This window comes from Nitrosomonas sp. PY1, from assembly GCF_022836435.1.
GTDB lineage: Bacteria > Pseudomonadota > Gammaproteobacteria > Burkholderiales > Nitrosomonadaceae > Nitrosomonas.
Window position 1 is genome coordinate 807400 of the sequence record NZ_BQXC01000001.1, and the last position, 115343, is coordinate 922742.

Genomic DNA, 115343 nt, shown 5'->3' on the forward strand with positions numbered 1-115343 from the left:
GAGATTGGGGCCTGTTAAAACTTGGCAGTTATGCTTTTCAAGATATGGCGTAACCAGTTCCGCGAGTTGTTGATTATCCGTTTTTTTGAGATATTGTTGATTGATCCAAAACAGTTTCTCGGGGTTGAATTTAGCCGGTGAGCGACTGATTGCTGATAAATCGAACCATTCCACCAGTTCTTCTTGACTGAATATTTCTTCGTCACCATGAGACCAGCCGAGTCTAGCCAAGTAGTTGAGCAATGCTTGCGGCAGATAGCCGTCGTCGCGATATTGCATGACGGATACGGCGCCATGCCGTTTGGATAATCGCTCTCCATTTGAACCTAAGATCATTGGTACGTGTGCATATTTGGGTAAAGTTGCGTCGAGTGCTTTAAGAATATTGATTTGCCGTGGCGTATTGTTGACGTGATCATCGCCGCGGATGACATGGGTAATATTCATGTCCAAGTCGTCCAGCACTACACTGAAGTTATAAGTAGGAATACCGTCACTTCTCATTAGTACCAAATCATCGAGTTCATGATTAGCCACGCTGATGTGGCCTTTGATTTCATCGTTGAATGTAACAAAACCACTGAGTGGGTTTTTTAAACGCAGTACCGGTTTTATGCCTGCAGGAGGGGTTTTATTGGAATCACGCCAGCGACCATCATATCGTGGTTTTAAACCAGCGGACAGTTGTTTTTCGCGCATTTCATCCAATTCCTCCTTGGAGGCATAACAGTAGTACGCTTGATTATCTTTGAGTAGTTGCTCAGCCACTTCTTGATAGCGTTGCAAGCGTTGCATCTGATAAAAAGGACCTTCGTCATAGTCAAGCCCAAGCCATGACATGCCATCGAGAATGGCTTGAGTAGATTCCTTCGTTGAGCGCTCCTGGTCTGTATCTTCAATACGCAGGATAAATTTGCCGCCATATTTGCGTGCATAGGCCCATGAAAAAAGTGCTGTACGAGCACCGCCAATGTGTAAATAGCCGGTGGGGCTGGGGGCAAAACGGGTGCGAACGGTCATGATTTTATGTGTGATTGATAATGATTGGTAACTGTGAAGTGGTTACGCAGTTTACGCGAATCTGCTAACTTCGTGTTTGCCTTAGCAAAGATTCCATTTATATATTTTACCGCAATGCCATGAATAATTTTTGTGCATAAAGCTGGATATAATATGTACCGTTTGTATGCATTTGTTTACTGATAAAGTGATTGATTATCGATGACTTACTTGTTTCACGATTTAATTCGTAATTCTGCTGTAGCTCGACCAGATGCTGATGCACTATTGTATCAACAGGAAACATTAACCTATGCGGGTTTGCTGCACCAAGTCGAACGGGTATCGCTTGGCTTCAAAGCATTGGATTTGCGTCGCGGTGATCGTGTCGCTATTTATCTTGAGAAGCGTTTCGAAACAGTAATTGCTATTTTTGCAACAACTTTAGCGGGTGGCGTATTCGTTCCCGTGAATCCGGCTTTAAAACCTGAGCAAGTCAGCCATATTTTGCAAGATTGTGGTGCCAAAATACTGATAACTTCAGCTAAACGCCTTGAGATGCTTCAAATTGTATTACCTATTCAACATGATTTGCGCGTAACCATTGTTGTAGATGCTGATAGCGAGAGTCAAATGAACTATGGCTCTCGGATCATGCCATGGCTTGAGATGCCTGTCGATGGTATTCGGAAAGCAACTAAGGTCATTGACAATGATATGGCTGCCATTATTTATACTTCGGGTAGCACTGGGAAGCCCAAAGGCGTTATCCTTTCCCATCGTAATCTGGTTGCCGGCGCAAAAAGTGTTTCGGCGTATCTACATAACCATTCGGGCGATCGAATTTTGGCGGTGCTGCCACTTAGCTTTGATTATGGTTTAAGCCAATTGACAACCGCTTTTTATGTCGGTGCAACCAATATCTTGATGAATTATTGGCTTCCGCGTGACATTCTGGAGAATGTGGCAATGCATCAGATTACCGGCCTCGCTGCAGTGCCATCATTGTGGATTCAGCTCGCGGCATTGGATTGGCATGAAATTAATTCATTACGTTATATGACCAGTTCCGGTGGGGCTATCCCATTTCCTGTCATTCAGCGATTTCGTAAGATGTTACCTGCGACACATATTTTCTCGATGTATGGTTTTACTGAGGCTTTTCGTTCCACATATTTGGCACCGGAAGAAATCGATTATCGACCGAAATCAATCGGTAAGGCGATACCTAATGCCGAAGTTTTTGTGTTGCGTCAAGATGGTACGCATTGCGCGCCCGGAGAACCGGGTGAGTTGGTACATCGAGGTGCAACCGTTGCATTGGGATACTGGGGTGATCGTGAAAAAACAGCGAGGGTTTTCAGGACTATTACGCCGAGTCAGGATGGTATGCCAATAAATGAGACCGTAGCTTGGTCAGGTGATACAGTAAAAATAGATGCAGATGGTTTTTTGTACTTTATCGAGCGTCGTGATTCGATGATCAAAAGTTCGGGTTACCGTATCAGTCCGACGGAAATTGAAGAAGTTTTGTACGGCATAGAGAATGTACGTGAAGCGACTGTGTTTGGTGTGCCCCATCCAATTCTAGGACAAGCAATAGTAGCGCTGATAACAGCGCAATCTGATACAACGCTCGATGTGGAAACCATAATGCTATTTTGTAAAAATAAGTTACCAAGTTATATGTGTCCTCATCATCTTGAAGTTTGTCAATTTGATTTGCCACGCAATCTAAACAATAAGATAGACCGTAATAGATTGGCCAAAGAAATGCAGCGACTATTTACTCAGAATGAATCATGAAAAAAACCCTTCCTGAGCATGCACCCATGGAGGGCTTTGCGGTTCAAGGCAATTGTTTGCAAGTCGGTGGTATGTCATTGATACGGTTGGCTGAGCGAGTTGGCTCCACGCCTTTTTATGCCTATGATCGACAAAGAATCACCGAACGAATTGCATTACTGCGCCGACATTTACCCGAAGGCATATTATTGCACTATGCAATGAAAGCGAACCCCATGCCGGCTGTCGTGCAGCATTTAGCCCGTATTGTAGATGGTATAGATATTGCGTCTGTAGGTGAAATGAAAGTTGCACTGGATACAATACTTGCACCTGACAAAATCAGCTTTGCGGGTCCTGGTAAGCGATCTTCTGAGCTTCGCTGCGCTATAGCTGCCGGTGTAACAATCAACGTTGAGTCTGAACAGGAACTGAGGATGATTGTTAAGCTTGGCGAACACTTAGGTATTACCCCTTCTGTGGCGATTCGCATAAATCCTGATTTCGAACTGAAATCCTCGGGTATGAAAATGGGAGGAGGAGCAAAGTCGTTTGGTATAGACGTAGAGCAAGCGCCTAAATTACTGAAGTTGTTGGCATCTCTTAAATTAAATTTTGTTGGCTTGCATATTTTTAGTGGTTCACAAAATCTCAATAGTGCGGCTATTCTCGAAGCGCAGCTTAAATCCCTGCAATTAGGAATACGCTTGGCGCAACATATGCCTATCCCGATGCGATTGCTTAATATTGGCGGTGGTTTTGGTGTGCCCTATTTTCCTGGTGAGGAGCGGCTAGATTTGGCTGTGATTGGTGAAAATATGCAGCCAATGATTCGGACTTTTAGAGAGCAATTACCTGAAACATTCGTGGCGATTGAATTGGGACGATATATGGTTGCCGAAGCTGGAATTTATGTGTGCCGAATTTTGGAACGCAAGGTATCGCGCGGAAAGATATTCCTAATAACGGATGGTGGCATGCACCATCATCTCGCCGCTTCAGGTAATTTAGGGCAAGTAATACGAAAGAATTTTCCGGTAATCATAGGTAATAGAATGCAAGATACCGATAAAGAAGTGGTATCGATAGTCGGTCCATTATGTACACCGCTTGATTTATTGGCTGAGGAAATGATGTTGTCAAAGGCGGTTGTTGGAGATTTTGTGGTGGTACTGCAATCTGGTGCCTATGGTTTAAGTGTTAGCCCTACGGCTTTTTTAAATCATCCGTTACCTGAGGAAATCCTAGTTTAATATTGAATCGCCATCCGTATTCAGGTTTTTTAACTCACTGGAATTTATTGGTTTATCTGTGAATTTGTTGCATCTTTTATACAAATTTAGCGTTCTGCTGTAATTCTTCAAAATAAACACTCGACATTGGTTGAATATTTACAATAAATGATCTTAAATAGTAAATAGCATAAGTAGTAAACATGATGACGAAATAGTCAATTTACACTTATACTAGATTTGTAACTGCATCGATTCGTGTATCTCAGTATATTAAATGCTTTGATAGAAGATTTTGAATAAAGTTCACCTACACTTACTGTTAATGCCTATGCCTGAATATTGAATTGATACGTGACTGGTCAGTTAAGAAAATTATTTCATAATTTCGAATTTACAAACATGTAATAAAACTTAGTTTGGCGATCTATGAATGATTCGTATAGTGGGTTTCGGAGTTTTTTTGAAATTGTAGTCGCTGATACACCCGAATTGCTTGAAGCTGTTTATAGAATACGCTATCAAGTTTTGTGTGTACAAAATAGTTTTCCGGATATGAATGCGAGTGATTATCCCGATCAGTTAGAAAAGGATGAATACGATGATCATTCCTGTCATGCTTTGTTGCGTTTTAAGTCGACAGGACAATATATTGGTGCGGTACGCCTCATATTGCCTGATCCAAACGATTCAGAAAAATTACTTCCGGTAGAAGTTAATACACATGTGGATTCAAAGCTTTGCGATCTCAAAAATATCCATCGTGCAGATATGGCGGAAATTTCTCGTGCTGTTATTTTGAGCCAATTTGATCGACGCAAAGGAGAACGGCGAAAATCCAGAGATGGTGAATCAAGAAGGAGTGATGATAGTAAATCCAATGGTAATGTCATTCGTTCCGATAAGGATCGGAGGGCTTCTGATCGACGATCTACACCACACTTAAGTTTGTTACTGATGGCTTGTGTGATGCGTTTGTCAGTAAAACATAACATTAAGTACTGGATTTCTGCAATGGAGCCTGCGCTCAATCGTTTACTCAGGTTTTATGGTTTAAATTTTCATTGCGCTGGGCCGACTGTTAATTATCATGGTATTCGGCGTCCTTACTGCATCAAAGTTGAAGAGGTATTAAGCAGAATGTATAAGGAAAATTATGAATCATGGGAAGTTCTAACCGAATGTGGCAAGTACAATCTGTCATTCTAGTTCCACAAAAAACGTTTTTTGGGGAATTTATTTCTTGAGTCTGCATTCATTTTCTTGTTTTGTACGGACTGCATTTATTCATTATTGTTTGTCGACATATAGATTTCTTGCCTGCAGAGTACTATTGACTTTTTTTTTATTTACAGTATCCCAGGCTTATGCTGTAAATCATTACCACGTCGTTATTAATAAAAGCGTTGGTGAAAGTAGTATATCAACCAATTCGCTCCGGTCTATTTTTAGCATGCATTTGAAAACATGGCCAGATGGGACAAAAATAAGGGTTTTTGTGTTAGCTGATGATGATCCATTGCATCAAATGTTTTCTAAAGAAAAACTGAATGTTTTTCCGTATCAACTGAGATCCACTTGGGACAGACTGGTATTTTCCGGAACAGGTCAAGCGCCCATTAAGGTTAATTCCATTGAAGAAATGCTGGAGAAAATAATCAGTACACCTGGTGCAATCGGTTATCTATGGAGAGCCAATATTAATGAAAATGTTAACGTGCTCACAATTAAATAACTTTTTGACGGGATTTTCCGGCAGAATTGTAAAGCAGTTTATGTTACTACTGCTGTTTGAGAGCGTATTTTTTTGCGCCTATGCTGAGAATCAAGTGGTACAAAAAACAATAACCAATTCACAAGAAACTTCACTCAAGTGGTTGCAGACTTCTGCGCTGCCTTCATTTATAACTGAAGTAAAAAGACCTGCATGGATCAATAATGCTGCGAATTGGTATCAAAAAAAATCACGTGAAGGCGATTTACAGATTCATGGTTTTATTGGCCAATCGTATATCGTAACGACGCATAATAATGTTTTTGGCAATAGTGATGGTGGGTTGGGAAGTTTTGGATTAACGGAGGCAGGTATTAATGCATCGTTTCGGCCTTTACCAAGATTATTGATTGCAGCACAAGGATTATCGCGTCGTGCAGGTGAAGGAAGTTCCGGTATGCCTCGACTTGATTTTGGATTCTTGGATTATCGATTATATTCGCATGAAGCCAATCAATTCGGTATCAGAGTCGGTCGATTAAAAAATCCATTTGGTTTCTATAACGATACGCGCGATGTACCGTTTACTCGACCGAGTATTCTACTGCCGCAATCAATTTATTTCGATCGCACACGAAATCTTGCGTTATCGGGTGATGGTGTGCATTTGTATGGAGATATTTCACATCCCCAATGGGGGACACTTTCAACACAATTTGGTTTCCTCTTTCCTATCGTTACTGATAAAGATACACGAGCATCTGTTTTGATAGGGGATCATATGAATGGTCACTTAACCCAAGAACCATCTATTATCGGACGAGGTATTTATGAAACCAATGACAGGCGAATAGTTCTAGCGGTCAGTGGGGTGTGGCTCAATACCGATTATGTTTCAAGAGCCGGAGATAAACTGGGTGGGCAAAGCATTTCGAACGGTTCATTGCAATTTTCTCCGGTTTATTTCTCGGCACAATACAATGCAGAGCGTTGGAGCTTGACGTCTGAATACGCTATTCGGCATTTTGCGTATACTAATTTTAATAATACAGTGCTCGATGGCATTAATTTCTATGGTGAGAGTTATTATGTACAGGGTGAATATCGCTTTACACCCAAATGGGAAGGGTTTGTGCGTTACGATGCTTTGTTTACCGATCGATCCGATAAGAGCGGGAAGCAGTGGGTCTCGGAAAATCCAGATAGTCGGCACGGGCTTGAGCATTCACGCTACGCCAAAGACATTACTGTTGGAATACGTTGGAATATTACACCCGAGTTTATGTTGCGTGCCGAGTATCATCATGTGAATGGAACGGGTTGGTTATCGCGGCTGGATAACATGTATCCGGAAAATACACATAAAGAATGGGATCTTTTTGCCATACAAGGTTCTTATCGTTTCTAATCGTACTACTGATGAATAACAGTTCGGAACATCCAATCGTCAAGTCACAGCTTACGGCAGTCAAGGAGCAGAAAAACTTTTATAGTTTGCGGTGGAAGCTTTTATTTGGTAGTAGCCTGATATTGCTAGCAATTGTTGTGGTGTTTTCTGCGATCAGTTATTGGGGGTTGATGCAAAGCTTTGATGATCAGAGGCAGATTGACCATAAGCGTTTCTCGAGAGAGATCGATAATTTGATTGATAATACTACACAAAACTTAGATCGACTTGCTGAGATAATTCCCTTTCTGAATGGTATGAGAGACGCATTATTAGTGAATGACAGCGAGCATATAAGTAAGGCTTTCGATCAGCACTGGTCATTGTTGCAGTTTCATAATGATGTCGAGTTTGTTTATTTTTTTAATGATAAAAATCAATTCGTTGCTGGTTGGGATAATGCCGAGTATGCTGATATCGAAACGGAAATGCTGCGGAATTGGGTTGTGCATGTTAACCAATTCGAGCAACCGATAAATCCGCTGTCTTGCCAAGAAAATTGCGTACAGTTCACTATAGCGCCTTTATTGGTTGATGGACGTAAAGTGGGTACTGTAGTACTCGGGATTTCGCTGGTTGATGTATTGGTATCTTTTAAACGTATTTTCGGCGCTGATATTGGTTTACTCATTAAACAGCAAAAAAACTTAAATTCCCAAGAAAATTTCCGAGTTATTAAAAATTGGGGTGTTTATATTTCTGTACTGACTAATCCGGAAGGAAATTATCAATTTAATTACCAAATTCTTCATAAAGCATCTGAAATATATCCACAGATTGGAGTTTTGGAAGAGAGCGTGCAAGTCAGCGGTCGTAATTTGCATCACCAATTGGAGCTATTTGCATTAAATGCTGTTGAGGCCGATAGCGCATCCTTGGTTGTTATTACCGATGTTACAGCGGCTGTTAGAAACATTCGTAATTCAATTTGGAATATTGGACTAACCGGATTGTTAGGGTTGATCATTTCTCAGCTTCTTTTGTTTTTAATATTGACTCGAATACTTTCACGCTTAAAGGATGTTGCAATTGCCTTGCCTTTACTTGCAAGCGGTCAGTTTGAGAGTTTCCGTCAGTCTCTGTCTGTTTTAATACGAACTTCTAGAGATGAAGTCGATACTTTGTCCGAGGCTGCAATTACTTTGTCGCATCAATTGGAAAAGCTTGAATTGAAAATATCGTCTCGTACAAAGATGTTGATTGAACAAAGAGATGAGCTTAGCCGAGAAAGAGATTTCGTGAAAAATCTGTTGAATACGGCACAGGCGATTGTTTTGACGCAAAATTCAGCAGGAAAAATCATTACTCTGAATGGTTATGGAGAAATGCTAACTCGCTACACAGAAGCAGAATTGTTAGGTAAATCATTTTTGGGTACATTGATTCCAGAGTACGACTCGGAAGATGCGATGAGTCGTTTTGCAGAGATTCATTCTGGACAAAAAATGCAATTACGCCATGAAGCAATAACTTATTGTAAAGATGGATCAAAGCGTCATGTGGCATGGCTTCATTCTCACCTTTCTTGGAATTCCGAAGAAGATCCCTCCATTTTGTCTGTTGGCTTGGATGTTACCGAATATAAGCGTGTAGAAGGGCATTTGGCATGGCTGGCAGATCATGATCCTTTGACCAATATGCTCAATCGACGCCGTTTCAGCGAAGAGTTGGAGCAAGTATTGCATCGTTCCGAGCGATATCTCCATCCTGGTGCATTGTTGTTTTTTGATTTGGATCGATTTAAATACATTAATGATGTCAGTGGTCATCAAGCAGGGGATAGTTTGTTGAAAATGGTAGCTACCATGTTGGCTAAGACAACACGAACTGGTGACATTACCGGTCGATTAGGAGGTGACGAGTTTGCCATTATCTTACCGGAAATTAATGCGGAAGGCGCGATTGAGGTCGCGAAGAAAGTTTTAACTCAGCTTAATCAGGCGCAACTTACCATTAATGGCCGTACCCATAAAATTTCGGCCAGCATTGGTATTGCATTATTTCCTCAGCATGGTGGAAATATTCAGGATCTGCTTGCGGCAGCTGATCTCGCAATGTATCAGGCAAAGTCTATCGGACGAAACGCATGGTATTTATTTTCGGATGATGATCGTATCCTTGATCGCATTCAATTACTGGTGGACTGGAAAGAGCGGATTGAGTATGCGCAAACTCATGATAACTTTATGTTGTATTTGCAGCCGATTATGCATATCAAAACCAAGCAAATTACACATTATGAGGTGTTAATTCGCATGCAAGATAGAGATGGCACGATACGGTCGCCGGGTGATTTTATCCCTGCCGCAGAAAATACTGGATTGATACATGCCATTGACCATATGGTATTGCGCAAAGCGATTGCTCAGGCAGCGATGATTTATGAAGCCGGAGTTTTTGCTAATTTTTCTATCAATTTATCTGCGCATGCTTTTAATGATCCTGAGTTGATGCCGATTCTGAAACAACAATTGTCTGAATATCATATAGATCCAGAAAATTTGATGTTTGAGATCACAGAAACTGCTGCGTTAGAAGATATTCCGGGTGCGCGTACTTTAATGAAGGAAATGAAAGAATTGGGATGCGGTTTTGTATTGGATGATTTTGGTGTGGGTTTTTCCTCTTTCTTTTATTTAAGAGAATTACCGGTCGATACTGTCAAGATTGACGGGTCGTTTATTAAAAATCTAGCAAGTAATAGCGATGATGTTATTTTAGTAAATGCCTTATGCAGCGTAGCTCGAGGATTTGGTAGGAAGGTGACTGCAGAATTTGTTGAAAGCGAAGAAATTTTGAAGATCATTGAGCAAATGGATATCGATTATGCACAGGGTTATTACATCGGTAGGCCGTCTCCCATTGAGCAATTTTTAACTGAAAGAATTGGATTTAATGATTTATCCTCTAAATAGGCTATTAACAAATCAATCATATTTCTTATTTCCTGAGGCGAACTGAACGTTACTCTGCTCTTAATGCATCGACAGGGTTTAATCTTGCTGCGTATATTGCGGGCGCAATACCAGCTACAAGACCGATAAGCGTCGATACACATAATGCTCCAAGTACGTAATCCCATGGAATATTAACGGGTAAACCGCTCACTAGCCATTTTAATAATCCAGCAATTGCAATGCCTGAGCTTAATCCGGCTAATCCTCCTATCGTCGCGAGTGTAATCGACTCTAATAAAAACAACATACGAATACGAGCGCGGGTTGCACCGAGTGCGGTTAATAAGCCAATTTCTGCAACACGTTCTGATACGGTAATGTACATCAAAGTAATCATTCCTACGGCGCCTACGAGTAATGAGATGCCGCCTAACGCTGCTATCGAAAATTTGAGTATATTCAGAATGGTTGTCAGGGTGCTGAGCATTTGTTTTTGTGGTGTAATGGTAAAGTCTTCTCGGCCATGACGCGCAACGAGGATATGACGAATATCATCGATGACTGCCTGCATTGGTGCATCGGGAAAATAAGAAAAATTGATTTCCATTACACCCTGCCGGTTAAATACCTCCAATGCCCGAGCGGTGGGGATAAACACCGTGTCATCCAAATCAAAACCTAATACATTGCCTTTCGATGCCATCACGCCAATAATGCGAAAACGTGCCCCACTAATCTGCAGCATTGCTCCAAGCGGACTAGTATTGCCAAACAATTCACGATGAACTTTGGCGCCGAGTACCGCATAAGGACGGGGATTACGTGGATCATCATTCGGCAGAAATTGCCCCATTGCAACGTGCATATTAAAGGCTTGCGCAAAATGTGGTCCTTGGCCGTAGGCTGTGACGCGTCTACTACGGCCTTGTGCTCGAATTTCTGCATTACCGACAACATTCGCATTGATATATTGCGCATAGCGGCTTTGCTTTAACGCAATACTGTCTTCGATCGTAAGTAATCGGGCACTTCCAATGGCGCCTAATGATCCACCATGAGTATTAATTTTTCCTGGACTGATGTTAATAATATTGGTACCAAACTGGGTAAATTCAGACAGAACAAAACGCTGCACACCATCGCCAATGGCTGTAAGTAAAATGATTGCGACGATGCCGACCGCAATGCTAGATACTGATAAAAGTGTGCGCAAACGATGCGCGGTCAACGCGCGGTAGGAAAATTGCAAAATATCGAGCCAGGTCATTTTCTACTCAATGCTGCTACCGCGTTTAACCGTGCAGCTTTGATCGCAGGCAGCGTGGTAGCAATGATTCCAGTGATTAATGCAATGCTAATAGCGGCTGCGGAGGCCCAAGTGGGTGCCCAGGCGGGAAATTGTGGATACAAAATGCGTATCAATAAACTACCCAATTGACCGAATAAAAATCCTAATAAAGCGCCAACTAATGATAACCAAGCAGCTTCAGTGAAGAATAATCGTCGAATATCGGTCGAAGTGGCACCAATGGCTTTTAATAAGCCAATTTCTGAAGTACGTTGATTGACGGCTACCAGCATCACATTCATGACCAAAATTCCAGCAACAATCAAGCTAATTGCAGCAATACCGGCCACCGCCAGCGTTAGCGCATGTAGGATACGATCAAATGTTGCCAGTACAGCGTCTTGTGTGATGACGGTGCTGTCATCTTCACCCTCGTGACTTTGCTTTAATGTGGCAAGTATTGCTTGCTTAGTAGCTGCTATTTCCCCGTGGTTATTAGCTTCTATCAGAATTCTAAAAAGCGATGTGGTATTAAATAGCGCTTGCGCATAATCGACAGGGATAATCACAATTTCATCTGTATTGAAACCCATTGATTCACCTTGTGATGCAAGTATGCCTGAAACCAAGAAACGGCTGTCACCCAAACGAACGCGTTGCCCTATTGCCGGATTGTGTGGGAAGAAATCTGCAGCAATTTTGGCACCCAATACAATTTGTGCGCTTCTTTCAGAGCCCTGCGTAATAAAGCTTCCTTGCGCCAGCTTCATATGACGAATGGGTATTAAATTTTCATTACTACCCAATACGGTTACTTCTCGTAGGCGGTTTGCCGTTGAAAGCTCAGCCGCACCAATGCTCAACGGTGCATAGCGTTTAACCAGTGGAAGCCTACCTAGTAATTGCGCATCGTGTAGCGTCAAATCCCGTGGAGTTTGACCAAGAATCGCTCCAGGAAAAGATCCTGCCGTTTCCGCGCGGCCTGGTAAAACCACTAGTAAGTTGGTGCCGATAGAAGAAAATTGATTAATAACAAAATTTCTAGCGCCATCTCCAAGAGCCGTTAGTATTATGACGGCAGCTACACCTAAAGACATGGCGAGTACGATTAAAACTGACCGGATACGGTAGCTGATGACCGCCTTAAGTGCAGTGCGTAACGTATCAAGGAGTGTCACGTGCTTGGTCCGTGAGTATTTTGCCGTCACGCATGGCAATTTGTCGATTTGCACGAGAGCCTAATTCGCGGTCGTGCGTTACTATAATCAATGTGGTTCCTTGATGCTGAAGGCTTTCCAACAGTAGCATGACTTCAGCACCAATCTGATGGTCCAAGTTTCCGGTTGGCTCATCGGCTAATATGATGCTTGGCTGCATGATAGTTGCCCGTGCGATTGCAACGCGCTGGCGCTGTCCACCAGAAAGTTCAGACGGTCGGTGATTGGCGCGCTGTTCCAGTTCAAAAGCCTGCAAAGCATCGTGTACGCGTATTTTTCTTTCATCGATTGATACTCCTTCCAGTGTTAGAGGTAACTCGATATTCTCCGCTGCGGTCAAGCGTGGTATCAAGTGAAACGATTGAAAAACAAAGCCAATTTTTCTTCGGCGAATTTGTGCCTGTTCGATTTCGGTTAGATCGGTTACGGCTTTGTTGTCTAGTTCGTATTGGCCTGCATCGGGTTGATCAAGTAATCCAATGATATTGAGTAAAGTGGATTTTCCGGAACCTGAAGGACCCATGATAGAAAGATATTCACCAGAAGTAATTTCCAAATTGATTTGATTCAGTGCCAGCACGGTTTGTTCACCCATTGTAAATGTACGAGTAATATTGATCAGACGAATCATGCTTAAGGAGCTTTTGGGGAGGTGGATACAAGTACGCCACTCTTAATACCATCTTGGTCAGACGATAACAGAATATGATCTCCTTCTTTTAAGCCGCTGGTAACTTCAGTAAAACTCCAATTACTTAAACCTTTTTCGATAGGTTGTTCAATGAGGCGATTATTGGCGTCAACTAGCCAGACTTTGTTATTTTGCCGGAGTGTTTGTGTCGGAATTCGTAACACGTTATTCTTCCTTGCGAGTATCACTTCTACATCGGCGCTGTAGCCCACTAAAAGTCCTTTTGTAGGAGAAGAATGAAAGTCAACCTCAATATCGACAGTACGCGCTTGTTTTTCTATTTCAGTGATAAAAGGTGCGATACGCCGAACTTTTCCAGGAAAAACTTTATCTTGCATGGCGTCCAGCGTAATACGAACTTCCTGGTCGACTTGAATTTTGGGAGCATCGACTTCATCCATGGGCGCTGAAACGTATAAACATTGATCATCGATAAGATCAATCGTTGGTGGAGTGGGAATCCCAGGAGGAGAAGGCGTAGTGAATTCTCCCAGTTCGCCGCTGATATGACCTATAACGCCAGAGAATGGTGCGGTAATGATGGTGCGGTCAATGGTTGCTTGACTCACGCGAATTTGCGCTTCCGCTCGCTTGATATCGGATATGGCTGCTTCGCAGCTTGCACGACGGGAGTTTGCGTTTGCACGAGTATCGTCCACTCGTTGGGGGCTAACAAAGTTTTTGCTGAGTAGCTGTTGCGTTCGAATATATTCGCGTTGTGCATTATCAGCTAAAATGCAAGCTTCTTGTCTGCGTTCTTGTGCTGTTGCAAGCTGTCGTTGTGCCAAATCCAGCTGCGCTCGCAAGTCATGATTCCATAATTCCAATAAAACTTGTCCTGCTTGCACACGGTCACCTTCTCTTATCCAAATCTTCGCGATCTGTCCACCTGAAGCCGGAGCAAGATTAGATCTTCGACAAGATTTGACTGTACCTGCGCGAGTATTCACAATAACTGCTTCTACGTCACCTGTAGAAACAGTTATCCATTCAACCAATATCGGTTTGGGGCGTATGTAATACCAACCAGCCAGTAATAAAATACTGATCACAACGATAATAGTTATCCATCGAAGTGAATTCTGAGTATGAGGTTTCATGTGATATGTCAATTGTTTCAGAAAGAATAACGCATCAGTTGTGTTTCAATTTAAAACTGCGTATTTTACATCTTTAAGCTGAAATCCCGACAAATAGCTGTGCAGGAAATTAATTTAACTCGTAGGGTAATAATCTAATTTTATGACTGATCTTTGGCGTAACAAATTCATTCAATCGGACGAAGACCAACCTACGGGTATGGAAGATATTCGTCCTGACGAAAGCGACTTCTCGGTACTTGATCCGAAGACATTTGGAGCGATCGAAGCCGAAAAGCTGTTTAACGTGATCGATAGAACACAAACTGAAATAGGGCAATTGGTACTATTTCGCTCGATTGCTCATCCGCCTGTTGATGCATTGGTGCTACAGCAAAAGCAAGCAGCATTAATGGAAATCGAATCTGATTCTCAATTGCGCGATGCTTTAATACGTTACGTGGCAGATTTGGCTAAATATGAGAAATCGTTGAAATATCTTTTGTATGGTAAGTTTTTTGGCGGTTTCGCTAGCGAAGAGCCAAGTTCGTCCGATAAGCTTGAGTTTGGCGGTTATGGTTATCATCAATATAGGAACGGTACTGAGTTCGTGATTGACCTGGTGGAAAAAATAACCCAAATCCCATCCCCCAAATCAACGTATTTAAATGCTTTATTGAATACAGTTCGTGAGTTTGGTAATTCAGATATTTATGCCCTAATTAAAGGTCCGGTGTTTTATTCCAATGGGAAATTTAAAACCAAAAAAGAGAAATCGACCTTTGATCTTTATACACGTTTTCACCCTACGTTGTTTAAAGTGATTCCCGCTTTGCTTTTTTTTGCTGCATCGTATGGTATTTTGCAGTTTATGGAAATACTGATGCCGTATTTGCGAGGGTCTTTTATCAGTTATGCAATTTTTGGGCTGACTATTCCGGTTTTCCCGATTATTTTGTTGGCTATGGGAGTATCAGACCGTGATTCGGTTATTTACCCATTACGTAGAAAATTTCGCGAAAGTGCCGAACTAGCAAGAGTGATTGAAGTATTGGGTATGTTGGATGAATTGCTGTCTTTTTATCGCTATGGCGAGACATTAACCGTCGATAAGACCTTGCCAGAAATTCTCGATGAGAAATCACACCAATTGATCGTTAGCTATGCAAAAAATCCATTATTGGTCAATGAGATAATAGAGTATGTGCCAAATGATATTCGCTTGGATGCCAAAAATCGAATCTTAATCATCACCGGTCCGAATAGTGGCGGTAAAACGGCTTATTGCAAAACGGTTATACAAATTCAATTATTGGGGCAAATAGGCTGTTATATACCGGCAAAACAAGGAAAATTAGTACCCACTGAACATATGTATTATCAAGTTCCCGATCCAGGACAATTAAGTGCAGGTATGGGGCGCTTTGCGCATGAATTGACGCGCACCCGAGAAATATTTTTTAATTCTACTCCGTTGAGTTTGGTGGTGCTGGATGAGCTATCAGAAGGAACTACATTTGAAGAAAAAATGACTATTTCTGAGTATATTTTAAAAGGATTTCACAAACTCGGTGCCAGTACTTTATTGGTGACGCACAATCACGAGTTATGCGAATTGCTGCGGAAAGATCAAATTGGAGACTACTTGCAAGTAGAGTTTGCGTTAAATGAGCCAACTCACCGTTTGATTCCGGGAGTATCCAAAGTCAGTCATGCAGATCGCGTGGCTAGTGCTATCGGTTTCAGTCAGAAGGATGTCGAAGAACACTTGGAGCGCCACAAAGATATGCGGTAGCGTTAATATGAAACGATGGGCGCTTGGAGTGATTTTTTTGGTCTAGGTTAATTGATTCAAATATTCACGCTCGTTTTAAATATTTTTCTGCTATGCTGAAACGGCGAAATAGGTTTTCGCACATTATTGAAATACAAATGGAGAAAATATGTTTAAAAAAATAATAAATGTTGCTTTACTTCTCGTCGCGTTTACTTTTATGACGAGCCAGGCCTTTGCAAAATGCAGTCCTGATACTGAAAAAGATGGCAAATCTGCCTGTGGCGCAAACCAAGTTTGCTATTTGGTAGAAGGCGCTTGTATTGATAAGAAAAGTCTTCCTGCTGGAAAGGCTTGTAAGAAATCAGGTGTTTGTCAAAATACTTGTGTGAATGAAAGCGGTGCAGAAACCAAAGACGATGGTTCTGAAACAGGAAAATGTAGCTAAACCACTTTGCTAATAATTTAATGCATATGTTCGCTACTACATAAATTTTAAACAAGTAGCGCAATAAGAATCACAAAGCATCAAGAGCGCCAATAACCAGCTAAATATATCGCGAAATACTTGCGAATCTCATTTAGCTGGTTTTCTAATCAGAAATAATGCTAATTCTCGGTCTTTTTATTTGACATCATTTTCTTGACGAGTGGTATGCCGAGCAATCCTACTAAAGCGCCTATCAAGATCATGAGATAGTTTTGTGTATCGGATTTAGTGAATGCGGTTGTTATCTGTCTAACCACCGCGCTTTGTTCTGCTTTGTCTGAAACCTTTGGCAAATTTTCTGCTTCATAGATATCATTTATATTATAAGGTGTTAAGCCTGGAATACTAGGGATGTTTTCTCCTCCTTTTCCAACCACTAATTGCGCTTTCATACCTTTTTCCATGTGATGAGAAATATCACAGTGTGCTAAAAAGGTATCATCCGAGCCAGGAACAATGATGGTGCCCGACACTGTTTTAGGTCCCGTTACTTCTAAATGAAACATGCCGTACTTATAGAGGTATTTGGGTAAACCGTGCACCATAAACTGATGGCGGATATGATCCTCGTTGATGAAATGAAATGTCACTTTTGAGCAAGGCTTGACTCGCCATTCTTGTTGATCAAATGCAAATATCGTACCGGGGAATTTTGCTGCATATTTTCTGCCGGCACGTACAGTAATTTCTTTTTCTTCCGAGATACTTTTGCAGCTGCTAGGCAATTTATCAATATTTTGTCCCATAATCATCGTACCCTCATGATCCATGATGTGATCATGATCCATATGATGATGATGATGCATATCGCCGTGCTCTGTTGATTTATCTGAGTGTTGGCTATGGTCAATCATATGATCGTGTGTTTTGTCTATAACGCTATGGTCTTGATCATGTTCATGCAAGTGATCGACTGCCGATCCGCTTTCTTGACTCATACTGTGACCGCTATGATCGTGGTGTTCATGATGACCTGCTTCATCCTTCGTTTGCATTTCATGATGCTTATGTTGATCGTGTTCATCAGGCTTCGATTGTTGTGCTGCCACGTCAACACAAAGCGCTAGCACCGTTAGTAAGCAAGCAATTTTTATGGTTTTGATCATGATTGTTTGTTCCCCTTATCACTTCTAATGCGTGAAATGGCAGTCATAACACATTGCTTGAAGTATTCGCGTTTCGCAAAGATGAAATAAATTAAAAGACCTGCAACTAAACCGTACAAAGCATTCAATAAATTGTTCTGTGTTGTGATGTCCATGCGAATCGCTTGTCCGCCTGGAGAACCTAAACTGGCTGCTTCGTCAAGATCTTGCCATATAGGTACTCTTCCTTGCCAAAATTCTTGCGTGAAATTGTAGCTGAGATCAACACCAAAATGACTGGTTTTAGGTAAACCATTTTCACCAAGATACGATGGATATACGATGGAACTCATACTACCCCCTTCAGCCATGCCATCAGTAGTTATGCCTTTTTCGCGGTGATCGTGAATCAACCAATCCCCTTCGCCGTAACTGTGTTTTCCGTCGTTGGTGGTGTTTAATGTTAAATCCAAGCGTTGTGCGGGTGCTATATCAAAAACATCGCGCATGATTTGTGCAACCGGGTTATGTTCCACGCCGTCATAGTGTGTGATCGTGGCGTGATGTCCATGCGTATGAATAGCGATTGTTTCTCCACCGCTATTGAGTAAACGCAGTTTGATTTTTTGATCAGGTTTGACGATGATTAAGGATTCTCTTAACGAATAGGGAAACGACAAGCCATTGATCGTATAATAATCCTCAGTCGAATCCGTGATGTCGTAACGTCGATTCATATCACGTGCTATCAAGCGAGGATCATTGTATTTCTTGATAATGTCGCCCAATTCTTTATCCATCGCATGGTAATGCAGATCATATTCTTGATCGAAATTTTCTCTGATTGCAACAGATGGGTAACGCACATGACCGCCACCGATATTGAGAGTTTGTAACAAGTTATTCGGTCTGTTTTCTTCCACGATGATCATTCCTGCTAGGCCCATCGATAAGTGCGTATGGGTTTGCACGTGGCAGTGATAAAACATGGTGCCGGTTTGGCGCGCTTGGAACTCATAAATGCGGCGCTCGCCAGGCATTAATTCAGTTTCACTGGTTTGTGGCACGCCATCATTGCCGCCGTGATCTTTATGAGCAAACGGGTGATCTACGCCATGCAAGTGGATGCTATGGGGAAAATAATGCGTGTTTTCTAAAATAATTTGTACGATATCTCCTTGTTCCACTCGTATAACTGGCGCGGGTAATCTCAGCAACGGATTGGCTCTAACACTTTCAAAATTTTCGGTAGACATGCCACTGGTTTTGGGTGCAAATACCCAAGCACCAGGCTGTACCCCGGGCGCAATATCGAAAGTAGGAAGAATACCTGGGAAATCGGGTGATTTGCCGTTTAGTTCCATTACTTCAAGCTTGATGATGATTCGATCGTGGTCACCGTCACCATCCAAATCATCCATTTTAATGATAGCATCCGGTGATAATCCGGTTTTCATTAAAGTATCCATGGAAATATTGTTGGTTCCTTTAACGGCTGCTGCAATCCAAGCTGGGTTATCAGGACTGCATCCAGGAGATGCTTCAATTTTTACACCATCAATAACTTGTGCTTCACGCCATGAAGGAGATATTTTAGGATCGCAAGGCGGTTCGGATGTTAGCGCCGCACGATCAACTTTGATTGTTTCAGGCAACAACAACGACGCTTGTGCGTCGATCGTAGTTAACGCCAAATAAAAAATCGGTATGATAATGAGGATAGGGTTAGGCATATCAACGTACCTTTGTTATTTATCAATGTAATATTAAAACAAGGCCAGATCGTATCATTTGATACGGTCTTGCTCAATTTAGATTATCAATGCAACGTTACTTTCTGGAATGGCAGGTCTGCTGAAACGATCCTTAATGTTATATTCACAGACAAGTAGAATTGTGAAGAATATCTTTAATTATCTATGCAATGCTTTTACATAATCTATCAGTTTATTTTCCTCTATATTATACAGAATCCTTATATGTTTTTGTGTCTTTTCCATTACTAGAAGGGTAGATTGCGTGACGTATATTAAATTGACCATTAAATCGGAAGTGGATTTTTCCGTGCGGTTGAATGCTTCTGTCGGGAGAAAAAAAATCATTTTTCTCAGATATTTAAGTACATTGTTTTGTTTGTTACTAATTTCGTGTGGAAAAGATACTAATCAACCTGTATCAACCGTTACGAACGCAGTACCCGTTAGTTTCATTGTTGCGCAACCAGTAGATTTGCCAGTTACACTTGAAACCATTGCTCAGACAGAAGGTGCTAAGGAGGTTGAAATTCGTCCTCAGGTAGGAGGGATTTTATTAAAGCGCTTATATGACGAAGGAATGCCGGTAAAAGCAGGTGAGCAGTTGTATTTGATTGACCCCGAGCCTTATAAAAACGCATTGGCTGAAGCTAATGCAGTAGTACAAGAACAGCAGGCTCGAATAACGCTTGCACGCGAAGATTTAAAACAGCAACATCAGTTATATGAAAAAGGATTTATTAGTCGTCGCGCCTATGATTTGGTTAAAACTGAATTGGCAGTGATAGAAACAGCACTGCAATCAGCTAGAGCGCGTGCGCGCCAAGCGCAATTGAATTATTCTTATACTTTGGTTAAAGCTCCCGTCAGCGGAGTAACTGGGCGTTCTCAGTTTTCCGAGGGAACTTTAGTGTCGGCCAATACTAGCGTTTTGACAACAATATCTCAGCTTAATCCCATTTGGGTTCGTTTTAGTTTCTCGGAAAACGAAATTATGCAATTTGGTGACTATCTCAATGATGAGAATGTTCACAATATTACCTTGGTTCTTCCAGATGGAGCAGAGTACCCGCTGCCCGGACGTATTAATTTCGCTGCGAGTCAAATTGATATGGCGCTGGCGACTCAGCAAATCCGAGCAACTTTTGAAAATCCTGAGCAGCGTGTGTTATCGGGGCAATTTGTTCGCGTTCGTGTTACTGCGGGGAAAGTGCATACGGTATATCGCATTCCTCAACTGGCCGTATTGACATCGGATTTGGGTAAGTATGTATACGTCATTAATGACGATCTCACGGTATCTTCGAGATCGGTAAAGGTAGGGCGCTGGGTCGGGGAAGACTGGCTTATTGAAGCTGGATTAAACTCTGGGGACCGTATTGCGGTCGATAATTTAATGCGGTTGGCGCCAGGTAGATTGGTTATACCTCGCTCATAGGCTCATTTCAATTTACGATTATTAGTGATAACAAACGCTATAGCCATTACAACATGACTCGCTTTTTTATTGAACGACCGATATTTGCATCGGTGCTATCAATCTTTATCGTTCTGGCTGGATTAGCTGCGGCGATGCAGTTACCGATTGAACAATACCCTAAAATTGTACCGCCAACAGTAGTTGTAACGGCGACTTATCCTGGTGCAAATGTTGAAACATTAATCAAGACTGTAGCCGCGCCCATTGAAGAAAAATTGCATACTTTAGAAGGCTTACAGTATTTCAGCTCTAGCGCGGATTCGAGCGGACGATTAACTATCACGGTTACCTTTGAAATCGATACTGACATAGATCGCGCCGTTTTTAGCGTCAGCAACGAAGTCAATACAGCAATGGCACGTTTGCCAGATGAAGTGCGACGTACAGGCATTACAATTCAAAAGCGTTCGAATGATTTGTTAATGGTTTTTGCATTCACATCACAAGATTCCGAACATACACCATTGTTTCTAAGTAACTTTATGACGACCAATATTCTGGATGAAATTAAGCGTGTTCCGGGTGTTGGTGAAGCACGGATTTTTGGTGCGCAGGATTATTCGATGCGCATATGGTTACAGCCTGACCGAATGGCGCAATTAGGCATTACTGCACGTGATATTGCCGATGCAATCAGAGCACAAAATACCCAGCAAGCCATTGGAAAAATCGGTCAAGAACCTGCTTTGGTTGATCAGCAACTGGTGTATACCGTAACTGCGCGGGGTCGATTGCTTGAACCTGAGCAATTCGAGCGAATTGTTTTACGTGCTAGCGGCCCTAGTGGCATGTTGTATTTGAAGGATGTCGCACGTATCGAACTGGGGGCGCAAGATTATGCAACGCGTACTTACATTAATGGTGAGTTAGGTCTCGGAATCGGTATTTTTTTACGTACCGGCGCGAATGCATTGGATACTGCAGTTGCTGCAAAAGCTAGAATGAATGACTTGCAATCATACCTTCCAGAAGGAATGCAGTATGTCGTTTCATACGATGCAAGTGTGTTTGTTAAAGCTTCTATATGGGAAGTAGTGAAGACTCTGGGGGAGGCGTTGCTACTGGTTGTTTTGGTGGTCTTTTTGTTTTTGCAAACTTGGCGTGCAACATTGATTCCGGTGATTGCCATACCTATTTCGCTGATTGGCAGCTTTGCAGGCTTGTGGCTATTAGGGTACTCCATTAATACCTTGACGTTGTTTGCCATGGTGCTATCGATCGGTATTGTGGTCGACGATGCGATTGTTGTGCTTGAAAATATCGAGCGCCTAATGTCCGAAGAGAAACTCTCACCTTTTCAAGCAGCGATCAAAGCCATGCAACAAATATCGAGCGCTGTGGTGGCAATGACTTTAGTCTTGGTTGCGGTATTTATTCCAGTGGCTTTTTTGGGTGGGGTTGCCGGTGAATTGTATCAACAGTTTGCTGTGACAATCGCGGTGGCCAGTGTGATTTCGGGTATTGTTGCATTGACATTAACACCGGTGTTGTGCGCGTTGTTACTTAAGCCAAATGAGCATTTGTCAAAGTATTTCGATGGCTTTAACCATCAATTTGAACGGATTCGTGGTTGGTATGTCCGGATGGTTGGTTTGAGTATTCGCTACACTGCGCGTAGTTTGATGCTTTTTTTATTAGTGATTTTGATTTTGGCTTACTTGGTGCGCAGTATTCCAAGCGGATTTATTCCATCTGAAGATCAAGGATACGTGATCGGTGTGGTGATACTGCCTGACAGCGCGACTTTGGCGCGAACGATTAAAGTCTCCGATAAGATTACAGAAGCTTTGGCGAAAGATTCAGCTATTGAGTATCAGTTTTCAGTAAACGGATTGGATTTTATTGGGGGTGGTGGCAATAAAACCAATGTTTCCACTGTGTTTGTGCGCATGAAAGATTGGTCAGAGCGAACAGTAAGCGCCAACGATGTGGTTGGCCAGCTATCAGCCATCGGCATGCAGCAGTCGGATGGTTTGGTCGTTGCTTTCAATCCTCCAGCGATTCGAGGATTAGGAAGTACCGGTGGCTTCGAGTTTTATGTGCAAAGCCGTGTTAATACGGATGTTGTACGAATGGCAGAGGTGGTCAATGAGTTGCTGGAGTCTTTAAAGCAAGAACCACGCTTGGCTTCAATGAATACGTTTCTACGCGTATCGGTGCCGCAGTACTACCTGGAAGTGGATGAAGCTAAAGCTGTCGCGCAAGGAATACCCATTGCTGATATTTATGCTGCTTTACAAAGCACCATGGGTACCCTGTATGTCAATGATTTTAATCGATCAGGAAGAACATACCGAGTGCAGTTGCAAGCAGAAGCTAAATATCGTATGAAGGCGGATGATCTCGGTAAGGTATACGTGCGCTCGGAGTCGGGAGCAATGGTTCCTTTATCCGCTTTGAGTAAGGTCAAACATATTGTAGGTCCAGAACAATTAGAGCGATACAATGGCTTGTTGTCGGCAAAAGTTATGGGCACAACAGCGAGTGGTACCAGTTCGGGAGATGCCATTGCCTTGGTGGAACAACTTGCTCAACAAACATTGCCTGAAGGTTATCAAATTGCTTGGACAGGAACCGCCTTTCAGGAAAAAAAGATAGGTTCGGTTGCGGTATTGGCGGTTAGCTTGGCAATCGTTATGGTTTTTCTCATTCTGGCCGCGCAATTTGAGACATGGACATTACCGCTAGCTGTTATTCTTGCGATGCCTTTTGCAATACTAGGGGCATTATTGGCAATTCTCATCTTGGGAATGAATAACGATATTTATTTTCAGATCGGTATGGTGACGCTCATCGCTTTGGCCGCAAAAAATGCCATCTTGCTAGTTGAGTTTGCGAATCAAAAAGTGCAGCAAGGTGTTGCCATGCATGAAGCGGCTATTCAGTCAGTGCGGTTACGTTTTAGACCGATTGTTATGACTTCCATGACATTTATGCTTGGTGTAGTGCCGCTTGTCATCGCAACTGGGGCCGGATCTGCAGCACGGCAATCCATGGGGACTGGTGTATTAGGTGGCATGATCATGGCAACCTGTGTGGCAACTATTTTTGTGCCATTATTTTTTCTGATCGTATCCAGGAATACTGTCATTGCTAAAGAAACTGGCATTCACCAAGAATAAAGCGGTGTGCTGGTTAAAACGGTTATGACAAAACATACTGAGTAAATAAGGAATTTGCCATAATTGCGCTACAATGACGCTTATGGATCTAAGTAAATCTAATAAAGCAGAAATTGCTCGAGCCGTACAAGAAAAGCTGCAAGATACCAATATTATATTGGTCGGAATGATGGGGGCAGGTAAAACCACCATCGGTAAGGCTTTATCTGTTTTGCTTAATAAAGATTTTGTTGATTCCGATCACGAAATTCAAAGCCGTACCGGGGTGAAAATTCCGGTCATATTTGAAATAGAAGGAGAAGTAGGTTTTCGGAAACGTGAATCTGAAGCGTTGGTTGATTTAGTAAAAAAGCGCAATATGGTTTTAGCGACCGGTGGAGGCGCAATACTGAGTCAAGAAAACCGGAAAGCCTTACGAAAAAATGGTGTGGTTATTTATTTACGCGCATCGGTTAATGATTTATACCGTCGCACCCGATATGATAAGAATCGACCGCTTTTACAAACTAAAAATCTTTTGGAACGCTTGAATGATTTGCATGCGCAACGTGATGTTTACTATCGGGAAACAGCGCATATCATTATAGATAGTGGTAAGCAAGGAGTGCGTTTTCTTATACAAAAACTTATCCATAAACTAATATCACTGGATTTTCAAGAAATCAACAGGAATCATTGCCAGAATAATATGCAGACCATTACAGTCGATTTTGCTACGGTATCGGAAAAGCGTAGTTATCCCATTTATATTGGATATGGAATTCTCGATCAGGTAGATTTATTGTTGTCGCATATTCCTCAAATGCGGGTGGCAATTATTTCCAATGAAACGGTAGCGCCTTTATATTTAGGTGCGTTAACAGCAGCACTGGCAAAAAAGAAAATCACTGTTGTTCCTATCATTTTGCCGGATGGCGAAGTACATAAAAACTGGCAAACTCTCAATGTAATTTTTGATGCGTTACTTAAAAATCATTGTGAGCGTAATACGACTGTGATAGCACTTGGCGGTGGTGTTATTGGCGATTTGGCCGGCTTTGCAGCATCAACCTATTTGCGCGGGGTACCTTTTATTCAAATACCCACTTCATTACTGGCACAAGTTGATTCGTCTGTGGGAGGGAAAACCGGGATTAATCATACGCTGGGTAAAAATATGATTGGTGCTTTTTATCAGCCGCGTATGGTGCTGACTGACAGTGCTACTTTGAATACCTTGCCGGATAGGGAGTTATATGCTGGACTTGCGGAAGTCATTAAATACGGTTTGATTCGCGATCCAGAGTTTTTTGATTGGCTAGAGCGTAATATGCGCCACTTAATCGCGCGAGATCCGGAAATTTTGAATCAAGCGATTCAACGTAGCTGTGAAAATAAAGCGGAGATTGTTGCAGCAGATGAAAAGGAAAAAGGTGTTCGTGCTCTGCTAAATTTAGGGCATACCTTTGGTCATGCGATCGAAAATGGTATGGGCTACGGTGTTTGGTTTCATGGTGAAGCAGTGGCCGCTGGTATTGTGATGGCTGCTGAATTGTCGTTGCGGATGAAGTTGATTAACGATGCAGATGTAGCGCGTATCCGGGAGATTTTTTTGCAGGCGAAATTGCCAGTTATTGCACCCAAAATGCCACCAGAAAAGTATTTGGAATTAATGGCGTTGGATAAAAAAGTGGAATCTGGGAAAACGCGTTTCATTTTATTGAATCGGATTGGCGAGGCGGTTATGCGTGCGGATATATCATCTACAGTTCTCAAAGAGATCATATTGACCTGTACGTCCCATGAGTAATCCTGAGTATGCGGTATCTGTGCATAACTCAAGAGGACGCATCATTACTGAATCTGTCCCGGAGGGACGTAGTGAGTTTCAGCGAGACCGTGATCGAATCATTCATTCTGCGGCATTCCGTCGGTTGGAATATAAGACACAAGTTTTTGTTAATCATGAAGGTGATTTATTTCGAACTCGTTTGACGCATAGCCTTGAAGTGGCGCAAATCGGGCGCTCTATTGCGAGAAATCTCGAATTGAATGAGGATTTGGTCGAGGCTATTACGCTTGCACATGATCTTGGTCATACGCCTTTCGGGCATGCAGGACAAGATGCATTAAACGACTGTATGCGCGCCTACGGTGGTTTTGAGCATAACTTACAATCGCTGCGTGTCGTCGATGTGCTCGAAGAGCGTTACGCTGCCTTTGATGGCTTAAATCTTTGCTATGAAACTCGGGAAGGTATCTTGAAACGTGCTTCCAAGAGTAATGCGCAGAAATTAGGCATGCTCGGCGAGCGTTTGTTAAAAGGCGAGCGACCATCTATGGAAGCGCAATTAGCTAATTTTTCAGATGAGATCGCCTATAATAATCATGATGTTGATGATGGATTGCGCTCTGGATTGATTACTTTGGAGCAACTGAAAGAAGTCGCGATTTTTTCTCGCCATCTCAATCAAGTCAAGGATCGTTATCCCAATCTGGCAGAACGTCGTATGATCTACGAAACCGTTCGCAGCATGGTTAACACTTTAGTCAATGATCTTATTCAGCAAAGTCGGTATAACATTCAATCTGCAGGAATCGCTACACTTGAGGATGTGCGCACCGCACCTCTTTTAATTGGTTTTAGCCCGACTGTGGATAAAGAACAAAAAGAATTAAAGAAATTTTTATTCAATCAACTATATCGACACTTTCTAGTCGTGCGTATGAATAAGCGCGCACAGCATACGATTGAACAGCTATTTACCGCGTTTAGTCATGAAATCAGAATGCTTCCTACTAAATATCAGAAAAAATTCGAGCGGGAAGGGCATCAGGCAATTGCCGATTATATTGCCGGAATGACTGACCGATACGCGATTAAGGAATATCAGCGATTGTTTAATATCGCTGAAACTTAACGGGAATCACTACATTAAAGCTTTAAAGATGGTTGAATAATCGTGAGGGCGATTTCGATCTGTAAATCCAATTATATTTATATAAGTATCTAAATGATAATATATTTATATTTTTGTTGTTTTGTGAAATCGGCTTTGAATATGCTTTTCTGCTTTCTGTAACAACAATGGTAAAACACGAAATCGGGGTTCGCTGGTAAAATACAAAATTTAACAGCGTGTTATCTTTTTAGATAGTGCACGCTTACAGATGATTTTTTATGGATTCTTAATGACAAATGCTGATGAATGACACATTTCTGCGCGCATTATTAAAAAAGCCGGTTGAATATACGCCTATCTGGATGATGCGGCAGGCTGGTCGATATTTGCCGGAATATAATGAAACGCGAGCACGTGCTGGTGATTTTCTTACTTTATGCAAAACTCCTGCATTTGCTACGGAAGTAACTTTGCAGCCATTAGAGCGATTTCCACTGGATGCTGCGATACTATTTTCGGATATCTTGACGATTCCCGATGCCATGGGGCTAGGATTATATTTTGCGCAAGGTGAAGGTCCGATGTTTGAGCGACCTTTACGTAGTGAGCAAGAAATTAGGGCATTAAGTCCTCCGGACATAAATAAGCAGTTGCGCTATGTCATGGATGCCGTATCGGAAATACGCCGAGCATTGAATAATAGAGTGCCTCTGATTGGTTTTTCTGGAAGCCCGTTTACATTGGCATGCTATATGGTGGAAGGGCGTGGTGGTACTGAATTCCGAGAGATAAAAACCATGTTATATGAGCGCCCGGAATTGCTGCATCATATCTTGGAAGTAAATGCTAAAACCGTAACAGCGTACCTTAATGCGCAAATTGATTCCGGTGCACAAGCTGTAATGATTTTTGATACTTGGGGGGGAGCACTCGCACATTCGGCCTACCAAGAGTTTTCATTACGCTATATGCAACACATCATTGCAGGACTGAAGCGTGAGAAGGATGGTGTGCGAATTCCTAGTATTGTGTTCACAAAAGGTGGTGGACTTTGGTTAGAAGCGATTGCTGCTATCGGGTGCGATGCGGTCGGTTTGGATTGGTCAATCGACATTGGCTCGGCGCGTAAGCGCGTGGGGAATAAAGTAGCGTTGCAGGGAAACCTGGATCCATCAGTGCTTTTCTCTTCACCAGAAGTTATCAAACGGGAAGTGGAGAAGATTCTCTCAAGCTATGGAAACGGAAGCGGCCATGTATTCAATTTGGGACACGGAATCTCTCAATTTACTCCACCGGAGCATGCTGCAGAACTGGTGAATGCAGTCCATTCGTTCAGTCGTAAATTTCATATGACAGAAGAATAGCGTGATAGACTTTTATTTATGCATATTTTGATTATCGAAGATGATTTAGCTATTGCAGCCAATTTGTATGATTTTCTTGAGTCGCGTGGCCATAGCGTTGATGCGGCTGTAAATGGGACGGCGGGGCTTCATCTGGCAGTAACGCAACGGTTTGATGCAATACTGCTGGATTTAGGATTGCCAGGAATGAACGGAATCACTTTATGCCGGAAGTTACGTCAAGAATCACAAATTGATACGCCAATTTTGATGTTAACAGCGCGCGATACCTTGGAAGATAAGCTTATTGGCTTCGAACAAGGAGCTGACGATTATATGATCAAACCATTTGCCTTGAAGGAAGTGGAAGCGCGATTATTGGCAATGCACAAGCGACATGCCGGTAAGGTGGCTAACCGGATTCTGGAAGTCGGAGAGTTGTTTTTTGACCCCAAAACTGTGTCTATTCGCTTTGAAAACAAAAACGTTAAACTTCCACCGAAATGTATTCGTTTACTGGCACTAATGATGAGTGAGCCGGGTAGAGTATTTAGCCGCGAAGAACTTGAACAAGAAGCGTGGGAAGAATCGCAAGAGACGAGCGATACTTTACGTAGTCACATGCATATTTTAAGGCGCGCCCTGACCAAAGCAGGCGGTTATGACCCGATTGAAACAGTGCATGGTTTGGGTTACTGCTTGACACTACGTGAACAACAGTTACGGGATTAAACAAAGCCTACGTTACCGCGTTGCGGTAGCGCTAGCTACATTTAGCATCTTTATTGTTGGGACGCTTTGTATCATTCTTTATTTTTTATCCGACAATATCGAAGAAGCACATATTGAGCAGGTGATTGCAATGGAAATGGATCATCTAATACGCAGTTATCAGAAACACTCCGATTTTAATTCGCAAGTAGGTTTGCATGTTAGAAGTTTTGTCATTAGCAACATGGATGACGAATTGCAGATCCCTGCTTATTTACGAGGTTTAAATCCCGGCTTTCATCGTATTCTTCATGGCACAAAAGATTTCCATGTTTCTGTGCGCATTATTGGTGAAACAAAATTTCTGGTGGCTTATCGCATTGAGCTACATACGCAACGTTTAAAAAAATTAAGATTATCGATTTTACTTTCTTGGTTTATCGTTATAGCTATCGCATTTATTGTTGGCTATCTGTTGGCTAAAGTATTGGTCCGGCAAGTTACTGATTTGGCGGAAAGAGTAAATTCGTTAGCACCAGGGGTTGTGGGAGCCGATTTATTGACACAACCAGACATGGATGAAGAAGTAGCGCAGCTAGCGCGTGCGTTGGACGATTATCAAGCACGCATTAAGCGCATGCTTCAACGTGAGCACGAATTTACTGCCAATATTAGCCATGAATTGAGAACACCTATTACTACTATTTTAACCAGCTGCGAATTATTGTTGGTTGATGATAGTTTATCGGAGCGATTGCACTACCGGATAAAAATGATTGAATCAGCGGCTACCCGAATGGGTGAACAGTTGCAAGCATTGCTATTTCTTGCACGTGAGCAATCGCTAGGAGAAGTCGAAACAGTTGCGCTTGCTGAATGCGTATACGATGCAGTTGATCCCATTTGTATGGAGATATCACGGAAAAATCTGGATTTTGAAGTCAATATTTCTCCTTCTATAACGATTACTGTAAATCGTCAAGCATTGTATACGGTATTAATGAATCTACTGCGTAATGCGGTTCAATATACAGATAAGGGTTTTATTCGAGTTGATTTCAATGATCAACGACTCTCTTTATCGGATTCTGGCATTGGTATTGACCCCGCCTATATGCCGATGTTGTATGAGCGGTTTTTTCGTGGCTCATCCGATGGGGAAGGATTGGGAATTGGGCTGGCAATCGTTAAGCGTATTTGCGATTACTATCACTGGCGCATTGAGATCGATAGCATGCCCGGAAAAGGTACAACATTTCATATTCATTTTACTTGATAGAGCCTCGCCAGTAGGTAATCTGCCTTCACGCTTTCTTCACATTTCTTGTGTTAACGTTTTTACCCTTAAGGTTCCAACCTTAAGTTTTCGCAATCAATAAGCAAGAGTAAGTTTGGAGTTTTTACTTTTAGTAACGGATACAAGCGTCTTATCTCTGTATTTGCGTTACTTTAAAGGATGTTTTGAGAATAGGGTGAAGTATCTTTACAAAGAATTGATTTAAATATAATCAAAATAAATAGGAGTTTTGCATGGCAACTTTGCAACCGGTTGTATTATTTTTTGTATTTGGGGTTCTGGCAGGTGTCATCAAGTCTGACCTTAAAATACCAGAGGCTTTGTATAAAAGCTTGAGTTTGTTTCTATTAATTGCCATTGGCTTCAAAGGGGGAGTGTCAATGGCGAAGTACGATATTATGGAAGTGCTGCCTATCGCCCTCTCTATGGTTGTTTTGGCAGCTTTGATTCCATTGACTGCCTATCCGATTCTGAGGTTTGTCGGTAAATTTACTCAAGCTGATGCGGGGGCGATTTCAGCGCACTATGGGTCGGTTAGTGCGGTAACTTTTGCTGTGGGGGTGGCATTTTTGCAAGCAAAAGGTGAGACATCAGAAGGCTACATGGTATTGATTATGGCATTAATGGAAATTCCTGCTTTGGTAACTGGTACGATTCTGGCACGTGCAGGTGCTGGAGGTGAAAAAACTCAATGGGGTAAATTGATGCACGAAATCCTAACAGGTACCAGTCTCTATCTGTTGATTGTCGGTGTAATCATTGGTTATTACGCAGGTATGGTTAATTTAGTATCGCCTCTTGACAAAATGTTTATGGATTTGTTTATGGGGGTGCTGGCGTTCTTCTTGTTAGAAATGGGGCTATTGGCAGCATCACGCTTGAAGGCAGTTATGGCGAAAGGAGTATTTATCATTGCATTCGGTATTTTGTTTCCAATAACAGCCGGAATGTTTGGTGCTTATTTAGGATGGATATTCGGATTGTCGCCTGGCGGTACTATGCTACTGGCTGTGTTGTATGCAAGCTGTTCTTACATTGCTGCTCCGGCTGCTATGCGGATTGCTGTACCAGATGCAGATCCGGCTGTTTCAATTGGCGCTTCATTGGGTGTGACTTTTCCATTTAATATTTTTATTGGTGTGCCTATTTATTGGCAAATGGCAGAATGGTTTCATAGTATTCAATACTAATAAATATAATGATATAAAGCTAAAAAAAATATCAAATTTGTTGGTTTTAGATAATAAAATTGACAATATAAGCACACGGTAATTTACAATGCGATATAGGATTTTGCTTTTGTTTCTATTGCCGTAGATCTTATAGGAGTTATGGGGCTTACCAAGGTAATAAAGTAGATCATCGGAGATGCTGATGAAGGTGATTGATCTTTTTTTAGAAGAAGATGCTTTATATCTTCCTTGGTTAGGAGCCAAATTCAGATGATTTTTTATGGACTTATATATTGTCAGTAAAAGATTGATTGCTAGATTTTTATTAAGAATTATCAACAAATTCAACAACGAACCATTTAAAATATAATTTGAAAGGAAAATATATGGATAAGACAATTGCCATGAAACGGCTCGAAATCGTGATCGGTATCGAACAATTAGAGGAATTGATGGAATTGCTGGGAAAAAGTGATGTGCGTGGATATACGGTAATTAAAAATGCAGGAGGCTATGGCTCTCGCGGTGCCCGTGATCCTAATGACGTTTTGATGGAGCAGGAAAACGTTGTTGTGGTACTTGCATGCAAGGAAGATCAGGCACAATCAGTAGTCGGAAATTTAAGGCCAGTTATGAAACGATTAGGGGGAATGTGTTTGGTCTCAGACTGCTTATGGGTTGAAGGACCGGCTGTTTCTTATTAAGCTATTAAGTAGTAAAAAGAACACTGTACTAGAATAAAACTATATACGCGCACCCAAGTACTATAAGGTATTATAAAAGCGCGTATATAGTTGACACAGATTAATGTTTGATGATCATCGGTTCTATAAGCGTTTCTTCAGTCGACGATAGTGCTGATTGTGTAATAGAAATCGTCGAAGCGGTTTCTGGCTTATGCTCCAAAGCAAGATCTAACACTTGATCTATCCATTTTACCGAATGAATATCCAATTGTTCTTTAATGTTTGCAGGGATTTCTACCAAATCTTTGATATTTTTCTCTGGAATAATTACTGTTTTGATCCCGCCTCGGTGTGCAGCAAGTAGCTTTTCTTTTAAGCCGCCAATGGGCAATACTTCTCCACGCAAAGTGATTTCACCTGTCATAGCAACGTCTGCTCTTACTGCAATATTTGTCAGAGTAGATACAATGGCAACACAAATACCGATTCCTGCGCTTGGGCCATCTTTAGGGGTCGCGCCTTCTGGAAGATGAATATGAATGTCATTTTTCTGATAGAAATCTTCTGCTATGCCTAACATGTGAGAGCGATTCCTAACTACTGAAAGAGCTGCTTGGATAGATTCTTGCATTACCTCACCCAACTTTCCGGTAGTGATTGTTTTTCCTTTGCCTGGCATTGCAACAGTTTCAATTGTTAGCAATTCTCCACCAACCTCGGTCCATGCTAACCCAGTTACTTGCCCTACGTGGTTTTTTTCTTCAGCGATGCCGTAGCTATAACGTCTAACACCTAAGAATTTATCAAGATTACGCGACGTAACCACGACTTTAATTCTGTTTTTCTTGGTTAATATAGTTTTTACAGCTTTACGGCAGATTTTTGAAATTTCTCGTTCCATTGAGCGAACGCCAGCTTCTCTTGTGTAATATCGAGCAATATCGCGTAGCGCATTATCTGAAACTGATAATTCAGTATCTTTCAGACCATGATTTTGCATTTGCTTAGTTAGCAAATATCGTTTCGAAATATTAAGTTTTTCTTCCTCAGTATATCCAGATAGCTGAATAACCTCCATGCGATCCAACAGTGCAGAGGGTATATTTAAAGAATTTGCTGTGGCGACGAACATGACGTCAGATAAATCATACTCCACTTCTATATAGTGATCGACAAAGGTGCTATTTTGCTCAGGATCAAGCACTTCTAACAAAGCAGAAGCAGGGTCGCCACGAAAGTCCATGCCCATTTTATCGACTTCATCCAATAGAAATAGTGGATTCTTTATTCCTACTTTACTCATGTTATGCAAAATCTTACCTGGCATAGAACCGATGTAAGTTTTGCGATGACCACGTATTTCAGCTTCATCACGTAAGCCGCCTAATGACATTCGTACAAATTTTCTGTTGGTGGCGCGAGCAATGGATTGACCGAGTGATGTTTTTCCGACACCTGGGGGACCTACTAAACATAGAATAGGAGCCTTAAGTTTATTAACGCGCTGTTGTACCGCTAGATATTCAACAATCCGCTCTTTAATTTTTTCTAATCCATAGTGATCTTTATCAAGCTCAGCCTCAGCTGTTTTTAAATTTGTATTGATTTTATTTTTCTTTTTCCAAGGTAATGCCAATAATGTGTCGATGTAATTACGCACCACCGTTGCTTCAGCAGACATCGGTGACATCAGCCGAAGTTTTTTTAACTCGGATTCTGCTTTTGTGTGCGCTTCTTTGGGCATCTGTGCGAGCTTAATTTTTCTCTCGATTTCTTCTAAGTCGGCACCATCTTCGCTTTCACCTAATTCTTTCTGAATGGCTTTAACTTGTTCATTGAGATAGTAGTCGCGTTGGCTTTTTTCCATTTGGCGCTTCACTCGGCCACGGATGCGTTTTTCAACTTGCAGGATGTCTAGTTCTGTTTCCAACAATCCGAGCATATGTTCAAGGCGCTTGGAAACATCGAACAATTCTAAAATTTCTTGTTTTTGCTCTAGCTTGAGTGGCAAATAAGCAGCGATAGTATCTGCTAATCGTCCCGCATCTTCAATTTCATTGAGCGAAGCAATAATTTCGTGAGGAATTTTTTTGTTGAGTTTCACATATTGATCGAACTGGGTAACAATGGCACGCCGCATTCCCTCCGCTTCTGCGTTATTACTATCTTCAGACGTTATCTTCGTAATGCTGGCGGAAAAATGATCACCGGTATCAATATGTTCTAATACCTTAGCGCGATAATTGCCTTCTACTAATACTTTAACTGTTCCGTCTGGGAGTTTTAGCATTTGTAATAAGCTCGCTACACTGCATACGTGGTAGAGATCTTCAGGCTCAGGATCGTCAGTAGAAGCTACTCTCTGTGCTACTAATAAAATATTTTTATTAGATTCCATCGCATATTCAAGCGCCTTGATGGATTTTTGCCTGCCTACAAACAAGGGGATTACCATATGCGGAAAAACTACTACGTCGCGTAATGGTAGCATTGGTAGAACTAATTGTTCGGAGTCATCGTTTGAAGGAATCATAATATTACTTAATGATAAGTTAGGTTGATTGTATTTGCTATTTAGATATGCATACTCCCAACAAATTCAAGAGTAGAAAAATTTTAAGTTACTAAAACTTCTATAGTTTACCAATTTATGAATCTTAACTAAGTTATATAGCAAATAATCAATTTTGGATCATTGAATAAGAGGGTTATTTTGATCGTTTAGCAACTTTAGGTTGGTCAGAATAAATAAGTATCGGTTTTATATCGTTATTAGAGGTATTATAGTCAATGACGACTTTTGAGACGTTCTCTAATGAAGGAAGATCGTACATAATATCTAGTAATATTTCTTCAAGGATTGATCGTAATCCTCTTGCGCCGGTTTTTCGCGTCAATGCTTTTTTTGCAATGGATTTTAAAGCGGCGTCACGAAATTCAAGATCAACACCGCCTTCCATATTGAACATTTTTTGATACTGCTTAATAAGTGCGTTTTTTGGTTCAGTAAGGATCTGAATCAATGCTTCTTCATTTAATTCTTCTAATGTCGCAACAACAGGCAATCGTCCAACAAATTCTGGAATTAATCCAAATTTGACTAGATCCTCAGGTTCAACTTGCGTTAATGCTTTGTTAATATTCTCATCTTTCTGGCTTCTAACATTTACGCTAAACCCAATACCACTTTTTTCAGTCCGTGCTCTAATAACTTTATCTAATCCATCAAAGGCACCGCCGCAAATAAACAAAATATTTGTAGTGTCCACTTGAATAAATTCTTGATTAGGATGTTTTCGTCCTCCTTGTGGAGGAACCATTGCAATGGTTCCTTCTATCAATTTTAGCAATGCTTGTTGTACACCTTCACCTGAAACATCTCTTGTGATGGATGGATTATCCGATTTACGTGAAATTTTATCGATTTCATCAATATACACGATCCCTGTTTGTGCTTTTTCTGCATCATAATTACATTTTTGTAGTAATTTTTGGATAATATTTTCTACATCTTCACCGACATAGCCCGCTTCAGTTAATGCGGTAGCATCAGCCATGATAAAAGGGACATCCAGAAGTCGCGCTAAAGTTTGCGCTAATAAAGTTTTACCTGATCCTGTCGGACCAACAAGCAAAATGTTGCTTTTTGATAACTCGACTTCATCGCTTTTGCTAAGATCACTAGTGTGTCTGAGGCGTTTATAGTGATTATAAACAGCCACAGATAGAATTTTTTTTGCTGATTCTTGGCCAATTACGTATTGATCAAGAATTTGAGAAATTTCTCGCGGTACAGGTAAATCAGATTTAACAAGCTTGGAAGCTTCGTCATTTTGTATTTCTTCTCGAATGATATCATTGCATAGGTCAATGCATTCATCACAAATAAATACTGAAGGTCCTGCGATAAGTTTTCTTACTTCATGTTGACTTTTGCCACAAAAAGAACAATATAGAAGTTTTTCACTGCTAGCTTTGTCTGGCATATTCTTTATCCTACAGTAATCGAATTGAAATGCAAAAATCTTGTTAAGTTTTAATTTGTAACATTAACTCAATTGGTTTTTATTTTCATCCCTATGTGTCAGTACCGCATCAACAAGACCATAGTTAACAGATTCGGAAGCGCTCATAAAGTTATCTCGATCAGTATCTTTTTCGATATCTGATATCGATCGATTTGTATGCAGTGCCATAATCTCATTGAGCTTAGCTTTAAGATACAATATTTCGCGCGCATGAATTTCAATATCCGAAGCCTGTCCTTGGAATCCTCCTAAGGGTTGATGAATCATTACTCGCGAATTAGGTAAGCAATAACGTTTCCCTTTTTGTCCTGCAGTCAGTAACAATGCTCCCATACTTGCAGCTTGTCCAATACATAAGGTACTGATGTCGGGTTTGATATATTGCATAGTGTCATAAATGGCTAACCCTGCAGACACCATTCCTCCTGGTGAATTGATATAAAAATAGATATCTTTTTCTGAATTTTCAGATTCTAGAAACAAAAATTGCGCAACAATTAGATTTGCTGTAGTTTCATTAACAGGGCCAACTAGAAAAACAACCCTTTCTTTGAGTAAACGTGAGTAAATGTCATAAGCTCTCTCACCTCTTCCGCTGGTTTCAATCACCATAGGAATTAGCCCTAGATTTTGAGGTTCTAAGTTTGGCATTTGATCAAATACTTGTTTCATGTTGTGGCAATCCCATTAGTTCATCGAAGGTTATGGATTTAGTGGTGAGTCTTACTTTATCAAGCGCCCATTTGACGACATTTTCTTCTAACACTAATGCTTCTGCTTCTTGTAGGTGTTCTTTTGAGGAATAATGCCACTTAATCACTTGTTCTGGGTTCTCATAGCTTTGTGCAATATCTTCAATAAGACTTCGAACTTGCTCTGGTTTCGCTTTAAGCGAATGAAGCTTTACCAGTTCTGCCAAAATTAGTCCCAGTTTAACGCGATACTCCGCTTTTTGCTTAAAGAGTTCGGGGGTTAATTGTATTTCAGTCGACTTTATACCTTTACCTTGCAAATTTTCTTGAGCACCTTGCATAAGTCTTACAGTTTCTTGCTTAATTAAAAAATCGGGTGCTTCAATTGGTGATGCATCCAATAGTGTTTGCATAATTTGCTCTTTGAGTTTTGATTTTACTCGTTTTGATGCCTCGTTTTCTAAATCTCGTTTTATCGCATTTCGTAATTCGTTTATTTCACCATTATTGATACCTAGAGATTTAGCAAAATCACTATCTATGTCGGGTAGTATTGGTTTGTTGATTGCGGCGAGTTTTACTTCAAATGTAACGGTTTTATTGACAAGATCTTTATTATGATAGTTCTCTGGGAAAGTTACATCAAATGTTTTTCCTTCCCCTGTTTTCATACCCAACAGAGATGCTTCAAAGTCTTTAAGAAATCTTCCTTCTCCAATGATTAAATGGACATTCTGTGCTTCGCCACCAGCAAAATCTTTGCCGTCTAGTAATCCATGAAAATCTATTTTAACTTGATCTCCCTCTTGAGTTTCTCGATCGCTGATCGATTCATAGCGTATTTGACGTTTACGTATCACATCAAGGGTTTTATCTACATCCACATCGGTTATTTGTGTTTCAAGTTGTTCTATTGAATGTTGACTTAAATCGCCAATTGATATCTCTGGATAAACTTCGAAAGTGGCGAAAAATTCAATAGATGAAGTGCTATTATTTGCTGAATTGGATTCGAAGTGTGGGTGTCCCACGATTTTAAGGCTGTGTTGGTTAACCACATCAATAAATTCATCGTGTATCCTGTCGTTAAGTGCATCTTGATGCGCTTGAGCACCATACATTTGCGTAATAATCTTTAAGGGAACTTTACCGGGTCGAAAGCCAGCTAGCTTGGCAGTTTTCGCAATTTTTCTTAAGCGGTTTTCGGTTTCAGTTTGAAGTTTCTCCGGAGCAATTGAAATAGCAATGCGTCGTTTCAGTGCACCGAGGTTTTCTACTATATTTGATTCCATCCAAATTCCTGATTTGTTAATATGTGCAAGTATGTATCAAAACTATTATCTGACAACGAATGTCGCTTTAAGCGACAAATAGAACAATGCGAGTATTCTTATTAATTGATTTGGTGCGAAAGGGGGGACTCGAACCCCCACACCTTGCGGCGCCAGAACCTAAATCTGGTGCGTCTACCAATTCCGCCACCTTCGCAATCGATTGTTCTTGTCTGAATACTTTGAACGAACCCGACAAATTATACCTACTATTCCGACTAATCGCAGCTAGCCTTTTATGTAGATCAGCAAAATATCGTTTTGCCGCTCACATGACAGCTATCTGAACCCATCAAGTATAGATAGGTTGACATGATATCTTTAGGCTGGCGCATGTTTTGTTTTACTTCACCAGGGTGAGTCTTTGCTCGCTGAGGAGAATTTATCGCTCCCGGTATTATGCTGTTAATGCGTAGATGTGGTATCGTTTGTTCCCATTCGTCAGCTAAGCTTTTTACCAAGGCCTCAATGCCTGTTTTAGCTACAAGAAACGGTCCCCAATAAGCTGTTGGTTTGATCGTATGCGAATCTGAGGTCATAATAATACTCGCATCTGGAGCAGCTTTAAGAAGAGGCAGGCACGCTTTAGTCAATGCGAAAGAAGATATAAGATTGATTTGTAACACTGTGCGCCATTGTTCGACCGTTTGATTCTGCATCGGAGTTAAGCCATGCAAGAAAGCAGCATTGTAGAGAATTCCATCCAAGCGCCCGATTTGCTGTGCAATTGATTGTGCTGTGATTTGAAAGTCTTTTTCTTCCGCTTTCTCAAGATCTAAAGGGTAAATAAGCGCTTCAGATTTACCTAAAAGGGCAATTTCATCAAAAACTGATTCTAATTTCTGCACTTTTCGTCCATGCAATATTACAGTTGCACCATGTGCAGCATAAGCGAGAGCAGCCTCTCGTCCTATTCCTTGTCCTGCACCAGTAATTAAAATAACGCGACCTTGGAGAAGGTTTTCTGCAGGTAAGTAGTCTTTAAATGTTTCCATTGTCTGAATTTATCATGATTGTGTTCTTATTCAAAAAATAAAAAGATAGAAATAGCAAAGACAATTATTCTGTTAGTGCATAGGTTCTGCTTTAAATAAAAAACCCCCAGTAAAATAATTGGGGGTTTTCTTGGGAAATAGAAAGACAAGCCTGAGGGAATTTACATATCCATGCCGCCCATACCACCCATGCCACCCATGCCTCCGCCCATACCGGCACCTGCAGGAGCGTCTTCTTTCGGTAATTCAGCAACCATAGCATCTGTGGTCAACATCAAACCGGCAACAGAAGCGGCGTTTTGTAAAGCAGAGCGTGTAACTTTGGTTGGATCTAACACGCCCATTGCTACTAAGTCGCCATATTCACTAGTTGCTGCGTTGTATCCAAAATTTCCCGTATTCTCAGAAACCTTGTTGACAACGACTGATGGCTCGTCGCCGCAGTTAGTAACGATTTGGCGTAATGGTTCTTCGAGTGCACGCAATACGATTTTAATTCCAGCTTCTTGATCGTGATTATCGCCCTTTGTTTTTTTCACGGCTGCAGTAGTACGTAACAGTGCTACGCCGCCTCCAGGGATAACACCTTCCTCAACAGCTGCACGTGTTGCGTGTAATGCATCTTCCACACGCGCTTTTTTCTCCTTCATTTCAACTTCGGTAGCAGCACCTACTTTAATTAAAGCAACACCTCCTGCTAATTTTGCGACACGTTCTTGCAGTTTTTCTTTGTCATAATCGCTTGTGGCTTCATCGATTTGTGTGCGAATTTGTTTTACGCGACCTTCAATGGTACTAGCATTACCCGCGCCATCAATAATAGTGGTATTTTCTTTACCTATTTCTACACGTTTTGCTTGTCCGAGATCATTTAAAGTTATTTTTTCTAAAGTTAAACCAACTTCTTCGGCAATTACTGTACCGCCTGTTAGGATTGCAATATCTTCCAACATGGCCTTACGGCGATCACCGAAGCCAGGTGCTTTAACCGCACAAGTTTTGAGGATGCCACGAATGTTATTAACTACCAAGGTTGCCAATGCTTCGCCATCGACATCTTCAGCAATGATTAATAAAGGCTTTCCAGACTTCGCAACTTGCTCTAATACTGGTAATAATTCACGAATATTAGAGATTTTTTTATCGTGTAATAGAATATATGGGCTATCGAGCAATGCAATTTGTTTTTCTGCGCTGCTGATAAAGTATGGGGATAAATAACCACGGTCAAATTGCATGCCTTCTACGACTTCTAATTCGTTTTGTAAGCCTGAACCGTCTTCAACTGTGATTACACCTTCTTTGCCGACCTTATCCATTGCATCAGCAATGATTTTTCCAATTTCAGTATCAGAATTTGCAGAAATACTACCAACTTGTGCAATTTCTTTTGCTGTTGCACAGGGTTTGGAGAGTTTTTTAAGTTCACTGACTGCCGTGGTAACCGCTTTATCAATACCGCGTTTTAGATCCATTGGGTTCATTCCGGCCGCGACATATTTCATGCCTTCTTTTACAATGGATTGTGCTAAAACGGTGGCGGTCGTGGTGCCATCTCCTGCAACATCAGAAGTTTTGCTAGCCACTTCTTTGAGCATTTGCGCGCCCATGTTTTCAAATTTATCTTTCAGTTCGATTTCTTTCGCTACTGAAACACCGTCTTTGGTAATGGTTGGAGCGCCATAAGAACGATCTAAAACAACATTGCGTCCTTTAGGTCCTAGTGTAACTTTTACAGCATCCGCCAGTATATTAACACCGGCAACCATTCTATGACGCGCCGAATCACCGAACTTAACTTCTTTTGCAGACATAAACTTCTCCTAATTACTTAAAAAAATATGATATTGAATATTAATCTTATGTAACAAGATGTATTGCTTACCCTTCAATAACACCCATGATATCTTCTTCGCGCATGACTAAAAGTTCCTCGCCTTGAATTTTTACCGATTGACCACCGTATTTGCTAAATAGTACTTTATCGCCGACTTTGACTTCCAAAGAACGAACTTTCCCATCGTCACCTACTTTTCCCTTACCAACTGCGATGATCTCTCCTTGATCTGGTTTTTCAGCTGCACTATCTGGTATAACAATGCCCGAAGCTGTTTTACGCTCGTCTTCGACACGTTTTACTACAACACGATCATGTAAGGGGCGAATTTTCATATTTCTTCTCCTGTTTTATGGTTAAAAAACAATACAGAGCTTTATATCAAGCCATTGATGCATCTGATCTTAGATTTTAAGCGCCTGGTAGATGACTTGTAAAAATTATTGGCACTCGTCAACTATGACTGCTAATAATATGAATTCTTTTCGAGAATTTCAAGACAGAAGATAAGATTAATGCAAAAGTTACTGAATCTTAAGAAGAAATTATTGAGCTTGATTGGAATGTAACGAATGAGAATGTTGAATAACGAAATGAGAGAAAGATTTGCTACTCTTTGCAGGTTTTTTGTTTACAAAAAAACTGCAAAGAGTACAAGAGCAAATTAATGACCAGATTCGCGGATATGTTTTATGGCTTCTGAAGTGTGTTTCGCAGATTCCTCGCCATGCCCCATTTCGGCATGTTTAATTGCTTCGTCTAAGTGCTTAACTGCTTCATCCATGTGTTTTTGTGCTTCGGCGTGTTCTTTGCTAGCATCTTTGGCGTGAGCCAAACTATCCTTAGCATGTTGGAGCGCTTCTTTTGCATGTCCCATTTCTCCATGTGCTTTTGATTCCCCAGCATGTTCCATTGCTTCGGAGGTATGTCCTGCATCAGAAGCGATAAGTTGGGTGCTTACCAAAAGCGCAAATACGCCAATAAACATAGATATCAATCTCATAATGTCACAGCTCCTTCTATATTGTTGTAAAAAAAACAAATAAGCACCAATCATTATGTATTAACAGAGTCAGTTTTTCAGAAAAAGCTAAGCGATAATTCTGACAAGCCAACTGTGATATACAGCTTATTTATACCATAGATATTGAATAACTGGGGATACTATATACAAAGATAGGTATTATTTAAGTTTGTGCTTGTATACGTAATTCCATAGCTCTGATTTATTGTGTATATTGAGTTTTTCATAGATCGAAGTTAAGTGGTTTCGTAAAGTGCTTTCAGTAATAGATAATTTAGATGCAACGATTTTTCCTGGTAGCTCAACATTTTCAATCATAGTAAAAAATACCTTTTTTTCTTTAGGCGTTAGCTTGTGAATTTCATCTTTGTTTTGAATATGACTTTTTTTAAGGCTTTGCAAAGACAGCTCATTGAGTAATCGAATGATGGTCGTTTGACTTAACCATAATTGTCCTTCATGCACTTTCTCAATAGCTTTTACGATGTTATCTAAGGTAAATTCCTTTTCTAGAAAGCCGCGTGCGCCTGCAAGAATAAATTTGTCATAAATCTCAGAGTTACTTAACATTTTGAAAATCAGTACCTTGATATGAGTTTTGATAATTAGATCAAAAACAGTTCCTAAGCTTTTTTCTTCTTCTATTGCGGGATTGATAATGATTACATTAGGTGCGAGGCTATCAAGGTGTGGCAGTGCTTCGGTACAATCGATATAATTGCCGACAACAACCATCTTGTTTTTTTGTTGAAGGATTAATTTTTCAAAAGCGTATTGGATAATACTGTATCGTCCTATCAATACAATTCTGATTAATTCTTTTGATGATGAGTCATTCATAAAGCGCTTAACAATATTTTGGCTAACGTTGGGACTGAATGATTTTTTTATAGCTCATTAATTTATAAGTATGTTTTGTCATTACGAGGTGATTGTTTTACTGAGATGAACAGTTACTTTTGTTTTTAGCTTTTTGAGCACGTAGTAATCTTGCTTTTTTAGGGTCGACCGTTAAAGGTCGGTATATTTCTAGGCGATCATTCGGTCGGAGAATGGTATTTGGTTTCACAAAATTACCGAAAATTCCGATTCTGTTATTTGTCAATGTTATTTCGGGAAATCGCTCTAAAATGCCCGATTCTAGAATCGCCTGTTCGGCCGTGTCGCCAGATCTAATTGTGATTTGCTCTAGAATTTGTGTATCTGGTAGTGCATAGACGATCTCAATTTTAATGTGATTACAACCTTTTACCATAAATTTCATCAGCGCGTTTGATAAATGATTCTACAAAACTATTTGCAATCATATGAAACACCGGGCCAACCAATTTTTCCAATATTTTATTGGAAAATGTATAACGTAGACGAAAATTTATTTTACATGCTGTTTCACACAATGAAATAAAATGCCAGTATCCTTCCAGGTGTTCAAAGGGCCCATCAAGTAAATTCATTTCGATCAAGGCATCTTTCATTGCTTTATTTGCTGCTGGTTTGTTGATGGGATAGCGTTTGTTTTCGGTAGTAAAGCTATGTTGTATCTGATGATAATTAATTTTAACCTTGGCATGTACAGTTACTTCATCCTGAATTGTGACGGAAGTTCCACCGCACCAGGGAAGAAATTTTGAGTAATCTGCAACATTGTCAACGAGTGCAAACATTTGGTCTGCTGAGTATTCAACCAGTACTGATTTTTCTATTTCTGCCATAAAGTAAATCGCTGTTGCCAATAAAACAATATTAAAAAACTGATAAAATTAAACCTGCTGATTCCAGCGGTTAAGTTCACTATATGAGTATAGTACAAAACAAAAAAGCCTTTCACGATTATTTTATCGAGGAAAAATATGAAGCAGGAATGGTGTTAAATGGATGGGAGGTGAAATCCATCCGTGATGGTCGGGTGCAACTCAAAGAAGCGTATGTGATTGTTCGTGGCAGTGAATTATATTTGATTGGCAGCCATATTAGTCCACTTAAGACAGTGTCGACACATATCAACCCAGATCCAGTGCGAACACGAAAACTCCTGCTTCATGCAGAAGAAATTAAAAAACTAATCGGTAAAGTTGAGCGCGCAGGATATACACTAATTCCATTAGATATGCATTACAAATCCGGGAGAATCAAATTAGAAATTGGATTAGCAAAAGGCAAGAAACAGCACGATAAGCGCGATAGCGAAAAACAAAAAGAATGGGAACGTACTAAACAACGTTTAATGCGAAGCAAATAATTATTACTAAATTGAAGATTCTATGAATAAGCAAAAGCCGGTTGCAATATGGTTATTAATTTGTTGTGTTTTGGTATTCGCTATGATTGTAGTGGGTGGTGTAACGCGATTAACTGACTCAGGACTTTCTATTGTTGAGTGGCAACCGATAGTTGGAACAATGCCTCCGATCACTGAAAACGATTGGGAAGTATTATTAGAGAAATATCGCTCGACACCGCAGTATCAAAAGATTAACAAGGGGATGAGTATCGATGAATTCAAAGGAATTTTCTGGTGGGAATACTTTCATCGTTTATTGGGTCGGTTAATTGGGTTGGTATTTTTTATACCGTTTGTTTGTTTTTTGATTCAAAAGCGTATTGATCGACCTTTAGGAGTAAAACTAACAGGGATTTTTATCTTGGGGGGCTTACAAGGTTTTATGGGATGGTATATGGTGATGAGTGGCCTCGTGAATGATCCACATGTGAGTCAATATCGCTTGACTGCCCATCTGGGGCTAGCCATTGTTATTTTCGCAGCGATGTTCTGGGTTGCGCTAGGGATTTTGTCACCCAAAGCTAATAATTCTACGGATGAGAAGATTCGATCGCTTTATAAGTTTTCAGCCGGATTAACCGGACTAATTTTTATCATGATTTTGTCAGGAGGTTTTGTTGCAGGAATCCGTGCTGGTTTTGCTTACAACACATTTCCACTAATGAACGGACATTTCATCCCCCCAGAAATTTTTATGCTTGAGCCCTGGTACCGTAATTTCTTCGCCAATATGGCAGCGGTGCAGTTTAATCACCGTTTAATTGCTTGGATCTTGGCCTTTTTAGTACCATTATTCTGGTTTAAGTCAAAAAAATATAATTTATCTGGGACGACGCGCATGGCCTGTAATTTTTTCTTGATTATGCTGGTGATTCAAATCGGTTTAGGGATATCTACGCTTTTATATGTAGTACCAATTCCTTTGGCGGCATCGCACCAAGGAGGGGCCGTGTTATTGTTTACAGCAGCTTTATGGGTGAGTCATCAATTGCGATTAACCGAGAACGCTTAGAATGAAGGTTGTGGATACACTGGAATTATTGTATTTGTTAGATCAAGAGTTTAGGCCTAGCCTTTCCATGCGATAGCGCAATGATCTGACGGTTATACCGAGTACTTTTGCTGCTTTGGTTCGGTTATAGCGGTTTTGTTCCAGCGCTTTTTCAATGGAATCTTTTTCTAGCTTGTCGAGGAAATCTTGCAGCGGTAATCCTTCTTCATCCGATAAATGAGAGGAGGCTGTTTCGATTTGACTTGTTTCAATTGTTTTTATGGATGCCTTGAACTTTTCAGGCATTTGTAGTTCGTTGCGACCAATTTCTGTATCAGTGCAGAGTGCAAGCGTGCGTTCCAAGATATTCTCGAGTTCACGCACATTCCCAGGATAATCATACTGCATCAGCAATTCGACGGCTTCATTTCTTAATCGGCAAGAAGGCCTACCTGATTCTCTGCAAAGTTTAGCAATAATTTTTTCGGCAATAATTGGAATATCTTCTCGCATTTCACGAAGAGATGGCATATCAAGTTCAATCACATTCAATCGATAGTATAAGTCTTGACGAAATTGACCTGATTCAACGCATTGCGAAAGCTTTTTGTGCGTGGCACTAATGATGCGTACATCAATACCTTTTTCTTGCGTATCGCCAATCCGTCTGACTTGTTTTTCTTGTATTACGCGCAGTAGCTTTACTTGCATTGCCAATGGTAAATCAGCTACTTCATCGAGAAACAGAGTACCGCCTTGTGCCATTAGAAAAAAACCATCATGGTCTTTGTCAGCACCGGTAAATGCTCCTTTTCTATAACCGAAAAATTCACTTTCCATGAGATTCTCGGGAATTGCGCCACAATTAACAGCAATAAAAGATTGGGTATGGCGTGTACTTTTTTCGTGAATCATTCGTGCTGCTAGTTCTTTTCCGCTCCCTGATTCGCCATTGATATAAACGGCAGCTTGACTCCGTGCTAATTTTTCTATCGTGGCTCGTAGTTGATGCATGGGGGGAGAATTGCCCAGCAGCATACGTTGAGCAGGAAGTGGTTGCTCGAGTGTTGGAATGCTTAATGCGGATTTGACAAGATCGCGCAAACCTTTTAATCCAACCGGTTTGGATAAATAATCAAATGCGCCAGCTTTAAGTGCAGCCACTGCATTTTCGGTCGATCCATAGGCAGTGATTACAGCAATTGGGAGATCAGTGTAATATTGAGTAACGTGCTTAACTAAATCTAATCCTTCACCATCCGGTAAACGCATATCGGTTAGACACAATTGGAAATGCTGTGATTTCAGTTGTGTTTTTGCCGCATCGATTGATTGTGCGCTTACTACATCCATACCCATGCGAGCAAGTGTCAATTCGAGCAGCTCAATAATATCGGGTTCATCATCAACAATCAGTATCTTTATTGAAGAACTGTTGTGTTGTGGGTAGGCATTGTTGGTATTATTCATAGGATGTCATGATATTTTTGCATTTGATCCTAAACTGTGTACCGTCAGGATTCTCAACAAATTCTAAAGTGGCTTGATTGGTTTCACATAGTTCACGTGCAATAAATAGTCCTAAGCCGGTTCCTCCAGGCGCAGTGGTGTAAAAAGGTTCAAAAGCTTGCTTACTTTTTTGTAAATCTAGAGGGGGACCATCATTGATAATATCCAAAATAACATGAATTTTTTGTGTATCGGTAGACAATTTAATCTGAATACTGTTTTCTTGTTTTGTGGAATGTCGCAGTGCATTGCTACACAAATTCCATAATACTTGGTTAAGTTGATCTTGATCAAAACTAATCTGGCGATCGTCACCCTCGATGAAATTGAATCGATTTCTATCGGTTTTTTCACTTAAGCAGAATTGTTCTAAAAATTTTTCTATAAAATGATGAACATTGATAATGCTCGGATTCGAGACACGTGCTTGGTGAAGTTGAAGTATATCTTGAACGATTTTATTCAAGCGCCGCGTATTGTCGCAAATGATGTTAACAAGCCGTGTACCGATGTTATTTTCAACACCCTCCTCTTGTAATAACTCGGCAGCATGATTGATGGCTGAAAGCGGGTTACGGATTTCATGTGCAATATTCGTAGTCAAGCGACCCAATGCAGCCAATTTCAATTGCTGTAATTGTGCTTCCATACGGCCCATATCTTCAAGAAAAATAACAGCACCATTACGCATGCTTGACTGTATGGGAACCCACCGTACGTGAACCAAGGCATTCGTGCAGCTAATGCGTAATATTTCCGTATGTTCGATCATACTCTGTTTTTGCCAACCAGACAGTAGGTCGACGAATTCGGGTAGAAGCTCAGATACCTTGAGAGAATCGTTTTGTTTATTAGCTGAATCTAGATTCAACATTGTTTCGGCTAAAGCATTACGTTGTCGAATATTGCCGTCCTCATCTATAACCAGAATTCCTTCAGGAAGTTCTTGTATGATCAGTTGGTTAACTTGTGACATATTAGCCAAATCAATACCTCTTTCAGTCGCAAGTTTTTCGCTACGTACGGTATTTTTTGCGAGCTGATGAGCTAACCAGGCAACCGCAAAATAAGCCATGCCGAGTAAGCTAGCTTGTGAATACTGTGCAGAATAGAAATCTATGGTTATAGAAGCATAAACTTCTTGTAGCAGCAGGCTTATAGTCGCAATCGAAGCGAAAAATAACGCCATTCGACCTTGGCTGATTAATCCTGCAATAGCCAATGAGATCATTACTAGCCCGCCTAATCCGCTTTGTAACCCGCCGCTGGCATAAAGCATGATCGAAAAGAAAAGGATATCTCCAACAAGTTGGAAGGAGAGTTGTCTATCCAGATTGGAAAAACGTAATCGCGTTAATAGCATACACAAGCAACCAAAGATAGCGTATGCGGCGGCAGTATAAACAAACAACAGATAACGATATGCGCCCAAATTGGTTTGATCAAACTTCCATGAAATCAAAATCAATGAACATCCAATCAATAAACGATAAACATTGAAGTAATATAAAAATCGCCAGTGTTGCTCTGTGCAATCACGCTCCGATGTTTCTGAGTTGGGCGATGAATGAATTATTCCGCTTTGATCTGCATTTTGGTATCTTAAGAGGGATTTATGGTTGCTCATGGTATTGATGAGGCTATGACTTTATGTGCAATTCACGATGTTTAGCAGAGCAAAAATATTGATTGTTTTCATTGCTAAGCGCCTCATTTTTCGGAATGTGAGTGCCACAATGTGAGCATATGACCATATCTTCAACCGATTCAATAGAATCATTCGGATTATTTTGTTTGTTTTTTTGAAGCTTAATCAACCAGAAAACAAGGATGGCAATGACGATTAGCAATAAGATTTTTCCCATTCAGATAATTCACTTTAAGATATTGGTAGTTTTAGATTTATCGAGTTATTCGCTAAAGTATAACAATTTGCGATGTAGGTAAATGCTGGAATAACTATCTGAAAATATCTCTATGTTACTGATTAGGCCTGTATTCGGAGTGACGCCAAAAATTATATTACCGCTATATTTCTGGAGATAACATGATTCCGGTACCAAGTGGCTTGACCGCCACTAGAAATAGAGGGTCGTGATTTGTTTGTTGAATAGATAATTATTTCTTTAACTTTGCAAATGCATTTGCCATTGCACTTTGTATCGGCGTGTTAGTGGAATTTTGGTTTTTGGAAGGTAGGGAGTGTTGTTTATTGCGCGATATGGTTTTGTCGAGTCTGCGTTCATTGTGAGTTGTGTGTTGCTTGATACTACTGGAATTGTCATCTAAGCGCATACTAAGTGAGATACGCTTGCGTTTTTCATCGACTTCGATAACTTTTACTTTGATTACTTGGCCCACTTTTACTACGCTGTGAGGATCTTTAACAAAAGTGTTAGAGAGCGCGGAAATATGTACTAAGCCATCTTGATGTACACCAATATCCACGAATGCGCCAAAGGCTGCTACGTTGGTAACAATACCCTCGAGAATCATATCGGGACGCAAATCTTTGATGTCTTGTATATTTTCCTTAAAAACAGCTGTAGTGAATTCCGGACGAGGATCGCGACCGGGCTTTTCTAATTCTTTTAAGATATCTGTAATGGTTGGCACACCAAATCGATGATCGACATATTTACCTGGATTGAGTTTGTTGAGCGTAGCAACATCTCCAATAATGGTTGTTACGTCTTTTTGGATATCTTTGAGAATTTTCTCGACTAGTGGGTAGGATTCTGGGTGAACGCTAGAAGCATCTAGCGGGTTATCGCCATTCATAATACGCAAAAAACCTGCGGCTTGTTCAAAGGTTTTTTCGCCCAAACGAGGAACAGATCTCAATTGCTCACGAGAAGTAAATGCGCCTTGCTGGTCACGGTAATTGACAATGCTTTGCGCCACGCTGTTGCTTAAACCAGAAACACGTGCCAATAAAGCGATAGAAGCGGTATTGACATCCACGCCGACTGCATTGACACAATCTTCTACTACGGCATCCAATGATCGCGCTAATTGAATTTGACTGACATCATGTTGGTACTGACCTACACCGATAGATTTCGGGTCTATCTTGACCAGTTCTGCTAAGGGATCTTGCAAGCGACGTGCAATAGAGACGGCTCCGCGAATCGACACATCCAAGTCAGGCAGCTCTTTGGAAGCAAATTCAGAAGCGGAGTAGACGGATGCGCCTGCTTCTGATACCACGATTTTACTTAAATTTAGCTCTGGAAATTGTTTGATTAAATCTTGTACTAGTTTATCGGTTTCACGTGATGCGGTGCCGTTACCGATAGAAATCAGTGCAATATTGTGTTTTTTGGCAAGTATGGCAAGCTTGTGCAAAGCATTTTGCCAATCGTTGCGTGGTGCGTGGGGATAGATCGTATCGTGCTCCAAGACTTTTCCGGTGCTGTCGACGACGGCTATTTTGACACCGGTACGCAATCCAGGATCTAAGCCAATTGTGGCTCGAGGGCCAGCGGGTGATGCTAATAGCAAGTTTTTTAAATTTCGTGCAAATATCTGAATGGCTTCTGCTTCTGATTTTTCACGCAGAGCGGTCATCAATTCGGTTTCCAAATGCAATAATATCTTTACGCGCCATGCCCAGCGCACTGTTTCTAGTAACCATTTATCGGCGGGTCGATTTTTGTTTTCTACACTAACGTGTTTGGCGATGCGTGCTTCACAAGGATTAAATGGCGCCTCCCATTTGGGTTTTTCTGCTTCACAGTCCAACCGTAAGGTGATCTTTAAAAATTCTTCGCGACGACCACGGAAAATGGCTAACGCACGGTGCGAAGGAATTTTATCCAAGTTTTCGATGTAGTCAAAATAATCGCTGAATTTAATACCGGCTTCTTCTTGACCGGCTATAACTTTAGTTTCTACTACACCGTGTTCTAGTAAATATTCGCGCAAGGATTGTAGTAGCGAGGCATCTTCAGAGAAGCGTTCCATTAAAATCTGACGCGCTCCTTCCAAAGCGGCTTTTACATCGGATACACCCGGATTATTACCGTCGAGTGTGGTAAAAGCTGGTTTAATAAATGATTGCGCTGTTTGTTCGGGGTTAAGCATTGGGTTGGCCATGAGGTTATCTGCTAAAACATCCAATCCCGCTTCGATGGCGATTTGCGCTTTAGTTCGACGTTTTGGTTTATAGGGTAAATATAAATCTTCCAAATGTGTTTTATCTTCTGCGAGTAAAATGCTGCTTTGTAATTCTGGCGTGAGTTTTCCTTGTTCTTCAATACTGGCCAAAATAGTTTTTCGCCTACTTTCTAACTCACGTAGATAGCGTAAACGTTCTTCCAATAAACGTAATTGTGTATCATCCAAATTGTCCGTTAATTCTTTGCGATAACGCGCGATAAAAGGGACGGTAGCTCCTTCATCGAGTAAAGTAATTGCGGCTTGGATTTGGTGCGTATTGGTCGACAATTCATGCGCTAAACGCTGTTCTATTGAGGGCAACATAATAGGGATTCAAAAGAAAATAGGAGAAAAACAAATATGATGATACGCAGTTCAAAAAATAGCGCAATCTTGACAATTTAATTGAAGATGCGGTGAAAATTCTGTTATTGATAGGATCGAGAAAATTTCCAATAGGCTATTTTAATGTGCCGAATGTGTTAAATGATGCTTGATGCAATGGGTACTCGGTTGATTGAATAAAACACCATGTTTAGTGAAATTATCGGAATGCAGGCAGCAAAATTATCCAGATACGCGGTTTGGGTTGTTGGATTGACTATTTCAGCCGCTAGTTATGCATCAAATGATGCAGTTCATATCGATCATCAAGTTGATGAAGTTGTATTCCAAGGGTGGCAAGTATTTTCAGAAAACTGTGGATCATGCCATGGCGATTTTGGTCAAGGTAAAATAGCACCCGATTTAACGCAACAAATTAGAACGTTATCAGAGGAAGACTTTGCTCATATTGTAACAAATGGAAAAGGGCTGATGCCACCTTGGAAAGCCAATCAAGAGGTGATGTACAGTATGCGCAATATGTATCGCTATCTTAAAGCACGATCCGATGGGGTGCTGCAGGAAGGTGTACCTGTGAAACCAAGGTAGATAATAATTCAGTGAAACTGAATGGATACAACTGAATTATTATCCGCAGTCTAAATTTTATTACTGTAAGGCTTTTTGGGCGTCAGCAGTTTTTTCTTCATTGGATGCGGTTTCAGCCAATTCTCTATGCATTTTTGCTTTTTCTAAAGCTGCTTCGACTGCTGCTTCGTGTTCGCGCACATTGGCCTTAGCATGAGAGTGTTCTGACAAGCCTTCCGGGCCAAAATAGTAGGAATGATTGGCATATTCTTCGACGATTTCTTGATGGTGTTCTAGCAGAATTTGTTCTGATTTGGCGTGATCCTCATAATGTTTCGCCAAGGCAGCGTGATCATTGTCGTCGATGCCTTCAACCTCTGCTGCAATCGAAGTGGAACTGGTCAGCAACAGACTTGAAAAAGCAAATGTTACAATGCTCGCCCGAAATTTTGATGTTATCATAATTCCTAATTCCCCATAAATTTTTAAAGGCGTATCAGGGTAGCTACTTAGAACATCTTTTGATATCGGGAAATATATTATTTTAATCTAATGGAATCCCTTAAATCTATGCCGGAATATTGCCTGGAAATAGTATATTGCAGGAAGAATTTTATTGCTAAGCCTAAAATAGATACGCGTCTTTTCGTTATAGTCGACGCGTATTCGAATTTTTAGGTTGACTAAAATCAGGGGATTTTAGTTATTGCTTTTAGCATTGATTTCGGTACATTTATCAATAAAGGCTTGACGTGCAGTCTCGTCGTTTTTGAATGCTGTCAGCGATGATTCCATGCCTCTTCCAGAGCAGTTAGCTGCATCGGGTGTAGGAACGCCACCACAGCCGATTAAAGCAATACTAAGACCAATTATGCATACGATACCGTATTTATTCTTCATTTAAAAATTCCTCTTTCCTGTAAATATTCTCTATGGCTTGATCTATTTTTCAGTCACCTAGCGTTAGTTTAGCCACACGAACCTAACAAGGCGATTTTACCTGAATCTTGATGATCTTTGTATTTTTGCCATGTTTTTGGATATATGGCGTGCGTCGATACTGGGTTGACTTAATTAACGATAAGCGACTGTGTGCAATAATGAACGGGTAGATAAAGACAGGAGCTTGAGTTATTGTGATCGTGTATGATAAGGCTATCATTTATTTCTCGAATTTAATTCTCCGTTGCTTGCGGCGGAATGCTTGTAAATATCGGAGAGGCGACAGACAGAAATTCAACCTATGATAAGGCTAGATGTAAGACGTTTCGTCGTACCAAATTTATAGCCAAATAGATTCATTTGTTTGTTGAAATAGAGTAAATATTATGGTTTTTTCAATATTTTTCCTTTTATTATGGAGCATATAATGCTTACCGTAATACCAAAGCCTAGTATTATTGTTTGAAATCAAAGATAGTATTTTTGAAAATTAGGTATAGATACTGGTGCGGGCTAATTGATTGTAGAAAACTGTGTGTATTACTAAAGAACTAAGTCAATCCACAAAAGAGAAGACGGAAGATTTTTACCAGCATTAATAATCAAAGTATTTCGAGAGATATAAATGGTTAAATCTGATGCTCGTTAGAGCTGTTGTAAATATTTGAGTAAGGATGATAGTTCGATAGTATTAGATCTGGCTCCCATAGATTAAATATAAAATGCAACAGATGAAATGCATTCATCAGAATTGATTATTTTGGTAGTAGCGCACCAAATACAAATATAACGCGCTGATACTTATTTATCGCCTGGAACGTAACATGGCGGTAACACATAGGCTGTCATTGTATTGCCAGGTAAAGACAGGATAGCACTTATCGGTGTTTTTAAATCAACATAACTTAGTATTTAGTATGTATTTGGAAATGACGATTTTTATCATATTTTTTAAGTATTTATAAACCCAATGAGCCCTGATTGGATTAATTTCCATGCTAAAAATAATTAATTCAATAAATCGTAAATGTAAAAATCGATAACATGAAACCTCTAGCTTTTGTTTTTCCACAAATTAATAGAATAGAATTAAATATCTCTACTGTGCTTGTATTGGTTGCTGCATTATTTTTAGCAATTACAAGCGGGATATTTGCGGCTTATGGGAATTTATATCTATTAATTGCATTACTCGGAGTATATGGCGCTTTGTTTGTTTTAATTGTGCCGACCTCATGGATCGTGTGGATGATATTTTTCTCAGCATTTCTTATTACCGGGCCGAGTGCCTACTTTATTAGATTTACTCAAATACAATGGCTAACAGTATTAATTAGTGCATCTTTATATCTACCTGTGATTTTCAATATCTTACAGAGCAAGATAAATGTTTTGTACAGAAGGTTTTCCATCAATTTGTTTCTTCCTGTGGCTTTTATCTTTTTGGCAGTTTTGTCGAGCATTATAAATCACTCTCAGTTTACCGATATTCTGCATGCTTCCCGTCATTATTTTTTTATGTGGTCATTGATGCTGGTGTTTGCTTTTGGTTTGGTTCCTCCAGAAACTTTTGTCAAGATATGGAGAGCATTATTAATTATCGCGGTTCTGCAGTTGCCTATGGCGTTGTATCAATATTTTTTTGTGGCCAGGCAAGACGCACGAATGTCACCTTGGGATGCAGTTATCGGAACATTCCAGGGAAATATTGAGGGTGGCGGTGATAGTGCGGCAATGGCCATGATGCTGATCATTGCGATACTAACAAGTATCGCGTTATGGCGAGAGCAAAATCTCAAGCTTGGTTGGATGATTTGGGTCGTAATTGCTGGAATTGCAACAATGATTCTGGCAGAAGTTAAAGCGATGGTAATGTTATTGCCGGTTCCCATTGCTCTTTATTATCGCAAAGAGCTTGTTAAAAAGCCTATTGAGACAGCAGTTGTTATGATCGGAGTACTTTTATTAGTAGGGGGAATTTTAACTGCCTATAAGGATATTCATTACGACACTAGCGCTACTCGGGTAAATTCTGCTTATGATTCCATCGTAAACGCAATTACTCCAAATCCGGGTGAGGATAGCGCTCACGTAGGGCGAGTGACACTTTTAGTCAATTGGTGGAATAATAATGTTGTTCATGGAGAGGTGCATAACACCATATTTGGTTATGGTATCGGTGCGGTTCACTCAAGCAAGGCACAGAGAGGGAAAATAGCTAGCTTGTATGAATATAAAATTGCCAAAACTACCTCTGTGATTTTACTATGGGAAACAGGTATTTTAGGTCATTTGGTTTTTCTTATGATTCTTTTGTTTGGGGCCAAGGCATCTGCTGATGCAGCTAAAACTGAATATATTCCATCTATTCATCGTGTATTACTTAGAGCCGGAGCTATTAGTTTAATATTGCTTGTAATAACTCTACCTTATAGCAATTTTCATTTGTTTTCTATTCCTACTCAGTTTTTGATGATGTTAATGCTTGGGCAGTCACTTTATTGGTCTAATTCCATTAAATCCAAAAATTTCTCTAAGTTATTGTAAAATAAAACACTATATATGTTTTTATAGTGTATTTAATTATAAAGTTCATAGAATGAATTTATAGCGTGCCTTATTTTTTGAATATAAATGGATACATTAAAAGTAATGCACTAAGCGTTATTGTGGATGTTTAAGTATTGATAAGCGAATGGAATATTTATATGGTGAATATCGATTCAAATAAGACTGTAAATTCTTCGGGCGATAATTTTCGTGTTTTATATGTTTGTTCAGCAGCGCGAAGTGGTTCCACTTTAACGGATATGTTTGTAGGAGGACACAGTCAGGCAGCTTCTTTGGGAGAACTTAATTTCTTAGGTAATGGAATTAGCTTAAATCATAAATGTAGCTGTGGCATGGATTTACGTATATGTAGCCAATGGCACGAAGTTTTTGATGCAATTAAGTATTCAACTAATATTGATTTTCTTGTAAATCCGTATGCCTATAATTTATGGGATGCTATTTCATCTGATACTATTGATTATGAGTGGCAAACAAGATCAAAAGTGTTAGCTATCAATTTTAGGAAGGCATGGTTATCTAGTCGAAATTTATTGCCAGGTTTACTACGTGATTTTATACCGATACCTCCTTCACTTAGTAAGGCATTAGATAACAAGATGAATTTATATCGTGAAATCGCACATTGTTGGAAAAAATCGATAATTGTGGATTCTTCTAAAAATGACCGTGAAGCTATTGAGTTATTTAAAAAATGGCCGGCTAACATCAAGATCGTGCTACTAACTCGTGATGGTCGAGGCGTTTATTTTTCTAGACGATCAAGTGGATATACTCAATCAGAAAGTATTAAAGGCTGGTTAAATTATTATCGACGTGCGCTCCCAGCGCTGGACAAGTTTATTCCCCCAGAGAGTTTTTTAAAAATACGCTATGAAGATTTAGCTACTAAACCAGAGGAAGTGGGGCGTATCTTGTGTAATTTTGCACATATTCCTTTCGAGCCAGAAATGCTTGACTTCACTCGATTCACAAGACATTTGGTGGGTGGAAACAATATGCGATTTTCTTCAAATAAAAAGATTGAACTGGACATCCGTTGGCAAACTGAGTTATACGGAGATGAATTAGATTTTTTCACACGCACCGGTGGCGATATGAATCACCAGCTCGGTTATCAGTAATAGTTGTTATTTAATGGAAGCTTGCCAGCGAAGCGTGCCGTTGATATTTTCTGGTTCATCACACAGCGGCTTCCTTGGCTGGCCTTGCATTTGATGATCTGATTTAGGACGTGTGCAACACGCTCTGATGGAGGCGATATACCCACTTCTATTCTCAATTCTACGCGGTTGATGTCATCTAGTACATTAAAGGTTCGGAAAGACTGTCATTGGTGAATCGACGCAGCGATACTAACAGGCTGGTTTTGTATTTTGTATGATCTACTGCGCTATCACTTTGTTGTGAGAGGTTGTTGCATCATTTAAGAGTGGATTACCCTAGGGTGCTGTTGAGAGGAATTTAACTTTCGATCGGCTAATTACGGATCAACAAATTTTCCAATGTGAGCTGATAAATATTCGCCAGTCTTTCCAGATCAGAAACATGTACGTGCTCGTTGATCTTATGGATGGTGGCATTGCACGGACCGAATTCAACCACTTGTTTGCAAATGTCAGCGATAAATCTTCCATCCGATGTGCCACCGGAAGTCGATAGTTCTGGGTGAATATCCGTGATTTGCGTAATGGCGTCACTGATTGCGGTAGCTAGTTCACCTTTAGGCGTTAGGAAGGGTTTTCCAGATAACTCCCAAATCAAATCGTAATCTAATTGATGACGATCAAGGGTGTTATGAATACGGTCTTTGAGTGATTCAATCGTGCTGGCGGTTGAGAAACGAAAATTGAATAAAATGTCCAGTCTCCCGGGGATTACATTGGTTGCACCAGTACCGGCATGAATATTGGAAATATGCCAAGTGGTCGGTGGAAAATATTCGTTGCCTTGGTCCCATTCGATATTTGCCAGTTCCGCAATTGCAGGTGCGGCGAGGTGGATAGGGTTTTTTGCCAGGTGTGGGTAGGCAATGTGGCCTTGAATGCCCTTGATCGTCAAGCTTCCGGATAGAGAACCACGGCGTCCGTTTTTGATGGTATCACCAAGTTTATCCATACAGGTTGGTTCGCCGACAATGCAGTAATCTAATAATTCACCGCGTGCTTGCAGCGTTTCAACGACCTTGACGGTACCATTTACCGCGATTCCTTCTTCGTCGGATGTAATGAGTAAAGCGATCGAGCCTTGATGGTCGCTATGTTTATCGAGAAAGGATTCGATGGCAGTGATGAATGCGGCCAGTGAAGATTTCATATCGGCGGCACCGCGACCATATAAGCAATCGTCGCGAATGGTCGGAACAAATGGATCGCTGTCCCATTGTTCTAGCGGACCGGCTGGTACGACATCGGTATGTCCAGCAAAACATACTACCGGTACAGTATTGCCACGCCGTGCCCAAAGATTATCTACTTCGCCAAAACGCATGGTTTCAATATGAAAGCCGAGCACTTTTAAGCGTGCAATCAGAATTTCCTGGCATCCTTTGTCGAATGGTGTCTGTGAGGCGCGGGCGATGAGTGCTTGTGCAAGCGTGAGTGTGTCATTCGACATAATTTATTTCCTAACATATAGAAATTGAATTGTTTTTCGTGGTCTGAGCAGATCAGTTATGCATTTGCTGCGGTATTCAAGGTGACGATTATGGTGTAAAAATACACGACTAGTATAGAGCTTTAAGCAATTATCAGGTACATTTGAAGGGTAAACGTTTTGCGTTTTATAGTAGTGTAACCAGATTTTATCTTACTCAATTTTTGCGTATATAGCTTGTGGTGGCTGCGCGCGGATTGTTCGAATCATTATGGAGAGTAACTATGCTAGCGTTTCTTTTCTATGTAATTTTGACTATTGTTGCATTGATCAGCGTTGTTCTGATGATACCGGTATTGCGCCGAACTTTGGTATCGCGTCCAGTGTTGAAAATTTTTCGCCGCATGTTACCGAAGATATCGCAAACCGAGCAAGAAGCATTGGATGCAGGAACGGTATGGTGGGAAGGTGAATTATTCAGCGGTAAACCCGATTGGAAAAAAATGCTGGCTTATCCAAGACCACACTTAACAGCAGAAGAAGAAGCCTTTTTGAATGGGCCGACAGAACAATTATGTGCGTTACTGAATGAATGGAAGATTACGCACGAATTAAAGGATTTACCCCCTGAAGTTTGGGAATTCATCCGCAGCCAGGGATTTTTTGGTTTGGTCATTCCCAAAGAATATGGCGGTTACGGTTTTTCCGCATTGGCGCACTCTGAAGTTGTGATGAAATTGGCGTCGCGTAGTGGCACGGCGGCGGTGACCGTAATGGTACCCAATTCACTTGGTCCAGCGGAATTGTTGTTGTATTATGGTACTGACAAGCAAAAAGAATATTACCTACCTCGCTTAGCCAAGGGGCTAGAAATTCCGTGTTTTGCATTAACTTCTCCTGATGCAGGTTCTGATGCAGGCGCAATGCCAGACTCCGCAGTGGTATGTCGTCAGGATTACGATGGACAGGCAAATGTGTTGGGTATGCGAGTGACTTGGGAGAAACGCTATATCACATTAGGTCCGGTCGCAACGATATTAGGCTTGGCATTTAAATTATACGATCCGGATCGATTATTAGGAGGTGAAGAGAGCCTCGGCATTACGCTGGCTCTTATCCCGACGAATACGCCCGGAGTGAACATCGGAAGACGTCATTATCCTTTAAATGGGGTGTTTCAAAATGGTCCCAATTCGGGTAAAGATGTGTTTATTCCGATGGATTGGGTGATTGGCGGTCAAGAGAGGATCGGGCAAGGTTGGCGCATGCTGATGAATTGCTTGGCAGCAGGGCGTGCCATTTCATTACCTGCAACGGGTGTTGGTGCTGCGAAACTGGCAGCGAGAACGAGCGGTGCTTATAGCCGGGTGCGCGTTCAGTTCAAAATACCAATCGGGTATTTTGAGGGCGTGGAAGAGGCATTGGCGCGAATCGGCGGTAATACTTATATGATGGATGCGGCGCGCGTGATGACTGTGAGTTCGATCGATTTGGGCGAGAAACCATCAGTAGCTTCAGCCATTGTTAAGTATCATTTGACTGAACGTGGACGACAAGCGGTCAGTGATGCGATGGACATTCATGGCGGCAAAGGGATTTGTATCGGTCCCAGAAACTATATCGGACGGACTTATCAACAAGTTCCGGTGAGTATTACAGTGGAAGGCGCCAATATATTGACGCGCAGCATGATTATTTTTGGTCAGGGAGCCATGCGTTGTCATCCTTTTCTACTGAAAGAAGTCCATGCGGCTTATGATAGCGATCTGCAGCGAGCACTAATGGATTTTGATGCCGCGTTGGTTGGGCATGCTAAGTTCACTATGCGAAATACCGCTAATAGCCTGATTTATGGTTTGTTCGGTCGCTATCTGGAAAGTACCGCGCCATCAAACTGCTCGCCAGAAACAGTGGTTTATTACCGAAAGCTGACGCATTTTTCTGCTAGCTTTGCATGTATTTCAGACATTGCCTTGATGCGCCTAGGCGGTTCACTTAAACGCAGAGAAAGATTATCGGCGCGACTGGGTGATATTTTGAGCTTGTTGTATTTGTGTTCCGCTACGTTAAAACGCTTCGAAGATGATAGCTGTCCTGATTCTGACCTGCCGTTGCTGCATTGGTCGATGCAAGATGCGCTGTATCAAATACAACGCGCATTTGATGAATTTCTAACAAACTTTCCGGTACCGATTGTTTTCGTTTGGATGTTAAAAGCTTTGGTATTCCCAGTAGGCAAGCGTTGTCGACTGCCAAGTGATGAATTGTCTCATCAAGTCGCTAGGATTTTAATGAAACCCGGTGCCGTACGAGATCGCTTGACGACAGGAGTGTATGTGCCTAAAAGCAGTTCGGATGCAAATAATGAACCAATAGCTGATTTGGAACTGGCGCTTCAATGTGCCATCGATAGTGAAGCGGCAGAAGCGAAAATGCGCGAGGGCATCAAATCGAAATATATTACTGCGAAAGGTGACGGAAAAATTGCACAAGCGTTGCAATTGAATTATATAACGGATGCAGAAGCGAATTTGCTTCGCCGCTTGAAGGAGTTGCGCAGTAAAGTAGTCAAAGTAGACGACTTTGCGGCAGATTTTAGTACCAAAGCCGAAGAGAAGGCTTGATTAGCAGCTTATTCATTTAGGGGGATGCGATGCAGATAAGACCGCAGGGTATGATCGACGTGATCTCAGTCGAGCAGGCTAAAACGCTGGATGGGCTTTTTAGAGAGCGCGTTCAACGTTCGCCTGAGAATGTTGCGTATCGTTATTTCAATACCAACGCTGAGCAATGGGCTGGTTATACCTGGAGCGAGATGAATCGCTTTGTGTCGCGTTGGCAAGTGGCTTTAAAGCAGGAATCGTTAGTGCCGGGCGACCGTGTTGCGATCATGACAAGAAACTGCCCCGAATGGGTGATGTTCGAACAAGCAGCGCTTGGATTGGGCTTGGTGGTAGTGCCTTTATATACGGATGATCGAGCTGAGAATGCCGCCTATATTTTGCAACACTCTGGTGCTAAAGTATTGTTGCTTGAAAATTGGCGTCAATGGAACGATTTGCTTGCATTACCCGCAGAAATAAAACAACAAATGAGTGGAGTGCAGCGTATAGCGATATTGCATTTCACTGAATTAAGTTCCCAAGGTGATGATGTCAAAGATCACCGGATCATATCAGTACGCGATTGGCTACCTGAACAGGCTAGCGATGTACAACATTGCAACGAAGATGGAAATAGTTTAGCGACGATTGTGTATACCTCGGGTACATCCGGATTTCCTAAAGGAGTGATGCTGAGTCACCATAATATTCTAACCAATGCGTATGCTGGCCTTCAAGTCGCTACGATCTCTCAGCAAGATCTGGTGCTTTCATTTTTACCGCTATCACACACTTTTGAGCGTACTGGGAGTTATTACTTAGCGATGATGGCTGGTGCGACTACGGCTTATAACCGCTCTATCTCGGAACTACAGCAGGATTTGTCGATAATACGCCCTACCTTGATGTTTTCTGTTCCACGTGTCTTTGAAAGAATCAATGCTGGTATTCGAGCAAAGCTTGCTGATGGCTCTGCTTTTGCACGCTGGTTATTCTATCTTGCAATCGATGTGGGATACAGCCGCTTTGAATATCAGCAAGGAAGAGGCGCTTGGAGTCCGAAGCATTTATTGTGGCCCATTTTAAAAAGATTGGTGGCTGATAAGGTATTGAGTAAGCTCGGTGGACGATTGCTCTATGTGGTTAGCGGAGGCGCTGAATTGTCGCCTGATGTTTCGCGTACTTTTATAGGTCTAGGTTTATGTCTTTTGCAGGGGTATGGCATGACGGAGAGCAGTCCTGTCGTGAGTATTAATCGCCCGGATGATAACCTGCCTGCTAGCGTCGGCTGTGCGATTTCAGGTGTCGAGGTTAAACTGGGAGAACAGGGCGCATTATTGATTCGGGGTCCCAATGTCATGTTGGGTTATTGGAATAATCCAGAAGCAACCCAACAAGCGATATCTTCAGATGGGTGGTTAAATTCCGGCGATATTGCGCGCATTGACGAGCAAGGTCATATTTTTATTACCGGTCGTTTAAAAGAAATTATTGTGTTGTCGACAGGTGAAAAGGTTCCTCCCGCTGATATGGAATCCGCTATTAAGCGGGATTCTTTGTTTGAGCAAGTGATGGTCATAGGGGAGGCGCGTTCCTACTTAAGCGCTTTGGTCGTATGTAATGCAAAAGAGCTGGAAAAAATCAAGGCTCAATACGGCTCTGATCATGCAAGCAGCCAGAAGGAGCAAAAAAGTCAAATCGAGGAAGCACTCTTGGAAAGAATCACACAACAGACCAGTAGTTTTCCTGGGTACGCATGGATACGTCGGGTAGTGCTGATTGATGAGCCATGGACCGTGGAGAACGGATTATTAACACCGACACAAAAATTAAAACGCCGTAAGGTGATGGAAAAGTATCGCGAAGCAATCGATCAACTGTATGGTAGACATTAACAGGCATTAAATTTTGACAAAGCTTTTTCGCATTTTCGGTGTTGAGCAAAGTATTAGACACGGTATGAAAGGAATCGGCAGCGATGGCAAAAGATCAGGATAAGCTGAATAAAATTGTTTTGGAAGCGCGTCGTCAGGCAGAAAAGCGTGCGCAGGGCTACCGCGAACAAGCTCTGAAGCTATTTCCGTGGGTATGTGGACGGTGTGCACGGACTTTCGATCATAAAAACCTCCAGTTGTTGGAAGTGCATCATAAAAACAGCAATCATGAAGATAATCCACCCGATGGCAGCAATTGGGAATTGTTATGTACCTATTGCCATGAACACGAACATTCCAAGTTGAAAGATGCGATGGGTAGGGCAGGAGAGGGCCAAGCAAGCGTAGGTGCCACTTTCAATCCGTTCGCCAATCTGAAGGATAGGTTGAATAACAAATCCTGATGTGTAAATAGCGGCGTAAAAATAATGGGATGGACGCCCCTACCCTAAACGGCATCGAGGCGTCAAAGTAGTGGTGCAATGAAGCCCACCAAACAGAGAGGAGCGTCCGACATGAGGATTACAACGATAGGCAATAAACGACCCCGTGGTCTTGCCACGGGGTCGTTTATTCGCAGATGTTCAGAACTTTGCAACTCCAATGGTTGTGGATTTATAACCATGAACGGCCTAACATGGCCATTGGAGGAATCACACCAAAACAAAAACTCGATCAATTAAAACATTAACCTCTACTTTTAACTTCGGTTAATAATGGGAGAATTACCCAATGATCAGGGGCTATTTAGCGAATTCCATCAGGGATAGGAGCATCTTCTCCAGCTATAATCCGAGAAACCTTTGCACGGTGAAAAGCAGATTTAGCTGTACGATTTGTTTTGTGGATAACAGACATCAACGATATGTTGTGTTAATTTATTAATAAAGATGACGATAGTATAGTTATATCCATAGTTCCTTTGATCTGTATCCTTATTTGGATTTTTCTGGCGCATTAAAACTGAGCTGTAACTTAAAATCTCAGTATTTTCGGGACATTAAAAACTATATGTCGGGGGTTATTGATGAAATTCAACTTAATTCTAATATTAATTTTCGGCATTATGCTGAGCTTTCATACGATAAACGTAAGAGCCGCCACTACTACAACCACTTTTGCTGTGACGGCTACTGTCCTTACTGTCTGCGGTGTAGTAGCAACTCCCCTAGTATTCGGAAATTATAATCCTTCAGACACGAATGATTTAGATGCCGCTAATATCGCAACGGTCACCTGTACCGTTGGAACTTCCTATAACTTAGGGCTTGATGCTGGTACTGGTGCAGGCGCTACTGTTACTACCCGAAAATTGACTTCTGGTACAGATCTCCTTAATTATTCTCTTTATCAAGATCCGGCACGTACCAATATATGGGGCAACACCATCGGAACAAACACACTAAGTGCTACAGCTGGCTTAGTGCCTACGGTACATAACGTTTATGGCAGGATATTCAAAGAACAAGTGATTCCTGCCGGTATTTATACCGATACGATAACTGTAACCATTACTTACTGATTCTTCAAATTGAATTTCCTTATTAGAATCAGTTTAGGTTTGATAAGTATTTTTTCATCCTTTACCGGTTTTGGCGGCTCACTTCAAGTAAGTCCAATACGAATAAGTTTGCAGGCCGAAAAGCCTATCGCCGTGATGACGGTTCAAAATAAAACCGACAAGCCAAGCATCATACAATTGAATGTTGTTTCTTGGCAGCAAACAATGGGAGAGGATTATTATCTTCCTACTCGGGAAATATTAGCCACTCCTCCCATCTTTACGATCCCACCTGGTAGCTCTCAAATCGTCAGACTCGGGCTGCAGCGTCAACCTGAAAATATACAAGAGCTTGCCTATCGATTATTCCTGCAAGAGGTTCCCCAGTCATCCGCGAGAGAAGGCGAAATCAACATAATATTACGCTTTGGAATTCCTATTTTTGTAGCTCCAGATGATAATGATGCTCATCCACTGGTGGAATGGCGGGCCGTTCTAGTATCTCCTAAAAAAATCCGACTCGAAGCAATTAATAGTGGCAACGCACATATACAAATAACCAACCTTACAATATCCGAAAAAGAATTTTCATCCAGCGCTATTTATCAGAAAGGCATGTTTTATATCCTTCCAAAACAAAAACGACATTGGTACTTATCCTTAGAAAAATCTTGGCCGCTCGGAACAAGATTAAAAATCACGGCACAAACTAACACGAATCAGTTAGATAATGAAGCCATTTTGGTGGATTATTAAAAACGGATTAATTTGTTCGCTATGTTCCATACTCGTAACAAATTTAGTTTTTGCTAGACCTGGCTCGACCAAGAAAAAAATTGAAAATCAGAAAAATACTTCAGCCTCAAAACAATCTGATATGGTTATCCAAAAAAACCATATTCAGACTGAGGAAATGTTGCTGGAAGTATGGATAAATAACCAAAATATTAACCAAACTGTGCTTGTTTTGATACGTGAGAACGGTGAAATTCTAGTTAAGGAAAAAGATCTTATAAAGTGGAATCTTCGCAAACCGGAATCCCAAACTGAAATTTATCAAAATGAACACTACTACTTACTGTCCATTATTGGTAATTTTCAAATAGATAAAAGACTCCAAACGATAAAGATCAGTATACCACCGCAGAATTTTTTACCCAATATGCTTAACGTGCGAAATCAAATTACTGAAATTGCGCAGACGCCTCCTCTGGGGGGATTTATAAATTATGATTTATCCGTCCAACACTCCCAAGGAAATAGATCGGCTGGCGCGCAACTAGAATTTGGAGTGTTCGGAAGTTGGGGGAACGCCACTACTCGCGTTCTATCTACGAACTTGAGTTCAGATCCAAAAATTGTTCGATTGGATAGCACGTTAACCAAAGATATGCCCGAACATAAAATTAGCTTGCGACTGGGGGACAGCATTAACCGAAGCGGCACTTGGGGAAGATCCGTTCGATTCGGAGGTATACAATGGGGAACAAATTTTGCAACTCAGCCTGAATTCATCAGTTTTCCTCTTCCTTCACTGTCCGGACAAGCAGCATTACCGTCAACAGCTGAATTATTCATCAATAATACGAAAATGTATCAAAGCGACATACTATCTGGGCCATTTTCGTTGCGGGAACTACCTGTAGTAACAGGCGCAGGAGAAATGAGGCTGATTGTTAGAGATATGCTGGGACGTGAACAAATAATCACTCAACCTTATTACTCAGCTCCAAGTATTCTTCGTAAAGGATTGAATGACTTCTCCTATGAGTTGGGTTTTATTCGCAAAGATTTTGGTGTAGTGAGCAATAACTATGGTGAGTTAGTATTTTCTGGAACACATCGGTATGGATTTAGCAATTTTCTTACTGGAGAAATGCGTAGCGAAATAATGCTGAACCACCAGAATTTGGGATTTTCCGGCGCATTGCTTTTGCCTTCAGGAATGGGGCTTGTGGATGCCGCAGTTGTTGTAAGTAATAATAACAATGGAATTGGAACTCTTATAGGAATTGGTTTTGAACGCCAGACCCAACGTTTGGGATTTGGATTTAGAAGTCAATTAACAACACCTGAATTTGATCAATTAGGATTTAACTCAAGAACTCAGACTCCAGTAGAACAAACCACCGCTCGGATCGGTTGGAATTCAGTCAATTTTGGTTCAATAGGCATAGGTTATCTTCGCATTAACAATCGTAATTTTCCTGATAGTGAAGTGATCAATGCTAGTTACAATCGTAGTCTAGCCAAAAATTGGTTCTTGAGTTTGACTACATATAAAAACTTCAAGAACAATGAAGAGTACGCTGTGGGATTAGTATTGACACATGTTCTTGGTAGTCGCACCACCGCAAGCTTGAATTTCAATCACCTAAATGGCAATGAATCATTGCTAGCTTCGGTACAACAAAATTTACCGGCGGGTACTGGAATCGGGTATCGCATAGTAGCTGGGCAACAAAATAAGGGTTATTTTCAGGGTAGTTTGAATCTGCAGAATGACTATGGTACTGTAACAATGGAGGCTGCAAATGCAAATGGAGTAGAGGCCTTTAGAACTTCTATAAATGGAGGGCTGGCTATCCTCGGTAACAGAGTTTTCATGTCACGCAGTATTAATGATAGTTTTGCTGTGGTTCGAGTGCCGGGTTTTTCTAATGTTGGTGTTTATTTCGAGAACCAATCAGTTGCACGAACAGATAGTACTGGTACTGCATTTATTCCAAGATTACGTCCTTATCAGAAAAACCGGATCAGTATCGAACAAATGGATTTACCACTTGATACCCGTATAGATAAATTAGAGTTATTTGCAATTCTTTATTTGCGTAGCGGTTATATTCTCGAGTTTCCTGTAAAGAAGTCTAACGGAGCTTCTTTACGTGTCATCATGGAAGATGGACAGCCAGCCTCTTCGGGAGGCAATGTGCAAATTATAGGACAAGATGAAATCTTTCCAGTCGGTCTGAATGGTCATGTTTACGTTACCGGTCTCAAACAAAAAAATCTTATAAGAATGAAATTACTTAATAAGCAATCATGCGAATTCGAAGTTCCGTTTATCGAAATGCCTGAACCTCTGCCTCATCTAGGGACTTTCGTATGCAAGGAAATGAATTGAGGATGCGAATAAACTCTAAAATACCTTCAAGCTTTTGCGTATCAGTTTTACAATTATTCATATGCTTAATAAGTATAAATATTCTTATTTTTACATCAAGTCCAGTTTTTGCTATCGAAGATTGTACAGTTTCTTCAACGGGGGTTTCATTTGGTACCTATGTTTATACCACTCCATCACCTACCAATTCGACAGGGAGTATTCAAGTAAGTTGTTCATTGCTGGGTATTGTTAGCTTACTGGTTGGTTACGATATTTTGCTGAGTTCTGGTAACAGCGGCAGTCATTCAACACGTCAACTCCAAAATGGAACGAATTCACTGCAATATAATTTATATACGAATGCAGGACGTACAATTATTTGGGGCGATGGAAATTCGGGGTCTTCTAAAATATCAGATGGTTATTTGCTGGGGCTCGGTACGATTGTAAGGAATTACAATATTTATGGTTCAATTTTGTCCTCCCAAAATGTTCCAAAAGGCAACTATACTGATTTTATTACAGTTACAGTAAATTATTAATTTGTAGAGACCTTACATGGACGTATATGGACTCCTCCGTTTTGTGTGAGATTTTTTGATGAGGTTTTAGCTGAAGCACTTGCACTCGTATATCCGGCCTGTAATGGGATCTGTTTATTATATCCCTGACCTTGATGGAAATTCGCTGCTGGGGCCTCATCGCCCACTCGTGATCATAAGCCACTGTCCATGTATCAGGCTTCCCAGCTGCGGATGTACCCGCTTTACCATCACTCGAAATCACACTGCAAATCAAAGAAATCTATTACGTTTGTAGCATACCTCTATTTACCCTAATATTGGTGGCAAGCCAATACCGTATGCTAATGTTGTCTAGAGTTATCCATGGTGGCTTGACGCTGCACCCTCAATAGTGCTGAGCGACAAGTCGCTGTGGATAACTCGGGTCATAAGCGCAGTCGTTAGTAAGTACCGCCCAGATACGCCTTGCCGTTCGGTGTGCCATCGCCACCACCACTTTGTTGAGAGTCTTTCGTTGCAGCATTGCCTGTTGCCAACTGTTGAGCTTGTCGATACGTTTAGCATAGCTCAGGGCTGCACGAGCACCATGCACCAGCAGGCAACGCAGATAGATATCGCCGCGTTTGCTGATGCCCTGCAACTGGGTTTTGCCGCCGCTGGAATTTTGTCGCGGAACCAGCCCAAGCCAGGCTGCGAACTGGCTGGCGCTCTTAAAGTTCTGGATATCGCCAATCGATGCCACTACAGCCGTAGCAGTCAGCGGACCTACTCCTTCGATCTGCAGGATACGCTGACATTCCTTGCTGCTACGAAGATGCGATTCGATCTGCTTATCGAATACCTTGATCCGGCAAGTGAGATTGGTCAGCTCCTGAAAGAGTGAGGAAAACATTACATTGAGATCCCTGGGTATTTGGCTATCTTGTGAACTGATGATCTGTATCAGCCGTGTATTGAGCTGCTTGAAGCTCCGCGGAATAGTGATGCCGAACTCAGCCAATAGGCCACGAATCTGGTTGCCGAGTGCAACGCGTTGTTTGACGATGCCGGCACGTACGCGGTGTAACACAAGCACTGCTTGCTGTTCCTCACTTTTGATCGGTACAAAACGCATATTCGGACGTGTCACTGCCTCGCAAATTGCCTCCGCATCACGAGCATCATTCTTGTTGGTTTTGACATAAGGCTTGACAAACTGAGGTGGCATCAATCGTACTGTATGTCCCATATCCGATAGGCATCTGCCCCAATAATGGGCAGACGAGCAAGCTTCCATGCCGATCAGACATGGGGAAAGTTGTGTGAAGAATTCAATCATCTGTCTGCGAGAGAGCTTCTTCTTCAGGACAGTAAATCCTGACGGATTAGTGCCATGTATTTGAAAAACGTTTTTGGCAAGATCAATTCCTATTACAGCAACTTGTTTCATTTTGGTCTCCTCGGTTAGTTAAAGATACTACCGTACCCCTTCCTGGAGGGAGGAGTCCNNGCCATACATTCGGATTATAGTTGGAGAAGGTTCTCCTATCCCTGATGGAATTCGCTAAATAGCCCCTGATCATTGCAGCGCACTCGAAGTGCCAGGTCTCGTTAAGGTTAAGCTATTTACGGTCTTACCAGATTCGCCATCATGTCATGATTGCCCTAGCAATCTGTGAAAAATTGTCCCTATTTAAAATACCAGTCTGTTTTATCGATTGTTAATCAAATTAATTCCAATACCAGTTACACTGGTACGCAGTTGGCCTTAAAGGAAGTGCCTTTGGTCAGGAGTGCCCAAATAATACGCGCATTTTTGTTGGCCAAAGCGACTGCCACTACATTTTTATTGCGCCTGGTCAATATTTTTCCAAGCCAGTTGTCAGATATTTCCTTGTTATCGGCATACCGGATTACGGCGCGTGCACCATGAATTAACAAGGTACGCAAATAACTATCACCCCGTTTGCTGATACCGAGCAAGACTTGCTTACCTCCGCTTGAGTGTTGTCTGGGAACCAGACCTAGCCAAGCCGCTAATTGCCTGCCGTTCTTGAATTCTCGTGCGTTACCTCAGGTGGCTACGATGGCGCTTGCGGTAATGGGGCCAAGACCAGGGATTTTTGCCAGCTTCCGGCTGGCTTCGTTATCTTGGTGCCAGCGCTGAATTTGTATTTCCAGTTCATTGACTTGCCTATCTAGTTCTTTCAGGTGATCAGTCAAGCGTGCTAGTAATTGTCGCATGGTCTGTGTCAGCCCGTTTTCACCATCTTCTAGTATGTCCGGTATTTTCTGAGTGATCGTGCAAATTCTATGAGATAAAACAATGCCAAATTCAGCAAGTAAACCACGTATTTGATTTCCCTGCGCCGTCCGGGCTTTCACAAAACCTTGCCTTGCTCTATGTACCGACAGAATCGATTGTCGCTCAACGGTCTTTTTGGTGACAAAACGCATCGTCGGCCGGCCTACTGCTTCGCAGATGGCTTGCGCATCTGCTACATCATTTTTATTCGTTTTGACATATGGCTTGACAAATTGTGGTGCCATAAGCTTCACCGTGTGACCGTAGAATTCCAATTTCCTAGCCCAATGGTGTGCGCTGCCGCAAGCTTCCATGCCGATCAAACAGGGTTCAAGGTTAGCAAAGAATTTCGCCATCTCACTTCGGCGCAACTGCTTGCGTAACACAGCTCTGCCTTGCGCATCCACACCGTGAATTTGAAATACTTCTTTTGCCAAATCAATGCCTATCGTTGTAATCTTCATGTCGGACGCTCCTCTCTTGTTTAGTGGGCTTTATTGCACCATTACTTTGGCACTTTGATGCCGTTTAGGGTAGTGGGCGTCCATTCCATTATTGCACGGTCACCTCCTCGATTATATGTAGTAGTTCAGACGGCCTGTTGAAAAACAGCTGATTTTATGCTCAGGCTGGTTTATATAGAAAAAGTTCGGATATGTGCTTAAAGTAGGACTGATAGTTTTGTGCACTCAATATTTCTTTTCTGAAATACGGATATCTTCTTAGATACCAATAAATATCAAATAATTGCTTAATGATTCGCTTAATATTCTGGGCCATTGCAGTCATCAGAGCTTGAATCGATACTTTTTGTAGTCCCCGGTAACGGGCACGCCTTAGTCCATGGAATTGCTTGGCTTCAGCGAATAACCCTTCTATCGTCCACTTTCGCAGTATCATCTTGGAGATAAAGGCCTTGGTTTCCTGCCGTGCACGAACCTTATCGATTTCCTGCTGATGCGGACTCCGATAGACAAATCGAGCTCTGCTTTTGGCCGATTCCGGTAAGCAATCAGTTCGCCTGGGACACATGCGGCAGTGTCCGCCCATGATTCGGTATCGTTTGATCAGCCCGTTATCCAATTTTTCATACGGATAGAGAAAATATCCTTCTGGACATTGGTATCGATCAGTTTGACCGTGATACTTGAACGTAGTGGGCGTGAGTTTGCCGTTACCAAGGCGAGCATCGTGCAGGGGTATATAAGTGCGTATTTTGCGTTGCCTGAATGAACTATAAGTGGGTCTCCGGCCATATCTACGATCAGCAATCACTTCTTGAACGTCAAAACCCATCTCATTACATAAATAGTCGTCCCTGAAGAAAGTACAACTATTTGATAATGAGAAGAAATACAGAGATGTGTGTGATCCGATCGGCCAGAAATGCTAAAATTGCAGCTAAATTCTGGTCGAAATGGTGATTACAGATGCTCACACTCAGTAGAACTTTGCACCAACCCAGTTTTGTTTGAGACTGACCTGTTATTGCAGCTTGATCGTTCTGATCCATTGCTACAGCTTGCATTGGAAATACCTTGGCTTGAGTTTGACGAAGCATTTTCAATACACTACAGCGAAGGATTAGGCGCACCCAGTAAACCGATTCGGCTGCTGGTTGGATTGTTGATACTCAAGCAGTTAGAGAACTTGAGCGATGAAGCAGTAGTATTGCAGTGGAAACGCAATCCGTATTACCAGGCTTTTTGCGGGATGAAAGAGTTTCAGCGAAGATTGCCCTGCCACAGCACGGAGTTGGTGCATTTTCGTAAGCGCATTGGCGCTGAAGGTGTTGAGCGTATTTTCCAGATGAGCGTTGGTTTGCATGGAGAAGCTGCGCTGGAAGACACGGTTCACATTGACACGACAGTGCAAGAAAAGAACATCGCCTATCCGACAGATAGCAAGCTGGCAATTAGAATCATCAACCGACTAAACAAGATAGCCCAAGCGCATGGTGTTCAACAGCGGCGTACTTTCGTCAAAGAAGTAAAATCATTGCGTCTGGCTATTCGGCATTTCCGTCACGTCACCAAAAGAGCAAAGGCCAAGCGAGCGCTAAAGCGGCTTAGAACGATTGCGGGCATCTTAATACGGGAACTGCGCCGAGAATTGCCGCAATACTGTTTATTTGAGTGCTACCAACAAGATTTTCTGATGTATGAGCGCATTTTAAGGCAGCAATCTAAAGACACAAACAAGATCTATTCATTGCACGAGCCGCAGGTGTACTGCGTGGCCAAAGGAAAAGACCACAAACAATACGAATATGGCAGCAAGGCATCGATAGCAAGCACCGCGCAAGGCAATCTGATCGTCGGTGTAGTCAGTCACGAACAAAACCGGCATGACAATCATACGCTGCCGGAAATACTGCGTCATGTTGAGGCATCTCGCGGCAAAGCCGTCAAACAAGCAGTATGTGATCGCGGCTATCGCGGCAAGCGAGAAGTTAATGGCACGAGTATTATTTTGCCGGGGAAAGCACTCAAACAAGATACTCGTTATCAAAGGGACAAGAAACGAAAGCAATGCAGAAGACGTGCAGCGATTGAACCCATCATTGGTCATTTGAAATCGGATTTTAGGTTGATCAGAAATTATTTAAAAGGTGCTATCGGAGATCGTATCAATCAGCTGATTTTATGCTCAGGCTGGTTTATATAGAAAAAGTTCGGATATGTGCTTAAAGTAGGACTGATAGTTTTGTGCACTCAATATTTCTTTTCTGAAATACGGATATCTTCTTAGATNNAAATACGCACTTATATACCCCTGCACGATGCTCGCCTTGGTAACGGCAAACTCACGCCCACTACGTTCAAGTATCACGGTCAAACTGATCGATACCAATGTCCAGAAGGATATTTTCTCTATCCGTATGAAAAATTGGATAACGGGCTGATCAAACGATACCGAATCATGGGCGGACACTGCCGCATGTGTCCCAGGCGAACTGATTGCTTACCGGAATCGGCCAAAAGCAGAGCTCGATTTGTCTATCGGAGTCCGCATCAGCAGGAAATCGATAAGGTTCGTGCACGGCAGGAAACCAAGGCCTTTATCTCCAAGATGATACTGCGAAAGTGGACGATAGAAGGGTTATTCGCTGAAGCCAAGCAATTCCATGGACTAAGGCGTGCCCGTTACCGGGGACTACAAAAAGTATCGATTCAAGCTCTGATGACTGCAATGGCCCAGAATATTAAGCGAATCATTAAGCAATTATTTGATATTTATTGGTATCTAAGAAGATATCCGTATTTCAGAAAAGAAATATTGAGTGCACAAAACTATCAGTCCTACTTTAAGCACATATCCGAACTTTTTCTATATAAACCAGCCTGAGCATAAAATCAGCTGTTTTTCAACAGGCCGTCTGAACTACTACAACTAACGGACTTATCCTGTACTGCCCACTGTGCCATTACTTTGCGCTGTGAGGGCTTTACCACTTTTTTCCTAGTACCTCCTTCAACAATTCATTCTGCATCTGGTTTTCCGCATACATTTGCTTTAACTGTTTGTTTTCCTCAGCCATCATTTTCATTTCCGATATCATGGCTGCATCCATTCCACCATACTTGCTGCGGCATTTATAAAACGTCGCATTACTTATGCCATGTTCACGGCACAATTCAGGCACCGGTACACCTGCCTCAGCCTGCTTCAGTATCGCCATGATCTAACTTTCACTAAATCTTGACTTCTTCATCGTAGAATCTCCTGTCTTTATAAATTAATAGAAAATTCTACTTTTGAACCCTGCTATTTTTCGGGGGGATTACCAGATGTACTAGCTTAGACTAACAAAATGTCAGTTCTGGGTTTTTATAGCTTGCGGTCATTATACGCATCGTTTACTGGGCAGAATGAATCAAACTGTTCAATGTGTTGCTTTGCATAAGCAAAAAGACTAAATCTATTTTTAATCCCTAATTTACTAAAAATGGATGTTAAATGATTACGGAGCGTATGTTCACTCATGCACAGTTTTGCAGCTATTTGCTTATTCTGTTCTCCTCCCATTCCATTCGCAAAGGCTTTTAGAATTGTGCACTCTTTACGCGTAAGTGTAGTTATTTTTTCTGCTTCTGAATCTTGAAATCTTTTTCCTCTCATACGCGAGTTTTGAAGAAATATTCGACCAGTCGTTATACGATCAAGCCATAATTCTCCATCGTGGATCTTTTCAATTGCCCGGAGTATTGTTTCCATTGATTCTCTTCGATGTATGACACCTCGTGCCCCACTTAATATCGCCCGATCTATTACATCTTTATCGTTCATTTCACTAAAAATGACTATCCGTGTATTTCCTTGATTTGTTAAATCAGGTATAAGCTTGATGCAATCTGTATTATCTATATAGATATTTAATATGATGATATCTGGGTTAATTTCGACTGCAATCCTTTTGGCGTCGGAAACATTGGATGCTGAGCCTACAACCTCAATTCTTGGTTTCTCGCTTTCAAAAAATTTCTTCAAACCCCAAAGAACTACTTGCTGATCATCTACTAATAAGATACGAATAGGTTTTTCTGCTAAAGATTGTTTAATATGATCCGCCATTAGATTAATTCCATAATGCTGGCGAAAACATGACTCAAAATCTATATGAGTTTTCTTGCTGTTTTTATCAACGCTATAGCCTAAACTGGCTGCGCTATTAATGGTGCGTTGTACAATTAAATCAGTTGCATACGCAGTGAAATAAATCGATAAATTAGAATCTTTATGTTTAAAGCTCAATTGTTGTGCAAGATTAATCCCATTACAATTAGTTAGTTCTATATCAGTAAAAATAAGGTCTGGTTTTTTTTCCTTTACTTTATCTAGAACCTCCTGATTGGATGTGCAAATTCCGATGATATTGTATCTCCAAATGTCAAATATATCTTTTAGAGTAGTGCCCGGGATGTATTTATCCATGACGATCAGAACCTTTATGTCGTCGGTTTTTTTATGCAGTATCCTTGCAAGATTATGTTCTGTTTTACTATTCATTTCTTCCTGCTTAACTAGTTATAAAGATGTAGGAGCGAGTCATTTATAACTTATAACTTCGGATTTTGTGGTTAGAACTTTAAATTTTTATAAAATGTTTATTGTAAGTAAGCATATTGGTAATTCCTCTCGAACATGCGATTTAGGCTCATGAATAGAAAATTTTATTGAAAATGATTAATAAGAAATACGACTAAATCTTCTATTTAGCGAGGATGCTTTTATATATTATGGTAGAAATTTTAAATCTGTTTTTAGGTTCCAATTAGATAATTTTGTAGGTAATTTTCCTATATGGGAATGAGTAGATTACCTAACACTGTTTAAGCATAATTTCCATTTACTTCAATTCTTGCATCATTGAAAATACCTTCTACACTAGGCAGATAACTTCTAGTTTAAATTTAAATACTTTTTACTAATCGGAGATTGTGCAAATGGACTCAAATCAAATTCTCGATGAAATCAGAGACATTAATTTAAGCTATATGCTACTAGCCAAACAAATGCTGCGTGAGGACAGAGTATCGGCGATGTATCGGTTAGGCATTAACCAAGATGTTGCTGATATATTGGAACAATTAACTTCTGCACAACTGATAAAAATGGCAGCATCAAACATGTTGCTGTGTCGTTTCCGATTTGATGATCGTTTAATTGCGGAAATGTTATCTACCGATAGCCGAGATCAATCTGTAGCTAAATCGCATGCTTCTATTTTAATGGCAGGTAAGTCTGCAGAAGCGATGATATAGGGAGCGATGCTATGCGTAATAAAAGCATTATAACTGAAGCCAAGCAGATTCAACTTGCTACTGAATTAATTTCGTTAGGAGCAAGGCTGCAAGTTTTGGAAATGAATACCAATTTGAGTCGCGAACGCTTGGTGAAGTTATATAAGGAAATTAGAGGCGTGTCACCACCGAAAGGTATGTTGCCTTACTCTGAAGATTGGTTTATGAGTTGGCAACCTAACATGCATTCTTCACTTTTTATCAATATATATAATTATGTAGTGACTAATACGGGTGTGGACGGAATTGATGCTTTGATTAAGAGCTATCGTTTGTACATGGAACATATTAAAGTAAATGAATTGGATAAAGTGCTTAGTCTTACTCGCGCATGGACGCTGATACGTTTTATCGATAGCGGTGTTTTATGTATTGCACCTTGTGTAAGTTGTCGCGGGAAGTTTGTTGTGCATTCGCTGGAAATACATTCCAATCATGTTTGTGGGCTTTGCAATATTCCTTCTCGTGCTGGAAAAACAAAAAAGGCAGCAATGCTAGCAGCTATCCACTAGCAAATATTTAATCAAAAGAACTCTTATCGCAATAGTTCTTGCATACGTTTTATCGCCTGCTTCAAATTTTCCATTGAAGTAGCAAAAGACAAGCGCATATATCCCTCACATCCGAAAGCAGAGCCGGGAACCACGGCTACTCCAGCATGTTCCAGTAGGTACTCGCTAAATGCGATATCGTTTTGAGTGGCAAGTAATTTTTTCGAATAGAGTTCTTCCATTGTGGAACGAATATCCACGAAAGCATAAAATGCACCATTGGAAGCTAGGCATTTCATGCCTTTTATTTTGTTGAGTTGCTCTGTAATAAAATGATTGCGTTCTTTAAACGCAGTTACCATTGGTTTAATGCAGGATTGATCGCCATTAAGCGCAACTTCTGCAGCTGCCTGAGATATCGAACTGGGATTTGAAGTACTTTGGGATTGAATATTCTCCATCGCAGTAATGATTTTCGTGGATCCTCCACAGTAACCGATCCGCCAACCAGTCATCGCATATGCTTTAGATACCCCATTGAGCACTATGGTTTGTGGCAATAGATCGGGGCAAGCATTGGCAATATTCACAAATTTCTGATCTGACAATAAAATATGTTCGTACATGTCATCAGTTGCAATAAGAATGTGCGGATGTTTACGCAGTACTGCCCCCAGCGCTTTTAGTTCATCTAAAGAATAAACCGCTCCTGATGGATTGCTTGGACTATTGATCACAAACATCTTGGTCTTTGGCGTAATGGCTGCTTCCAGTTGTTGAGCAGAGATTTTAAAATTCTGCTCAATACCTGTATTAATAAATATTGGCTTGCCTTCAGCTATTAATACAATATCAGGATAAGAAACCCAATAAGGCGCAGGAATAATTACCTCGTCACCAGGATCAATTGTCGCCAAAACGAGATTAAAAAAACTTTGTTTACCACCACATGAAACCAGAATTTGCTTGGTTTCGAAATCAAAGTCATTTTCGCGCTTGAATTTTCCTATAATCGCATTTTTTAAACCTGGGGTGCCGCCAACAGGCGTGTATTTTGTATGACCCTTATTGATTGCAGCAATTGCGGCGTCTTTAATGTGCTGTGGGGTGTCAAAATCAGGTTCGCCTGCTCCTAAACCAATGATGTTTTTTCCTTCAGCTTTCAATTTCGCAGCACGTGCAGTAACTGCGAGGGTAGGGGATGGCTTAATGCTTTGAACGCGATGAGAAAGTTCCACAAAAAATCCTTGTACGATAGTAAATAAAGCAGCGTGTTAAAATATTATTGAAACAAAGTTATTAATGGAATTATACCTGTGATCATTACCTTCCCCAATAGTCCCTATAAACTTCATCAAGCATTTGAACCGGCAGGGGATCAACCGATGGCAATTGAGAAACTCATCGAAGGTATTCATGACGGGCTTGCTTTCCAGACATTACTCGGCGTTACTGGTTCAGGAAAAACATATACGATTGCTAATATGATTGCACGGTTAGGACGACCGGCTATCGTGATGGCGCCCAATAAAACCCTTGCCGCTCAACTTTACGCAGAAATGCGTGAGTTTTTTCCGGAAAATGCTATCGAGTATTTTGTCTCCTATTATGATTATTATCAACCGGAAGCCTATGTGCCTGCGCGTGATTTGTTTATCGAAAAAGACTCTAGTATCAATGACCATATTGAACAGATGCGATTGTCGGCGACCAAGTCTTTACTCGAACGCGATGATGCGATCATTGTTGCAACAGTATCATGTATCTATGGTATTGGCGATCCGGTGGACTATCATGGCATGATTTTACATTTGCGTAATGGTGAAAAAATTGTCCAGCGTGACATTATTAAGCGATTGACTGAAATGCAGTATGACCGTAATGAATTGGAGTTTAAGCGCGGTGTGTTTCGCGTTCGAGGTGATGTGGTCGATATTTTTCCGGCAGAAAACTCTGAGGCTGCTGTACGTGTGACATTATTCGATGATGAAGTAGATAGCTTGGCATTATTCGATCCGTTGACGGGGCGCATTTTACAAAAGCTCTTACGCTATACTGTTTATCCATCCAGTCACTATGTCACGCCGCGATCGACTACTTTGCGAGCGATCGAAACTATCAAAATTGAGCTCCGTGAACGATTAGAGCATTTTTACCAAGAACAGCGTTTGGTGGAGGCACAACGTCTAGAGCAGCGTACGCGGTTTGATTTGGAGATGTTAAATGAACTGGGGTTTTGTAAAGGCATTGAAAATTATTCTCGGCATCTATCTGGTAAAAGACCTGGCGAGCCACCGCCAACTTTGCTGGATTATTTGCCATCAAATGCCTTGATGATCATTGATGAAAGCCATGTCACAGTACCGCAAATCGGCGGTATGTATCGCGGTGATCGAGCCCGTAAGGAAAATCTGGTGAATTATGGTTTCCGCTTGCCTTCGGCGCTGGACAACCGACCACTTCAGTTCGAGGAATTTGAGCGTAGGATGCCGCAAACTATATTTGTTTCGGCAACGCCTGCAAATTATGAAGCATTGCACAGCGGTCAAGTGGTTGAGCAGGTAGTGCGTCCCACTGGTTTGGTCGATCCCATCATTGATATTCGCCCCGTTACAACCCAAGTCGATGATTTGATGTCTGAGATCACTGTGCGCACGAATAAAAATGAGCGTGTGTTGGTTACAACATTGACCAAGCGTATGGCGGAAGATCTGACCGATTATTTTTCTGAGCACCGCATCAAAGTACGCTACTTGCACTCGGATATTGATACGGTCGAGCGCGTCGAAATTATTCGTGATTTACGCTTGGGTCAGTTTGATGTGTTAATTGGTATTAATTTACTGCGTGAGGGGTTGGATATTCCTGAAGTGTCTCTTGTGGCGATACTGGATGCGGATAAGGAGGGGTTTTTACGTTCTGAACGCTCCTTAATTCAGACTATCGGTCGTGCAGCGCGCCATATCAATGGCACCGCTATTTTATACGCAGATACGATTACGAGATCCATGCGTACAGCCATTGATGAAACTAATCGTCGAAGGAAAAAGCAAATTCAACACAATCAGCGCAACCAAATTACTCCGCGCTCTGTCAGTAAACGTATCAAAGATTTAATTGATGGTGTGTACAACTCGGAAACTGCACAACAAGATTTCAAGGTTGCGCAACAGCAAGCACGCTATAACACCATGAGCGAAACACAGCTTTCCAAGGAGATTCAGCGTATTGAGAAGAAGATGCATACTGCGGCTAAAAATTTAGAATTTGAGCAAGCTGCACAATATCGCGATGAACTCAAAGCTCTTAAGAATAAACTGCTAATTGGTTTTTCGATTTCAACCTAAGGAGTTACCGAATCGTGCTGCTGTAACTCCTTGGTCGATGGTCAATGCTTTATTACTAACTAATGTGAATGATTCTTGCAATTGAAGGCACGCCAATCGAATTCCAAACAAACAACATATAATATCCTGGTGGTGCAATATTAGCGTTTGCAGGGGTTTTAAGCGTTACAATTTTATTCTTTATGGGTACTGCAAGATTGAAGAAACGGGCTTCGGCATCAAGATTATGCGTTACAGCGCCCACTCGTAAAAGTGTCACACGACTAATGACCTCGTCTGATTCCACAGAAAAATTTTGATTCCATCCTATAGTCGTTGTTGGCGCATCGATAATTTCCGGTCTAAAGGCAAGCTGACCGCTGCCATCTTTTTTGAACAAATAAGGTGGATAGTAAATTTCACCATTTAATTGTTTGAGAGGCCCAGGTGCTCCACCGCCTCCGGTGATTATTGTGCCATCCGGCAACAAGAGAGATGTAGAGTGATAAAGCCTGTAGGTCGAGGCATTGGCTGCCATAGACCATGTATTGGTTGCAGGATTCCAAAGCTCGGTAGTCAATGTTGCACCTGTTAGGCTATTTCCTGAAGAGGATCCTCCATTAATCCAAACTTTTCCATCCGCTAATACTGTAGTGCTTCCGTACAAACGTTCAACACTCGGTGTGCCTGCAGGGCTGACTACCGGATCACCGCTACCATTGATATTTACGGTAATAGCCGTGCGATTCCGACGCAAAGAAAATATTTTACCTGGGGCATACATTACGCTCGGTAATTCCCAACGACCTGATTTGGGTTTTGTGGTTTGATATTTCGTTACTGTGCCGGTATTGGTTATATCCAGCTTGTATGCGGCATCCCAATGAGAAAGAATGAATATTTTACCTTGAGGATTTACCCATGCACGAGGATAGTACCAGGAAGCTGCACCTAAGGCCCCATAAGCATAATCGTCGGTTGCGGTTGTAAGTGAACGCCAGCTTCCGTCGATGGCACGAACTTCCGGAGTAGGTGAATAAGAAGCAGTGGTCGCAGGTTTCGTTGTGGATCCGGCAAAAAACCGATCATTCCGTCCACCAAGAACAACATGCTCCCCGTTTGGCATGGTAACACTCGTTGCATACCAACGTTTATAAGCCATCTGCTGTGGTTGACGTATTAATGTGTCAGTTGCTGGATCAAAAATATTGACGTCGCTATTGGCGTAATTGCGCAATCCATTTACTAGTGCATCTCCACCGACAATTAGAGCTTGACCTGTGGCTGGAATGAGTGCATGACCGGCACAAAAAATATCAGTGTTGGTTGTATTTGGCAAAACTGTAAATGCATTGATATTGGTCCCTAAATTAGGATCCCAAATTGCATAATACATTGTTGCGCCTTGTGCACCTGCTGTATTTGTTCCATAGGCAAATACTCGACCATCGGGCATCAGCATCATTGCAATAGGAATGATGGGCCAATTATGTAGTGGGCCAAACGCTCCTTTGATATGCGCAGATGATGCTGCAGAAGCAATCGAAGAATAGCTTTGTAGAACCGCTAAAAGAGTTAGCGCAACTATAAAGCCCTGAATTAAGCTTTGTAGCTTGAAAGAAATAACACAAGTAAACTGTTTAGCAACCATCATACACCTACACTGAAATAAAAAAATAAAATAATCAAAAAACCTAATATAAATAAAAGAATACTTGACTTTATATTAGATTTAATAATTTGCGTTTATGAATCAACCACTTGCTTTATAAGTATTGATTTTATAATTCTTTGCTTGGAATATTCTGTGATATTCACCACTTAATAATTGTTACATATTTTGGCTTCTGGAACTTATAAATTTCCTACTGGGATGTTTACTCTATTCAATTAGGATTTTTATCCTGGCTTGTCATGAATTACCTTATTTTGTTATCAAGATTTATTATCAAGACGAGAATAGATTGCAAAGGATTGCAAACATTAGAATACAAAACTCAGAAAATTCACGGAATTCGTAGGTGCTAAATAGGAAATGAGGGGAACGTCGAGTACTCTTATTTCGCAATAAACGTATGCGAATATTTTGCAAAAATTATTTATACTACCTAACCTAATCGAATAGTGGATTGATTCTTAGGTCAATCAAATTAGCAGTTACGATGTTGCAACAGTTTTTATATCGGATGTTTTGGATACTGAACCGCTTGATTCAGTTGTACCAATTTTGCCGAATTGTTTGGGCTTGTTGAAATACTTGTTCTAAACCCGTTTGGTCTTTTTGTTCTAGTAATGCCTGCACAGCTTTTAGTTCTGTATTGTAAGTTTTTATCTGTTTAAGGAGTTCGTCGCGGTTTGCCAAGCAAATGTCACGCCACATTTCTGGGGAGCTACCAGCGATACGAGTAAAGTCTCGAAACCCACTACCTGCAAAACGAAGCAGATTGCTGGGGTCATTGGTACTATGATGCAAATAATGCATCATAGTGAACGCCAATACGTGTGGCAAATGACTGGTGATGGCCAGTATTTGGTCATGTTCATCAGCATGCATGGTTGAAATTTTTGCACCGCATGCCTGCCATAATTGGCAGACTATTTCGAGTGCTTCTGGGTTGGTTTGTTCAAGAGGCGTTAGAACAACATGTTTATCTTTAAATAAATTAACTTGTGCTGCAGTTACACCGCTTTGTTCTGTACCTGCAATAGGATGGCCTGGAATAAAATTGGCGATATTGTGGATTGTAAGATGCTTTAGAGCGGATATAATAACATCTTGTTTGGTACTTCCAGCATCCGTGATGATCGTGTTTGGCTCCAAGTGAGGTGAAATCCGTGCCATGATCAGTTCGGTTTGTCCAACCGGCATAGCGAGAAACAGCAAGTCTGCGTCAATGAGCGCTGTAGCGTAATTATCGGAAATTTCGTCGATCACGCGCTGCTCCAAGGCACGCTGCATGTTTTCTGGATTGCGACCGATACCTGTGATATGTTGGACCATGCCAGCTTGGCGCAATGCGAGTGCAAATGATCCGCCGATCAAACCTACACCGATGATGACAAGTTTCTTAATGTGCGGGGTGGTTTGGTTTTTCATAGTATTTTCGTGATGGATGCTGCGTGCTATTTATATACTGCGGCCAATAGCTCGCGCAATATCGTTCAGCGATTCCATCAGTTGATTGAGTTCTTGTGGGCTCAAGGCTTGATCCGAATCGCACCAGGCCTCACAAGGGTTGGGGTGCATTTCTATCAATAAACCATCAGCGCCTGCCGCAATCGCTGCACGTGCTAGTGCAGGAACCATCCATGATTTTCCACCCGCATGTGATGGATCGATGATAACCGGGAGATGAGTTTCTCGTTTTAGAACGGGTATGCATGTGATGTCCAAGACATTGCGATAAGCTGTTTCGAAGGTGCGGATACCACGTTCGCAAAAAATAATTTGATGATTCCCACCCGCAGCAATATATTCTGCAGCCATTAACCATTCAGCGATAGTTGCAGATAAACCACGTTTGAGAATGACGGGCTTATTAATACGCCCAACTTCTTTCAGAAGATCAAAATTTTGCATATTACGCGTGCCGATTTGAATCAGATCAACATCTTGCTCAAGAAAAGTATCTAGCATGCGGACATCCATTAGTTCAGTGACAATCGGTAAATGATATTTGTCAGCTGCTGTACGGAATATTTTTAATCCATCGACGCCGGTGCCCTGAAAAGTATAGGGACTCGTACGTGGTTTAAAGGCGCCGCCACGCATCAAGCGGCATCCTGATGCAACGACTTGTTGCGCCGCCAAATCCATTTGTGCTTGAGTTTCAACTGAACAGGGACCGGCAATTACTTGAATTTGCTTGCCGCCGATTGGAATCCCTCGTATATCGATGATGGAGTTGGTCGTGTGAGATTCTCTGGAGACAATTTTGTATTGCTTGACGATGTGCATCGAAAATTCTACGCCAGGCATGGGGTCAAACATTTCCGGAGTAAGCTTACTTTCGTCGCCAATGGCGCCAATTACAATTCGATTAGTACCGCGCGAAATATTAGTGTCGTGTCCGGCAGCTTTGATTTTTTCGGTTACTGAATCGATCTGCTCTTCGGTAGCCGTTTTTTTCATTACAATTATCATACTAGCTCTCCTAAAGCGTATTCGAGTGCATGTAAAAAGCGTTCGTTTTCTGAAGCTAAGCCGATTGTCACTCTTAAATGATGAGGCATTTCATAAATACCGAGTGGACGGATAATGATGCCTTGGTGCAACAGACTCTGATACACCTTGGGTATATTGGTAGCATTACCTTCGATACGAAAGCTAATGAAATTACCAACAGAAGGTATAAATTCGATATTGAGCTTACGAAAACCGTCTGTGAGTTGCAACATTCCTGCGCGATTCAATGCGTAGGATTTTTGAACAAATTCACTATCATTCAGCGCTGCTAAGGCGCCGGCTAAACCAACGCTGCTTACGTTGAATGGTTGCCTTACGCGATTCATCAAATCAGCGACGTCGGGGTGAGCAATGGCAAAGCCGACACGTGCACCCGCTAAACCATAAATTTTTGAAAAAGTCCGCGTTACAATTAAATTCGGAAATTCTTTCAACCATTGAATGCTGTTGGCTCTGTTGATTTCTGGTAAATATTCATAATAAGCTTCATCGAGGATAATCAATACGTCTCGTGATACTCGTCCAATGAAGCGATATAAATCATCGTTATTAGATATTGTGCCTGTTGGGTTATTGGGGTTGGCGATAAATACCATGCGCGTCTCTGGTTTGATTGCATCCAGCATGGCGGGCAGATCGTGACCATAGTCTCGTGCGGGGACTTGAATGCCGTGCGCGCCGGTAATTTGTATTACCAAGGGGTATACTGCAAAAGCATGCTGAGAGTAAACTGCCGATGCCCCGGGTTTAAGAAATATGCGTGCAACTAAATCTAATACGTCATTGGAGCCATTGCCGAGAATGATTTGCTCAGACTTAATATCGTAATGGGATGATAAAGCAGCTTTTAGCTCGAAACCACTGCCATCGGGATACAAGGCGACATTTTGCATGGCACTAATCATGGCATCTAACGCTAATGGGCTAACGCCTAGTGGATTCTCGTTGGAAGCAAGCTTAATAATTGTGCTTGCTTCCAACCCAATTTCCCGTGCTAGCTCGGAGATTGGTTTGCCTGGTTGGTAAGGTTGAATTAGCCGAATATTTTCTGGAACGAAGTCACAAAGATTCATAAAAAGCACTTCTACAAGAAATTGATTTAATAAGTGTTAAGCATTAAGCAGAATAGATATGGTTTGTAATGCAAAACTAAGAGGATGGATATGATCCTAGTACTTTCAGGAAAGATGCTTTTTCTCGTATTTCGGAAAGCGCGGCCGCTACATTGTTGTCGCGTTGATGTCCTTCTAAGTCGATAAAAAATGCATAACTCCACAAACCTGTGGGCAATGGCCGTGATTCCAAGCGACTCATACTAACATTGTATCGGGCGAGTGGCTCCAATATTCGATAAATGGCACCTGATTGGTTATGTGTGGACAATGCTAATGAAGTCTTATCCTTACCAGATGGATCAACCCATTGATTGCCAATGATCAAGAAGCGTGTAGTGTTTTTGGGATCATCTTCAATATTTTCTGCGCAGATAGTTAATCCGAACAAGCCTGCGGCCCTTTTACTGCCGACTGCCGCGGAAAGCTTATCGTTTGCCGCGAGACGAGCTGCTTCCGCATTGCTGTTGGCGTGTATGAAAGCCGAAGTGGGGAGCTGTGGTAAATTTGATTTCAACCAGTGCTGGCATTGTGCCAATGACTGTGGGTGTGAGTAAATTCTTTTAATTTGCGCTAAATCAGCAGATCGTGACATTATCGATTGATGTATAGGCAATTGAATCTCACCGCAAATATGCTGGGGGGTTTGTAGCAGTAAATCCATCGTTCTACCGACCGCACCTTCAGTGGAGTTTTCAACCGGGACGACACCATAATCCGCACTATCAAGCTCGACTGCGCGAAATACTTCATCAATGGAATCACAGGCTATCAAGGTAACTGCATTACCAAATCGTTTAAGTACAGCATCTTCTGAGAAAGTTCCACTTGGACCGAGGTAGGCGACCCGTATCGATTTTTCTAAAGCGCGACACGCCGACATGATTTCAATGAAGAGTTGCTGGATGTGCGCGTTGCTTAATGGACCAGGGTTCTGTTGCTGAATATGTGTCAGTATTTGAGCTTCACGTTCGGGGCGGTACGCGATATTGTTGTTACTATCCCGTTTGATTTCACCAATCTTGTGTGCCAGTTCAGCGCGCTGGTTAAGTAATCCGAGTAATTCTGCATCGATCGTATCAATTTGATCTCGCAGCGGTTTAAGAATTTTAAGCATAAAAAAGAATTGAAGTTACATAATATTTTGTATCAACAGGAATCAGGCGCAGGAATGTAGCGAGCCATTAGAACTCCGTTGATTGCGTTGATTTCATTCAGAACTTCTACGGGTATCGGGCTATCTACATCAACCAATGTATATGCCATTTCTCCGCGAGATTTGTTGATCATGTTGTGAATGTTAAGTCCAGCTTTCGCCATACTGGTGGAGATTTGTCCCAGAATATTCGGTACATTGGCGTTTGCGACTGCGACACGGTAAGGGCATTCACGCTCCATCTGGGTATCAGGAAAATTAACGGTATTGGTGATGTTGCCATTTTGCAAATAATCGATCAGTTGATTGACTACCATCACTGCGCAATTTTCTTCCGCTTCTAGAGTGGATGCGCCAAGATGCGGTAAGGTAATGACGGATTCGTGATGTTGTAGTTTTTTACTCGGAAAATCGCAGACATAATATCGAATTTTACCTGTTGATATACCGTTCAGAATGGCGTCCTCATCTACGATCGCACTGCGAGAAAAGTTCAGCGTAATAACTCCTTGTTTCATCAATTGGATACTCTTTTCATCGATCAAATGATAGGTGGAATCCAATAAAGGAACATGTACGCTGATAAAATCACTGCGTCGGAGTAAGTCCTCTAAGCTATTTGCCTTTTTAACCTCTGCAGATAAACTCCAGGCTGAATCGACCGTGATTTTGGGATCATAACCGATGACTTTCATGCCTAGCTTGACGGATGCATTGGCGACCAATCGGCCAATCTCACCTAATCCGATTATGCCCAGTGTGCGTCCTGGCAATTCAATACCTGAATAGCGTTTTTTTCCATCCTCAGCACGCATATTGAGTGTTGCATCGTCACCTTGCAAGGTTTTTATGAATTCTAATGCAGGGACAAGATTACGTGCTGCTAAAAACATGCTAGCCAATACCAATTCTTTGACAGCATTGGCGTTTGCGCCAGGTGTATTAAATACAGGTACACCACGCGCATTCATTGCTTGTACCGGAATATTGTTAGTGCCTGCACCGGCGCGTCCAATAGCTTTGACACTCAAGGGAATCTCTGCATTGAGTAAGTTAAACGAACGCACCAGGATTGCATCTGGTTGGGCGATGTCATTACCAATTTGATAACAATTGACAGGAAATCGACTTAAGCCCAGGGGAGAAATGTGATTCGCAGTTTGTATCTTAAAAATATTTGACTGGAATTCAGGCATGGTGATCGGCAAACTCCTTCATGAATGCTACCAATTTTTCTACACCTTCGAGTGGCATAGCATTGTATATCGATGCACGCATGCCACCAACTGAGCGGTGCCCTTTTAATTGAATCAATCCATTTAATTTTGCTTGTTTGAGAAACGCATCATCCGAAGCTGAGTCGTGTAACGTGAAAGGAACATTCATGCGTGATCGATCTGATTTTGCCACCGGACAGTGATAGTACTCGGTATTATCCAGGAAATCATATAACAAATTGGCTTTGGCAATATTGATAGCTTCAATTCCTTCCAAGCCTCCTTTTTGCTTCAGCCACTGCAATACCAACCCAGTAATATACATGGCGTAGGTTGGCGGTGTGTTATACATAGAATCATTCTTTGCATGGATATGATAATCGAAAAGCGTTGGGGTATTCGCCAGAGATTTTCCTAATAAATCTTCTAAAACAATCACAATGGTTAGACCGGCGGGACCTAAATTTTTTTGTGCGCCCGCATAAATCAGTCCGAACTGACTGACATTTACTGGACGAGACAAAATATCAGAGGACATATCGACGACCAGTGGAATATTGCGATTAGGGTCGATTTGCGGTGTCCAATGGAATTCCACCCCGCCGATAGTTTCGTTGCTCGTGTAATGTATATATGCAGCTTCAGGGTCCAGTTGCCACTGATCTTGTGAAGGGATATAGGTAAAATTGCGATCAGAAGATGAAGCGGCAACATTCACAGTGCAATATTTGCTGGCTTCTTCAATTGCTTTGCTCGACCATTGACCGGTATTAATATAGTCAGATTTCTTTTTCCCTTGCAGCAGATTCATAGGAACCATCGCAAATTGACTAGAGGCACCGCCTTGTAAGAACAACACCTTATAATTGCTGGGTATTTGAGCTAATTCACGTAAATCATGTTCGGTTTGCTCGGCAATCGCCATAAATTCCTTACCGCGATGACTCATTTCCATGACGGACATACCGCTACCGTGCCAATCCAGCATTTCATCACGTGCTTGCTCTAATACTTCCTTAGGAAGAATGGCGGGTCCGGCGCTGAAATTATAAATCATAATTTATGGTCTTGTTATCCAATTGATGAGTGCAATTTCAATTATCCGTATCTTCTTCATTTTCTACTACGCGTTCCAGACCTGCAAGTTTTTCGCCAGAATCTAGATTGATGAGTGTAACACCTTGGGTCGCACGACTCATTTCACGTACTTCCTTGACGCGTGTGCGAATCATGATGCCACCGGAAGTAATCAACATGATTTCATCATCAGGTCTGACCAGTTTGGCGGTTACAACTTTACCATTGCGTGGGCTGGTAATAATTGCGATCATGCCTTGCGTACCGCGATTATGGCGCGTGTATTCGCTGATCGGAGTACGTTTGCCATAGCCATTTTCAGTAGCTGTTAATACAGTTAACTCTTCATCTTCGGCAACCAGCATCGATATTACTTTTTGTCCTGAACCGAGTTTCATGCCGCGTACGCCACGAGCAGTGCGTCCCATCGGACGAACATCATTCTCATTAAAGCGGGTCGCTTTACCATTATCAGAAAATAACATGACGTCGTGCTTTCCTTCGGTTAACTCAACGCCAATTAGATAATCTCCTTCATCTAATCCTATAGCGATAATGCCATTATTGCGTGGTCGAGAAAATTCTGATAAAGGTGTTTTCTTTACAGTGCCAAAAGCTGTGGACATAAAGACAAAGCGTGTTTCATCAAAAGACTTAACGGGTAGTATCGCGTTGATTTTTTCACCTTCTTCTAGCTGTACCCAGTTAATGATAGGCTTGCCGCGTGATAGGCGACCACCCTGTGGAACTTCGTAGACTTTAATCCAATATACGCGTCCTAGGCTAGAGAAGCAGAGGATATAGTCGTGCGTATTGGCAATGAACAGTTTATCGATGAAGTCATCATCCTTGGTGCTGGTGGCCAATTTTCCGCGACCGCCACGTTTTTGTGCTTGATACTCATCGAGCAATTGCGATTTGATATAGCCGCTATGCGACAGGGTAACAACTACGTCAGCGGGTGCAATCAAGTCTTCTACACTTAAATCTTGTGTATCAAAAATAATCTCACTGCGTCGTGCGTCACCGAATTGTAATTTTATCGCATTAAGCTCATCAGTAATAATCAGGGTAATGCGTTCTGGATTTGCGAGAATATCAAGGAAGTCGATGATTCTATCGATGATTTCCTTGTATTCAGAAACTATTTTTTCTTGTTCCAATCCGGTTAAACGTTGTAAACGTAGTTCAAGAATGGCTTGTGCTTGCGCATCAGATAATCGATAACCTTGTTGTTGCAGTCCAAAAACTGGATCTAATCCATCGGGGCGCAGCGCACTAGAGTCCGCAATGGCTCTTGATAACATTTCTGCTACTAGCTGCGAGCGCCAAACTCTCGCCATTAGAGCTACTTTTGCATCGGCTGGTGTTGGTGCCGCTTTGATTAATGCAATGATTTCGTCGACATTAGAAAGTGCAACGGCTAAGCCTTCTAGTAAGTGGCCGCGCTCACGCGCTTTTTTCAATTCAAAGGCTGTGCGGCGTGTAACTACCTCGCGTCGATGGCGTAGAAAAGCTTCGAGGATTTGCTTAAGATTCATTAAACGCGGCTGACCATCGATCAGCGCAACCATATTCATACCAAAGGTATCCTGCATTTGCGTTTCTTTATGCAGGTTGTTCAGAATGACTTCCGGCATTTCTCCGCGTTTCAGTTCTATCACGACACGCATACCAGACTTGTCTGATTCGTCTCGTAAATCTGAAATACCTTCGATTTTTTTATCGCGCACTAACTCACCGATACGAATCAATAGATTGGCTTTATTGACCTGATACGGTAGTTCATCAATGATGATGCTTTGCCGACTGCCTTTTTCCAAATCTTCAATATGCGTGCGGGCGCGCATTACCACGCGTCCGCGTCCCGTACGATAACCGTCTCGTACCCCGTTGATTCCATATATGATTCCAGCAGTAGGAAAATCTGGTGCCGGTATGCACTCAATGAGCTCGTCAATACTGATATTGGGGTTGTTGAGTAATGCAAGGCAAGCGTCAATGACTTCATTCAGATTATGAGGGGGTATATTGGTTGCCATCCCAACAGCAATGCCCGATGAGCCATTAATCAACAGATTAGGAATTTTGGTTGGAAGAATTAGTGGTTCATGTTCGGATTCATCGTAATTCGGTCCGAAATCCACCGTTTCTTTATCAAGATCAACTAGCAATTCGTGAGCGATGCGCGACATACGGATTTCGGTATAACGCATTGCAGCAGCATTATCTCCATCCACAGAGCCAAAGTTACCTTGACCATCAATCAGCATATAGCGCAGCGAAAAATGCTGAGCCATCCGCACAATGGTGTCATAGACGGCGGTATCACCATGCGGGTGATACTTACCAATAACATCACCAACGATGCGTGCAGATTTTTTATAAGGCCTGTTCCAATCATTGGAAAGTTCGTGCATCGCGTATAGCACACGCCGATGTACAGGCTTCAGTCCATCTCGAACATCAGGTAGGGCGCGTCCAACGATTACGCTCATTGCATAATCGAGATAGGAACGCCGCATTTCTTCTTCCAGACTAACGGGTAACGTTTCCTTGGCGAACTGATTCATGTGTGTTTTATAAAACGACAGAGTCTGCTAGGGATTATTAGCAGCTATTAGGTAACGAAATAAATAAATGGGCACATTCTATCATGTTGTGATTGATTCTCTGATATCTTTGATGTTTCGATAGAAAAACAGTGCTGTTACAATAATTTTCTCTTACAAATGACTTGAAAAACCAAATTAAATAAGTGACCATGATAGCTTTTTAGCTTTTCCGAAAGTTTCGATTTGAGTTGCTGGTTAGTGTTGTTTATTTTAATTTAAATTAATCCAGGGTCTTTTAAGTGAGTGCTGCAAGTGAATAATTTAATGAATACCTACGCGAGACTCCCTGTTACCTTTACTAGAGGAGAAGGGGTGTGGCTTTGGGATGATCAAGGACAGCGTTATTTAGATGCATTATCAGGTGTTGCGGTTTGTGGATTAGGACATTGTCATCCTCGGTTGGCAAAAGCAATTTGTCAGCAAGCTACAACATTAATTCATACCTCTAATCTTTTTCGTATCGAAAAACAAGAGCGATTGGCTGATCGCCTAGTAGCTTTATCTGGAATGGACAAGGCGTTTTTTTGTAATTCCGGGGCAGAAGCGAATGAAGCGGCGATAAAACTTGCAAGACTCTATGGGCATAATAAAGGCATTTCTTTGCCGACGATTATTGTCATGGAACGATCATTTCATGGCCGTACTATGGCAACTTTAACGGCAAGCGGCAATCGTAAAGTGCAAGCTGGATTTGAACCGCTGATGACAGGTTTCGTGCGCGTCCCTTACAATAATTTGGAAGCTGTTGCGCAGGTTGCGATCAACAATAAAGAAGTCGTGGCGTTGTTGGTCGAGCCTTTCCAGGGTGAAGGCGGCGTGAATATTCCCGAAACCCATTATTTGCAAGGATTGCGTGAATTATGTACTCGGAACGATTGGTTGTTAATGTTGGATGAAGTACAATCGGGTATCGGGCGTAGTGGAAGATGGTTTGCGTTTCAGCATAGTCATATCGTTCCGGATGTCGTGACCTTAGCTAAGGGATTGGGTGGTGGCGTGCCTATTGGAGCTTGTCTGGCAAAAGGTGCTGCAGCAGAAGTTTTTCAGCCGGGTAACCATGCTTCTACCTTCGGTGGTAATCCATTGGCGTGTGCTGCTGCGCTTGAAACGTTGGCGGTGATATCTGATGAAGGCTTGCTGGATCACGTGGTGAAGTTGGGTAGTTTTCTACGTGATCAATTTAATCGCCAATTGGCAGGCCAAAAAGGTGTAATACAAGTTCGAGGCCAAGGTTTGATTACTGGTATTGAATTATCGACTCCCTGTACCGATTTGGTCAAAAGAGCTTTAGAGAGGAAGTTATTGATTAATGTAACGTCGGATAGAGTGATACGTTTGCTACCCGCATTTGTGATGCAGCAAAGTGAAGCGGAGCAGGTCGTTGATATACTCTGCCCGTTGATAAAGGAGTTTCTAAATAACTAAGCATGATTCAAAAGTTTTGATGGATTTGGTTGGTTATTGGTTTTGTTATGCAATTAAAGCATTTCCTGCAGTTCAAAGATTTTTCTCGTGAAGAGTATGAATATTTATTTAATCGTACTCGCTGGATAAAACAAGAATTTAAGCAATATCGTCAATATTGGCCGCTCATTGATCGAACTTTAGCTATGATTTTTGATAAGCAGTCGACACGTACGCGTTTGTCTTTTGAAGCTGGAATGAGTCAATTAGGTGGGGCTGTGATTTATTTGTCTACCCGCGATACGCAGCTCGGGCGCGGTGAGCCGGTAGAAGATTCGGCGCGCGTCATTTCACGAATGATCGATATCATCATGATACGTACCTATGAACACAGTACCATTCAATGTTTTGCCGAACATTCGAGGGTTCCTGTGATTAATGGGTTGACGGATAAGTATCACCCGTGCCAAATTCTAAGCGATATATTTACCTATGTAGAGCATCGCGGCAGCATTGAAGGTAAAACCGTGGCTTGGATAGGCGATCCCAATAATATGTGTAATACCTGGTTACAAGCCGCAGAGATTTTTGATTTTAAGGTACACGTATCGGCGCCTCCTGGTTACACCATTGATCCGGTGCAAATCGGCTTGAATGATCAATCGCATTATGAGGAATTTGAGGATCCCAACGAAGCTGTAGCAGGTGTCGACTTGGTAACGACTGATGTGTGGACGAGTATGGGTTTTGAGTCGGAGACTGAGCAAAGAAAAAGTGACTTTGCGAATTTTTGTGTGGATACAGAAATGATGTCTTTAGCCAAAGAAAATGCGTTATTTATGCATTGTTTGCCGGCGCATCGCGGAGAGGAAGTGAGCGCTGAAGTATTGGAAGGGGCGCAATCTGTAGTGTGGGACGAGGCGGAAAATCGATTGCATACACAAAAAGCATTAATGGAATACTTACTATTAGGTGATTTAAGTAATTAAGTATTCTCGAATAAATAATAAATTCTATATCAAACAATAAATGTAGCTACATGGATCATGAAAAAAATTCATAAAGTGGTTTTGGCTTTTTCTGGAGGATTGGATACTTCGGTAATTCTGAAGTGGTTGCAAGATACTTATCAATGTGAGGTGGTGACTTTTACCGCAGACATTGGACAAGGAGAAGAGGTCGAGCCGGCGCGTGTCAAGGCTAAACAGCTTGGAGTAAAAGAGATTTATATTGACAACTTGCGCGAAGAATTTGTGCGTGATTTCGTTTTTCCAATGTTTCGCGCTAATGCAGTTTATGAAGGCGAGTATTTATTGGGTACGAGCATAGCGCGGCCACTGATCGCTAAAAGGCAGATTGAGATAGCGAGTGCTACGGGAGCTGATGCGGTTTCGCATGGTGCAACAGGGAAAGGCAACGATCAAGTTCGCTTTGAATTGGGCTATTATGCATTGCAGCCGAATATACATGTAATTGCACCCTGGCGTGAATGGGATTTAACATCACGGGAAAAATTACTGGAATATGCCGAAAAGAATGGCATTCCGGTTGAAATGAAGAAAAAAATAGGCTCGCCTTACAGCATGGATGCCAATCTTTTGCATATCTCTTATGAGGGTAGAATTTTGGAGGATCCGGCGGTCGAGCCAGAGGAATCGATGTGGCGCTGGAGTGTATCGCCCGAACAAGCGCCGGACCAGCCAGAGTATTTAGATATAGAATTTAAACAAGGTGATGTTGTTGCATTGAATGGGAGTACATTATCGCCGGCGAACGTATTGCAGCAACTGAATCAGTTGGGGGGTAAGCATGGGATCGGACGGCTGGATTTGGTAGAGAATCGCTATGTTGGGATGAAATCAAGAGGATGTTATGAAACGCCGGGTGGGACGATTTTGTTGCGCGCGCATCGTGCTATAGAGTCTGTGACCCTAGATAGGGAGGTTGCGCATTTGAAAGACGATTTGATGCCACGATATGCTGCATTGATCTATAACGGCTATTGGTGGAGTCCGGAGCGCAGAATGATGCAATCTATGATTGATGCTACACAAAAAAGTGTCAATGGATGGGTTAGGCTCAAGCTGTACAAGGGAAATGTTATAGTGGTCGGCAGAGACTCAAAAAATGACTCGCTGTTTGATCCTAATATAGCGACCTTCGAAGATGATGCGGGTGCTTATAATCAGGAAGATGCGGCTGGTTTTATAAAACTTAATGCACTCAGGTTGCGAATTGCGGCTAATCTGGCCAAGAGAAAATGAATAAAAAAGTTATCGAATTTCAAGTAAAAATCTATGCCCTCATTTGATATTGTGTCGGAAGTAGATAAACAAGAAGTTAGAAATGCTGTCGATCAAGTCAATAAAGAAGTAGGAACTCGCTTTGATTTTAAGGGTTCCGATGCAAGAGTGGAGTGTGTAGATAGTCAGTTAATATTGTATGCAGACGATGAGTTTAAGTTGGAGCAAATTCTTGATATTTTAAGGACAAAGCTCACTAAGAGAGGTATCGATGTGCGTTGTTTGGATGCGCAGTCAGTCGAAAAAATTGGCGGCAACAAAGTAAAAAAGATCATTGTGGTTAAAACAGGCCTTGATTCAGATTTGTCGAAAAAAATTGTGAAAGCAATAAAAGATAGTAAATTGAAAGTTCAGGCGAGCATACAAAGCGATACTGTCCGTGTGACAGGGAGTAAAAAGGATTTGTTACAGGAAGCGATACAATTGGTTAAGAAAATAGTTCATGATTTTCCGCTCCAATTTCAGAATTTTAGAGAATAAGCGCGAATTAAGTGTTACAATACAAAGCTTGATTGAGATGCTAAAGGATAAGGAATTATTGGCATCTCCTGAGAAGATCTTTTGTGTTTTTTGTCTTGTCTTGACAGAGAGTAATAAACCCCATAGAATCCGCACTCTTTTTGGTTGTGTCTGTTTTTCTGGTTGTTTTGATGAGTGGATTTCAATTAACTCCCATAGTTGAAGATATGGTTGTGTTGCATATTCAGATAGGTTAAGCAAGTGTCTTGAGGAATAAAATGAATTCCTTAAGCTTTTTTAGGATGTAGAAATAGAAATGCCTACAATTAGTCAATTAGTTAGAAAGCCACGTAAGGCTAAACGGGTTAAAAGTAATGTACCTGCGCTAGGGAATAGTCCACAAAAGAGGGGGGTTTGTACGAGGGTGTATACAACTACACCTAAAAAGCCTAACTCCGCTTTGCGGAAAGTTGCGCGTGTGAGACTAACGAATGGATTCGAGGTTTCAAGTTACATTGGCGGTGAAGGACATAATCTTCAAGAGCATTCCGTGGTGTTGATTAGAGGAGGGCGCGTAAGAGATTTGCCTGGGGTGAGGTATCATACAGTTAGGGGTAGTCTAGATACGGCAGGGGTAAAAGATCGCAAGCAAGGTCGCTCAAAATATGGATCTAAAAGGCCGAAAAGCGCTTAATGACGGTTGGGTCAAAAACAATCGGATGTGCAAGATAAGTGGTGAGTTAAAAAAGTATAGGGTTGATTAAATATAATGCCAAGACGTAGAGAAGTGCCAAAGCGGGAGATACTGCCTGATCCTAAGTATCATAATGTTGAATTAGCTAAGTTTGTAAATGTGCTTATGACTCGAGGGAAAAAATCTGTGGCGGAGAGCATTATTTATAAAGCGCTAAGCCAGATAGAGAAAAAGATGGGAGCGGATCCTGTGGTTATATTTACGCAAGCTTTGACCAATGTTAGGCCAATAGTGGAAGTTAAAAGCCGTAGAGTTGGTGGCGCTAACTACCAAGTTCCGGTCGAGGTGCGTTCGGTCAGAAGGAATGCTTTGGCAATGCGATGGTTGCGAGATGCGGCCAGAAAAAGAAATGAGAAATCAATGGATGCTAGGCTGGCGGGTGAGCTATCTGAAGCCGCAGAGGGGCGTGGGGGTGCGGTAAAAAAGCGTGAAGAAGTTCATAGAATGGCGGAATCAAATAAAGCATTTTCTCATTTTAGATTTTAGTTTCCGGCTAATTTGTTCTAATTATTAAAGTAATAAACAGTAGGGTATACGATCGTGGCAAGAAAAACACCGATAGAGCGTTACAGAAATATTGGAATTATGGCGCATATAGATGCCGGTAAAACTACTACTACGGAACGAGTACTGTTTTATACTGGAGTGTCTCATAAACTCGGAGAGGTTCATGATGGCGCTGCCACGATGGATTGGATGGAGCAAGAGCAAGAAAGAGGGATTACAATCACGTCTGCTGCCACAACCTGTTTCTGGAAAGGAATGGCAAGTAATTATCCAGAGCACCGAATAAACATTATTGATACTCCTGGGCACGTTGATTTCACTATTGAGGTGGAGCGTTCTTTAAGGGTTCTTGATGGTGCTTGTACTGTTTTTTGTGCGGTAGGAGGGGTTCAGCCGCAAACAGAAACTGTGTGGCGTCAAGCCAATAAATATATGGTTCCAAGGTTGGCGTTTGTTAACAAAATGGATCGTTCGGGCGCTAATTTTATGCGAGTGCACGAACAGATTAAATCTCGATTGAAGGCGACTCCTGTTCCGATTCAGTTACCTATAGGGGCGGAAGATAAATTTGAGGGAGTTGTTGATTTAATAAAAATGAAAGCAATTTATTGGGATGATGAAAGTCGCGGGATGAAATTTGAGGAGCGCGATATTCCGTCCGGGTTGCTAGAAGACGCAAAGATTTGGCGAGAGAAGGTTTTGGAAACCGCGGCAGAAGCAGATGAAGAGCTTATGAATAAATATCTTGAAAGCGGTGATCTAGAAATTGCTGAAATCAAGAAGGGATTGCGGATTCGTACTATCAATAATGAGATAGTGCCTATGCTTTGTGGGACTGCCTTTAAGAATAAGGGGGTTCAGGCAATGCTGGATGCAGTCATTGATTATATGCCTTCTCCAACAGACATTCTGGCAATACAAGGTGAAAATGAAAATGGAGAGACTGATAAGAGGATAGCAAATGATAGCGAGCCCTTTTCTGCTTTGGCTTTTAAAATTGCAACTGATCCCTATGTTGGGCAACTAATATTTTTTAGAGTTTATTCCGGCGTGGTTACATCAGGAGATACTGTTTATAACCCGATAAAAGGCAAAAAAGAAAGAATTGGACGTTTGTTGCAAATGCATGCAAATCAGCGCGAAGAAATTAAAGAGGTTCGTGCGGGCGATATTGCGGCAGCGGTAGGGTTGAAAGAGGTGATAACTGGTGACACCATTTGTGATCCACAAAAAGTTATTACTTTGGAGCGTATGGATTTTCCGGAGCCAGTTATTCATGTTGCGGTTGAGCCGAAAACTAAAGTGGATCAAGAGAAGATGGGGATAGCGCTTAATAGACTCGCGCAAGAAGATCCGTCGTTTAGAGTGAGAACGGATGAAGAGTCCGGTCAAACTATTATTTCTGGTATGGGAGAGTTGCATTTAGAGATTATAGTTGATCGAATGAAGAGAGAATTTTCTGTTGAGGCTAATGTTGGTGCTCCGCAAGTTGCTTATCGTGAAGCTATTAAAAAGTCTGTGGAAATAGAAGGAAAATTTGTAAAACAGTCCGGTGGACGGGGTCAGTATGGTCACGTTTGGCTCAAAATGGAGCCTAATGAAGCCGGTAAAGGTTTTGAATTCATTGATGAGATTAAGGGTGGTGTGGTTCCAAGGGAATTTATACCCGCTGTGGAAAAAGGATTGCTTGAGACGCTTCCCAGTGGGGTGCTGGCCGGTTATCCGGTAGTAGATGTAAGGGTAACATTATTTGATGGATCTTATCATGATGTCGACTCTAATGAGAATGCATTTAAAATGGCTGCATCTATTGCTTTTAAAGATGGAATGCGAAAAGCAAGTCCTGTTTTATTAGAGCCTATGATGGCGGTTGAGGTTGAGACCCCCGAGGATTTTATGGGAAATGTTGTTGGTGACTTGTCATCTAGACGCGGAATCATTCAGGGAATGGAAGATGTCCCGGGGTTGAAAGTGGTTCGAGCAGAAGTGCCGTTGGCAGAGATGTTTGGTTATTCAACAGTATTAAGATCTGCTACGCAAGGTAGAGCTACTTACACTATGGAATTTAAGCATTATTCCGAAGCGCCAAAAAATGTGGCGGATGCGATTATAAATAAGAAATAAATAGTTTTATAAATAAAAAAGTATAAAGGACATCATGGCGAAGAGTAAATTTGAGCGGTCGAAGCCACACGTAAATGTAGGGACGATAGGTCATGTGGATCATGGTAAGACGACGCTGACGGCGGCGATTACGACGATATTGACGAAGAAATTTGGTGGGGAAGCGAAGAGTTATGCGCAAATTGATTCGGCGCCTGAAGAGCGTGCACGGGGTATAACGATTAACACGGCACATGTGGAATATGAGACAGAGAAGCGTCATTATGCGCATGTGGATTGTCCGGGTCATGCGGACTATGTGAAGAATATGATTACAGGTGCTGCGCAGATGGATGGGGCGATTTTAGTGGTATCTGCAGCAGATGGTCCGATGCCGCAAACGCGTGAGCATATATTGTTGGCGCGTCAAGTAGGTGTTCCGTACATCATTGTATTCATGAATAAAGCGGACATGGTCGACGATGCTGAGTTGATTGAATTGGTAGAGATGGAAATTCGCGAGTTACTGTCGAAATATGAATTTCCTGGAGATGATACTCCGATTATTGTAGGGTCAGCGCTAAAGGCATTGGAAGGGGATTCTGGTGATATAGGTGAAGGTGCGATCTTAAAGCTTGCTGATGCATTGGATAGTTACATACCGCAACCGGAGCGCGCAATTGATGGTGCGTTTATTATGCCGGTAGAGGATGTTTTTTCGATATCTGGTCGTGGGACTGTGGTTACTGGTCGAGTGGAAAGGGGCATAATCAAAGTTGGGGAAGAGATTGAGATTGTAGGTATTAAGCCGACGCTAAAGACGGTATGCACGGGTGTCGAGATGTTTAGGAAATTGCTGGACCAAGGTCAAGCTGGTGACAATGTGGGCATACTGTTACGCGGTACGAAGCGAGAAGAGGTGGAGCGGGGTCAGGTGTTGGCGAAGCCTGGTAGTATATCGCCGCATACCAAGTTTACAGCAGAGATATATGTGTTGAGTAAAGAAGAGGGCGGTAGGCATACACCATTTTTTCCGGGTTATCGTCCACAATTTTATTTTAGGACGACTGATGTGACAGGTGCGATTGAGTTACCTGCTGGTACGGAGATGGTGATGCCAGGAGATAATGTATCGGTAACAGTCAATTTGATTGCGCCGATTGCGATGGAAGAAGGCTTACGTTTTGCGATAAGAGAAGGCGGAAGAACCGTTGGCGCCGGTGTCGTCGCAAAAATTATTGAGTAATATCAGAGTAATTTCGTTGTTAACAAATAATTTTAACTTGACATCGAATGCTTAATACATTGATCGAATTGGAGTATCTAATTAGTATATGCAAAATCAGAAAATAAGAATTCGGCTCAAAGCTTTCGATTATCGACTTATTGATAAATCAGCATTGGAGATTGTCGAAACAGCAAAAAGAACAGGTGCAGTAGTTAAAGGACCTGTTCCGTTACCCACTCGAATAGAGCGTTTTGATGTGTTACGTTCCCCGCATGTTAATAAAACTTCGCGCGATCAATTTGAGATTAGAACACATTTAAGATTAATGGACATTATTGATCCTACGGATAAAACCGTTGATGCTTTGATGAAATTAGATCTTCCAGCAGGCGTGGATGTTGAAATTAAATTGTAGAAGCTATTAAATCTTAATGAGATCTCTAAAGATTAGAAAGTCGACAATACGCTACTAAAAATTGAAAAAAGGCAAGGAAATGAGTTTAGGATTGATTGGACAAAAAATTGGAATGACGCGTATTTTTTCAGAGGCTGGTAGTAGTTTACCCGTGACGGTCGTTGATGTTTCTAATAATCGCGTGGTTCAGATCCGAAATAAAAAAAATGATGGATACAATGCTGTTCAACTGGCTTTCGGAGAAAACAAGTCCAATCGATCGAGTAAACCGGTCCAAGGGCATTATGCGAAAGCTGGTGTCGAAATAGGTTGTGTTTTGAGGGAGTTTAAGATAGCTACTGAAGAAGAATTGAGTTCTTTTGTGGTAGGTAAATTAATAACCAGCGATATATTTAATGTTGGTCAGCAAGTTGATGTAACGGGAATTACCATAGGTAAGGGATATGCAGGTGTAATAAAGCGTCATCATTTTTCTTCCAATCGGGCGAGCCACGGGAACTCTAAAGCGCATAACAAACCAGGATCAATTGGAATGGCACAAGATCCTGGGCGTGTTTTTCCTGGAAAACGTATGTCTGGACATTTGGGTAATGTGAGAAGGACTATACAAAATCTTGAGATATTGAAGATAGATAACGCAAGAAGCTTATTATTGATTAAAGGAGCGATACCTGGGCATAAGGGGGGGCGTGTCTTGATAAAGCCCAGTATAAAGAAAGTTAGTGTAGTTTAGAATCGATGTTAATGAATGATAAGAAGTAGCGATAAGGTATATAAATAATGGAACTTAGGCTTCTCAGCAAAGAGAATCAATCGACAAATATAGTCGTATCTGATGCTCTATTCAATAAAGATTATAATGAAGGACTTGTTCATCAGTTAGTGACTTCTTATTTATCTAATGCTCGATTAGGCACAAGAGCTCAAAAGGGAAGATCTGATATTGCGAAATCAACTAAAAAGCCTTGGAGACAAAAGGGAACGGGTAGAGCGCGGGCTGGAATGGCTTCAAGTCCTCTTTGGCGTGGAGGTGGGAAAGTATTTCCAAATAATCCAAATGAGAATTTTAAGAAAAAAATCAATAAGAAAATGTATAAAGCTGGCATGTGTGTTATTTTATCCCAACTTGTACGAGATGAAAGATTGTTAGTTGTTGATGATTTCATAGTTGAGACGCATAAAACTAAAGAAATGGTTGAGAAACTTAAAAGTAATGGATTAAGTAATGCGCTCATTGTTACGCATGAGCTGGATGATAATTTGTTTTTTTCGGCGAGGAATATTCCAAATGTTTGGGTTGCTGAACCGAGTTATGTTGATCCGGTTAGCTTATTAAAATTTGAGAAAACTGTTGTTACTCTCGAAGGAATAAGAAAATTTGAGGAGATACTTTCATGAAGAATGATTACTTAGAAAATGAAAGATTGCTAAAAATAATACTAGCTCCTCACGTCTCAGAAAAATCTACTTTTTTGGGTGAGAAACATAACCAGACAATATTTCGCGTAATGACCGATGCGAATAAGCACGAAATTAAAGCCGCAGTCGAATTGTTGTGGAAAGATCAAAAAATTGAAGTAGAAAAAGTGGCAACAATAAATGTAAAAGGTAAGCATAAAAGGTTCGGTCGTTTTATGGGGAAAAGAAAAGATTGGAAAAAAGCTGTAGTCAGTATAAAGAGTGATCAGGATTTGAATTTTACTAATTTTGCAAATATAGAGATTAAGTAATATGGCATTAGTCAAATTAAGACCAACATCGCCTGGTCGTAGATCGGTAATAAAAGTTGTTAATGAAGAACTTTATAAAGGTCGATCTTATAAAGGATTAACTGAGAAACAATCTAAAACTGCTGGACGTAACAATCACGGAAGAATAACAACAAGACATCGTGGTGGCGGTCATAAGCAGCATTATAGAATAATAGATTTTAAAAGAAATAAAATTGGAATTTCGGCGATTGTTGAGCGCAAAGAATATGACCCTAATAGAACAGCCGCTATTGCTTTGGTTTGTTATAAAGACGGCGAGAGAAAGTATATTATATTGCCCAAAGGATTAAATGTTGGTGATCAAATAGTAAGTGGCGATCACGCAGAAATTAAGCCAGGAAATGCATTGCCTTTACGTAATATACCGCTCGGTACTGTTATACACTGTGTTGAGCTTCAACCGGGCAAAGGTGCGCAATTGGCTCGATCAGCTGGAACGTCGGTGCAGTTACAAGCAAGAGAAGGTAGTTATGCACAATTAAAATTGCGTTCTGGTGAGATACGAAAGGTTCACGTTAATTGTTTTGCTACTGTTGGTGAAGTTGGAAATGCTGAACATAATCTGCGATCTATTGGTAAAGCTGGTGCGATAAGATGGCGAGGAATTAGACCTACGGTTAGGGGAGTTGCAATGAATCCAATAGATCATCCACACGGTGGTGGTGAGGGTAGAACTTCTGCTGGCAGACATCCAGTGAGTCCTTGGGGAACACCGGCTAAAGGTTATAGAACCCGGAAAAATAAAAGAACTGAGATTATGGTAATTCGACACAGATATTCGAAAAAAGGATAATTATTAAATGCCTCGTTCAGTAAAAAAAGGTCCTTATGTTGATGCGCACTTAATTAATAAAATTAGAAAAGCGCAAGAAAACAATGATAAACGCCCTATAAAAACATGGTCACGACGCTCTACGATTTTGCCAGATTTTATTGGACTTACGGTATCAGTGCATAATGGAAGACAGCATATTCCAATTTTCGTTACAGAAAATATGGTAGGTCATAAATTTGGAGAATTTTCGTTAACACGTACATTTAAGGGACATGCTGGCGATAAAAAGGCTACAGCTAAGTAAACGAGGGCAACGATGGAAACAACAGCAAGTTTAAAAGGTATTCGTTTGTCAGCCCAGAAAGGACGATTGGTAGCTGATCAAATACGGGGGCTTCCGGTAGAGAAAGCCGTAAATATTTTAAAGTTTAGTTCCAAAAAAGGTGCTGTAATTATTAAAAAGCTTTTAGAGTCTGCCATTGCAAATGCTGAACATAATGATGGTGCAGATATAGATGAATTAAAAGTTTTTAAGATTTTGGTGGATCGAGGAACATTATTAAAGCGAACTAGCGCTCGCGCAAAGGGGCGTGGCAATAGAATCACTAAACCAACTTGTCATATCGAATTGACAGTAAGCGATGATAGAGGCATTAGTCGTACTAAGAAAGGTGTTAACTGATGGGACAAAAAATTAATCCAATTGGATTTAGATTATCAGTTCAAAAAAATTGGTTATCGAAATGGTATGCTAATAGTAAAGATTTCTCTACTATGCTCAATGAAGATATAAAAGTAAGAGCCTATTTAAGTAAGAAGCTTAGAAATGCATCAGTAGGAAAGATTTTAATTGAAAGACCATCCAAAAATGCACGAATCACAATTTTTACATCTCGTCCAGGTATTGTGATCGGTAAAAAAGGTGAAGATATTGAATTGCTAAGAGCGGAATTACAAAAAAGAATGGGAATTCCAGTTCATGTCAACATTGAAGAGATAAGAAAGCCTGAACTTGATGCACAGCTTATCGCTGATAATATAGCGCAACAATTAGAAAAGAGAATTATGTTTCGTCGCGCCATGAAGCGAGCGATGCAAAATGCCATGAGACTCGGTGCACAGGGTATAAAAATTATGAGTTCAGGGCGATTGAATGGAATTGAAATTGCTCGTACGGAATGGTATCGCGAAGGTCGGGTTCCTCTGCATACATTAAGGGCAGATCTGGAATACGGTACATCAGAAGCGCATACGACATATGGAATTATTGGAATTAAAGTTTGGATATTTAAGGGAGAAATCCTAGGTAAAGGTGAAGTTCACACAAACAGTCCTTCTCCATTAGATAGCGAAAAGAAGAAGAATTTTAAAAGACCGCTATCGCATACTTATAGCAAACAGTATTTAGACGATGGAAGAGATTCTGGTGCTTCTATTATTGAAAATAATGAAAATGGGATTAATAGCGTCTCAAAAAAACAATTAAATTCTGGGGATAAGAATGCTTCAACCAGCTAGAACTAAATTTCGCAAGCAACAGAAGGGTAGAAACACTGGTGTGGCGACGCGCGGAGCAAAAGTGAGCTTTGGAGAATTTGGTCTCAAAGCAATAGAGAGGGGGCGAATAACTGCTAGACAAATAGAAGCAGCCCGTCGTGCTATGACTCGATATATAAAAAGAGGAGGAAGGATTTGGATTAGAATTTTTCCTGATAAGCCAATATCGACTAAGCCTGCTGAAGTTAGAATGGGTAATGGTAAGGGAAACCCAGAATATTACGTTGCCGAAATAAAACCTGGAAAAATGTTATATGAGATGGATGGTGTAAATGAGGATTTGGCCAGAGAAGCTTTTAGGCTAGCTGCGGCTAAACTGCCCATTAAGACTACTTTTATGATAAGACAAATTGGCGGATAAATTTAATCATGAAAGCGATTGAATTAAGAGATAAAGAAATACACGACTTGAATACAGAGTTGCATTCATTGTTAAGAGCATATTTTGTGTTACGGATGCAATTGGCAACGCAACAGTTAACAAATAATGCAAAAATAAAATTGATCAAAAAAGATATTGCAAGAGTTAAAACTGTAATTACACAGAAAATGAAAAATCATGACAATTGAGAAGCTTCACCGAACATTAAATGGCAAGGTTACAAGTGATAAAATGTCTAAGACTGTAACTGTTTTGGTTGAAAGGAAATTAAAGCATCCTCTTTATGGAAAATATATTGTACGTTCAAAAAAATACCATGCGCATGTTGAAGAGAATGGCCTGTATGGAATTGGCGATAGTGTCACTATTGAGGAATGTAAACCCATATCTAAAACTAAAGCATGGAAGGTAGTCGGTATATTGAACAAGACTATAGCGAATAATTGATTTTAACTTCGACTATTATTTTACATATTTCCTTAATTAAGAAGTAAAGAGTAGCTATATGATTCAAATGCAAACAATATTAAAAGTTGCTGATAATACGGGAGCAAAATCTATTATGTGCATAAAGGTTCTTGGAGGCTCAAAGAAACAGTATGCTGAAATAGGTGATGTTATAAAAGTCAGTGTGAAAGATGCTGCCCCTCGTGGTCGAGTCAAGAAGGGGGAGGTTTATAATGCAGTAATTGTTAGAACGGCCAAAGGTGTAAGGCGTGTAGATGGATCTTTATTGAAGTTCGATGATAATGCAGCTGTTTTGCTTAATAATAAACTAGAGCCTATCGGCACTCGTATTTTTGGTCCAGTAACTAGAGAACTAAGGAATGCGCGTTTTATGAAAATAGTTTCATTAGCTCCTGAGGTTTTGTAATTATAGACAATAAAGATTATGAAAAAATTGAGAAAAGGTGATGATGTAATTGTAATTTCCGGTAAAGATAAAGGGAAAAGAGGGGCGATTATTAAGATAACTAGTGATGATCGTGCTATTGTACAGGGAATTAATTTGGTAAAAAAACACCAGAAACCCAATCCATCCACTGGTGCATCAGGTGGGATTATTGATAAAGAAATGCCTATTCATATTTCAAACATTGCTATTTATAACTTAACGACGAAAAAACAAGATCGCGTAAGTTTCAAAATTAATGATGAAAATGAAAAAATTAGAATATTTAAATCTTCTGGTGATGTGATTCATTCGCAGCATAAGAACTAAACCGAAAACTATACAATGACTCGTTTACAAGAATTTTATAGACAGACTGTTACAAAACAGTTAATTGATCAGTTTAAGTATAAAAGCGTAATGGAAGTTCCTAAAATTACCAAAATTACACTTAATATAGGCCTAGGTGAAGCTACAACAGATAAAAAGGTAATTGAATTCGCATTGGCTGATTTAAAGAAAATTTCTGGACAACAACCAATTGTTACAAAAGCAAAGAAATCAATAGCAACGTTTAAAGTCAGAGAAGACTATCCTGTTGGCTGTATGGTTACTTTACGTCGTAAAAAAATGTATGAATTTCTTGATCGACTAATTACTATAGCTATTCCAAGGATACGTGATTTTAGGGGAATATCTGGAAAATCTTTTGATGGAAGAGGTAATTATAATATGGGCATTAAAGAACAAATTATATTTCCTGAGATTGAGTATGATAAAATCGATGCTCTAAGAGGTATGAACATTTCCATAACAACTACTGCTAAGAGCGACAGTGAAGCGAAAGCTTTGCTTGCGGCATTTAGTTTTCCATTTAAAAATTGAGAATGAGATGGCAAAATTAGCACTTATAAATAGAAATTTAAAGAGACAAAAGATTGTTGCTAAATATCAAGAGCGACGAAGAGTGCTTTTTGAAAAAATTAATAATACAGGCCTAGATGATAAAGAGAGATTTGAAGCAAGGCTTAATTTACAGAAATTGCCGAGAGATTCTAGTCCTGTGCGTATTAGAAACCGGTGTTCGTTAACTGGAAGATCACGGGGCGTGTATTCTAAATTTGGATTAGGTAGAAGTAAGCTTAGAGATATTGCAATGAGTGGAAAAATTCCCGGAATTATTAAGGCAAGTTGGTGATTATTTTGGAATTTGAAGATAAGATTTTTAATTTATATTTGGCGATAAATAATAAGGTATGTAAATAACAGCATGAGTATGAGTGACCCTATAGCGGATATGATAACTCGAGTTAGAAATGCGCAGCTAGTTAAGAAAAAAACGGTTTGCATATCAAATTCGAAGATAAATCTTGCAATAACTAAAGTCTTAATGGATGAAGGATATATTGAAAATTATAATGTTTTTCAATATGAAAATAGCAAGAAAAGTGAGATTGTTATTACACTTAAATATTATTTAGGTGATGCTGTTATTGAGAATATCACGCGTATTAGTAAGCCCGGTTTGAGGCGATATAAATCAAAGGCAGAATTACCTAAGGTCATAAATGAAATGGGAATTGCAATCGTTTCGACTTCTAAGGGTGTTATGTCTGCTCGTAATGCGTATCAAATTGGAATTGGTGGTGAGCTTTTATGCACGGTAGTATAAAGGAAAATATGGCATGTCTCGAGTAAGTAATAACCCTGTTTTGGTACCCAAAAATGTTGAAGTTAGTATTACTCCGTCAGAAGTAATAATTAAAGGGCCTCTAGGCTCTTTGAAACAAAGACTGGAGAGTAATGTTTCAGTCGAATTTGATGATAGTCAAATTAAGATTATTGCAAAAGATGCAACTAAATTTTCAAATGCAATTTCAGGAACTACTCGCGCGTTGGTTGCTAACATGGTAAAAGGGGTATCTGGCGGATTTGAAAAGAAGCTTCTGCTTGTTGGTGTGGGCTATCGTGCTCAGGCAACTGCAAGTATGCTTAATTTGACACTAGGCTTTTCCCATCCAGTTGATTATATAGTACCGAATGGCATAAAGATTGAAACGCCAAGCCAAACTGAAATCTTAATTAAGGGAATAGACAAGCAGAAAGTTGGTCAGACGGCAGCAGAAATTCGTGCTTATCGTAGACCTGAGCCATACAAAGGTAAAGGAATAAGATATTCGGATGAGATTATTGTCATTAAAGAAACCAAAAAGAAATAACTTAGTAAACTGAAAATGCAAAATCTAAACGAAAAGAGAATTAGACGCTCAAAACAAACGCGTAAACGAATTGCTCAAATTGGAATGATTCGATTGACGGTGCATCGCACTAATTCGCATATTTATGCTCAACTAATTGATGATAAAAATGGTAGTACGATTGTGAGTGCTTCAACATTAGAGAAGGACTTACGTAGTCAACTATCGAGTGGTGGAAATATCTTGGCTGCAAAATTTGTAGGAAAGAGAATTGCTGAAAAAGCTATACATATTGGAATTCGTGAAATTGCTTTCGATAGATCTGGTTATAAATATCATGGTCGGATTAAGGCATTAGCGGATTCGGCTCGAGAAGTTGGTCTTAAATTTTAAATAGGGATCTTCCCATGGCTAAAGTTAACAAAACAACAGATAAAGTGGTTGGTTTGGATGAGAGTGGAAGTGCGCGTGATGATTTTCGTGAGAAAATGGTGGCGATCAATAGAGTTACCAAAGTTGTAAAAGGTGGACGAATTTTGGGTTTTTCAGCCTTGACTGTTGTTGGTGATGGTGATGGTGGAGTTGGAATGGGGAAAGGTAAGTCAAGAGAAGTTCCTGTTGCAGTTCAAAAAGCGATGGATGAAGCGCGCAAGAAAATGATCAAGATTAAACTAAAGAATGGAACTATTCATCATCCTGTTGTGGGTACCCATGATGCAGCTAAGGTGTATATGCAACCTGCTCCAGAAGGAACTGGGATAATAGCTGGTGGGCCCATGCGAGCTATTTTCGAAGTAATGGGAATGACAAATATTCTTGCGAAATGTATAGGTTCGACCAATCCTTATAATGTTGTCAGAGCAACATTAAATGGTTTGAATTCTATTCATTCTCCTTCGTACATTGCCGCAAAACGTGGTAAGAGTGTTAAAGAGATACTTGGACACGAATAGTTATGATCGATAATAAAAATAATCTAATTAAAATTACATTGATACGAAGTACTATCGGCGTAAAAAAATCACATCGTGCTACAGTACGTGGGTTAGGTCTTAAAAAATTAAATAGTTCATCCACCGTAAGTGACACATTAGAAACTAGGGGAATGATACGAAAAATCAATTATTTGTTGAAATGTGAATAGATATTATGCTGCTAAACTCAATTACATCATCGAATGGCGCACGCAAAAATAAAACACGAGTCGGTCGTGGCATGGGATCAGGATTAGGAAAAACCTGTGGACGCGGACATAAAGGACAAAAATCTAGATCTGGTGGCTTTCATAAGGTTGGATTTGAAGGTGGACAAATGCCTATTCAAAGACGTTTGCCAAAAAGAGGCTTTAGTGCGGATGCGTCTAAGAAAGCTCATCAGATCTCGTTGAGATTGTCAGTTTTGAATAAATTGAGCGAAGAAAATTTGAAGAATGACATTACTGTTTTGATGATGAAAGAAAATCGCCTAATTCCCAGAAATACTAAGATTATTAAATTTTACATGTCAAAAGATTTTAATAAGAAAGTTAGTTTTTCTCATTCGGATGATATTATCTTAAGTGCTGGCATAAAAAACAAATTAAAAAATGATAATACCAGTGCTATTTCGCAATAACTTGTCATATAAATAAAATACGATCTTAAATGTTAAATCGCTCGACGGATAAGCTTTCTGAATTAAAAAAACGTTTATGGTTTTTACTTTTAGCCCTCATAGTTTATAGAATTGGCGCGCATGTTCCGGTGCCAGGTATAGATCCTGTCGTCCTAAAAGACTTATTCCAGTCCCAAGAAAGCGGCGTCTTGGGAATGTTTAATATGTTTTCAGGTGGAGCTCTTTCTAGATTTTCCATATTTGCTTTGGGCATTATGCCCTATATATCGGCTTCCATTATTATGCAATTGGGCACAGTTGCGGTGCCTTATTTAGAGTCTTTGAAGAAAGAAGGCGAGAATGGTAGGAGAAAAATAACGCAGTACACTCGATATGGAACTTTAGGATTGGCTTTAGTGCAAAGCTATGGAATTTCAATTGCTTTGCAGGCGCAAAGCGGTTTGGTGATCAATCCTGGAAATATGTTTGTAATGACTACAGTTGTTACATTAGTAACAGGTACTATCTTTTTGATGTGGTTAGGTGAGCAAATTACAGAACGTGGCGTTGGTAATGGAATCTCTTTGATTATTTTTGCGGGAATAGCCGCAGGACTTCCAAGCGCGATAGGTGGTACTTTGGATTTAGTTAGTACTGGCTCTATGCATTTCTTGGTTGCTCTTGTTATTTTCGTTACTGCTGCATTAATTACGGGGCTTGTTGTTTTTGTAGAAAAGGGCCAACGCAGAATTCCCATAAATTACGCAAAACGTCAGGTTGGACGTAAAGTATATGGCGGACAAAGCTCGCACTTGCCTTTGAAACTTAATATGGCTGGTGTTATTCCCCCTATCTTTGCTTCCAGTATTATACTGTTTCCAGCTACCTTAACCGGTTGGTTTGCTGATGCTCAATCAATGACATGGCTTAAAGATATTAGTGCGGCATTGTCGCCAGGTCAACCCATATATGTAGTGCTTTATTCGTTTATGATAATCTTTTTTTGTTTTTTTTATACGGCACTTGTTTTTAATCCTAAAGACACTTCGGACAATCTTAAGAAGAGCGGCGCATTTGTTCCAGGTATTAGGCCTGGTGATCTAACAACTCGTTATATCGAGAAAGTTATGCTACGCCTTACTTTAGTCGGATCGATTTATGTGACGCTAGTGTGCTTATTACCTGAGTTTCTTATACTTAAATGGAATGTACCCTTTTATTTTGGAGGAACATCACTATTGATTATAGTGATTGTAACGATGGATTTTATGGCGCAAATTCAGTCTCATGTTATGTCTTCTCAATATGATAGTTTACTAAAGAAGGCTAATTTTAAAGGAAATCAACAATCATTAGGTAGAAATTCTCTTAAATAATAGATACTAAAGATTTTTATTTTTAATGGCTAAAGAAGATACGATACAAATGCAGGGAGAGATTTTAGAAACTCTTCCTAATGCTACTTTCAGAGTTAAATTAGAGAATGGTCATATAGTTTTAGGACATATATCGGGAAAGATGCGCATGCACTATATACGAATCCTTCCTGGCGATAAAGTTACTGTTGACTTGACACCTTATGATTTGACACGTGCAAGAATTACATTTAGAGCAAAATAGGATATGTTTTTTGGGCTTTATTAATTAATTTAAATTAATAATTTGAAATGGGTGAAGGAAACAATGAAAGTTAATGCTTCAGTAAAAAAATTTTGTAGAAACTGCAAGATTATAAGAAGAAATAGAGTAATCAGAGTGATATGTACTGATCCTCGCCATAAGCAACGTCAAGGCTAATTTTATTTATAATAAATGAGAAAAAAATGAAATGACGCGTATATCTGGAGTAAACATACCGCCTAATCAACATGCTGATATAGCGCTTACAGCTATATATGGTATAGGGAAATCAACATCTATAAAAATTTGTAATATTATAGGTATCGAGCAGCATAAAAAAATAAAAGACTTGCCAGAGGATCAGATTGATAAATTACGTGAGTATATATCGAAGATGATCGTTGAAGGTGACTTACGCAGAGAAGTATCTATGAACATTAAGCGATTAATGGATCTTGGATGTTATAGAGGCTTACGTCATCGAAGAGGTCTCCCAGTACGTGGACAGCGTACTCGTACAAATGCGAGAACCCGAAAAGGCCCCAGAAAAGCTTTGAGATCTAAGTAATTTTATTTTCTGTTTGAACTTTTAAGGATTTTTATATTTTATGGTCAAGTCTGTTTCCCGCGCGCGAAAAAAAATAAAAAAAAATATATCTGAAGGGATAGCTTTCGTACACGCTTCTTTTAACAATACAATTATTACTATAACTGATAGGCAAGGTAATGCTTTGTCATGGGCTACCTCAGGTGGTGCCGGCTTCAAAGGTTCGAGAAAAAGCACTCCTTTTGCAGCTCAAGTAGCTGCTGAAAATGCAAGTAAGGTTGCAATTGAGTGTGGCGTTAAAAATTTAGAGGTTAAAATTAAAGGTCCAGGACCAGGAAGAGATTCAGCTGTTAGAGCACTTAATTCAGCGGGATTTAAGATTACTAGTATATCTGATGTAACGCCTGTTCCACATAATGGTTGTCGACCACCAAAAAAACGTCGTATTTGAGGAGATTACGTTGGCTAGAAGTATAGAACCTAAATGTAAGCAATGTCGTCGAGAAGGCGAGAAGTTATTTTTGAAGGGTGAAAAATGTTTTTCTGATAAGTGTGCAATAGAGAGAAGAAATTACCCTCCAGGTCAGCATGGTCAAAAAAAAGGCAGATTATCGGATTATGGTGGACAACTTCGTGAGAAACAAAAAGTTAGACGAATATATGGTATTTTAGAAAAACAATTTCGTAATATTTATAAACAAGCAGATAGTAGCAAAGGGGTCACAGGCGATACTTTATTAAAATTATTAGAAAGTAGATTAGATAATGTCGCTTATCACATGGGATTTGGTTCGTCACGTACAGAAGCTAGGCAGGTTGTCAGACATAATAGTATTCTTGTAAATGGCAAACGAGTTAACATACCTTCATATATCATTAAGCCTGGCGATGTTGTTGAAGTTTCTAATAAAGCTAAAAGTCAGCTACGCATTAAGTCCTCTGTTGAGTCTGCTAGTAATCGAAATGTACTGAGCTGGATCGAAGTAGACACTAAGGGAATGAAAGGGGTATTTAAAGAAGCACCTGATCGCTCGGAATTGCCTGCAACAATTAATGAGTCTTTAGTCGTGGAATTGTATTCCAAATGATTTCTTCTTAGATTTATGGGTTTACTTTTTTTGCAGGAATTTTAATTATGCAAGGTAATGAATTACTAATACCTAAAATTATTGATGTTCAAAATATCTCTCCGGTACATGCTAAGATTGTTATGGAGCCGTTTGAACGAGGATATGGACATACTTTAGGTAATGCTTTACGTAGAATATTGTTGTCTTCGATGACGGGTTATGCACTAACGGAAATTAAAATTGCTGGCGTTGTTCATGAGTATTCTGCATTAGATGGCGTACAAGAAGATATTGTTGATATTATTTTAAATATAAAAGGAATTGTTTTAAGATTGCATAATGAAACAGAAACAATTCTCAGCTTAAATAAATCTGGAAAGGGCTTAATAACAGCCGGAGATATTGAAGCCAACCACAATGTCGAGATTATCAATCCAGATCATGTAATAGCTCATCTTACTTCCAATGGAACACTGGATATTCAGATGAAGGTGGAAAGAGGTCATGGATATGTTCCGGCTGCTAATAGACGTAATAAAAATTCCGAGAAATCTATTGGGACAATTTTCTTGGATGCATCATTTAGCCCCATTAAGCGAGTTAGTTATACGGTTGAAAGTGCGCGTGTTGAGCAAAGAACAGACTTGGATAAACTAATTATCGATTTAGAAACAAATGGTATTGTCGAACCGGAAGAAGCCATTAGAAATGCGGCTCGCGTTTTGGTGCAGCAATTGTCAGTTTTTGCAGACTTAGAAAGCACTCCAATCGCCAAAGAGCAACCACAAATACCAAGAATTGATCCTATATTGTTGAGACCTGTTGATGATTTAGAACTTACTGTTCGTTCCGCTAATTGTTTGAAGGTTGAGAATATATATTATATAGGTGATTTAATTCAGAGAACCGAAGCTGAGTTATTGCGTACGCCGAATTTAGGGAGAAAATCTCTAAATGAAATAAAGGAAGTATTGGCCGCAAGAGAGCTTACGTTGGGTATGAAACTAGATAATTGGCCACCGGCGAATTTAGATAATATTGCTAAGGAAGTGAATCATGCGCCACAATAACGCATTTAGAAAATTGAATCGCACAAGCAGTCATCGGATTGCTATGTTGCGGAATATGTGTAATTCTTTATTACATCATGAGGTTATTTTTACAACTTTGCCAAAGGCTAAGGAGCTACGGCGATATGTTGAACCGATGATAACAATGGGTAAGAAACCATCTTTAGCAAATAGGCGGTTGGCTTTTAACCGTCTGAGAAGTCGCAAAAATGTTTCTAAACTATTTGATCAATTAGGTCCGCGATATAATACTAGACCTGGTGGGTATTTACGCATACTTAAATGTGGTTTTAGAAAAGGCGATAATGCACCAATGGCTATGATTGAACTTTTGGATAGAGCCATAGTGAATAGTGATGGAGCTTCATCAAGTATTACAAACTGAGTGTTTGTTGATAAATACTGACTCGTTAATTTAGTTATGTTATAGATGTATCTTGAGTTTGGAATTTAGGCATATCATCGCATGATGTATAACAATCAATACCTTATTGCAAAATAATATCACATTATTAAATTTAGAATCCCTAACCAAATATCTTTATCCTGAATCGAAACAGTTTATTTTACAGATTCTAGATAGCACTGATTCAACAAATTCATTTCTTATAAATTTGCTTAAGAATAAGCAAATATCGGATAGCACGGATTTTATATATGTTGTTGCTGCGGAATTGCAAACGAAAGGGCGGGGTAGAAATGGACATTCTTGGCGCAGTGGATTTGGAGAAAGTTTAACTTTTTCTCTGAGTTGGCGTTTTAAAAAATATCCTGCATCTCAGTTATCTAGTTTGAGCCTGATTATTGGCATTGCCATTATTCGGGTTTTGAGACATTTTTCCATAGAAGGTGTTAGTCTCAAATGGCCTAATGATGTTCTAGTGAATCGTTCTAAGATAGCGGGAGTTTTGATTGAACTGCGAAGCGGTATCAGAAATTCATATCAAACTGTGATCGGTATTGGAATTAATTTTAACCTTTCCGAGAATACAAGGAATTGCATTGACTGTAATGTCACGGATCTATTCGAAGTAACCGGTAAGTTACTTGATCGAAATTTAATACTTAGTGCGCTATTAGTCGAAATTAAAAAAACAATTTCTCATTTTGAGATGTTTGGCTTTTCTTATTTTAAAAATGAATGGATTAGCTATCATGCTTTTGAGGGGAAACATGTTTGTTTAAATATGCCAAACAATCAAATTGTTCAAGGTATTGTAGATGGCGTTAATGATAACGGTGCAATTTGCTTATTAACTGATTCAGGTAGAAAAATGTTCGATGTTGGAGAAATTTCTTTACGTGATATAAATTAATAATGGCTATTTTGGCAATTGATTCGGGTAATTCATATATAAAATGGGGCTTGTATGGGGCGAATCAATGGATAAAAAAAGGAAAGGTTCATCAAAGTGATGTCTCGTTATTAGCGATCCAATTTAAGCATTTATTTAAGCCGAAGCTAGTTGTAGCTTCTCACGTAGGAAGGGTATCAACACGCCATGAGATTGCAAACATCGTTGCATCGCTGTACGCACTAGAGCCAAATTGGATTGTGGCGCAAGAATATGGATTTGGAATCACAAATCACTACATTAACCCTATGCAACTCGGGTGTGATCGATGGTTAGCCTTAATTGCGGCATGGGAAAAGAATAACCGCCGTAGATGTCTCGTCGTTAATATTGGAACTGCGATGACTGTTGATGTATTAACAGATCATGGTGAGTTTCTCGGTGGAATT

The 115343-nt window shown here is 40.9% G+C and carries 110 protein-coding genes, 1 tRNA gene and 2 pseudogenes (2 of these 113 only partly in view); 73 read left to right on the forward strand and 40 right to left on the reverse strand.

Annotated features, from left to right (window positions below; translation table 11 throughout):
* A protein-coding gene (gene gltX / locus W03_RS03675) for a glutamate--tRNA ligase (RefSeq protein WP_244071501.1) crosses the window boundary here: on the reverse strand, nucleotides 1-1020 show its 5' portion. The gene continues 375 nt to the left of window position 1, outside the view; 1020 of the gene's 1395 nt are visible here — the first part of the coding sequence; its start codon is at nucleotides 1018-1020; the stop codon falls past the left edge of the window.
* A gap of 201 nt (nucleotides 1021-1221) precedes the next feature.
* On the opposite strand from gltX, the gene W03_RS03680 reads away from it, so the two are divergent.
* From W03_RS03680 to W03_RS03705, 6 genes are all read left to right on the forward strand, one after another.
* Nucleotides 1222-2805 (forward strand): acyl-CoA ligase (AMP-forming), exosortase A system-associated, encoded by a 1584-nt coding sequence (locus W03_RS03680; protein ID WP_244071503.1) that lies wholly within the window; start codon nucleotides 1222-1224, stop codon nucleotides 2803-2805.
* Entirely contained in the window at nucleotides 2802-4037 is a 1236-nt protein-coding gene (locus W03_RS03685; protein WP_244071505.1) for a pyridoxal-dependent decarboxylase, exosortase A system-associated, read from the forward strand. Before W03_RS03680 ends, W03_RS03685 begins: the two co-directional genes overlap by 4 nt.
* 408 nt (nucleotides 4038-4445) lie before the next feature.
* Complete coding sequence (locus W03_RS03690) at nucleotides 4446-5225, forward strand: PEP-CTERM/exosortase system-associated acyltransferase (RefSeq protein WP_244071507.1); 780 nt, start codon at nucleotides 4446-4448, stop codon at nucleotides 5223-5225.
* Entirely contained in the window at nucleotides 5200-5751 is a 552-nt protein-coding gene (locus W03_RS13515; protein WP_375792709.1) for a substrate-binding domain-containing protein, read from the forward strand. Before W03_RS03690 ends, W03_RS13515 begins: the two co-directional genes overlap by 26 nt.
* Nucleotides 5720-7138: an OprO/OprP family phosphate-selective porin gene (locus tag W03_RS03700; RefSeq protein ID WP_244071512.1), complete on the forward strand. Its 1419-nt coding sequence runs from the start codon at nucleotides 5720-5722 to the stop codon at nucleotides 7136-7138. The genes W03_RS13515 and W03_RS03700 overlap by 32 nt, the downstream gene beginning before the upstream one ends.
* 11 nt (nucleotides 7139-7149) lie before the next feature.
* Nucleotides 7150-10092: an EAL domain-containing protein gene (locus W03_RS03705; protein WP_244071514.1), complete on the forward strand. Its 2943-nt coding sequence runs from the start codon at nucleotides 7150-7152 to the stop codon at nucleotides 10090-10092.
* Nucleotides 10093-10141: 49 nt separating this feature from the next.
* On the opposite strand, the gene W03_RS03710 is transcribed toward W03_RS03705, so the two are convergent.
* The 4 genes from W03_RS03710 to W03_RS03725 are packed head-to-tail and all read right to left on the reverse strand — an operon-like array spanning nucleotide 10142 to nucleotide 14370.
* Complete coding sequence (locus W03_RS03710) at nucleotides 10142-11341, reverse strand: ABC transporter permease (RefSeq protein ID WP_244071516.1); 1200 nt, start codon at nucleotides 11339-11341, stop codon at nucleotides 10142-10144.
* Nucleotides 11338-12540, reverse strand: coding sequence for an ABC transporter permease (locus tag W03_RS03715; RefSeq protein ID WP_244071518.1), 1203 nt, complete (start codon nucleotides 12538-12540; stop codon nucleotides 11338-11340). Before W03_RS03715 ends, W03_RS03710 begins: the two co-directional genes overlap by 4 nt.
* Nucleotides 12527-13210, reverse strand: coding sequence for an ABC transporter ATP-binding protein (locus W03_RS03720; protein ID WP_244071521.1), 684 nt, complete (start codon nucleotides 13208-13210; stop codon nucleotides 12527-12529). The genes W03_RS03715 and W03_RS03720 overlap by 14 nt, the downstream gene beginning before the upstream one ends.
* A 2-nt stretch (nucleotides 13211-13212) precedes the next feature.
* The gene (locus W03_RS03725) at nucleotides 13213-14370 is read right to left on the reverse strand and encodes an efflux RND transporter periplasmic adaptor subunit (protein ID WP_244071522.1); all 1158 of its coding nucleotides are present in this window, start codon (nucleotides 14368-14370) and stop codon (nucleotides 13213-13215) included.
* Between the two features lie 142 nt (nucleotides 14371-14512).
* Here W03_RS03725 and W03_RS03730 point away from each other — a divergent pair, with 142 nt between their 5' ends.
* Nucleotides 14513-16144 (forward strand): DNA mismatch repair protein MutS, encoded by a 1632-nt coding sequence (locus tag W03_RS03730; RefSeq protein WP_244071524.1) that lies wholly within the window; start codon nucleotides 14513-14515, stop codon nucleotides 16142-16144.
* A 148-nt stretch (nucleotides 16145-16292) separates the two neighbouring features.
* The gene (locus W03_RS03735) at nucleotides 16293-16571 is read left to right on the forward strand and encodes a hypothetical protein (protein WP_244071526.1); all 279 of its coding nucleotides are present in this window, start codon (nucleotides 16293-16295) and stop codon (nucleotides 16569-16571) included.
* 161 nt (nucleotides 16572-16732) lie between these two features.
* On the opposite strand, the gene W03_RS03740 is transcribed toward W03_RS03735, so the two are convergent.
* Together W03_RS03740 and W03_RS03745 are read right to left on the reverse strand one after the other, a co-directional pair.
* The gene (locus tag W03_RS03740) at nucleotides 16733-17719 is read right to left on the reverse strand and encodes a copper oxidase (RefSeq protein ID WP_244071528.1); all 987 of its coding nucleotides are present in this window, start codon (nucleotides 17717-17719) and stop codon (nucleotides 16733-16735) included.
* Nucleotides 17716-19431 (reverse strand): multicopper oxidase domain-containing protein, encoded by a 1716-nt coding sequence (locus W03_RS03745; protein WP_244071530.1) that lies wholly within the window; start codon nucleotides 19429-19431, stop codon nucleotides 17716-17718. Before W03_RS03745 ends, W03_RS03740 begins: the two co-directional genes overlap by 4 nt.
* Nucleotides 19432-19717: 286 nt before the next feature.
* Here W03_RS03745 and W03_RS03750 point away from each other — a divergent pair, with 286 nt between their 5' ends.
* The 9 genes from W03_RS03750 (at nucleotide 19718) to W03_RS03795 (ending at nucleotide 32163) form a co-directional block, all read left to right on the forward strand.
* Complete coding sequence (locus W03_RS03750) at nucleotides 19718-20890, forward strand: efflux RND transporter periplasmic adaptor subunit (protein ID WP_244071532.1); 1173 nt, start codon at nucleotides 19718-19720, stop codon at nucleotides 20888-20890.
* A gap of 53 nt (nucleotides 20891-20943) precedes the next feature.
* Nucleotides 20944-24054 (forward strand): efflux RND transporter permease subunit, encoded by a 3111-nt coding sequence (locus tag W03_RS03755; protein WP_244071534.1) that lies wholly within the window; start codon nucleotides 20944-20946, stop codon nucleotides 24052-24054.
* 82 nt (nucleotides 24055-24136) lie between these two features.
* Nucleotides 24137-25843 (forward strand): 3-dehydroquinate synthase, encoded by a 1707-nt coding sequence (gene aroB, locus W03_RS13450; protein WP_309296081.1) that lies wholly within the window; start codon nucleotides 24137-24139, stop codon nucleotides 25841-25843.
* Entirely contained in the window at nucleotides 25836-26954 is a 1119-nt protein-coding gene (locus W03_RS03770; protein WP_244071536.1) for a deoxyguanosinetriphosphate triphosphohydrolase, read from the forward strand. The genes aroB and W03_RS03770 overlap by 8 nt, the downstream gene beginning before the upstream one ends.
* A 278-nt stretch (nucleotides 26955-27232) precedes the next feature.
* On the forward strand, nucleotides 27233-28300 hold the full coding sequence (gene hemE, locus W03_RS03775) for a uroporphyrinogen decarboxylase (RefSeq protein WP_244071538.1): 1068 nt from the start codon (nucleotides 27233-27235) through the stop codon (nucleotides 28298-28300).
* Nucleotides 28301-28318: 18 nt separating this feature from the next.
* Nucleotides 28319-29011 carry a response regulator transcription factor gene (locus W03_RS03780; RefSeq protein ID WP_244071540.1) on the forward strand — a complete coding sequence of 231 codons (693 nt, stop codon included), beginning with the start codon at nucleotides 28319-28321 and terminating at the stop codon, nucleotides 29009-29011.
* On the forward strand, nucleotides 28989-30266 hold the full coding sequence (locus tag W03_RS03785) for a HAMP domain-containing sensor histidine kinase (RefSeq protein ID WP_244071542.1): 1278 nt from the start codon (nucleotides 28989-28991) through the stop codon (nucleotides 30264-30266). The genes W03_RS03780 and W03_RS03785 overlap by 23 nt, the downstream gene beginning before the upstream one ends.
* 254 nt (nucleotides 30267-30520) lie before the next feature.
* On the forward strand, nucleotides 30521-31477 hold the full coding sequence (locus tag W03_RS03790) for a sodium-dependent bicarbonate transport family permease (RefSeq protein ID WP_244071544.1): 957 nt from the start codon (nucleotides 30521-30523) through the stop codon (nucleotides 31475-31477).
* 368 nt (nucleotides 31478-31845) lie between these two features.
* Nucleotides 31846-32163, forward strand: coding sequence for a P-II family nitrogen regulator (locus tag W03_RS03795; RefSeq protein ID WP_244071546.1), 318 nt, complete (start codon nucleotides 31846-31848; stop codon nucleotides 32161-32163).
* Between the two features lie 100 nt (nucleotides 32164-32263).
* Here the strand turns inward: W03_RS03795 and lon are convergent, their stop codons facing one another.
* The 12 genes from lon to W03_RS03855 all read right to left on the reverse strand — a co-directional run bounded on the left by lon (nucleotide 32264) and on the right by W03_RS03855 (nucleotide 43764).
* Nucleotides 32264-34678 (reverse strand): endopeptidase La, encoded by a 2415-nt coding sequence (gene lon / locus W03_RS03800; RefSeq protein WP_244071548.1) that lies wholly within the window; start codon nucleotides 34676-34678, stop codon nucleotides 32264-32266.
* A 175-nt stretch (nucleotides 34679-34853) separates the two neighbouring features.
* Nucleotides 34854-36131, reverse strand: a complete 1278-nt coding sequence (clpX, locus tag W03_RS03805) for an ATP-dependent protease ATP-binding subunit ClpX (protein WP_244071551.1) — start codon at nucleotides 36129-36131, stop codon at nucleotides 34854-34856.
* Between the two features lie 63 nt (nucleotides 36132-36194).
* Nucleotides 36195-36845, reverse strand: a complete 651-nt coding sequence (clpP, locus tag W03_RS03810) for an ATP-dependent Clp endopeptidase proteolytic subunit ClpP (protein ID WP_279599997.1) — start codon at nucleotides 36843-36845, stop codon at nucleotides 36195-36197.
* Nucleotides 36829-38157, reverse strand: a complete 1329-nt coding sequence (tig, locus tag W03_RS03815) for a trigger factor (RefSeq protein ID WP_244071553.1) — start codon at nucleotides 38155-38157, stop codon at nucleotides 36829-36831. The genes clpP and tig overlap by 17 nt, the downstream gene beginning before the upstream one ends.
* A gap of 111 nt (nucleotides 38158-38268) precedes the next feature.
* Nucleotides 38269-38353, reverse strand: a tRNA-Leu gene (locus tag W03_RS03820).
* Between the two features lie 88 nt (nucleotides 38354-38441).
* Entirely contained in the window at nucleotides 38442-39191 is a 750-nt protein-coding gene (locus W03_RS03825) for a YciK family oxidoreductase (protein ID WP_244071555.1), read from the reverse strand.
* 161 nt (nucleotides 39192-39352) lie between these two features.
* Entirely contained in the window at nucleotides 39353-41005 is a 1653-nt protein-coding gene (gene groL / locus W03_RS03830) for a chaperonin GroEL (RefSeq protein WP_244071557.1), read from the reverse strand.
* A gap of 67 nt (nucleotides 41006-41072) precedes the next feature.
* Nucleotides 41073-41363, reverse strand: coding sequence for a co-chaperone GroES (groES, locus tag W03_RS03835; protein WP_244071559.1), 291 nt, complete (start codon nucleotides 41361-41363; stop codon nucleotides 41073-41075).
* 329 nt (nucleotides 41364-41692) lie between these two features.
* Entirely contained in the window at nucleotides 41693-42031 is a 339-nt protein-coding gene (gene smbP / locus W03_RS03840) for a small metal-binding protein SmbP (protein ID WP_244071561.1), read from the reverse strand.
* A 180-nt stretch (nucleotides 42032-42211) separates the two neighbouring features.
* On the reverse strand, nucleotides 42212-42892 hold the full coding sequence (locus W03_RS03845) for a response regulator transcription factor (RefSeq protein WP_244071563.1): 681 nt from the start codon (nucleotides 42890-42892) through the stop codon (nucleotides 42212-42214).
* A gap of 97 nt (nucleotides 42893-42989) precedes the next feature.
* The gene (locus W03_RS03850; protein ID WP_244071564.1) at nucleotides 42990-43316 is read right to left on the reverse strand and encodes an RnfH family protein; all 327 of its coding nucleotides are present in this window, start codon (nucleotides 43314-43316) and stop codon (nucleotides 42990-42992) included.
* The gene (locus W03_RS03855; RefSeq protein ID WP_244071565.1) at nucleotides 43291-43764 is read right to left on the reverse strand and encodes a type II toxin-antitoxin system RatA family toxin; all 474 of its coding nucleotides are present in this window, start codon (nucleotides 43762-43764) and stop codon (nucleotides 43291-43293) included. Before W03_RS03855 ends, W03_RS03850 begins: the two co-directional genes overlap by 26 nt.
* A gap of 83 nt (nucleotides 43765-43847) precedes the next feature.
* On the opposite strand from W03_RS03855, the gene smpB reads away from it, so the two are divergent.
* Both smpB and W03_RS03865 read left to right on the forward strand, forming a co-directional pair.
* Nucleotides 43848-44291: an SsrA-binding protein SmpB gene (smpB, locus tag W03_RS03860; protein ID WP_244071567.1), complete on the forward strand. Its 444-nt coding sequence runs from the start codon at nucleotides 43848-43850 to the stop codon at nucleotides 44289-44291.
* Between the two features lie 22 nt (nucleotides 44292-44313).
* Entirely contained in the window at nucleotides 44314-45345 is a 1032-nt protein-coding gene (locus W03_RS03865) for a COX15/CtaA family protein (RefSeq protein ID WP_244071569.1), read from the forward strand.
* A 42-nt stretch (nucleotides 45346-45387) separates the two neighbouring features.
* Here the strand turns inward: W03_RS03865 and W03_RS03870 are convergent, their stop codons facing one another.
* The 4 genes from W03_RS03870 to W03_RS03880 form a co-directional block, all read right to left on the reverse strand.
* Complete coding sequence (locus tag W03_RS03870) at nucleotides 45388-46794, reverse strand: sigma-54 dependent transcriptional regulator (RefSeq protein ID WP_244071571.1); 1407 nt, start codon at nucleotides 46792-46794, stop codon at nucleotides 45388-45390.
* The gene (locus W03_RS03875; RefSeq protein WP_244071573.1) at nucleotides 46787-48460 is read right to left on the reverse strand and encodes a nitrogen regulation protein NR(II); all 1674 of its coding nucleotides are present in this window, start codon (nucleotides 48458-48460) and stop codon (nucleotides 46787-46789) included. The genes W03_RS03870 and W03_RS03875 overlap by 8 nt, the downstream gene beginning before the upstream one ends.
* Nucleotides 48461-48473: 13 nt before the next feature.
* Nucleotides 48474-48698 (reverse strand): PP0621 family protein, encoded by a 225-nt coding sequence (locus tag W03_RS13520; RefSeq protein ID WP_375792710.1) that lies wholly within the window; start codon nucleotides 48696-48698, stop codon nucleotides 48474-48476.
* 253 nt (nucleotides 48699-48951) lie between these two features.
* Nucleotides 48952-51318, reverse strand: a complete 2367-nt coding sequence (locus tag W03_RS03880) for a Tex family protein (protein WP_244071575.1) — start codon at nucleotides 51316-51318, stop codon at nucleotides 48952-48954.
* A 207-nt stretch (nucleotides 51319-51525) separates the two neighbouring features.
* Here W03_RS03880 and W03_RS03885 point away from each other — a divergent pair, with 207 nt between their 5' ends.
* Nucleotides 51526-51927 carry a cytochrome c gene (locus tag W03_RS03885; RefSeq protein WP_244071577.1) on the forward strand — a complete coding sequence of 134 codons (402 nt, stop codon included), beginning with the start codon at nucleotides 51526-51528 and terminating at the stop codon, nucleotides 51925-51927.
* 60 nt (nucleotides 51928-51987) lie between these two features.
* On the opposite strand, the gene W03_RS03890 is transcribed toward W03_RS03885, so the two are convergent.
* Both W03_RS03890 and W03_RS03895 read right to left on the reverse strand, forming a co-directional pair.
* Nucleotides 51988-52368, reverse strand: coding sequence for a hypothetical protein (locus W03_RS03890; RefSeq protein ID WP_244071579.1), 381 nt, complete (start codon nucleotides 52366-52368; stop codon nucleotides 51988-51990).
* A gap of 237 nt (nucleotides 52369-52605) precedes the next feature.
* Nucleotides 52606-52806, reverse strand: a complete 201-nt coding sequence (locus W03_RS03895; protein WP_244071581.1) for an entry exclusion lipoprotein TrbK — start codon at nucleotides 52804-52806, stop codon at nucleotides 52606-52608.
* A 1086-nt stretch (nucleotides 52807-53892) separates the two neighbouring features.
* Here W03_RS03895 and W03_RS03900 point away from each other — a divergent pair.
* Both W03_RS03900 and W03_RS03905 read left to right on the forward strand, forming a co-directional pair.
* A complete protein-coding gene (locus W03_RS03900) occupies nucleotides 53893-55395 on the forward strand; it encodes a hypothetical protein (RefSeq protein ID WP_244071583.1) in 1503 nt (500 codons plus the stop codon).
* A gap of 161 nt (nucleotides 55396-55556) precedes the next feature.
* Nucleotides 55557-56543 (forward strand): sulfotransferase, encoded by a 987-nt coding sequence (locus W03_RS03905; RefSeq protein WP_244071585.1) that lies wholly within the window; start codon nucleotides 55557-55559, stop codon nucleotides 56541-56543.
* Nucleotides 56544-56898: 355 nt separating this feature from the next.
* Here W03_RS03905 and dapE read toward each other — a convergent pair whose 3' ends face one another.
* On the reverse strand, nucleotides 56899-58035 hold the full coding sequence (dapE, locus tag W03_RS03915) for a succinyl-diaminopimelate desuccinylase (protein WP_244071587.1): 1137 nt from the start codon (nucleotides 58033-58035) through the stop codon (nucleotides 56899-56901).
* A 263-nt stretch (nucleotides 58036-58298) separates the two neighbouring features.
* On the opposite strand from dapE, the gene W03_RS03920 reads away from it, so the two are divergent.
* The 7 genes from W03_RS03920 (at nucleotide 58299) to W03_RS03950 (ending at nucleotide 67700) form a co-directional block, all read left to right on the forward strand.
* Complete coding sequence (locus W03_RS03920) at nucleotides 58299-60638, forward strand: acyl-CoA dehydrogenase (protein WP_244071589.1); 2340 nt, start codon at nucleotides 58299-58301, stop codon at nucleotides 60636-60638.
* A gap of 29 nt (nucleotides 60639-60667) precedes the next feature.
* Nucleotides 60668-62512 (forward strand): long-chain fatty acid--CoA ligase, encoded by a 1845-nt coding sequence (locus W03_RS03925; protein ID WP_244071591.1) that lies wholly within the window; start codon nucleotides 60668-60670, stop codon nucleotides 62510-62512.
* Between the two features lie 83 nt (nucleotides 62513-62595).
* Nucleotides 62596-62955 carry a YajD family HNH nuclease gene (locus tag W03_RS03930; protein ID WP_244071592.1) on the forward strand — a complete coding sequence of 120 codons (360 nt, stop codon included), beginning with the start codon at nucleotides 62596-62598 and terminating at the stop codon, nucleotides 62953-62955.
* A 662-nt stretch (nucleotides 62956-63617) separates the two neighbouring features.
* On the forward strand, nucleotides 63618-64073 hold the full coding sequence (locus W03_RS03935; RefSeq protein ID WP_244071595.1) for a spore coat U domain-containing protein: 456 nt from the start codon (nucleotides 63618-63620) through the stop codon (nucleotides 64071-64073).
* A gap of 39 nt (nucleotides 64074-64112) precedes the next feature.
* Nucleotides 64113-64808, forward strand: coding sequence for a molecular chaperone (locus W03_RS03940; protein WP_244071597.1), 696 nt, complete (start codon nucleotides 64113-64115; stop codon nucleotides 64806-64808).
* Entirely contained in the window at nucleotides 64783-67176 is a 2394-nt protein-coding gene (locus W03_RS03945) for a fimbria/pilus outer membrane usher protein (protein ID WP_244071599.1), read from the forward strand. Before W03_RS03940 ends, W03_RS03945 begins: the two co-directional genes overlap by 26 nt.
* The gene (locus tag W03_RS03950; protein ID WP_244071601.1) at nucleotides 67158-67700 is read left to right on the forward strand and encodes a spore coat U domain-containing protein; all 543 of its coding nucleotides are present in this window, start codon (nucleotides 67158-67160) and stop codon (nucleotides 67698-67700) included. Before W03_RS03945 ends, W03_RS03950 begins: the two co-directional genes overlap by 19 nt.
* Before the next feature lie 367 nt (nucleotides 67701-68067).
* Here W03_RS03950 and W03_RS03955 read toward each other — a convergent pair whose 3' ends face one another.
* The 3 genes and pseudogenes from W03_RS03955 to W03_RS03965 form a co-directional block, all read right to left on the reverse strand.
* Nucleotides 68068-69111, reverse strand: coding sequence for an IS110 family transposase (locus W03_RS03955; protein WP_244070393.1), 1044 nt, complete (start codon nucleotides 69109-69111; stop codon nucleotides 68068-68070).
* A gap of 296 nt (nucleotides 69112-69407) precedes the next feature.
* Nucleotides 69408-70430: pseudogene (locus W03_RS03960) on the reverse strand (IS110 family transposase).
* A 160-nt stretch (nucleotides 70431-70590) separates the two neighbouring features.
* Nucleotides 70591-71343 carry a transposase gene (locus tag W03_RS03965; RefSeq protein WP_375792726.1) on the reverse strand — a complete coding sequence of 251 codons (753 nt, stop codon included), beginning with the start codon at nucleotides 71341-71343 and terminating at the stop codon, nucleotides 70591-70593.
* A 90-nt stretch (nucleotides 71344-71433) separates the two neighbouring features.
* Here W03_RS03965 and W03_RS03970 point away from each other — a divergent pair, with 90 nt between their 5' ends.
* Nucleotides 71434-72633, forward strand: a complete 1200-nt coding sequence (locus W03_RS03970) for an IS5 family transposase (RefSeq protein ID WP_244071603.1) — start codon at nucleotides 71434-71436, stop codon at nucleotides 72631-72633.
* A gap of 108 nt (nucleotides 72634-72741) precedes the next feature.
* Nucleotides 72742-73314 carry a transposase gene (locus W03_RS03975; RefSeq protein ID WP_279600083.1) on the forward strand — a complete coding sequence of 191 codons (573 nt, stop codon included), beginning with the start codon at nucleotides 72742-72744 and terminating at the stop codon, nucleotides 73312-73314.
* A gap of 44 nt (nucleotides 73315-73358) precedes the next feature.
* Here W03_RS03975 and W03_RS03980 read toward each other — a convergent pair.
* Nucleotides 73359-73648 (reverse strand): annotated as a pseudogene (locus tag W03_RS03980) (transposase); the annotation flags it as partial.
* A 149-nt stretch (nucleotides 73649-73797) separates the two neighbouring features.
* Nucleotides 73798-74976: a DNA-binding response regulator gene (locus W03_RS03985; protein ID WP_244071607.1), complete on the reverse strand. Its 1179-nt coding sequence runs from the start codon at nucleotides 74974-74976 to the stop codon at nucleotides 73798-73800.
* Nucleotides 74977-75413: 437 nt separating this feature from the next.
* On the opposite strand from W03_RS03985, the gene flhD reads away from it, so the two are divergent.
* Together flhD and flhC are read left to right on the forward strand one after the other, a co-directional pair.
* Nucleotides 75414-75731, forward strand: coding sequence for a flagellar transcriptional regulator FlhD (flhD, locus tag W03_RS03990; RefSeq protein WP_244071609.1), 318 nt, complete (start codon nucleotides 75414-75416; stop codon nucleotides 75729-75731).
* 11 nt (nucleotides 75732-75742) lie between these two features.
* On the forward strand, nucleotides 75743-76282 hold the full coding sequence (flhC, locus tag W03_RS03995; protein ID WP_244071611.1) for a flagellar transcriptional regulator FlhC: 540 nt from the start codon (nucleotides 75743-75745) through the stop codon (nucleotides 76280-76282).
* 23 nt (nucleotides 76283-76305) lie between these two features.
* On the opposite strand, the gene W03_RS04000 is transcribed toward flhC, so the two are convergent.
* The gene (locus W03_RS04000; protein ID WP_244071612.1) at nucleotides 76306-77499 is read right to left on the reverse strand and encodes a pyridoxal phosphate-dependent aminotransferase; all 1194 of its coding nucleotides are present in this window, start codon (nucleotides 77497-77499) and stop codon (nucleotides 76306-76308) included.
* A gap of 78 nt (nucleotides 77500-77577) precedes the next feature.
* Here W03_RS04000 and uvrB point away from each other — a divergent pair, with 78 nt between their 5' ends.
* The gene (gene uvrB, locus W03_RS04005; protein ID WP_279599998.1) at nucleotides 77578-79608 is read left to right on the forward strand and encodes an excinuclease ABC subunit UvrB; all 2031 of its coding nucleotides are present in this window, start codon (nucleotides 77578-77580) and stop codon (nucleotides 79606-79608) included.
* Nucleotides 79609-79663: 55 nt separating this feature from the next.
* On the opposite strand, the gene W03_RS04010 is transcribed toward uvrB, so the two are convergent.
* From W03_RS04010 to gyrA, 8 genes are all read right to left on the reverse strand, one after another.
* Nucleotides 79664-81241 carry a galactose oxidase-like domain-containing protein gene (locus tag W03_RS04010; protein WP_244071615.1) on the reverse strand — a complete coding sequence of 526 codons (1578 nt, stop codon included), beginning with the start codon at nucleotides 81239-81241 and terminating at the stop codon, nucleotides 79664-79666.
* A gap of 558 nt (nucleotides 81242-81799) precedes the next feature.
* Nucleotides 81800-82684 (reverse strand): prephenate dehydrogenase/arogenate dehydrogenase family protein, encoded by an 885-nt coding sequence (locus tag W03_RS04015; protein WP_244071617.1) that lies wholly within the window; start codon nucleotides 82682-82684, stop codon nucleotides 81800-81802.
* Between the two features lie 30 nt (nucleotides 82685-82714).
* Complete coding sequence (aroF, locus tag W03_RS04020) at nucleotides 82715-83731, reverse strand: 3-deoxy-7-phosphoheptulonate synthase (RefSeq protein WP_244071619.1); 1017 nt, start codon at nucleotides 83729-83731, stop codon at nucleotides 82715-82717.
* A complete protein-coding gene (gene hisC / locus W03_RS04025; RefSeq protein ID WP_244071621.1) occupies nucleotides 83728-84846 on the reverse strand; it encodes a histidinol-phosphate transaminase in 1119 nt (372 codons plus the stop codon). Before hisC ends, aroF begins: the two co-directional genes overlap by 4 nt.
* 76 nt (nucleotides 84847-84922) lie before the next feature.
* Nucleotides 84923-86002, reverse strand: coding sequence for a prephenate dehydratase (gene pheA / locus W03_RS04030; protein WP_244071623.1), 1080 nt, complete (start codon nucleotides 86000-86002; stop codon nucleotides 84923-84925).
* Between the two features lie 32 nt (nucleotides 86003-86034).
* Nucleotides 86035-87237 carry a phosphoglycerate dehydrogenase gene (locus tag W03_RS04035; protein ID WP_244071624.1) on the reverse strand — a complete coding sequence of 401 codons (1203 nt, stop codon included), beginning with the start codon at nucleotides 87235-87237 and terminating at the stop codon, nucleotides 86035-86037.
* Nucleotides 87230-88315, reverse strand: a complete 1086-nt coding sequence (serC, locus tag W03_RS04040; protein ID WP_244071626.1) for a 3-phosphoserine/phosphohydroxythreonine transaminase — start codon at nucleotides 88313-88315, stop codon at nucleotides 87230-87232. The genes W03_RS04035 and serC overlap by 8 nt, the downstream gene beginning before the upstream one ends.
* Nucleotides 88316-88352: 37 nt before the next feature.
* Entirely contained in the window at nucleotides 88353-90908 is a 2556-nt protein-coding gene (gene gyrA / locus W03_RS04045; RefSeq protein ID WP_244071629.1) for a DNA gyrase subunit A, read from the reverse strand.
* Between the two features lie 294 nt (nucleotides 90909-91202).
* Here gyrA and W03_RS04050 point away from each other — a divergent pair, with 294 nt between their 5' ends.
* From W03_RS04050 to W03_RS04240, 39 genes are all read left to right on the forward strand, one after another.
* Nucleotides 91203-92375, forward strand: coding sequence for an aspartate aminotransferase family protein (locus W03_RS04050; protein ID WP_244071631.1), 1173 nt, complete (start codon nucleotides 91203-91205; stop codon nucleotides 92373-92375).
* Nucleotides 92376-92422: 47 nt separating this feature from the next.
* On the forward strand, nucleotides 92423-93343 hold the full coding sequence (gene argF, locus W03_RS04055; RefSeq protein ID WP_244071633.1) for an ornithine carbamoyltransferase: 921 nt from the start codon (nucleotides 92423-92425) through the stop codon (nucleotides 93341-93343).
* Between the two features lie 57 nt (nucleotides 93344-93400).
* Nucleotides 93401-94618, forward strand: a complete 1218-nt coding sequence (locus W03_RS04060) for an argininosuccinate synthase (protein ID WP_244071635.1) — start codon at nucleotides 93401-93403, stop codon at nucleotides 94616-94618.
* Between the two features lie 33 nt (nucleotides 94619-94651).
* Nucleotides 94652-95137: a YajQ family cyclic di-GMP-binding protein gene (locus W03_RS04065; protein WP_244071638.1), complete on the forward strand. Its 486-nt coding sequence runs from the start codon at nucleotides 94652-94654 to the stop codon at nucleotides 95135-95137.
* Nucleotides 95138-95432: 295 nt separating this feature from the next.
* Nucleotides 95433-95810, forward strand: a complete 378-nt coding sequence (rpsL, locus tag W03_RS04070) for a 30S ribosomal protein S12 (RefSeq protein ID WP_244071640.1) — start codon at nucleotides 95433-95435, stop codon at nucleotides 95808-95810.
* Nucleotides 95811-95885: 75 nt separating this feature from the next.
* Nucleotides 95886-96356: a 30S ribosomal protein S7 gene (gene rpsG, locus W03_RS04075; RefSeq protein WP_244071642.1), complete on the forward strand. Its 471-nt coding sequence runs from the start codon at nucleotides 95886-95888 to the stop codon at nucleotides 96354-96356.
* A gap of 54 nt (nucleotides 96357-96410) precedes the next feature.
* A complete protein-coding gene (fusA, locus tag W03_RS04080) occupies nucleotides 96411-98501 on the forward strand; it encodes an elongation factor G (protein WP_244071644.1) in 2091 nt (696 codons plus the stop codon).
* Nucleotides 98502-98535: 34 nt separating this feature from the next.
* The gene (gene tuf, locus W03_RS04085) at nucleotides 98536-99726 is read left to right on the forward strand and encodes an elongation factor Tu (RefSeq protein WP_244071646.1); all 1191 of its coding nucleotides are present in this window, start codon (nucleotides 98536-98538) and stop codon (nucleotides 99724-99726) included.
* Nucleotides 99727-99814: 88 nt separating this feature from the next.
* Nucleotides 99815-100123 (forward strand): 30S ribosomal protein S10, encoded by a 309-nt coding sequence (gene rpsJ / locus W03_RS04090; protein WP_013966801.1) that lies wholly within the window; start codon nucleotides 99815-99817, stop codon nucleotides 100121-100123.
* A 79-nt stretch (nucleotides 100124-100202) separates the two neighbouring features.
* The gene (rplC, locus tag W03_RS04095; RefSeq protein WP_244071648.1) at nucleotides 100203-100856 is read left to right on the forward strand and encodes a 50S ribosomal protein L3; all 654 of its coding nucleotides are present in this window, start codon (nucleotides 100203-100205) and stop codon (nucleotides 100854-100856) included.
* A 47-nt stretch (nucleotides 100857-100903) separates the two neighbouring features.
* Nucleotides 100904-101521, forward strand: a complete 618-nt coding sequence (gene rplD, locus W03_RS04100; protein ID WP_244071651.1) for a 50S ribosomal protein L4 — start codon at nucleotides 100904-100906, stop codon at nucleotides 101519-101521.
* A complete protein-coding gene (rplW, locus tag W03_RS04105; RefSeq protein ID WP_244071654.1) occupies nucleotides 101518-101853 on the forward strand; it encodes a 50S ribosomal protein L23 in 336 nt (111 codons plus the stop codon). The genes rplD and rplW overlap by 4 nt, the downstream gene beginning before the upstream one ends.
* A 1-nt stretch (nucleotide 101854) precedes the next feature.
* Complete coding sequence (gene rplB / locus W03_RS04110) at nucleotides 101855-102688, forward strand: 50S ribosomal protein L2 (protein WP_244071656.1); 834 nt, start codon at nucleotides 101855-101857, stop codon at nucleotides 102686-102688.
* A gap of 7 nt (nucleotides 102689-102695) precedes the next feature.
* Nucleotides 102696-102974, forward strand: coding sequence for a 30S ribosomal protein S19 (rpsS, locus tag W03_RS04115; protein WP_244071658.1), 279 nt, complete (start codon nucleotides 102696-102698; stop codon nucleotides 102972-102974).
* Between the two features lie 12 nt (nucleotides 102975-102986).
* Nucleotides 102987-103352, forward strand: coding sequence for a 50S ribosomal protein L22 (gene rplV, locus W03_RS04120; RefSeq protein WP_244071660.1), 366 nt, complete (start codon nucleotides 102987-102989; stop codon nucleotides 103350-103352).
* Nucleotides 103352-104188 (forward strand): 30S ribosomal protein S3, encoded by an 837-nt coding sequence (gene rpsC / locus W03_RS04125; protein ID WP_244071662.1) that lies wholly within the window; start codon nucleotides 103352-103354, stop codon nucleotides 104186-104188. The genes rplV and rpsC overlap by 1 nt, the downstream gene beginning before the upstream one ends.
* Complete coding sequence (gene rplP, locus W03_RS04130) at nucleotides 104172-104588, forward strand: 50S ribosomal protein L16 (RefSeq protein ID WP_244071664.1); 417 nt, start codon at nucleotides 104172-104174, stop codon at nucleotides 104586-104588. Before rpsC ends, rplP begins: the two co-directional genes overlap by 17 nt.
* A gap of 8 nt (nucleotides 104589-104596) precedes the next feature.
* A complete protein-coding gene (gene rpmC / locus W03_RS04135) occupies nucleotides 104597-104797 on the forward strand; it encodes a 50S ribosomal protein L29 (RefSeq protein ID WP_244071666.1) in 201 nt (66 codons plus the stop codon).
* Nucleotides 104787-105056: a 30S ribosomal protein S17 gene (gene rpsQ / locus W03_RS04140; protein WP_244071668.1), complete on the forward strand. Its 270-nt coding sequence runs from the start codon at nucleotides 104787-104789 to the stop codon at nucleotides 105054-105056. Before rpmC ends, rpsQ begins: the two co-directional genes overlap by 11 nt.
* Nucleotides 105057-105114: 58 nt before the next feature.
* The gene (gene rplN, locus W03_RS04145) at nucleotides 105115-105483 is read left to right on the forward strand and encodes a 50S ribosomal protein L14 (protein WP_244071670.1); all 369 of its coding nucleotides are present in this window, start codon (nucleotides 105115-105117) and stop codon (nucleotides 105481-105483) included.
* 18 nt (nucleotides 105484-105501) lie between these two features.
* Nucleotides 105502-105831: a 50S ribosomal protein L24 gene (gene rplX, locus W03_RS04150; protein WP_244071672.1), complete on the forward strand. Its 330-nt coding sequence runs from the start codon at nucleotides 105502-105504 to the stop codon at nucleotides 105829-105831.
* A gap of 15 nt (nucleotides 105832-105846) precedes the next feature.
* The gene (gene rplE / locus W03_RS04155; RefSeq protein ID WP_244071674.1) at nucleotides 105847-106386 is read left to right on the forward strand and encodes a 50S ribosomal protein L5; all 540 of its coding nucleotides are present in this window, start codon (nucleotides 105847-105849) and stop codon (nucleotides 106384-106386) included.
* A 7-nt stretch (nucleotides 106387-106393) separates the two neighbouring features.
* Nucleotides 106394-106699: a 30S ribosomal protein S14 gene (rpsN, locus tag W03_RS04160; RefSeq protein ID WP_244071676.1), complete on the forward strand. Its 306-nt coding sequence runs from the start codon at nucleotides 106394-106396 to the stop codon at nucleotides 106697-106699.
* 72 nt (nucleotides 106700-106771) lie between these two features.
* Entirely contained in the window at nucleotides 106772-107173 is a 402-nt protein-coding gene (rpsH, locus tag W03_RS04165) for a 30S ribosomal protein S8 (RefSeq protein WP_244071678.1), read from the forward strand.
* Between the two features lie 13 nt (nucleotides 107174-107186).
* A complete protein-coding gene (gene rplF, locus W03_RS04170; RefSeq protein WP_244071680.1) occupies nucleotides 107187-107720 on the forward strand; it encodes a 50S ribosomal protein L6 in 534 nt (177 codons plus the stop codon).
* A gap of 15 nt (nucleotides 107721-107735) precedes the next feature.
* On the forward strand, nucleotides 107736-108092 hold the full coding sequence (gene rplR, locus W03_RS04175) for a 50S ribosomal protein L18 (protein ID WP_244071683.1): 357 nt from the start codon (nucleotides 107736-107738) through the stop codon (nucleotides 108090-108092).
* Between the two features lie 14 nt (nucleotides 108093-108106).
* A complete protein-coding gene (gene rpsE, locus W03_RS04180; RefSeq protein WP_279600000.1) occupies nucleotides 108107-108652 on the forward strand; it encodes a 30S ribosomal protein S5 in 546 nt (181 codons plus the stop codon).
* Nucleotides 108653-108654: 2 nt separating this feature from the next.
* Nucleotides 108655-108843: a 50S ribosomal protein L30 gene (gene rpmD / locus W03_RS04185; protein ID WP_244071685.1), complete on the forward strand. Its 189-nt coding sequence runs from the start codon at nucleotides 108655-108657 to the stop codon at nucleotides 108841-108843.
* A gap of 5 nt (nucleotides 108844-108848) precedes the next feature.
* Nucleotides 108849-109313 (forward strand): 50S ribosomal protein L15, encoded by a 465-nt coding sequence (rplO, locus tag W03_RS04190; protein WP_244071687.1) that lies wholly within the window; start codon nucleotides 108849-108851, stop codon nucleotides 109311-109313.
* Between the two features lie 29 nt (nucleotides 109314-109342).
* Nucleotides 109343-110668, forward strand: a complete 1326-nt coding sequence (secY, locus tag W03_RS04195; RefSeq protein ID WP_244071689.1) for a preprotein translocase subunit SecY — start codon at nucleotides 109343-109345, stop codon at nucleotides 110666-110668.
* A gap of 25 nt (nucleotides 110669-110693) precedes the next feature.
* Complete coding sequence (gene infA, locus W03_RS04200; protein ID WP_013966779.1) at nucleotides 110694-110912, forward strand: translation initiation factor IF-1; 219 nt, start codon at nucleotides 110694-110696, stop codon at nucleotides 110910-110912.
* A gap of 63 nt (nucleotides 110913-110975) precedes the next feature.
* Complete coding sequence (gene rpmJ / locus W03_RS04205; protein WP_244071691.1) at nucleotides 110976-111089, forward strand: 50S ribosomal protein L36; 114 nt, start codon at nucleotides 110976-110978, stop codon at nucleotides 111087-111089.
* 31 nt (nucleotides 111090-111120) lie between these two features.
* Complete coding sequence (rpsM, locus tag W03_RS04210; protein ID WP_244071693.1) at nucleotides 111121-111480, forward strand: 30S ribosomal protein S13; 360 nt, start codon at nucleotides 111121-111123, stop codon at nucleotides 111478-111480.
* Nucleotides 111481-111520: 40 nt separating this feature from the next.
* Complete coding sequence (rpsK, locus tag W03_RS04215; RefSeq protein ID WP_244071695.1) at nucleotides 111521-111910, forward strand: 30S ribosomal protein S11; 390 nt, start codon at nucleotides 111521-111523, stop codon at nucleotides 111908-111910.
* A 10-nt stretch (nucleotides 111911-111920) separates the two neighbouring features.
* Nucleotides 111921-112547 carry a 30S ribosomal protein S4 gene (rpsD, locus tag W03_RS04220; protein ID WP_244071697.1) on the forward strand — a complete coding sequence of 209 codons (627 nt, stop codon included), beginning with the start codon at nucleotides 111921-111923 and terminating at the stop codon, nucleotides 112545-112547.
* 47 nt (nucleotides 112548-112594) lie between these two features.
* Nucleotides 112595-113599, forward strand: coding sequence for a DNA-directed RNA polymerase subunit alpha (locus W03_RS04225; protein WP_244071699.1), 1005 nt, complete (start codon nucleotides 112595-112597; stop codon nucleotides 113597-113599).
* The gene (gene rplQ, locus W03_RS04230) at nucleotides 113586-113984 is read left to right on the forward strand and encodes a 50S ribosomal protein L17 (protein ID WP_244071701.1); all 399 of its coding nucleotides are present in this window, start codon (nucleotides 113586-113588) and stop codon (nucleotides 113982-113984) included. The genes W03_RS04225 and rplQ overlap by 14 nt, the downstream gene beginning before the upstream one ends.
* A 106-nt stretch (nucleotides 113985-114090) precedes the next feature.
* On the forward strand, nucleotides 114091-114915 hold the full coding sequence (locus tag W03_RS04235; RefSeq protein WP_244071703.1) for a biotin--[acetyl-CoA-carboxylase] ligase: 825 nt from the start codon (nucleotides 114091-114093) through the stop codon (nucleotides 114913-114915).
* 2 nt (nucleotides 114916-114917) lie between these two features.
* A protein-coding gene (locus tag W03_RS04240) for a type III pantothenate kinase (protein WP_244071705.1) crosses the window boundary here: on the forward strand, nucleotides 114918-115343 show its 5' portion. 342 nt of this gene lie beyond the right edge of the window; only the first 426 of its 768 coding nucleotides appear in the window; it begins with the start codon at nucleotides 114918-114920; its stop codon lies off the right edge, out of view.

Bases quoted from the DNA above. Each gene is read 5' to 3' on its own strand.
- W03_RS03680 (WP_244071503.1), top strand. From the start codon at position 1,222: ATGACTTACTTGTTTCACGATTTAATTCGTAATTCTGCTGTAGCTCGA.
- W03_RS03685 (WP_244071505.1), top strand. From the start codon at position 2,802: ATGAAAAAAACCCTTCCTGAGCATGCACCCATGGAGGGCTTTGCGGTT.
- W03_RS03690 (WP_244071507.1), top strand. From the start codon at position 4,446: ATGAATGATTCGTATAGTGGGTTTCGGAGTTTTTTTGAAATTGTAGTC.
- W03_RS03700 (WP_244071512.1), top strand. From the start codon at position 5,720: ATGAAAATGTTAACGTGCTCACAATTAAATAACTTTTTGACGGGATTT.
- W03_RS03705 (WP_244071514.1), top strand. From the start codon at position 7,150: ATGAATAACAGTTCGGAACATCCAATCGTCAAGTCACAGCTTACGGCA.
- W03_RS03710 (WP_244071516.1), bottom strand. From the start codon at position 11,341: ATGACCTGGCTCGATATTTTGCAATTTTCCTACCGCGCGTTGACCGCG.
- W03_RS03720 (WP_244071521.1), bottom strand. From the start codon at position 13,210: ATGATTCGTCTGATCAATATTACTCGTACATTTACAATGGGTGAACAA.
- W03_RS03725 (WP_244071522.1), bottom strand. From the start codon at position 14,370: ATGAAACCTCATACTCAGAATTCACTTCGATGGATAACTATTATCGTT.
- W03_RS03730 (WP_244071524.1), top strand. From the start codon at position 14,513: ATGACTGATCTTTGGCGTAACAAATTCATTCAATCGGACGAAGACCAA.
- W03_RS03735 (WP_244071526.1), top strand. From the start codon at position 16,293: ATGTTTAAAAAAATAATAAATGTTGCTTTACTTCTCGTCGCGTTTACT.
- W03_RS03740 (WP_244071528.1), bottom strand. From the start codon at position 17,719: ATGATCAAAACCATAAAAATTGCTTGCTTACTAACGGTGCTAGCGCTT.
- W03_RS03745 (WP_244071530.1), bottom strand. From the start codon at position 19,431: ATGCCTAACCCTATCCTCATTATCATACCGATTTTTTATTTGGCGTTA.
- W03_RS03755 (WP_244071534.1), top strand. From the start codon at position 20,944: ATGACTCGCTTTTTTATTGAACGACCGATATTTGCATCGGTGCTATCA.
- aroB (WP_309296081.1), top strand. From the start codon at position 24,137: ATGGATCTAAGTAAATCTAATAAAGCAGAAATTGCTCGAGCCGTACAA.
- W03_RS03770 (WP_244071536.1), top strand. From the start codon at position 25,836: ATGAGTAATCCTGAGTATGCGGTATCTGTGCATAACTCAAGAGGACGC.
- hemE (WP_244071538.1), top strand. From the start codon at position 27,233: ATGCTGATGAATGACACATTTCTGCGCGCATTATTAAAAAAGCCGGTT.
- W03_RS03780 (WP_244071540.1), top strand. From the start codon at position 28,319: ATGCATATTTTGATTATCGAAGATGATTTAGCTATTGCAGCCAATTTG.
- W03_RS03790 (WP_244071544.1), top strand. From the start codon at position 30,521: ATGGCAACTTTGCAACCGGTTGTATTATTTTTTGTATTTGGGGTTCTG.
- W03_RS03795 (WP_244071546.1), top strand. From the start codon at position 31,846: ATGGATAAGACAATTGCCATGAAACGGCTCGAAATCGTGATCGGTATC.
- lon (WP_244071548.1), bottom strand. From the start codon at position 34,678: ATGATTCCTTCAAACGATGACTCCGAACAATTAGTTCTACCAATGCTA.
- clpX (WP_244071551.1), bottom strand. From the start codon at position 36,131: ATGCCAGACAAAGCTAGCAGTGAAAAACTTCTATATTGTTCTTTTTGT.
- clpP (WP_279599997.1), bottom strand. From the start codon at position 36,845: ATGAAACAAGTATTTGATCAAATGCCAAACTTAGAACCTCAAAATCTA.
- tig (WP_244071553.1), bottom strand. From the start codon at position 38,157: ATGGAATCAAATATAGTAGAAAACCTCGGTGCACTGAAACGACGCATT.
- W03_RS03825 (WP_244071555.1), bottom strand. From the start codon at position 39,191: ATGGAAACATTTAAAGACTACTTACCTGCAGAAAACCTTCTCCAAGGT.
- groL (WP_244071557.1), bottom strand. From the start codon at position 41,005: ATGTCTGCAAAAGAAGTTAAGTTCGGTGATTCGGCGCGTCATAGAATG.
- groES (WP_244071559.1), bottom strand. From the start codon at position 41,363: ATGAAAATTCGCCCCTTACATGATCGTGTTGTAGTAAAACGTGTCGAA.
- smbP (WP_244071561.1), bottom strand. From the start codon at position 42,031: ATGAGATTGATATCTATGTTTATTGGCGTATTTGCGCTTTTGGTAAGC.
- W03_RS03845 (WP_244071563.1), bottom strand. From the start codon at position 42,892: ATGAATGACTCATCATCAAAAGAATTAATCAGAATTGTATTGATAGGA.
- W03_RS03850 (WP_244071564.1), bottom strand. From the start codon at position 43,316: ATGAAATTTATGGTAAAAGGTTGTAATCACATTAAAATTGAGATCGTC.
- W03_RS03855 (WP_244071565.1), bottom strand. From the start codon at position 43,764: ATGGCAGAAATAGAAAAATCAGTACTGGTTGAATACTCAGCAGACCAA.
- smpB (WP_244071567.1), top strand. From the start codon at position 43,848: ATGAGTATAGTACAAAACAAAAAAGCCTTTCACGATTATTTTATCGAG.
- W03_RS03865 (WP_244071569.1), top strand. From the start codon at position 44,314: ATGAATAAGCAAAAGCCGGTTGCAATATGGTTATTAATTTGTTGTGTT.
- W03_RS03870 (WP_244071571.1), bottom strand. From the start codon at position 46,794: ATGAATAATACCAACAATGCCTACCCACAACACAACAGTTCTTCAATA.
- W03_RS03875 (WP_244071573.1), bottom strand. From the start codon at position 48,460: ATGAGCAACCATAAATCCCTCTTAAGATACCAAAATGCAGATCAAAGC.
- W03_RS13520 (WP_375792710.1), bottom strand. From the start codon at position 48,698: ATGGGAAAAATCTTATTGCTAATCGTCATTGCCATCCTTGTTTTCTGG.
- W03_RS03880 (WP_244071575.1), bottom strand. From the start codon at position 51,318: ATGTTGCCCTCAATAGAACAGCGTTTAGCGCATGAATTGTCGACCAAT.
- W03_RS03885 (WP_244071577.1), top strand. From the start codon at position 51,526: ATGTTTAGTGAAATTATCGGAATGCAGGCAGCAAAATTATCCAGATAC.
- W03_RS03890 (WP_244071579.1), bottom strand. From the start codon at position 52,368: ATGATAACATCAAAATTTCGGGCGAGCATTGTAACATTTGCTTTTTCA.
- W03_RS03895 (WP_244071581.1), bottom strand. From the start codon at position 52,806: ATGAAGAATAAATACGGTATCGTATGCATAATTGGTCTTAGTATTGCT.
- W03_RS03900 (WP_244071583.1), top strand. From the start codon at position 53,893: ATGAAACCTCTAGCTTTTGTTTTTCCACAAATTAATAGAATAGAATTA.
- W03_RS03905 (WP_244071585.1), top strand. From the start codon at position 55,557: ATGGTGAATATCGATTCAAATAAGACTGTAAATTCTTCGGGCGATAAT.
- dapE (WP_244071587.1), bottom strand. From the start codon at position 58,035: ATGTCGAATGACACACTCACGCTTGCACAAGCACTCATCGCCCGCGCC.
- W03_RS03920 (WP_244071589.1), top strand. From the start codon at position 58,299: ATGCTAGCGTTTCTTTTCTATGTAATTTTGACTATTGTTGCATTGATC.
- W03_RS03925 (WP_244071591.1), top strand. From the start codon at position 60,668: ATGCAGATAAGACCGCAGGGTATGATCGACGTGATCTCAGTCGAGCAG.
- W03_RS03930 (WP_244071592.1), top strand. From the start codon at position 62,596: ATGGCAAAAGATCAGGATAAGCTGAATAAAATTGTTTTGGAAGCGCGT.
- W03_RS03935 (WP_244071595.1), top strand. From the start codon at position 63,618: ATGCTGAGCTTTCATACGATAAACGTAAGAGCCGCCACTACTACAACC.
- W03_RS03945 (WP_244071599.1), top strand. From the start codon at position 64,783: ATGAAGCCATTTTGGTGGATTATTAAAAACGGATTAATTTGTTCGCTA.
- W03_RS03950 (WP_244071601.1), top strand. From the start codon at position 67,158: ATGCAAGGAAATGAATTGAGGATGCGAATAAACTCTAAAATACCTTCA.
- W03_RS03955 (WP_244070393.1), bottom strand. From the start codon at position 69,111: ATGAAACAAGTTGCTGTAATAGGAATTGATCTTGCCAAAAACGTTTTT.
- W03_RS03985 (WP_244071607.1), bottom strand. From the start codon at position 74,976: ATGAATAGTAAAACAGAACATAATCTTGCAAGGATACTGCATAAAAAA.
- flhD (WP_244071609.1), top strand. From the start codon at position 75,414: ATGGACTCAAATCAAATTCTCGATGAAATCAGAGACATTAATTTAAGC.
- flhC (WP_244071611.1), top strand. From the start codon at position 75,743: ATGCGTAATAAAAGCATTATAACTGAAGCCAAGCAGATTCAACTTGCT.
- W03_RS04010 (WP_244071615.1), bottom strand. From the start codon at position 81,241: ATGATGGTTGCTAAACAGTTTACTTGTGTTATTTCTTTCAAGCTACAA.
- W03_RS04015 (WP_244071617.1), bottom strand. From the start codon at position 82,684: ATGAAAAACCAAACCACCCCGCACATTAAGAAACTTGTCATCATCGGT.
- aroF (WP_244071619.1), bottom strand. From the start codon at position 83,731: ATGATAATTGTAATGAAAAAAACGGCTACCGAAGAGCAGATCGATTCA.
- hisC (WP_244071621.1), bottom strand. From the start codon at position 84,846: ATGAATCTTTGTGACTTCGTTCCAGAAAATATTCGGCTAATTCAACCT.
- pheA (WP_244071623.1), bottom strand. From the start codon at position 86,002: ATGCTTAAAATTCTTAAACCGCTGCGAGATCAAATTGATACGATCGAT.
- W03_RS04035 (WP_244071624.1), bottom strand. From the start codon at position 87,237: ATGCCTGAATTCCAGTCAAATATTTTTAAGATACAAACTGCGAATCAC.
- serC (WP_244071626.1), bottom strand. From the start codon at position 88,315: ATGATTTATAATTTCAGCGCCGGACCCGCCATTCTTCCTAAGGAAGTA.
- gyrA (WP_244071629.1), bottom strand. From the start codon at position 90,908: ATGAATCAGTTCGCCAAGGAAACGTTACCCGTTAGTCTGGAAGAAGAA.
- argF (WP_244071633.1), top strand. From the start codon at position 92,423: ATGCAATTAAAGCATTTCCTGCAGTTCAAAGATTTTTCTCGTGAAGAG.
- W03_RS04060 (WP_244071635.1), top strand. From the start codon at position 93,401: ATGAAAAAAATTCATAAAGTGGTTTTGGCTTTTTCTGGAGGATTGGAT.
- W03_RS04065 (WP_244071638.1), top strand. From the start codon at position 94,652: ATGCCCTCATTTGATATTGTGTCGGAAGTAGATAAACAAGAAGTTAGA.
- rpsL (WP_244071640.1), top strand. From the start codon at position 95,433: ATGCCTACAATTAGTCAATTAGTTAGAAAGCCACGTAAGGCTAAACGG.
- rpsG (WP_244071642.1), top strand. From the start codon at position 95,886: ATGCCAAGACGTAGAGAAGTGCCAAAGCGGGAGATACTGCCTGATCCT.
- tuf (WP_244071646.1), top strand. From the start codon at position 98,536: ATGGCGAAGAGTAAATTTGAGCGGTCGAAGCCACACGTAAATGTAGGG.
- rpsJ (WP_013966801.1), top strand. From the start codon at position 99,815: ATGCAAAATCAGAAAATAAGAATTCGGCTCAAAGCTTTCGATTATCGA.
- rplC (WP_244071648.1), top strand. From the start codon at position 100,203: ATGAGTTTAGGATTGATTGGACAAAAAATTGGAATGACGCGTATTTTT.
- rplD (WP_244071651.1), top strand. From the start codon at position 100,904: ATGGAACTTAGGCTTCTCAGCAAAGAGAATCAATCGACAAATATAGTC.
- rplW (WP_244071654.1), top strand. From the start codon at position 101,518: ATGAAGAATGATTACTTAGAAAATGAAAGATTGCTAAAAATAATACTA.
- rplB (WP_244071656.1), top strand. From the start codon at position 101,855: ATGGCATTAGTCAAATTAAGACCAACATCGCCTGGTCGTAGATCGGTA.
- rpsS (WP_244071658.1), top strand. From the start codon at position 102,696: ATGCCTCGTTCAGTAAAAAAAGGTCCTTATGTTGATGCGCACTTAATT.
- rplV (WP_244071660.1), top strand. From the start codon at position 102,987: ATGGAAACAACAGCAAGTTTAAAAGGTATTCGTTTGTCAGCCCAGAAA.
- rpsC (WP_244071662.1), top strand. From the start codon at position 103,352: ATGGGACAAAAAATTAATCCAATTGGATTTAGATTATCAGTTCAAAAA.
- rplP (WP_244071664.1), top strand. From the start codon at position 104,172: ATGCTTCAACCAGCTAGAACTAAATTTCGCAAGCAACAGAAGGGTAGA.
- rpmC (WP_244071666.1), top strand. From the start codon at position 104,597: ATGAAAGCGATTGAATTAAGAGATAAAGAAATACACGACTTGAATACA.
- rpsQ (WP_244071668.1), top strand. From the start codon at position 104,787: ATGACAATTGAGAAGCTTCACCGAACATTAAATGGCAAGGTTACAAGT.
- rplN (WP_244071670.1), top strand. From the start codon at position 105,115: ATGATTCAAATGCAAACAATATTAAAAGTTGCTGATAATACGGGAGCA.
- rplX (WP_244071672.1), top strand. From the start codon at position 105,502: ATGAAAAAATTGAGAAAAGGTGATGATGTAATTGTAATTTCCGGTAAA.
- rplE (WP_244071674.1), top strand. From the start codon at position 105,847: ATGACTCGTTTACAAGAATTTTATAGACAGACTGTTACAAAACAGTTA.
- rpsN (WP_244071676.1), top strand. From the start codon at position 106,394: ATGGCAAAATTAGCACTTATAAATAGAAATTTAAAGAGACAAAAGATT.
- rpsH (WP_244071678.1), top strand. From the start codon at position 106,772: ATGAGTATGAGTGACCCTATAGCGGATATGATAACTCGAGTTAGAAAT.
- rplF (WP_244071680.1), top strand. From the start codon at position 107,187: ATGTCTCGAGTAAGTAATAACCCTGTTTTGGTACCCAAAAATGTTGAA.
- rplR (WP_244071683.1), top strand. From the start codon at position 107,736: ATGCAAAATCTAAACGAAAAGAGAATTAGACGCTCAAAACAAACGCGT.
- rpsE (WP_279600000.1), top strand. From the start codon at position 108,107: ATGGCTAAAGTTAACAAAACAACAGATAAAGTGGTTGGTTTGGATGAG.
- rpmD (WP_244071685.1), top strand. From the start codon at position 108,655: ATGATCGATAATAAAAATAATCTAATTAAAATTACATTGATACGAAGT.
- rplO (WP_244071687.1), top strand. From the start codon at position 108,849: ATGCTGCTAAACTCAATTACATCATCGAATGGCGCACGCAAAAATAAA.
- secY (WP_244071689.1), top strand. From the start codon at position 109,343: ATGTTAAATCGCTCGACGGATAAGCTTTCTGAATTAAAAAAACGTTTA.
- infA (WP_013966779.1), top strand. From the start codon at position 110,694: ATGGCTAAAGAAGATACGATACAAATGCAGGGAGAGATTTTAGAAACT.
- rpmJ (WP_244071691.1), top strand. From the start codon at position 110,976: ATGAAAGTTAATGCTTCAGTAAAAAAATTTTGTAGAAACTGCAAGATT.
- rpsM (WP_244071693.1), top strand. From the start codon at position 111,121: ATGACGCGTATATCTGGAGTAAACATACCGCCTAATCAACATGCTGAT.
- rpsK (WP_244071695.1), top strand. From the start codon at position 111,521: ATGGTCAAGTCTGTTTCCCGCGCGCGAAAAAAAATAAAAAAAAATATA.
- W03_RS04225 (WP_244071699.1), top strand. From the start codon at position 112,595: ATGCAAGGTAATGAATTACTAATACCTAAAATTATTGATGTTCAAAAT.
- rplQ (WP_244071701.1), top strand. From the start codon at position 113,586: ATGCGCCACAATAACGCATTTAGAAAATTGAATCGCACAAGCAGTCAT.